Raw genomic sequence first — 100,152 nt, 5'->3', positions numbered from 1 at the left:
TGAAGAAAGAGATAAAAAGAAATATTATCATAAAAAATGCAAATCAAATATCCAAGACAGCTTTTAAAAAATCAAAAAATCTTAGCTTGACAGCATTGAAAAAAAAAAGAAAAATAAGAAAAAAAGAATCTAGATGTAACTAGTATCCTGTTTTCTAAAGTGTGCTTGTGGGTGATCGCATAATGGGCAAACTTCAGGAGCTTCTTTACCATAATGGATGTATCCACAATTGTTACATTTCCATGCGATTTCTTCGTCTTTTTTGAATACTTTATCAGCTTTAATTTTATCAGATAATGCATTGTATCTGTCTTCGTGTGCTTTTTCGGTAGCACCTGCAGCATCGAATAAGTCTGCTATATCATCAAAGCCTTCTTCACGTGCAGTTTCTGCAAATCCTTTATACATGGAAGTCCATTCTTCGTGTTCACCTGCTGCTGCATCTGCAAGATTGCTTAAAGTGTCAGGTACTTTTCCACCATTCAATAATTTAAACCAAATTTTTGCATGTTCTTTTTCATTGTCTGATGATTCCTGGAAAATTTCTTTTATTTCCACATAACCGTCTTTTTTAGCTTGAGAAGCGTAAAATTCATATTTTACACGTGCTTGAGATTCACCAGCAAGTGCTGCTTTTAAATTTTCTTCAGTTTTTGATCCTTTTAAATCTGCCATAATATCAACCTCTAAATTAAAATATATTTTAAAAGACTATTTAAATATTTGGTGAGTAGTTAGTAACTAAAAAAAAATAAAAAAAAGAGAGCTTATTTAAAGTTAGTAGCTCTTTCTTCGAAATGTGCTTTAGGAAGTCCACATACAGGACATTTTTCAGGAGCGTTAGGTCCTGAGAAAACAAATCCACAGTTTTCACATTTCCATTCAATTTCTTCTTCTTTGTTGAATACAGTATCGTTTTCAACGTTAGCAAGTAAGGTTCTGTATCTTTCTTCGTGTTCTTTTTCGATTGCACCTACTTTTTCAAATAAGAATGCAATCATTGGGAAACCTTCTTCTTTAGCAGTTTCTGCGAATTCTTTGTACATAGCAGTCCATTCTTCGTTTTCACCATCTGCTGCTGCATTTAAGTTTTCAATAGTGTCTGGAATTTCTTCATCATGTAAAAGTTTATACCAGATTTTTGCATGTTCTCTTTCGTTTTTGGAAGTTTCCATGAAAATATCGTGGATTTGAACATATCCTTCTTCTTTTGCTTTTGCAGCAAAGTATTGGTATTTAGTATGTGCCTGGGACTCACCAGCAAAAGCTGCTTGTAAGTTTGCTTCGGTTTTTGTACCTTTTAAATCTGCCATTTTATACATCTCCATAATTAATAATTTAAATAGTTATTCTATATAGAATGATAAAATATATATCAATTATCATTTAAAAATTTATTGAAAAATTTTTAAAATTAAGTAGATAACATACATGAAATACTAAAATTCACCTAAAGCCACATTTTACCTATTGCTCAATTCTAACAAAAAAAAAACATCACATTTAGGGTTAATGATAATTTTAGTTTAATAATATTTAATATAAAGTGAAAATTTTAAAAAAAAGAAAGAAAGAATAGAATTAACTCTATTCATCAACACCGAAGGATTTTTTAAGTAAATCTGCGTTAACAAATCCTTCTTTGTAAATTTTACCAGTAGTTAAATCATTGATTACTACTTCTGCAGGAGCGAACATTCCTTTATCAATTTGGTAGAAGTCAAATCCTGCTTCTTTGAATACATCGAAGAATGGTTTACCATACCCATCAGCAGCGGAAGATGGTAATTGAGCAGCTACATTAGCAATGTCATCGCCTTCTTCAGATTCAACATAGTAGTAAGTTCTTCCACCGAATAAAACTGCATCATTGGTTTTACCCATAGCTTTAAGTCCGTCCGGGTCAACAGGTGCGATTGGTGCAATACCTGCAGCATGTTTAACTTTGGTTACATCGAATTTAATAAATTCTAACATTTTATAGGTTCCGTTTTCAACAACTCTTCCGGAAATTTGGATAGATCCAACTAAAGAAGAAGTAGGAGCTACAAGCAAGTAGACATCTTTAACATCAACATCACATTCTTCAGCAATGTATTCTGCTACATCTTCACCAGGCAATACATCAGCTTCTAAAGTTAAGATTGCTAAATCAGCACCTTTGTCATCATATCCGATTTCTTCATATGTTTCTGCTGGTTTTAATGCAATAGCTCTAGCAGGACCAGAACCTAATGCAAAGAAGTCACCTACAGAAACAGACCAACCTGCTTTTTGAGAACCTAATGTTGAAATAGAAGGTGAGTCAGTTTTAATTTTTACTGAAGGAAGTGCGAATTTTTCAGATAAATCTCCAGGAATTGAAATTCCAACATCTGCAAGTCCACCAAGACAAACTTTAGTATAAAGTTCTCCTGCTTTAAAACTTCCGTCTACATTAACACCACAGTCAATAACAGTAGCACCATTACCTAAAGTTTCAACAGCAATGTTTAATTCATCTGCTTTTTCAATCATTACATCTACGGTTTTTTTAGCTTCTACGTTTACACTTACCATAGTTTAACCTCATTTAAAAATTTAAATCATAACATTAAAGTTATTGATTAAAAATTTAGTTTTATTATTATTTATATTTGCCTAAATGAATTTTAAAAAAAGATAGTAAAAATTATTATAATTTGAAATCAAAATCATTGACAAATTCTTCATCGGCAATATTCAGGAGAGCTTTTTTTCTAATCTCTAAAGGAAAGCTTTCATCACAGACAATAGCTTTAAACTTTTCCTGATTTTCTTTGTTGTCAATTTCATCCAATCTTATATTGAAAAGCAGTTTTTCAATCCTTCCGCATGCCTCATTTCTGACGAAATAGTTAAAGTCATTATTTGAGATTTCTTTTAAAGTGTCAATATCTGAAATGTCATTTACTTGAGATATGCGGTCTTGCCAACTTGCCAGATCATCCAGCGTATCTTGGGCAACTCTTGAAATATCCTCATCACCGCACATAATCAACTTGTCCAAAACAGTAAGACTATCGAGAGATTTTATATCATCAAAAAGAGTGTTTAACCTTTTTTGAGCTATTTTATTTGTCAAATCGTTACTTGAAGCAATTTTTTTTAAAACTGCAACATCGTTAAGCCTGGATGTAGCAATACATCTTATTTTAATATCCCCATCAGCCAATGCAATTTGCTTTAATGCATTCTCATAAGGCAAATCAGATAGGGATTTTCTTATGGAATGTATGAAATTATAGAGCAGCCGGTCAGCTTTAATTTTTTTAAGTGCAGCAAACCTAATATTTTTTTCAAATCTGAAATCTGCTATTTCAATCAAAATATTGCGATTATCTATTGCACCAATCGCTTCAATGCAAATTTCCTCATCATTTTCCGTTAATGCAATTTTGTGTAACAAATTTTCGGAATTTTTTAAATTTGCAATTCTTTTTACTGCTTCAAAACGTAATCTATAGTCATCGCAAGTGGATAATTCCTCCAAAAATTCCAAATCATTTATTTTTGAGATTGCATTAACAGTACCCTCACAATAGTTCGGATTTTTACTTATATATTCCATTAAAACATTCTGGTTTTCAATTTTGGATATGGCTTCAAGAAGAATTTGCTCACCGGAGTGTGTTTTAATTAAATTTTCCAAAATCGCCTGATTGTTGAAGTTTTTATTTTTAACTGCAAATGCCATTATATTATCATCGGATTCATTTGAAATTAGTTTTTCCAGGAATTCTTCATCTTCAATAAACAGCACATCAACTAAGCGTTTATAATCATCATTTGAATTAAAAAAATCATTTAAAAAGTAGTCGTTAGTTTTAAAGTTAATATTTTCTGATATCTCACCAAGATATGGGCATATGGATTTTTTATAGATAATTTTAACTAAGCGGCCGCAGTTTTCAATCTTATAAATCGCCATCAGCCGGTTAAATTCATTTTTATCATTGACAATAATTTTAAAAATAGTGTCAATGTCATTTAAGTTCTGATTTGAAATGGCTTCAAGTCTAATAAACTCACTTGAATTATTAAGGGCAAAATCAGCTAAAATTTTCTCATCGGTTATGTTTTTAACAGCTTCTTTTATAATTTCATCATCACTGCGGTTGTATGCAACTTCAATAATTGCTTCTTGTGAAATCAAATCTGCTTTTTGAAATGCGGTTTTTAAAACATATATATCAGGGTCATTTAATATGATTTTTTCTAAAAGCAAAGACATTTCCATGTCATCCAATAATGATTCATCCAATATTCTGCTTAAAATAGCCATACGAATACGGGAATCGGGATTATATAAACATTCATCCAAAAGGAAATCCATATCTTTAATTTGATGAATTGCAGATATGCGGACGTTAATTGCATCGTCACCATTAATAATATCTTTCAGCATATCCTCATCACAGATATTTTCAAAAGTATCACTGTGGAGATGCATGTCATCATTATTTTTAGCCAAAAATACATTTAAATTATTGTTTGACCATTCACTAATATGAATTCCACCTGAATAATTATGTTTGAAAACCTGTTTTTTAAAAAAAAATGGGATAAAATGATTAAATTTTATCCAATGCCTGATCAACGTCAGCCAAAATATCCTCAATATCCTCAATACCGACAGAGAACCTGATTAAATCCGGAGTTACGCCAGTAGACAATTGCTGTTCTTCGGACAATTGAGAATGGGTTGTGGATGCAGGATGGGTAACTAATGATTTTGCATCACCGATGTTGGCTAAAAATGAAATCAGCTCAACATTTTCAATGAATTTTAAAGCACCGTCATAACCTGCCTTAAGACCGAATGAAACAATTCCACCGTAACCTTTTTCCGCATATTTTTTAGCAACTTCATGGTTAGGGGAAGATTCAAGACCGGAATAGGTTACCCAAGCCACTTTAGGATGAGCTTCAAGATGTTTTGCAACAGCCATTGCATTTGAAGCGTGCCTTTCTATCCTTAAGCCTAATGTTTCAAGACCCTGCATAAGTAAAAATGAATTGAAAGGAGATGGAACAGCACCTGTGTCCCTTCCGACAACAGCCCTAATTCTTGTTGTAAATGCAGCGCCTTTAAAAGTTTCAGCAAATATCAGTCCATTATATGTTGCATCAGGTTCTGATAATGTAGGGAACTTGCCGTTCATCCAGTCAAAGTCACCTTTTTCAATGACAATTCCGCCAAGAGTAGTTCCATGACCTCCAATGTATTTGGTTGCAGATGAAGCAATAATATCTGCACCATGGTCAAACGGTCTTACAGAACCAATACCTACAGTATTATCTGCTATCAAAGGAATATTGTGTGAATGTGCAATTTCAGCAAGTCTGTCAAAGTCAGGAATATCCAGTTTCGGATTTCCAATTGATTCGACATAAATCGCTTTAGTTTTATCATTTATAGCTTCTTCAAACAGTTCAGGTGATTGTGAGTCAACAAATGTTACTGTACGACCTAATTCCTCTAAAGTATTTTCAAATAATTCGTATGTTCCACCATAAAGGTTATCAGCAGAAACAATATTATCTCCCACTTGAGTCAGGTTGATTATTGCATAAAATATTGCTGACATTCCTGAAGCTGTTGCATAAGCAGCAGTTCCTCCCTCAATAGCTGCCATTCTTTTTTCAAAAGCTTCTGTAGTAGGGTTTGTTAATCTTGTGTAAATGTTTCCCCCTTCCTTAAGTGCAAATCTGTTTGCAGCCTGTTCGGATGATTCGAATACATAAGATGTTGTCTGATAGATAGGTGTTACTCTTGAACCGGTCTCGTCAACTTCTTCCTGACCTGCATGAACACCAATTGTTGATATATTTTTTTTGTTTTTAATTTCATACGCCATAATAATCACATAATAGTTATGTAAAAATTAATATTTAAAGTTAAATAAGAATAGAAATGCTTTTGTATGAAAAAAAATAGTAAAATTGCTATTGAAATTAATTTATATTTATTTTAAAAAAAATGAAATAATTAAAGTGGGAAATTTCTTAAAATCCGAACAGATCCTGTGCATCCAACATTACATCAACAATGTGAACATTGAACGGGCATCTTGGCTCACAGTCCCCACATGCAATGCATTCTGTTGCATTGTATTTTAAGTTATTATAATGCTCCTGAACACTTGCCGGAACTTCATCACGGTTTTTTGCAAGGTCAAACAGTTTGTTTACCATAGCTATATCTATTCCTGAAGTACAAGGCTGGCAATGACCGCAGTAGGTGCATTGGCCTTCAAAAGAATGTTTTGGAGCGTTCTTTAAAACTTCAGAATAATCTTTTTCTGCATCTGTTGCAGTGCAATATTTTAATGATTCTTCTAGCTCTTCAGGTGTTTTTACACCTACAAAAATACTTGAAACACCTTTTTGTTCTAAGGCATAATGGATACACTGGACAGGTGTCAGACCAACTCCGAATGGAGATGTTTCATCTGAAAGCAAATTTCCTCCTGCAAAACCTTTCATTACTGTTAATGCAGTCCCGTTTTTCTCACATAATTCATAGAGTTCTGCTCTTTGAGGATTGATTCCTGACAAATCATTGGAGTATGCATCTTCCTTTCTGTATTCTTCAATATCCTCCATTGCTCCAAACATGTCATAGGCAGGATTTATAGAAAACATCAGAAGCTCAATTTCAGGATTTTGTGCTGCCAAAAGACCAATGTCAGGGTTGTGGGTACTTAATCCTATATGTTCTATTGTTCCTTCAGCTTTCAGTTTGCGAACATATTCGATAAATGGACCGTTCATTATTTCATTATAATCATCCAGCTGGTCTACATAGTGAATCATTCCAAAGTCAAGGACATCAATTTGAAAACGTTCCATAAAATCTTCAAAAGCAGGAATTACCTTATCCATATCCCTTGTTCTTACATACTGTTCGTTTTGCCAGGTTGATCCTATATGTCCCTGAATAACCCAGTTTTCACGATTGCCCTTGATTGCACGGCCCAAATGTGAGCGCACATCAGGTTCACTCATCCAGCAGTCAACAAGATTAATCCCATTCTCTTCACAAGCTTTAATTAGCTCTTCTGTATCTTCATAAGGCCTTTCAACAAGAAATTCTGCACCAAATGCAATTTCAGACACTTCAATACCAGTACTACCTAACTTTCTATATTCCATCTTCTAACCTCAAGTTAATATATGGTTAAACAGATACTAATAATTATAGAAAAATGGTGAGAAAATGAATATAGCAATTATCGGTGCAACAGGTAAATTCGGAAGATATTTGACAACAAAATTACTTGCAATTCCTGATTATCAATTAATTTTACTTTCAAAATCAGCCGAATCCCTTTATGAGAACAGTTACAGAGCAACTGCAAAAAGCATAGATGCAACCAATCAAAAAGATTTAAAAAATACCATAAAAGATGCAGACATTGTTTTTAGTGCAGTTTCAGGTCCTGACCAGGCCGCTATAGCAAGAAATCTTGTAAACATCAAACCTAAAAGGCTGATTTATATGACAGTTGTTGGAATTTACAATGAACTTGGTGAAGGCAACGGGGCAGAATATAATGTGGAAAATGAAATGGAGCAGATTCCAAATAGAAATGCAGTTGCAATTATAGAGGACAGTGCCCTGGATTATACCATTTTAAGGTCAGGATATCTTGTATTTGAAAATGAAGAGGATTATGTGATAACCAAAAAAGGTGAAACACCTAAAGGATACATTTCAACAATGACCTCAATTGCAAAAATAACACTGGACATAATTAAAGATACAAAGCGGTATTCACGTGAAAGCATCAGCATTACAAAAGATATGAGTTAAATGTACGATAAAGAATTTATTTTAAAGGAAGTTAATCAGATAAGAGAAGAAATTGGCCATGACAAGGTCAATATCTTTATTGAAAAACTTTACTTTAACGAAAAGACCAACGAACTGTGGATTATAACAGAAGACCGTCCAGACAAATCTGCAATAATCGGAAAAGGAGGATGGGTGGTTGGAAAGCTAAGGGAGAAATTAGGCCTTGAAAGCATACATGTTGAAAGCTATGGGGATTTTTTAAACAAGGAATATAAGCTTAAACTATCCAAAAAAACCGTTGAAAATTTAGATATGAATAGTGTGGCTTTAAATAATCTGAAAAAAGCAATAGGCGACAAATTAGATAATATTTACAGCTTTAATTTTGAGGACTATTTTGAAAACAACGAGTTTGAAGAGTCTGAAAATACCGAAGCTGTCGTTGCCCTTTCCGGAGGAGTTGACAGCAGTTTTTCACTTATTTTAGCTAAAAAATTAGGTTTTAATCCTATTGCTGTTACTGTTGATCCCGGAACCATAATCCTTCCAAAGCAGTTTAAGCAGAATATTGAAAATCTGACAGGACTGCTGAATGTTAATCATGAATATATCAAAGCAGATTATTCCGAAGTTATCAAAGAATCCTTTACAGGTAAAGTCCACCCCTGCGGAAGATGTTCCAAAAATACTTCAGAACTTGTAAAGGAATATGCAAAAAGTAAAGAAATTCCTATAATCATCTTTGGAGATATGCTTGCAACCGGCAGCCAATGCATTAATTTGCAGGACGATTCATTATATCGCCTGAACCTTCCGGCAAGTTTAAGTGTCGCCAAACAGGAGATTAAATCCTTAATCAGAAAGTATAATTTAAAAGAGTTTAAAGGATTTGGCTGTCCGCTTCTTTATGAAGTTCACAAAAAATTCCCTTATCTGAAGAAATTTTCCATCCAGAGAATACTTAGAGAAACCCGTTCAAGTGCACTTGAACCCGGTGAAGCGCTTGATTTAATTTGGAGTTTCTATAAAACTTAAAATAAGAATTGATTTGTGAGATAGAATAGGAGCTGAGCCTACTTATGAATTCATTTGAATGTATTAATAAGTATCCTATTATATCTCTTTACAAATCATGCGGCTATAATCAGATGATTACATCCACAATTATAATTTGTTTTCAGAGTATATAAATTTTAGGTATGCCTAAAATAAAAAGTATAAGGAATATTTAAATTCCTTTTTTCTCAAATTCATCATTTAAAAATACTTTGATATTATTTCTTGCGATTTCAACCATTTCAGGAGCAGGTCCTCCAGGAACAGCCCTAATTCTCACATTTTCAGCAGGATTTAAAGCTCTTTGAATCAAATCATCATCCAAGTTCAATTCATCAAAACCCAATTCAACTGCAATATCATCAATGAATCTGGAAGTGATATCCTCTTCAGCCATATCATTGGAAATAGCTTCATTAACAATTCTTCCAACAATTTTGTGAGCGGTTCTGAAAGGTATTTTTTTCTCACGAACCATAATATCTGCCAAATCTGTAGCAGTGGCAAAGTTTTTACCTGCAAGTTCAGCACATCTGTCAACTTTAAATTCTACAGAAAGCAACATTTTAGTTACAATTGACAATGTTTCCTGAGTCACTTTTACTGCATTCCATAAATGAGGAGTAATTTCCTGTAAATCCCTGTTGTATGTGTATGGAATAGCCTTAAGAATTGTTAATATAGTGATTAATTCCCCTGTTGCAATGCTGGTTTTTCCCCTTGCAAGTTCAGCTACATCAGGATTTTTCTTTTGCGGCATAATAGAAGAAGTTGATGAATATTCATCAGCCATATCAATAACACCAAATTCATAAGTGCTCCATAAAACAAGCTCTTCACAAATTTTGGCAAGTGTTGAAGAAAGAGAAACCAAATCAAAGACTGTTTCAGTGATAAAGTCTCTTGCTGAAACTCCATCCATAGAATTTTCAAGATAAGCATCAAAACCAAGCAAATCAGTTGTTAATTGCCTGTTGATTGGAAAACTGGTAGTTGCCATAGCTGCAGAACCCAACGGATTTAAGTTAACACGTTTATATGTGTCTTCCAAACGTTCATAATCCCTTTTAAGTGCTTGGACATGTGCCATTAAATGATGAGCTATTGTAATTGGCTGAGCATGCTGCAAGTGTGTAAAACCAATAAAAATATCTTCCAAATGCTCTCCAGCCATTTCAACTAATCCTTCTATAAATTCCAAAATACCTATCTGAATTTCTTCAATCATTTCCCTTAAAACTAATCTGACATCACATGCAACCTGGTCATTACGGGATTTTGCAGTATGCATAAAACCGGCTTCAGGACCAATTTTAGAAGTTACATAATTTTCGATTGCCATGTGAACATCTTCAACGGAAGGATCAAAAACCAAAGCCTCATAACCCTCTTCCTTAAGATTATCAAGAGCACATAAAATTTTATCTGCAATTTCTGCATCAATTATTCCTTCATGCTTTAGCATTGAAGTGTGTGCAAAATTAGTTTTAATATCAGCTTCAAAAAGAAGCATGTCCGCTTCAAGAGATGAAGTATATTCAGCTGCTTCATCAGTCATTCCAGTTTTAAAACGACCATTTCTAATATTATCCAAAAAAATCCCTTCTAAAAAATCAGTTAAAAATAAAAATAAATAAAAAAAAGAAATAAAGATTTAAACAATCTTATTTTTTCATTTCAGTGTATCCGCATTTACCACAAGCAACTCTGTCACCATGGTCAGCCATGAATACACCTTCACCGCAACGAGGACAAATTTGGTTTTTTCTAACAATTTTGTCTCCATCTACTTCATATAAATCAGATTTTCTTACCATACTAATCACCTATTCTTCGTCTGCTTCTTCTTCTGCAGGTTCTTCTTCAGGTTCTGCGTTTTTAGCTAAAACATGTTCAGTTTCAATGTATTTTAAATCATCAACAGTGGCATAAACTTTAGCATAACCTAAAGCTTTAGGTTCACCGTAGTGTGGTTGTACATTGTCGACTACGACTAATTCTTTTTTAGCATTTAATAAAGCAACTAATTTAGATTTGATATCTAAAACTTTAGGAGTTGCTTCTCCATCATAATCAACATAAAATTTAATTTCTTTTCTGTTAAATAATTTATTTTCTTTTTCTTCAATAAATTCAATTTCCATGATTAAACCTCGGTTCAATTTATTCTTTAATAAATCCGTTAATAAGCTTTTTAGCTTTATTTACTAAATCACCAGCTTTTAAAAGCACCAATCCTTCATTTGGTTGACCATATAATATTATGGTTTCAGGATCTGCCATGATGATGCAAGGAAGAACTGCAAGATCTTCTTCCCCTGCTACTTCAATTACATAACATTCGCCTTTGTTAGATAATTCAAGAGCTTGGCCTATGGTTTCCCATAGATCATCAGTGATACATCCTGCCGGATTATCGGCATTTAAAATGTGATTTGCACGTATAATATCATGAGTATGATTTTTTCTTTGAATAAGATTATCGATTATACCAATATTAGGGTATATTTCATTTTTTGTAAGATTTTCAAAAGTTGCATCTCCAACAGAAATTAAAAACTCAGAAGATTTAATTTCATCAATAGCATCTTCAAAGTTAGGATATAATTTACCTAACGGCTTTTTAAGCTCAGCTATTATATCTTTATTTAATTCTGCATCTAATTTTAACACTTAAAACCCTCTATCTTACTCTTAAACAATATTCTCCAGGAATTGTAATATTTAATTCGCGAGCTAATTCTGATTCTTCAGGATCGGTTATGATTAAAAGTCCACTCCAATTGTCAGAAGTAGGGTTTCCGCAACTAGGACAATGTTCTTTATTTGAAATCATTTTACAAACAGTACATGCTCTCATTATTAAGCACTCCTACTTTTTTCTTTTGCTTCTTCAATCCATTCAAATCTGCCTAAATTGGTTTGCCTCATAGTAAGGGCAATTTTTGAATTTTTAACGTTATCTCTATTATTAGTTGAATCATCTTTAATAGAAATACTAACAGCTCTGGTTCTAACTAAGTCTCCTTGATTTAAACTTTTGTTAGATTCTTTTGCATTTAATATTCCACGTTTAGAATCATAAGTTAAATAATCATCGGTAACTTGGGAAACATGTATCAATCCTTCCATAGTTCCAATGCTTACAAATGCACCGTATTCAACTACATCTGTAACAACACCCATAAATATTTCTTGTTGTTCAGGTTTAAAGAATATAGCTTCGAAAACAACATTATGATATGAAGCTCCATCACCCATAATGAGTCTGCCTTCACTAATTTCTTCAATACCGTTAACACAGATAAGTAAACCAAGTTTTTTATCTAAACGTCCTTCATAGGTTTTGTTTAAAGTTTTGATAGCAACTTCTTCAAGAGGCTTATCGAATTCATAAGGTGGAATTCTTACAGTATCCTCGATTTTTGTTTTATAATACAAGATAATCCCTCATTTAATTAATAAGTTTAATTAATATTATATTTTGCCTTCAACAGCAATATATTTTTTTTGCCTTAAATATGCAACTGTAATTCCTTTATCTTTTGCACGATTTTTCAATTCAATATCATTTGTAGCTAATACTTCTGAAACTCTAAGTAACGCATCATCCACAGTTTCATTTTCTAATAATGAAATATCCTTTATTTCAATTTTTGAAGAATTAGCTAATTTCAAGGCCAAATTTGCATTTAACCTTGTTTTTCCTTTAGTATTACGTTTCAAACCCTTCAATTCATTGATAACAAAGCTTGGAGTAGTTAATCTATAAGAAGGTAATAAATTTTCAAGTTCAGTGATGATATCCACATTGAACTGAAAAGGAACCATAAAAAAATTGGTATCTATTACAACTTCTTTAGAGTTCATTATTTGCCCTCTATTTAATAATACCGTAACCTATTAATCTCCAACGAGCCCCAACTCTACGACTTAAAGCTACCCTATCACCAGGGCTTGCGCAGACAGGCAATTTAAGAGTAACATCAACGACATTTTTCTTAGTTGAGGTAACTACACCAATAGTAGTTGTTGTACCACAATTAATCATTAATGGCTCTTTAATTTTAATTGGAGCAACATCACGTTCTTCTTTAGTACCTACAACACGGTCAAGCAAATTAGCTTCCATAGTGAAAGCATCCAATACTTCAGGTAAAGTACCTTCTTCACCAGCAACAGTTCCAGATAATGAATCTGATTTGGTTAATGATGGATCCAATTTAGTTGCAATACCCACAAGTCCTCCAGGACCTATTTCTTCAACTTGTTCTCCGTTTGCTTCAAGGCCGATAATTTCAGATTTTAAGGTGAGTCTTTCACCATTATTAGTAGGACCAGGTCTTATTTCAATGGTATCTCCAAGTTTAAATTTACCTTGGACCAAAGTTCCACCAATAACTCCTCCTTTAATTTTATCAGCACCAGAACCCGGTTTATTGATATCAAATGATCTTGCTACATGCATTAATGCAGTGTCATCAATATTCCTTTCCGGAGGTTGAATTTGTTTAAGCATTGTTTCTATTAAAATATCTACATTTGCACCTTGTTGAGCAGATACTGGTATTATTAAAGCATCTTCAGCACAAGTACCTTTAACAAATTCCTTAATTTCATTATAACTTTCAATAGCTCTTTCTTTTGATACAATATCAATTTTGTTTTGAACTACAATAACATCCTTAACACCGATAACATCAAGTGCCATGAGATGTTCTTTAGTTTGTGGTTGTGGACAAGACTCATTTGCAGCAATTACTAACACTGCACCATCCATAATTGCGGCACCAGATAACATAGTTGCCATAAGAGTTTCGTGACCTGGAGCATCAACAAAAGACACTTTTCTGATTAATTCGGTTTCGCTCCCACAGATTTCACATTTTTCAGAAGTAGTGTAACATTCAGGTTCATCGCATTCAGGACATTTTCTAAATTCAATGTCTGCATAACCTAAACGGATTGAAATACCTCTTTTTGTTTCCTCACTGTGAGTATCAGTCCAAATTCCAGATAATGCTTTTGTAAGAGTTGTTTTACCATGGTCTACATGACCAACCAAACCTATGTTAACATCTGACTGTACATTCACAGATAACCACCTTTTTATTAATTTTCATTCGACTTAAAAGTAAAATAAGAAAAATAGTAAAACTATTCTTCCTCTTCTTCATCAGCACCAAGAATATCAGCTATTGATTTGCTTCCAGCTTTAGTAACTACAGTGTTGATTTGCACAATATCTTCAGCAATAGTGTTTCCTCTTACGGTTTTTCTTCTTTTAACACCATCTGCTTTAGGATGATAACCGATACCGCCAGTTAATAAACTTTTGATTCTTCTAGTACCAGTAACATCTTTTTTCATGGTAAAACCGTTTTTGTCACTACCACCGGTAATTTTTAAAGTGTAACCATCTAAACCGACAATTCCACCATCAAATTCATCACCGATAACTAAACCGTTTAAAGCTTTAGTTTCATCGATTTCAACTTGATAAGATTCAGCTTTATCTGACACAACTACTTTGAATGCCATGGTATTCCTCCTTTAATTTTTTTAACCCTTATTTATTATTCAAAAAGACCAAATTGACCCCAATCAGGATCTTGTTTACGTTTAATTTCAACAAATTCATATAAAGTTTCAAATTCATCTTCTGTTAATTTATCCTTAAATTCTCTTTCAATGAATTTATAATGTTTTTCGGGAACATCAACATATAATTCGTCCCCTTCATCAAAGTGTTTTCCAACAATAGCGTCCTTAATAGCCATAGCCACCCTTTGACCTCTTGGAATGCTAGGTAATGTTTCTCCCTTATCTTCCATACTGGCTATTACACCAACATATTCGCCATTTTTATTAATTAAAGTTTGACCCTGTTTAATTGTACCGCTTAATGATTCGATACCAATAATTGCAGGTTTACTTTGGCGGAAAACAAGTTTTGGCAATGACATGAATTTTGCAGGCTTAATAATAGCATCATAGAATGCTTTCTTCTTAGCTTGCTCCATTTCATCAATCCAAGCTTCATATTCTTCAATAATTTGATAAATTACATCTCCTTTGAAGAGCTTAACATCTGAATTATTAAGATCTTCTAAAGAATTAGGATGAACATCCACATTAAAAGCAATGATTGCACCATGTGCATCATCTTCATTTAAAGCAATAGATGAATTAATTATATCTCTGCGATTTACATCTCCTATGTTAGCTTCACGAATAGGAATCTGTAAATCTTTCAATAATTTTACAATAGCTTCAAGAGAACCTAATGTATCAGCTTTAACCAAAATACCCTCATCTTCGGTACTTATTGTAATATCTTCAATTTCTTTTAGAATTTCTTCTTCAACGTTTTCCTCATCACTCAATACTCTAAGCGGAGAACCTGAAATAACATCATCTAAATTAGGAGCAGCTATCTTAATACCTGCAGCTGCAACCACTTCATCGAATTTTTGGAATTTCTTTTTGGAATCCCTCATTTCCTCCAATGGAAGCGGTCTTAAAATAGATCTGATTTTTGTGGTTAATACTTCATTTGAAGAAGTCATTAAAGCTATTTCATCATTAGTTCTTAAAACACCATCATAAATAATACTATCAATAGTAAGACCCAATCCTGTTTCTTCTTTGATTTCTAAAACAGTACCTTTAGCCGGAGCATCCTCATCAATTTCAAGCTGCTCTGTTAAATATTCCTGAGCAAGACCCAATAGCATTGCTAAAACTTCAATAATTCCTTCACCTGTTCTTGCACTGATAGGAATAATTGTAATCTGTGAAGCGAAGTTGCTTACCCTGTCGAATCTTTCAGACTGGAAACCCTCTTTGTGAAGTGTACCTACAATTTCATAGACTTTGGTGTCCAATTCCTGCTGAACACTAGGAGCCTGTTGTGAGAAAGATTCTTTAAATGAAACACCTTCATGTGCTTCCCAACCGAAAATCATATCGATTTTATTTGCCACAACAATGAAAGGAGTCTTATACATTTTAAGGATATTCAATGCCTCAAATGTTTGAGGTTTAAATCCTTCATTAATATCAAGAATCAATACTGCTAAATCAGCCAGTGCACCACCACGTTTTCTTAAACTGGTGAATGCTGCGTGACCTGGAGTATCAATGAAAAATAGTCCTGGAATTAAATCTTTGATAGTTAATCTTGAGATAAAATTTCCACATATCTCTTCAATAGTATCGTTTGGAATTTCAGTAGCACCAATATGTTGAGTAATACCTCCTGCTTCCCTATCAGCAACGGTACTGCCTCTAATATAATCTAATAAGGTTGTCTTACCATGGTCTACATGACCTAAAACGGATACAATTGGGGATCTAATTTTCATGTTATCTTTTATTTATAATAAATTATCTAAATTTAAATTTATTCGTAAATTAAATCATTGTCAACGATTTTGTAATCGCAAATTTCATCTTCATTAAAGAAAAGAGCAATTTCTCTTTCAGCAGATTCAGGAGCATCTGAAGCATGAATAATGTTTCTACCGGTATCCATACCAAAGTCTCCTCTGATAGTTCCAAGGTCTGCTTCCAAAGGATTAGTTGCACCAACTAATTTCCTGATAGTAGTAATAGCTTCTTCACCTTCAATTACCATAGCTAATGATGGGGATGAAGTGATGTATTCTACTAAAGTTGGGAAAAATGGTTTTTCAGCATGTTCTCCATAATGAGTTTTTGCTAAATCTTCATCAATTTGAATTAATTTACAAGCAACGATTTGAAGACCTTTTTCTTCAAAACCAAAACTTTTTTGAATCATTCTTTAACCCATTTAACTTTTCTTGGAACTCTTCCGAGTTTAATCATATTTTTTTCACATTTACTGCTACAAAAGAAATATATTGATCCATCTTTTTTAACGTACATTTTTCCTGTACCTTCTTCAATTTCTTTACTACAGAATGAACAAGTTCTCATGTTGTTACACCTTCTATGGAGTCTTAATTTCCTTAGCTTCTCTAATTGTATCAAGTAACATTAAGATGTCGCCTTCTCTTACAGGGCCCATAATGTTTCTTGTTAAAATTCTTCCTTTATCTCTACCATCAAGGATTCTGCATTTAATTTGCATTACTTCCCCAGTCATTCCAGTTCTTTTTAAAACTTCAATGACTTCAGCAGGAGTTCCTTCTTCCATTTTATCACCGTAAAAATCCATTAAAAGAATTTATTTATTCTTTTAATTCAGCAACTTTTTCTACGATTTCACTAACAGCAGCTTCAGCATCACCAGCGTCTACAATACATGCAGATGCGGTACCAACAGTTAATCCAGCAGCTCCACCAACTTGTTCTTTGGTAGGTAAGTATACGTAAGGAATTTCTTTTTCATCAGCTAATACAGGAATGTGTGCAACGATTTCAGCAGGATCTACGTCTTCTGCGATAAGTTACTTCGTTAGTACCTTTTGCTACTTTACCAGTAGCTTGTGCGGTTTCTAATGCTTCTTCAGCTTGTTTAGCTAATTCTTCAGGTGTGTCAAATTTTACATAAATGTTTGCCATAAAATATACCTCCTTTTTCATCTGGCTATGCCATCCATCGGCAGATATTATAATTCTTTTGAATCATAATATAATGTAATTATATATAGTTATATTATTTTTTAACTATAGAAATTACTCAAATTATTCAATAAGTGAATAATTTAATATAGTTTTTAATAATACTAATTCTTGAACAATTCATATATCACTAAATATAATCCCATAAATAAAAAACAGAGACTTTCAATACAAATACTTCTGAATTTCATATAATTTTTAGCAAAACTAAAAATAAAAATTTAGTAATTAATGAAATAATTCTAGAGAACTAGACATTATTAAATTGGTTCGCCTAGTATATAAATGTTTGTAAAAATAGGCCAAAATTAAAAATAAATTGACTTAAAAATAGAAATTAAATAAAAAGTGTAAAAGAGATAGTAATAAAATTACTATCCATGCTTATCAACAAATCTATTTGATTGCTAATTTTACATCTTCTGCTTTTACAGTTTTTCTACCAGCGTGACGTGCAAAGCCTACAGCTTTAGCAGCAATATCGTTACCGTAGTCTTCGATAGCTTCGGTTAAAGCAACTTTTGCGTCATCACTTACTCTTTGTGCACCAGCATTTTTTAAGATTCTTCCTACAGGAGCTATTGGTAATTCACTCATTATTTCACCTCATTAATTTGTTAATAAATAATTTAAATTTGCTTATATATAAATATATTGGTTTAATAGTGTTGATTTTTAATAAGTACAACACTAAAAAGCAAAACTTATTATCATGAAAATCAGTAGTATTATCTTTAAAAATGTTTTTCATACAATACTTTAAACATTAAAAGTACAAATTTAGTTCGAAATAATAAGAATTAAAAAGAAAATTTAAAATTAAAAAAAATTAAAATAATGAAATTAATGGAAATCCTATTTATTCATCAGGATTTTCCTTAAAGTATCAATATCAGCATCTACCTGTGTTGGTTGAGTACATGCATCAATTGCAGTATTTGGATCTTTAAGTAAGTGTCCGGTAACAACGCAAGTGATTGTTTCACCCTTGTCAACAACACCCTGATCAACAAGTTTTTTAAGACCTGCAATAGATGCTGCTGAAGCAGGTTCAACACCAATACCTTCAGTTCTTGCAAGCAATTTTTGAGCATCGAGGATTTCATCATCAGTTACAGTTTCAGAGTAACCATTTGAATCGTAAATTGCATTTAGCGCTTTGATGTCACTTACAGGAGCACCAATACGGATAGCAGTTGCAATAGTTTCCGGATTTTCAACAGGAACTACTCTTTTATCTCCTTTTTTAAATGCATTAGTGACAGGGCATGCACCTTCAGCCTGAATACCAGTCATCATAGGCAAATCCTTAATGAATCCTGCATCATAGAACTCTTTTACTCCTTTCCAGATAGCAGAAATGTTTCCTGCATTTCCAACAGGCAAGATTATCCTGTCCGGAGCTTGCCAGCCTAAATCACGGACGATTTCATACCCAATGGTTTTTTGTCCTTCCAATCTGTACGGATTGATAGAATTTAATAAATAAAGATGTTTTTCCAATGCAAGTGCGGTCATTGCTTCTAAAGCTTCATCAAAGTTTCCGTTAATGGACATTACTTCTGCACCATGGAACATAGCCTGAGCCAATTTACCCAGTGCAACTTTTCCGGAAGGTAAAAATACAATGCATCTTAGGCCTGCACGGGCAGCATATGCGGAAAGTGAAGCTGAGGTGTTACCTGTAGAAGCACATCCTACAGTATGTACTCCAAGTTCCATAGCTTTGGTCATTCCAACAGTCATTCCCCTGTCTTTGAAACTGCCTGTAGGGTTTGAACCTTCCACTTTAACATAGAGGTTTACTCCAAGTTCTTCTCCTAATTTGTCACATTTGCAAAATGGAGTTCCACCTTCATCAAGAGAAACAATTTTGCTTTCATCAACTGGAATGCATTCTTTAAATTTCCATAAATTATCTCTCCTTCCGTCAAAGATATCTTTGGAAACATCAATTTCATTAACTAGTTCAAGTACTGATCCACACTTTTCACAAGTATAGATTACTTCGTCATCGTCATATTCTTGTCCACATGAAACACATCTTATCATAAAATCACATTTATTATTTTTTTATTGTATATTATAAAAATTTAATTATAAATTCGGCAATCGGAAGCGTGAAATAAACCTCAATAATTCCGGCAATCACCATTAAAATTGAAGCTATTGCAAAAATCATGATAGCTTGCTTTAGCTTTTTTGAACTTGCATTATAGGAATTTTTCAAACTCACAACGACTGAATCACTTTTATCAAACCATAATGTCTTTAAAAATATGAAAAGGAAATTAAACAATATCATTCCGCTTGCACAAGCCAGAATAATTGAGGAAAACTCAAAAATCCCGTGAGGAATTATCATAAGCAATACGCTGACAATATTCTCGGCAGTGCCTACATAATAGCCTACGAAAAATCCGTTGAAGGCCAGCATGACTAATGAAAAGCAGCAGGCAACTCCAAAGACAAACATTTGAAATATAATTCTTAAGTTATTGAAAAATATATCTGCAAATGTTAATGTAATAACGCCTGACTGGACTTTCTGAGTTAAATCATCAACAACTGGATTGAAATAACTGTAAAGGTAAGGTTCTAAAACATAACCTAAAATCAATGAAGCGAAAAGTATTGCCGCAGAAAGACAAATGGCCAACTTGTTTTCACTGAAAGCTGATTTAATCTCATCAATCATTATATCAATGTTTTAGCAATTTCACGGGCTTCAACTTGCTTATCATGCAAATCATCGAAGAACTTTTCCATTAACTCGGCGGTTCTGACCTTACAGTCTCCGCAACGAAGGGTTCCGTTTAGACATTCAGTTCTGATTTTTTTAAGCTCTTCATCATCATCAATCAGGTGGTAGAGCAACATTTCATATATCACGCATTTATCTACTTCCCCACCTAATTCCTGTTGTTCTTTTAAGCTTTCTCTTCCGCCAGTTTTTGCGGATTTGACTTTTTTAACAACCTCTTTAGTATCATCATTAAGATAAATTGCAGTGTTCGGTTTTGAACTGCTCATCTTATCTCCAGTCAAACCTGTCAGGAATCTGTGATATGTAGATGCAGGAGTTAAAAATCCTAATTCTTCATGAAGTTTCTGGGCAATATCTCTTGTAAGTCTTATATGAGGATCCTGGTCAATACCTACAGGTACAACAACCTTTTTAGGACCTCCAAATTCTTCAATCTGCGGAAGCAAAATGTCTGCAACCTGTACCAGAGGAGCCTGAATATGGGCAATATTGGTTGAAGGAGTAAATCCATAAATAGCCTTCAACTGACTGAAATTGGTTTTGCTGGATGCTTTAAATGATAAATCCTGCAGCAATTTATTTTGAGACTGAAGATAAACATTGACATTGTCTTTTTCAAGGTCCAAACCCAATGCAATCCAATTTGTCAGATATTCATCAACAGCAATCTGGCGGCCTTTTTCAAAACTCATGCCTCTTGCAGCATAGGATTCCAAATCAGCAATAGGTAAAGACAGCATTGCACCTTTTTGCTGATACCATATCAATTGGTCAACAACCATTTTATGGCCAATATGCATTTGTCCACTTGGCATCATACCAGTTACAACTGCAAAATCTTTATTTTGTTTAATTAAGTTATTTATCTCATTAAATTCTCTGTGACCGAAAATAACTCCCCTTTTCATTAATCTTGGAGGGTTTTCAATGTCATCTATTATGTCTGAAACTTTACCAATACCAAACTGATTAACCAACTTGTCATAATCCAGGCTGAATGATGCCCATGGATCAATTAAATTTTCCACATTATCACCTATACACATCTTAAATTAATAATACTCTCAAGAATTATAATAGTAAATATAAAAGTATATTGAAATATGATGGCTTTCTTTAATTTAAATTAAGGTCTGGTCCATTCAACATTATAGTATGTAATATCAAAATCATCATCGACAATAGCCAAAAGAAGTTTCTTGTTTACACCGTGAGAAACCCTGACATAACTTGCAAAATCCAAAGCCTCAATACTATAATTTTCATAAATAATTTTAACCAAATAATCTGAGTGACCCTGACCAGGGGACCTTCCCCTGTCATATAATCTAAATTCAGAACCATATTTAAATCCGGTCTTTATAATGTATCCACGATCTTTTAAATCACGATAAACAATATATTTTGCATAGTTATTTTGTTCTTTTAAAAGATCAATCAAATAACCGATGCTGCATTCAATATCATCTTCATAAATGTCCAGACGCCCTTTTTCCAATAAATAGCATGCTTCAATTAAAGAAAGATTTAAACAATCAGCTTCAATTTTACCGAATTTACTTTTCTCATGCAAAGCAATTGGTCTTTTACTACCTTCTTCAATTTTAATTGAAACAATTTCATCAGATAAATTACCGCGCATTAAAACACCTAAAAAGAAATAAATTATATTTAATGCTAATAAATTTGAAATAAATATTATATAAATATTTGTAAAAAAAGAAAATTAAAGTTAAATTCTAATAAATATATTATTAGCCATTTCCAATGGAATATTTAACTCTTTTTCATCAATGGTAACTAAAAAATAGTTACTTACACGATTTTCATTGAATTCATAGCTTAAATGAGAACCGACTTTAATATCCATATCTGTAATTTCGTCTAAAAGTTTTTCATTTCCTCGAATAAATGAAACAGTTCCTTCACAACTGGATGTTAATTCAGAAATAGACAATAAATTAAATTTCCTGTTCATGATTTGATCGAAGTCTTTTTGTGAAAAACAATCCTGACAGCTTTCAAAATCAAAATTACAAGCAGGAATTATATTATTATCAGGACATAAATCAGGATGGTGCAGCATAGTACACAATGCCCTTTCAGCTTCATCAGATAAAGTATGTTCCATTTCACAAGCCTGCTCATGAACATTTTCTTCTTTAACCTTTAAAACATCCAATAGGAATTTCTCTAAAATCCTATGCTTTCTAGTAATTTTTTGAGCAATTTTCATACCTTCATCTGTTAAGGTAGCACCTTTATAAGGAGTATAATTAATATAACCCAAATTTTCCAGTTTTTTAAGCATTTGAGTTACACTACCCGGAGCAATCCCTAAATCTTTAGACAATGTAGTTGTAGAAACCTGTTCCCCATTACTTCCATTACGATAGAGAACTTCCAGATATTCTTCAATGTTTTCACTGATATTTTTGTCCGCAGCCATTAAACCACCAAGAAATATAATTAGTTTAATTTATATTGCTAAAAGTATAAAAAAGTTTTGGTATACCTAATAAACAGAATACAAAAAAAATAAGAAAAAAAGAAGATTAATAAATTAATATTAATCAATATTTAAATTTTGTTTTAATAATTTATCTTCTAGAATGAAATACTTGCATAAATTCCATGGAGAGAGTATGAACTGGTATACCAGTTTGCAACATATCCAAATGAATTTCTAGTACTTGTACAATCTGCAACATACCATTGACCGTCGACTAATACCTGAGCCCAAACGTGACCATAGGTACTTCCACTACTAGTAAATACACATGTTCCGTGAACATATCTAGCAGCAAGACCTGCAGTTCTAAACATGGAAATAACTAAATGTGACTGGTCAACACAGTTACCGGTTTTTGCATTGAGAGTACCGACAGCACCATATCTAGTATCATAATAGAAACTATATGAAACTTTATCCCTTACATAGTTGTAGATAGCTTTAGCCTTATCCAAATCACTGGTTAATCCTGAAGTAATTGAGTCTACAATTGATTTAATTGCGCTGTTTCCAACTTGACAGTTAGTAGTTGCTTTTAAATATTTTGAAACATCACTTTCAGTATTTTTCTGATTTATACCTGAACCAGTTGCTGACATTGAGCTGCTACTGCTTCCTGATCCATAAGTCACTACAACATAATTTGGTAAAGCACCATTGGTATTATAGTAAGCCAATACACGTGAGAATGAATCCACTAACTCGGAATAAATAATTTTACCTACTGCAGATGAAGCATAATTTGGAGCTAAATTATTTGTTTTAATAAATTTAGCCACATTGTTTGCAACAGTAATATAATTATCTTTGGTTAACTGTTCTGAGCTAATAGTATCACCAGATGGAGATTCAGGAGAACTTACGCCACTGATATAAGCAACATCAGTAGAGTTTGAATTACCAATTTGATATATAGCCTGACTCATTAAATACAGGAATTCAGCAGTGGTAAAAGTGATTCCACCAGCGGTAACAGTATTTGGAAGACTGCCTTTATCTGAAAGGTAAGTTTTCAAATTTGAAGCTCCAGTTAAAATGTTTTTGATTGAAATGGTTTTAGCAGTTGCAGTTGCACTTGATGGAGTAGCAGTTGAGCTACTTGATGAACTGCTTGATGAACTGCTGGCAGCAACATTTTTTATTTCAACCTGATTAGGCAATTGTGAATTGGTTTTATAATATGCCAAAATTCTTGAAAATGCATCAACAAGTTTATCATAACTGATTTGTCCTAAAGTGGAACTAGCATAATTTGGAGCCTGATTATTTGATGCTATGAAACTTACTAATCTGGATGCAACATCAACATAACCTGCCTGATTTAATTGACCTGTAGCACTTCCACTCGGACTTGAAGGAGCTGATGCACTTACAGGTGATACACCAGTAGTTTTACCAGAGTTAAGATTTACTGTAGCCTGAGCCATCATATATAAGAATTGAGGAGTTGTATAACTTACTCCACCAACAGTTACCTTTTCAGGAATGACTCCGCTGGAAGCAATTGATGTTTTTAAAGTATTTGCAGCAGCTAAAATATTTGCAACTGAAACAGATCCAGTTGTAGAACTTGATGAAGAGGATGAGGAAGATGAAGATGGACCAGTTATTGAATTAAAGTTTACATAGTTAGATAAACTCCATCTGAATATAATTGAACCGGTTGCACCAGCAGTAATTGATGCTTGAACATCTTGGGTAATCTCAGAAGTTGATAATTTTGTAACATCATCATCTGATTTGTAACCTTGTAATCCCATCCAAATTTCAGCACCTTTAGAATTTTGTATAAACCATTTTGTTACGGATGAAATCCATGAAGTTGATTTTCCGTAATTTCCTTTGTATGCCATAGGAACAAGTACATCCATATAGGAACTGAGAGCAGATATATCCTGACCATAATAATATATGTTGCTAGTTGTTTCAGGCATTACTGAACATGAAACAATTAGATTTGAATTTACCTTATGAATAGCATCTGCAGCTAATTTAGCAAATTGACTTATTGCAGCTGTTCCTCCGGAAGTTTTATAAGCAGTACCAGGATATCTTAAGTAATCAAAGTGAACACCTGCAACACCTTTAAGTGCAGCATATGTTTTAGCTTCATTGATTACAGTATTGAAGTAAGCAGTATTTGCAGATCCGCTTTTGACAGGATTAATCCAACCACCATCATAAAAGGTCTGCATCCAAATGTGAACCCTCATTCCTAAACTGTTTGCTGATGCAATCCATGATTCCACAGCAGATTTACCGTATAAAGATATTGCATAGGAATTTAAGAATAATTCAGTAGTTCCTTTGGAAGCAAGAGAACTTAAATCAACATTTTTCATATCTCCACCGAAAACCCAGTATCCATATCCAGCAGTAATTTGTTTTTCTGTTTTAACAACACTGATTTTCTGGCTGGAACTGCTTGGAAGGTTGAAAATATCTCCGTCAGCTTCATACTTGTAGGTTACAGTATAGTTTCCTGCACCAAGATTTGCACTGAATGTAGCATAACCGGTAGAAGAGGTAGTTGCAGTATAAGTTTTGCCGTTTGCAACTAATTTTACAGTTTTACCAGATAATGCCTTATTGTCTACGTCTTTTAATAATACTTTGAAAGTTTGTGAACCGCTATCGAAAGAAGTGCCACTGCTCCAGGTTATAGAAGTAGCAGTTCTATCTTTAACAGCAATTGTTGAAGATTCGCTTTTTGCGTTTACTTTAGAATCTCCTGCATAAGAGTAAGTAACAGGATAATTACCAACAGCTAATGAAATAGGTAAAGAGACTATTCCGTTAGTATCAGTAGTTTTTGTATAAGTTTGACCATTTAAAGTTAAAGTAACAACCTTACTAGCTAAAGGAACACTACCTGATGTTAATGCTAATTTAAATGTGCCTGTAACACCTTTTGCAAAAGTAGTACCACTTTTTATTGTGAATGTAGGGGTTTTACTTGGTAAAATGGTAATTTTATTTGAAGCACTTGATGCTTTGTAAAATGTATTTCCATCGAATTTATATTTTATAGTATATACTCCGTTAGCCAATGTAGGTAAAGTCAAATAAGCAATACCTTTACTGTTAGTTTTTGAAGTATAGGTTTTTCCATTAATAGTAAATTTAATAATTTTTCCAGCGCCCGGTGCATAGCCTAAACCATTAAGTAAAGTGACTTTGATTTTTTTGGTGTCACTTTTAAGGAAAGTATAAGCAGAAGTGGTTAACTTGGAAGTAGTGGATGATACCACTTTAACAGTATTAGTTTTAGTTAAACCATCTGTATTATATGAAATAATTTTATAGGTACCTCTTGCAAGGCTAGTCAATGAAAGGCTAGCTACACCATTGGCATTAGTTTTTACTGTATAAGTTCTTCCATTAATCTTAAACTTGACATTTTTGTTAGCTAAAGCTTTACCGTTGCTTTTTAAGAATGTTGCAGTAAATTTCTTTCCATCAGTATAAACTTTAGAAATATCACTTGATTGGATTGTGGATAAAATTTTGAAAGTTGTTGTCAGCTGATAATTTGTACTTGGATTAGTTGCAACAACTTTATAAGTACCAGGTTTAAGATTGACAGCTAAGGAAGCCACACCTTTTGAATTTGTTTTTACAGTATTTGTTGCACCATTTACGACTATTTTAACATTAGTATTTGCTAAAACATTTCCTTCAATATCAGTAAATGTTGCGGTGTATTTTGTACTTCCTTTATAATATTTAGTAACATCACTTGATTTGATAGTGTCTGCAATATTTACAGTAGAAGAAACATTACCGGCAGCTCCGTATACATCATCAGATGATACAGTTAAACTGGTAACCCCATTTACACCATCATTTGAATACGTTAATGTTGATAAAGTATTTGAATTTTCAGATCCTAAAACTTCTTCACTTGATAGAGAAACTTTAGATGAATCATTATCAACATTTGAATCACTAGATACAGAAATTTCTGATGAATCAGCAGTTTTCTCCAATGGGACTGAGACATCTGATGTGTCATCTACTAAGCTTGTAGCATATGAATCTGTAACATTAATCTCACTTGCTGAAATAGCACTCACTGAAAACAATACAGCAAATACTAAAAAAATAGTGAGCAATAATTGTTTGTTCAAATTAATTTACCTCCATAACAATTTTTTTAAACAACAGTGAGACTACCATCTCACTTCAACATTATTTATTACAAATATCTTATATAAACCTTTTTATTTCCAAAATAGCATTATTCTTTTTTATTTTTTAAAAATAACCTTAAAACTTACTGAAAATAAGGAAATAACTGAAATTATTGTTGAAAATCGCTCTAAAAAGATTTGACTATATGAAATAAAATTTAAAGTAACTTAACTATACTAAAATGAAATCTGTTATTGTAATGCTTATCATATAAAAATACATATATTTTAAAGCTATTTAAACTAAAAACATTGATTTAAAGTTATTAAGATTAAAAAACGATTAGTTTAATATAGTATAATTAAAAATAAGCTCTAAAAATAAAAAAAAAGAAAGATGTAAAATTATATTTACATCATAGGTGGCATTCCGCCCATACCTGGTGCAGGAGGCATTGGTGGCATACCACTTGCATCATTACCAGACTCATCAGGTCCGGTAGATTCCAATGCATTTCTAGCTGCAATCATATCATCAATACGTAAAATCATTTCAGATGCTTCACCTGCAGACTGAAGAGCCTGGATTTTAACCCTTAAAGGTTCAATAACGCCAGCTTCTTTCATATCAACAACTTCACCTGTAAATACATTAATACCGATGAATTTGGATTCTTCGTGAGCAGCTTTTAAATCTGCAATTAAGTTAATGGTATCGAGACCTGCATTTTCAATTAAGGTTTTTGGAATGATTTCTAAAGCTTCAGCATATTTTAAAATAGCTAATTGTTCTCTTCCACTTACAGATTCACCGTATTCTCTTAATTGTTTTACCAAATCAATTTCACAAGCTCCTCCACCAATGAGAACTTTACCTTCTTCAATGGTAGCTGCAACAACACCTAAAGCATCATCAATAGCTCTGGAAATTTGTTCGGTTACATAACGTGTACTGCCTCTTAAAACAATAGATGAAGCTTTTGGATTTTCACATTCTTCAATGAAGGTCAATTCATGGTCAAATAATTTATCAAGATATACGTGACCTGCAGTACCTAATTTATCAGGAGTTAAATCTTCAATATCACTTACAAATTTAGCGCCGGTAGCTTTTTCAATTCTTTCCATGTCAGATTTTTTAACTCTTTTGTAAGCCATGATTCCTGCTTTTTTCAAGTAGTGTTCTGCCATATCGTCAATACCTTTCTGACAGAATAATACGTTACAACCTGAATCAATTACTTTTTGCACTAAATCTTTAATCATTTGTTCTTCTTGAAGCAGGAAAGCTTCGAACTGATCAGGACTGGTTATGTCAATTTTAGAATCAGTGTTAATATCTTTCAATTCAATAGGATATTTTATAATAGCGATTTTTGCATCTTCAATATCTTTTGGCATGCTTTTAGATACAGGAGCCTTGTCGATTACAATTCCTTCTGCTAAAAATGAATCTTCTACAGCATCACCGGAAACTCTTTGAATATTAATGTTTTCGATTTCAGATTTTCCGTCTTCTTCAATTCTTAATGCTGCTTTTACAACTAAATCTGCTAAATGTTCTTTTGCATAATCAGAACCTTTACCACTCATTGCAGTGACAGCTACTTTTTTAAGAGTTTCTTCATCGTCTGCATCAATAGCAATATCATTTAAAAGTTCAATAGCTTTTGCAGTAGCATTCCTATATCCTTTTACAACAACAGATGTTGCAATACCGTCATCTAATAATTCTTCAGCTTTAGCTAATAATTCACCTGCAATAACAACTACGGAAGTGGTTCCGTCTCCAACGATTTCTTCCTGTTTTTTTGCAGTTTCAACAAGCATTCTAGCTGCAGGTTGGTTAATTTCCATTTCTCTCATGATAGTTGCACCATCATTGGTGACAGTTACATCACCTAATGAATTAACTAACATTTTATCCATACCTTTAGGACCTAAAGTAGTTCTTACAATACCAGATAAAACTTTAGCCGCTGTGATATTCATTCTTAAAGCATCTCTTTTTGAATATCTTTCGGTTCCTTCAGGAAGGATGAATATTGGTTGATTTGCCATTTCATAATCACCTTAAATTTTTTTTAATAAAATAATATAAAAGTAAATTTTTATACATATATAATATAAGTAAGGGTAATATAAAAATATTACCCATTAATCTAACTTTAGGTGTGTTAATGTACGAAGACATAATAAATGAAATCAAATCCAATCTGGGAGAAAACCCTGACTTGAATAAAAAATATTTATCCGGACAAATTGAAAAATATGCCGACCATCCATATAATAAAGAAATAATAAAAGAGATTTCACGCATGATGTGGGATTGCCTGTCTGAAGATGAAAAAAACGAATTTATCGAAATATCCGAAAAGGAAAATCCCATAATAGACATTTTAAATGACATCTCATACGACATCGAAGAGGAAGAATATAAAACCGCTTTAAATAAATTAGACAAGTTTATGGAAAGTTTTCCGCCAATGTTTGAAGACGACAAGGTAAGCGAGTATCACTTTTTTACCAGTCCCCTCGAAGAGACATTATTCAATGAATACATTGGTGCTGAAAAAACAGTACGATACATTCCCGACAATCAGCCTTTACTTGACCTTTATTATATTTACGGATTTTTGCTTTTGGAAAATCAGCAATACGACAAAGCAGAAAAATACCTGAAAAAAGCAATTAAAATCAACCCTGTGTCTTCAAGAATCATTTTAGAGTTATGTGAAATCTACAAAGTCCACACCTATACATATAACAAATATTTCATGTATGCAACAGATGCACTCCAATATGCTTATTATCCCCAGGACATTGCAAGATGCTACAGGTCACTTGGATATTACTATATTGAAGAAAATCTGATGGAAACCGCCTTTGCACTGTTCAGATACAGTATGGAATTTGAATTGAATCCGATGGCATACACTGAAATAAACTACATCAAAAGCAAAGATCCGCAAATTGACCTGACAGTGGACGAATCAATTGAAATACTTAAAAACAAGAATATACAAGTCGGAGTCAACCCCTTCATTCTAGAAACACTGGATAAATTGATTGAGGAATATGAGGAAAATAAACTGTATAACCAGACACTGTATTTCCTAAAGTTAAAATATGATATTACAAATGACAGTGAAACTCTTGAAAAAATAGAAAGCATTCAAAATATATTAATATAATATATTATATATTATATAACAAGGTGATTTCAAATGTGTTCTAGCGGAGGGCCAATGGCCGACATAGATTTAAAAAAATTGAAAACAAAAAAATACCGATGTAAAGACTGTGGAAATACATTCAAAGGACTTGGAAAAAAAGTCGTTTGTCCGTCCTGTCAAAGTGACAACGTGGAACTAGCAGAGTAAATTCATTTACTCTCTTTTTATTTTTTTTAGTGATTTTTATGAATATTGATTTTAAAAATGATGAAATACTATTTCTTGAAGGAGAAACCGGAATGGTGGGGATTGTTAAGGTAGCCTATGAAAATAAGATGCTTTTTATTGCAACCCAGGACAACGAAGAGATAGTTCAGTTTTTAGAATCAGACGACATAATTGCCGTGTCAAACTTTAAAAAAGACAAAAGGGCGATACGTTCACAGGCTTACTTAAGTCGTGAAGAATCTTCACCGTTAGTTATTTTAAACAAAGACCATCCATCAACAAAACGCTTAGAAACTGTTATATCCATAGGAGATGGAGTTAACCTAAACTGCAACATTACACCAGGAACACACCCAGAACAGAATATATTATGTTCATGCGACAGTTTATCCGGACTTGAAATACTGAAAACACCGACAGGTGTGAAATTAAATAAAGACTTTGACAATTATACAATTGAAGAATTTTAGGTTGAAAAATGTTATTTATCGATTCATTTTACATGTTTTTAGGTCAGTTGGTAGTTATTGTAGCTATTCTGATTTTAATCCTCTTTGTTATTGTATTGATTTTAGGTTATTTGATAGCCCGAAAAAATCAGATAAAATTTCCAAGATTCCTATTGTATATTGTCGATTTATTATATTCACCTTTCAAAACAATAGCTCATTTTTTAAAGCTTGATGACCATCTTATTGACAACATTGCAATTAGAGTCAGGGATGACCTCAACAAAGAGAGATTTAAAGAAATCCCTGCAGAAAAAACATTAATATTTCTACCGCACTGCCTAAGACACAGAGACTGTCCGGCACCGCTTCAAAAAGAAGGCCTCAATTGCAGTGAATGCGGTTTATGTTCAATCGGAGCCATTAAAAAAAAGGCAGAACCAATGGGATACAAATTATATATTGTTCCGGGATCAAGCTTTGTTAAAAAAATAGTCATGGAAAATAAATTTAAAGCTGTCCTTGGAGTTGCATGTCATGAGGATTTAAACCAGATGATGATGCTTCTATCAGATTTTTGTCCGCAAGGAGTTCTGCTTGAAAAAACAGGGTGTTTTGAAACAAAAGTAAATATTAAAAAAGTATTTGAAAAGATAGATTCCAAATACTAATCATCAAAATATCTCACAAAATCATCGGATTCTGGAGTTTTAGAAAATTCCTCTATAAAATCATTCAAATCCTTTATAAATTCTTCTTTTCTTTTATCAAAATCCCCAATTTTGGAGTAGTCTTTTTTTATCGCTAAATTCATTATAATATCATCAGTTTCAAGGGTCAATTCAGGATACAAGGTATCTAAAAACTCATCCATTTGATTAACCTCTTCCAAGTTCCTGATGAGCTCTTGCAAGGTGTCCTGCTGCGAGTGCTCCTACAAGTGACAATTCACCAGCTAAAACAGTACTTGCAACAATCTCTGCAAATTCACGAGCTTTACCTGAACCTGCAACGCCCAAAATTTCCAGTCCTTCATGAGCTACTTCAAGACTTGTTCCACCACCAACAGTAGCTACAGGCAAATCAGGCAAGTTTACTGAGAAATATAAATCACCGTCACGATTTTCAGCGGTTGTTATTCCTAAAGATCCTTCAACGACATGTGCCGCATCCTGACCGGTTGCTAAAAATATTGCCGCAACCATATTTGCATAATGGGCATTGTATGCCATGCTTCCGCTTGCTGCAGAACCTACGAGGTTTTTAGCAATATTTACTTCAACAATCGCTTCTGCAGTAGTTTTGAGTTTTTTAGCTACAATATCTTTTGGAACCAATATATCTGCTATAACACTTTTTCCTCTTCCTTCAACGACATTTATAGCAGCAGGCTTTTTATCAACACAAACATTACCGCTTAATGCAATGTGAGTTGCAGTTGTCTCTTCTGCAAGTTTTTCGAGAATTTTTTCAGAAGCTATTGTCACCATATTCATTCCCATACTGTCACCTGTTGAGAACACGAATCTAGGATAGACATAGCTTCCAACAATTAAGATAGGGTCAATTTTAACAAGTTTACCATGTGAAGTTGTACTTTCGGCAATTTCTTTTAACTCATCGAAATTATCAATAAACCACTGTTTGATTTTTAAAGCATCTCCAACACCGCTACATTTAATTGCAGGTGCACGAGTCATAATGTCTGAAACTACTCTTGCATTAACCCCTCCGGATGAGGTTATAGTGGATGCTCCTCTGTTGATTGATGCAACCAATGCTCCTTCAGAGGTGGCAAGTGGAACAAATACTTCCCTGTTGCAGTATTCACCATTAATTTTTAATGGTCCTGCAATACCCATCGGAAGCTGTAAAACACCGATTGAATTTTCAATGTTACGGGCAGAAGCCCTTTCCATATCCAAAGTGTAATTTGAGATATTGGACAATTTTAAGTCATACTTCTGTTCGAGAAATTCTCTTCTGATATCTGTTGCCTCTTTTGGGGAAACTTCCTTATCAACCTGATAAAGTTTCATTTCACCATTCAATAATTTATCAATAATTTCTTGATTTGTCATTACATAACCTTTTTAAGTAAATCTACAATTTCAGATGGTTTTTTAGCTACTTCAACACCTGCTGCATTTAAAGCTTCTGTTTTACTTGCAACAGTACCGGAGTTTCCTTGAATAATTGCTCCTGCGTGTCCCATTCTTTTGCCGGGAGGTGCAGTTCTTCCTGCAATGTATGATACAACAGGTTTGTTCATTTCTTCAGCAATGAATTTACCTGCTCTTTCTTCTGCAGTTCCTCCAATCTCACCGATTAAGACTACTGCATCAGTCTGGTCATCTTTGTCAAATCTTTTTAAGATATCAACGTAATTGTCTCCGGTTACAGGGTCTCCACCAATACCGACAGCTGTACTTTGTCCGATTCCTGCATTGGTAAGTTCGCTTGCTATTTCGTATGTTAATGTACCGCTTCTTGAAATTACACCAACATTACCTTCCTTAAAGATATGGGTAGGCATGATTCCTAATTTACCAACACCCGGAGAGATGATTCCAGGAGTGTTCGGACCAATGACAGTTGTGTCCATCTGTTTTGCATATGCCATAATTTTCATACTGTCATGAACTGGGATATGCTCTGAGATAATGACAACCAAGTCCAGGTGTCTGATTGCTTCAAAAGCAGCGTCTTTTGCAAATCTTGCAGGTACAAAAATAATTGAAGCGTTTATATCCACTTCTTCAGTTGCTTCCTCCATGGAATTGAAAATTGGTACCTGGTCTAAAAATTTCTGACCTCCTTTTCCAGGGGTAAGGCCTGCAACAATGTTTGTATTATATTTCAACATTTGTTCAGTGTGAAAAGAACCTTGTTTTCCGGTGATTCCTTGAACTAAACATTTTGTATCTTCATTTAACAAAATCATAATATTTACTCCTATCTTAATATTCTAGTTTTATTTTCAAATGGAACAGCCAAATCAATCACATTACCGTTCATAAATGCAGTGGCTGAGAATATTACACTGCCCGGCAATACATTGCAGGTTGTTCCTCTTTCAACCAAATAAGTATTCTTATTTCCAAGTGCAGCTCCAATCATTGCACCGGCTATGACTCCGACAGATTCTATATCTTCAATGGTAGCCACTACAACAGGATCATCAGTTTCAGGTGAAACATAACCGACACCAGGTATTTTTCTTGCCTTCGGCTCTATGTAATCTGAAATATCTGTAAGATTTTTCATCCCTTTTGCAGCATCAATGGCAGAATTTGCAACATCTGCTACAAAAGGTTCTCCCCCATATGTATCAAAGCCCAAAACAATAGCATCAGGATATCTGTCTGGCCTTATAGCTGCTTCAGCATATGAAATTCCTTCACCTGCATCTTCAGGATTATCAGAAATTCCAGACAAATCGCCCATGTTTTCTGCACTTTCTTTTAAAACGTTAACAATACCTTCATTAATAGATTCAAGCAGATCGTCTTCAACAAATGCACTGACAACCACATCGTCACCAGTGACATTTGTTAATGCAACATCACTTGCACCTAATTGTTTTACTTTATAAAGGTTATTTTCTATAGTCTCTACTAGCTTAGTACTGCATGATACATCATTTTTGGATATATCTGCACCTATAGCTGTAATTTTCAAATTAACACCTTTTATAATTGATTTATCAAATAAATAAAATAAAAATATTTTATTGGTATATATTTTGTTGTTCAATTTATATAAATATTGGCAGATGTATGAAGAATGCCAAGAAATTCATATATAACCATCGTAGAATTTTTACAAATTTAATGCTTTGATTACCTCAAAAAATTGTTAATGTTAACAAGCAACATCCCCCAGATAATAAAGAAAATTTAATTAATAGCTTAATAAATATATAGTAATCAATGTATTCACAAACTAAAATTGCAATTCCAATTTTTCAAAAAAATTGCAAAGACGTTATTGAAGTAGCTAGAGACTGTATTGATAAAGGCGCTGACGTGTTGGAATTTAGAATAGACGCCCTGAAGAATCCTGAAATTTCAGAAATTAAACATACTATAGAAGAAATCAACTTTCCGATGATAGCTACCAATAGAATCAGTTCCGAAGGAGGATCTTTTAACGGAACCGAAGAGGAAAGGTTCAACATATTATATGAATGCTGTGATTTAGCGGATTATATTGACATTGAACTTCAATGTGATGATGAATACATAAATAAAATCCATGATACCGGTGTAAAAACAATTGTTTCATATCATGATTTTGAAAAAACACCCGATTTAAATGAAATCCTGTATATTGTTGAAAAAGAGCAAGAACTTGGAGACATTGCTAAAGTCGCTTTTATGCCTCAGGATTTGGAAGATACATTAACCATATTGGCAGTTCTTTCACATTGTGAAAACACAATTGCCATTTCAATGGGAGATTTGGGAAGCTATACTCGAGTTATGGCATCTAAATTTGATTCACCAATTACTTTTGCAGCCGGAACCGATGTAACAGCTCCAGGCCAGATTGACATTGAAACCATGAAAGCGCTTCTCAACATGGACCTAAATATCATGGATGAGTGATTTTAATGGCTAAAAAGATTATTTTAGCTTTAATTATACTTATTTTATCAGCTTCATTATTTCTGATGTTTTTTGTAAACGATAATGTTAATGTCTATATTGACGGTGAAAATGTTACTGTAAGCACTCAATCACTTTCACATAAAAATACAGAGCAGTTAAATGAGGAAATATGCAATCTAACTCTTAATGTGATGAATGACACAAAAGCCAATATTACTACATTAAAAAACGGAATAAAAAGCATTTGCATTGATTATGGTCTTGAAAACATGGAAATTAACATTGATTCAAGCATCGGTAAAAATCAAATACCAGTAATAGTTCAAGTAGAGGGAACATCAATGCTTCCGACACTGCAGGACGGACAGACTGCATTTATAAATAAAACCCATAACATCCACGTTGGAGACATAGTCGTTGCGGAATCTGATGAATACGGAGGTATCATCAAGAGGGTTGGTGACATTAAAGGTGATTCAGTATATCTTATAAGCGACAACAAGGATGTTTCTTATGAATACATCAACGGCAGTTTATATGAAATCAAAGGAATAACCACATGGGTTGATATATCAGACATTAACGGTGTTGTTATCGAATATTAACATTAACATCATAAAATTCTATTTTTCAGACAAGGATATATCCCCTAAAGAAATTGTGTTAAAAAAATAAGATGCACGGCGTTAATGTAAAAAACGATTAATTAAATTGCATTAAAAAAAGATTCGTAAAATTAAATGGTGTGGACAAGGATAATCAGATTATCCTTGTCAGTAAGTACATAGTAGTTTACCACGTATTACAATGAAAAATGTCAGTAAAAACAGCAATAATTTTTAAAGGGATTTAAGCTTATTCAATGAGTTGCAATTAACCGCCATTTTTTACCAACATTTTAGGTTATATATTATTGTACGTCTAAATCGCCTTATCACCTTCTTCACCTGTTCTGATTCTGATAACATTTTCAAGAGGATATATGAATATTTTTCCATCCCCAATATTACCAGTATAAGCACCTTTTTTAATTGCATCAACAATTAAATCTACACCTTCGTCCTTGACAATTACTTCAATACGAGTTTTTGGAATCAGATCAATACAATAGCTGGAACCTCTGTAAGATTCCCTTATACCTCTTTGACTTCCCCTTCCTTTTACTTCAGTTACGTTCATTCCTTCGCATCCTACATCCAGAAGGGCATTTTTAACATCATTCAGTTTTTCCTGTCTTACAATCGCAACAATACTTTTCATTTATTCACCTCATTAATTTAAGTTGTATGCAGATTCCTTGTGGAGATTGGAATCGAGGCCTCCAATTTCTGCACCTTCGTCTACTCTTATACCGTTCATTGATTTATCTAGTATTTTAGCCAGCACATAACTGACAGTAAATGAATAAACAATAGTTGCAATTACGCTTATTATCTGAATTAAAACCTGATTAGGATTACCTGCAATTAATCCTGCAACACCGCCAACGGCCGGAACAGCAAATATTCCTGTTGCAATTGCTCCCCAAACTCCTGACATACCATGTATACCCCATACATCTAAGGCATCGTCATATCCTAGTTTAGGTTTTAACCAGTAAACTGCAAAGTATGAAACAATTGGAGCAACCGCACCTATTATTAAAGCACCGAATACATCAACAAAACCTGCTGCAGGAGTAATTCCTACCAAACCTGCTACTGCACCAGAAATTGCACCAAGGACTGTTGGTTTTCCAACAAAATATGTATCGATGATTGTCCATACTATAAGACCTGTTGCTGCAGCCACATTTGAAACAATTATAGCGTTTGCGGCCAATCCGTCTGCTGCAAGACCTGACCCTCCATTGAATCCCATCCATCCGAACCATAGAAGTGCTGCTCCTAAAACAGCATAACCTAGATTGTGTGGAATTAAGGAGATATCTTTCCTTTTACCTAATACTAATGCTACAGCCAATGCAGAAATACCTGAATTGATATGAACTACTGCACCGCCTGCAAAATCAAGTGCACCCATTTGCATGAGCCATCCTCCGCCCCATACCCAATGGGCAACTGGGACATATACAAGGCAAATCCAGATTGTAATAAATATTACCCATGCTTTTGTTTTCATCCTTCCAACTAAAGCTCCGGACATAATTGCACAGGTTATACCTGCAAATGCACACTGAAACATTACAAACAGCAATGTTGGTATTGTACCTGTGAGATCCTCCAGACCAATTCCCTGCAAAAAGAAATTGGCGGGTGCGCCTATCAATCCATTTATGTCATCTCCAAATGCAAACTGGTATCCGAATATTACCCAAACTACACTAACAATTGAAAATGCTATAAATGTTAAAAAAATTGTATTTAAAACGTTCTTTCTTTTACTTAATCCTCCATAAAAAAATGCTACTGCAGGTATACTCATTATCAGTACGAGCAGTGTACAAGTAAGAACCCATGCAGTATCACCAGTGTCAAACATAACCATTTTATCTTTTCTCTTAAAATTATTTTTAGTATCGGAAGTGATATGTCGGAAGTATCCTTCCGATATAAAATAATTGAATATCATCATATATAAACATTTGCACCAAGACACCTAAATTTTGAAAAAACATTGACAGAATGACATGAAAATACCAATAAAATCTAATTAAATAAGAAAATATTAAATAATAGCTATTGAAAAAAATAATAATAGTATAGTTTAAATTTTTTAATAAAATAGAAAATAGTGTTATTATGAGAGGGTCAATAAAAGCCAATTTGATAATATTTTTAATAATAGCAGTAACAGCATTTATTATCAGCAGCGCTTTTGCAAATCTAACAATTACAGAGGAAAATCACTCATATAAATTAAGTTCAATTGAAAATGACTCATTTGAACCGACATATATTGATGAAGTTCCGACAATAATCCCTAAAACAGAAACAAACACAACCAATAGCACTAACGAGACAAACAAGACAATAGAAATAGAAAATTATACATGGAATAAAAGCATTGAAAATGGGAGGAGTGGAAATGACCGAAAAGAAAAAGTTCATTAGAGACAGTGTCTATGGAGATATTAGCCTAAACAAGTTCGAAGAAAGAATTATGGACATGCCCCAATTTCAACGTTTAAGAAGAATCAAACAGCTGGGTTTGATTAGTCTAATCTATCCCGGAGCAACCCACACACGATTTGAACATTCAGTTGGAACAATGAATTTGGGATCAAAACTTGCAACAGAACTGGATTTATCAAATGATGAGGTCGAATTGATAAGAGCATCTGCCCTGCTGCATGATATTGGACATGGTCCATTTTCACATGTATCAGAAGGAGTTCTGTCAGTTCCTCATGAAGAACTGACCAAATATGTGGTTACAAAAACATCCATGAGAGATTTGCTTGAAGAAAAATTTGACGTCAATAAAATCGTGGACATAGTTAACGGAAAAGGTTATCTCGGACCTATCGTTTCAGGAGAGCTTGATGTAGACAGGATGGATTATCTTTTAAGAGATTCCCACAACACAGGTGTTGCATATGGTGTTATCGATTATGAAAGAATAATATCAAATTTAACTCTTGAAGACGGACTGATATTGGATATTAAAGGTGTTCAGGCTGCTGAAGGAGCATTGGTATCAAGATATTTCATGTATCCAAGTGTATATCAGCACCACACAACAAGAATTGTCAATTCCATGTTTAGAAGAGCATTGAAAACCGTAATTGATGAAGGAATCATTAATGAAAACGACATTTACAAATATGACGATGCAGAAATCATAGGAGTCTTCAGGCACTGTGAAAACGATTTCGTAAATGACATAATGACAAGACTGGACAACAGGCGCATCATGAAAAGAGTGGAAAAAATAAGGCTCGATAATTTTAAATATCCTGAAAAAATGTATAAGATTGATCAAAGCACCCTTAGAAAAGCTGAAGAGGAAATCGGCGAAGATTATGACATCGATCCAAATTATGTATACATCAACATAGCAGCATATCCTCGCTTTGATGAGATGAAAACCCAGGTAAGTGTGGACGGCAAATTATATCCATTAACTGAAATTTCAAACATTATAGGAGCGTTGAGCAAAGCCAGATTCAATATCCCAGATATTAGCGTTTATGTTGATGAAAGTGAAAAATCCAAATTTGATAAATTTAAACTTGAAAATTATCTTGATTTGCCTGAAATTGACAGAGAAAAATTCCACGGCATTCATTATGACCAAATTAAACTATTCTAGGAGATAAAATGATAGTTGTAGCAATAACCGGAGCAAGCGGAGTAATATATGGAATAAGATTGCTCGAAGTCCTGAATGAATTGAATATTAAAAACAGTTTGGTAATCAGTGATGCCGGAAAAATCGTTATAGAATCAGAAACCGAATACAGCGTCGAAGACGTAATAAAAGTGGCAGACACATACTATGATTTCAATGACCTGACCGCTTCTATAAACAGCGGATCATTTAAGGCCGATGGCCTGGTGATTGTGCCGTGTTCCATGAAAACATTATCTTCAATAGCCAATGGATATGGAGCAAATACAATTACAAGAGTGGCCGACGTCAGCCTTAAAGAACGAAGAACCACAGTTATTGTTCCTCGTGAAACTCCACTTAGAAGCATTCACCTGCAGAATATGCTAACATTATCACAAGAGGGAGCCATAATCCTACCTGCAATGCCTGGATTTTATTCAACACATGACAGCGTTGATGACCAGATTAATTTTGTTGTAGGAAAGATTCTCGACTCTTTAAAAATAGAAAATAACTTATTTAAAAGGTGGGAATAAATGTTAGAAGATAAGGATTTTATTAAATCCTGTGATGTTCCCGGACCAACCAAGGAAGCTATCAGAGCAATTTTGTTATACAAATCTGAAGTAACCTCCGATGATAAGGTTGTCGATTGCGGATGCGGTACTGGAGGACTTACATGCGAGTTTTCCCAAAGAGCCCGTCAAGTAATATCCATTGATACAAATCCTGAAGCGATTGAAACAACAAAAAGAAATCTTGACAAATTTGGACTGGGAGATAATGTCACATTAATTAATGATGACGGAGCAAATGTCATAAAGGATATTGATGATATTGACATTGCCATTGTTGGGGGCAGTGGCAGACAGCTTGAAAATATCCTTGACCTTGTTGATGAAAAATTAAATTCAAAAGGCAGAATACTGATAACTGCGATATTGGTTGACACCAAAGTGGAAGCAATCAACAAACTTAAAGATTTGGGATATAATCCTAAAATCATGGAAGTTAACGTTTCTAACGGACGAGTTTTAGACCGTGGAATACTGATGATTAGTGAAAACCCTATTGCAATAATTACTGCCAAAAAAAGATAAAATTAAATGGAGATTAAAATGGATTCACATAAACGTTGGAAGATAAAGTTTTCATTATTAATGATTGTTTTAATAATCATTATTTATGGATCAAATTATCTTGTATTAGGAGATGCTGAACATATTATATCATACATATGGACACATTTAGGTTTTATTCCTGTTGATATTCTTGTTGTAGCATTTTTACTTGATGAAATTATTGAAAGAAAAGAAAAAGAAGCTATGCTTGAAAAACTTGATATGCTCATGAGCACATTCTTTTCTGAAGTTGGAAATGAACTGATCAGTCAATTAAGCAGTGCAAACAAATACAAAGCAAGTACAGAAAATTTAAAATCCATCAAAAACTGGGACGATGCAGACTATGAAAACAAACTGAACGAACTTAAAGGTTCCACTGTTGACTTTTCTGCAACAGATATCGCTCCGGAAGAAAGAGAAGAATTTTTGGAAAACTTAAGAAAATTACTGTCAGACAAAAGAGAATTTATTATTAACTTAATAAATAATCCTAATTTGCTTGAAAAAGAAGAGTTCACCAGTTTAATCAACGCCATTCTTCACCTTGATGAAGAACTGGAACACAGAACTGATTTGGCTCTTGTTAATGACACTGACTTCGGACACCTGAATGGAGATATGCAAAGGGTATATGAAAAACTGGTTTACGAATGGGTCTATTATTTAAGATACCTCAACAAGCATTACCCGTACATGATTGCATTAATCATACGTACCAATCCATTCGATGAAGATGCGGATGTCTATGTAAAAGAATAAAATATTTGAGGTTTAATATGAGTAGTGAAATTAAAAATAATGAAAATATTAAATCTTGCATTATTTTATGTGGAGGTAAGAGTAGTAGGATGGGTCAGGATAAAGGTTCCATGATTATTCAAGATAAACCTATGATAAAACACATCCTTTCTACATTAAACCACCAGATAAATGAAGCTATAATTGTTTTAAATGACCAAAAAAGAATTGAGAAATATGGGGAATTCATAAATCCTTCAGATTACTCATACACCATCACATTTGTTGAAGACACAATTAAAAATAAGGGACCTATGCCCGGAATAATGACCGGCCTTTCCTGCATAAACAGTGATTATGCATTAATTTTACCATGCGACAGCCCTTATGTTTCACAAAAATACATCAACACTATTTTTAAGGAAAATGACGGCAAATATCAGGCCGTTGTTCCATATCATGATGAAAATTTGAAACTGAAAACATCAGAGCCCCTTCATTCAATATATAACAGAAACATCGTTCCGGTAATTGAAAATTTAATTAAAGAAGATGTTTTGCACATCAAGGGACTGATAGAAAAAATAGATACGAAATTTGTATTAATAGATAATAAAAAAATAGAAAAAAAAGAATTTAGAAATCTTAATCGTCCGTCAGACATTTAAAGATATTCTATTAACTCTTTTACTTTACCAACTGCAGTATTTACACAGTAAAGGATTTCATCTTTGGTTAAAGGTTTTTCGCCACCTTTTTGCATGGAGCAAATGTGACCGTCTTTTGTAACACCAACATTTAAACGAGCAGCAGCTACTCTTTCTTCATCCAATGTTGGGTCTAAAACCATTTTGTCACCAATTTTAACGAAAGTACATAAAGCCAATTCGTTATTGATTGGTAAATCGAATGTTTCATCTTCACTGAGAACTACTTCTTCATCAACGATACTTGCAACAGGCAATTTAGTAGATTTGAGTGCTGCCATTACAGCCAATTCACATGCATCGAAAAGGTTTCCGCAATTGTCGATAATATGCAAGTCAATGAAAAGCATCCAGACATGTTTTCCTTCTTCAACACATAATTTGTCCAATTCTACCAATTCACTTTCACGAATACCTCTGTCAACTACACGTGCAAGTTCAATTGAATCATCACTAGGTGGTCCTGGTTCAAAATTAGGATCAGCCATTGGTAACATTTCACAGTTAGTCATTAAAACTCCTAAATCAGGAGTGTCAGGGAATGGGCTTCCAAGTTGTGGTTTAATACCTACAATAACTTGAGTTCCACCGAGAGTTACACGAGCAGAACCTTCAGCTTTAGAAATGACATTAGTTTCAATAGTAACATCCCTATATTCAGTTAATTGTCTGCCATCTTCTCTTTTATCATTTTTGACAAGGTTGTTAATACTTTGTCTTGTAATTTCTGGTACTATATCCATATTATCCACCCACTATTCTGTAGAATACTTTTTCATTAAAGCTTCTTTTTGAAGTTCACTCACTTGACGACATCCTTCCATAGCTAAATCGATTGCTTTTGCAAATTCTTCTTCAGTTAAATCACCGTCACTTTGCAGTAATGTAATTTCACCTGTTCTAGGCATCATAGCTATAGGAACATCAGCCTGTCCTTCTTTGTCTTCCACTTCAGACAAGTCAAGTACAATTTCATCATTTACTTTACCTGCAGCACATCCTACAACAATATCTTTCATAGGAATTCCTGCATCAACTAATGCAACGGAAGCTGCTGTAATTCCTGCACAACGAGTTCCTCCTTCAGCTTCAATTACTTCTATATAAATATCAATCATTGAACGAGGATAATTTTCCAACATTAACGCTGGTCTTAAAGCATCTGCAGTAATTTTGGAAATTTCAGATGACCTTCTGTCAGGTCCTGGTCTTTTCCTGTCGTCTACTGAAAACGGTGCCATGTTATATCTGCATCTGATAACACCAGTATTAGGTTTTAATAATCTTCTGATATATGATTCTCTTGGACCATATACAGCTACTAAAATTTTATTTCCTCCAACTTCTAAATAAGCAGAACCATCTGCACGTTCAAGAACTCCTGCTTCAATTTTGATAGGACGTAATTCATTAAATTTCCTACCGTCACCTCTAATCATTTCAGACATCATATCTACCTCATTTATAATACGAAGAATCAATAATCATTATTTATTATTCAAAATAAAAGAATTATTTGAGTTATCACCATAGGATAAGGTGTTGTCCTTATTATTTTTCTTCTTTAATTCTTCAATAACTTCAGCAATATTTGGCTTATCTTCTTTTTCTTCTTCTTGTTCTTCAGCTTCAACTTCTTCTTCAGCTTCTTTTTCTTTTTCTTCCAATTCTTCTTGTTCTAATTCTTCTTTAAAATTTTGAAGTTTAGGTTTTTCCAAAACAAATTCCTCTTCTTCTTGAGGTTCTTCTTCAGGTGGCAATTCACCATCGATAGCAAGGTATAATTTGTTTTTAATCTTATTAGTTAAACCAGAAGTATGAGCCTCAGCTTCAATTAAATGAATAATATTTCTGGTAAGCTGTTCCATGTCTTCGTCTCCTTTTACCCAAACGAGACCGTTTTGACCAACGACGATTTTACATTTTGTCTTATCTTTAATCATGTTGATCATAGAACCTTTTTTACCGATTAGTCTAGGAACTTTAGTTGGAGCAATATCTACAATAATTCCTCCTTTAAATTTACCCATTCCTCTTCCTTTTAAACCAAGTTTTGCCTTTTTGATTTCATCAACATCGACAACTCTTAAAAATAGAACATCCCCAACATCATATACTTTGTTGAGTTCTTTTTTCTCACGACCAAACACTTCAAAAGCAGGTAAAATTCCTGAATACGGTGAATTAATGTCAACATCCCACATTGAGAACCTGACATCATTGATTTTACCTATTACAACATCTCCTTTTTTAGGAACATATTTGCTTTTCAAAGGAATAACTCTGATTTTTTTATTCCTTAAAGAAACAAGTCCTATTAAAGAAGAGCAAACTTTACCATTTTCTTTAAAGGTACCTCTTCCTGAATAGTATTCCTCGTCAGCCAATATCTGACCTGGAATGACTAAATCTTTATTTTCCACATATATCATAATAATCCCATAAGTATAATTAATTATTATTTAATAGTTCTAGTTTCTGCTTCTCCACCAGAAATTTCAGCCATTTTAGCAGCAAAAGAGTCTTGAAGACCACCAGGCATTTCAATAATACCAATCCAAGAGCCGTCTTGTTGCCATTCTTCATTAATTATTTCACCGAAACCATGGATTACAGAATAAGCACCACCTGCTGCAGATCCAGGGAGTCTAACAGCAACTTTAACTTTTTCAAATCTGATTGGAATAAGTGGCTTTATCGCTTTTAGAGCTGTTTGAACTTGTTGATCTACAGAAGTAAACGGATCAAATTTAACGCGAGCCTCATCACAAGCATTTTCAATTCTTTGGACAGGATGAGGAAGACCATTTTGAGGATTAATAGCTTCCTTAGCTATTTTATTAATAACCAGTTTTCTTTTATCCTCTTGCATCTTTCTTTTTTGATCGGCAGTTAATTGAACAGTTCCTTTTTCAAGTATAACTTTAGAAACTTCAATAGGATCAGTAGTTTCAAATATTTTATTCATAGCTTCATCAGAAGCCTTGTCTCCTTTTTTGGAGTCTTTGAAAATTTCTTCAACAGCTAAAAGATCTTCAATGGCAACATCTGGACCATCAGGATTCCTATAATCAGCTGCTAAATCAGGGTCAACCAATATTTCAAAATGTTCACCACAATATTCATATTTAGCGATAATAGCTTCATCAACATTGACCATTGAAACATCCCCTAACTAGTAATTAAAATAATTATTCTTCATCTTCTTCAGAATCATCTTCAGAATCTTCTTCAGAATCTTCTTCTTCAGTCTCTTCTTCTTCCTCTTCTACAAGCACTTCATCAATGTATTTTTGTACTTCTTCATGAGTGAGTTTTACATATTTTTCATCACTGCATTTAATAACAGCTATTTCAACATTGTTTGAAGTAGTGTCATGATCAGTAGCTTCATTGATTGCAGTTAATGCTAATTCAATAGCTCCTTCAAGAGTTAAATCATCACTATATTCTTCTTCAAAAATATCCATAGCAGCAGCTCTGCCTGAACCGATAGCAGTAGCTTTATATTCAATTAATGCTCCACTTGGGTCAGTTTCGAAGAGTTTGCATTTTCCATCATATACACCACCGATGATTAAAGCAGAACCGAAAGGCCTTACTCCACCGTTTTGGGTGTATAACTGTAACATGTCACATAACTTTTTAGATAAGCTGTCAACACGAATTGGTTCGCTATAGGTTATTTTATTGATTTGAGCTTCAACTCTTGCTCTTTCAACTAAAGCTCTTGCATCTGCTACAAGACCTGAAGTAGCTGCACCGATATGTTCATCTATTTTAAATATTTTTTCAATAGATGATGCTTCCACTAAATTGGAAGTGGTTCTTTTGTCGACAGCTAAAATAATTCCTTCAGAACATTTTACACCTATAGATGTAGTTCCTCTTTTAACAGCTTCTCTTGCATATTCTACTTGGAAAAGTCTTCCATCTGGGCTAAATACAGTAATAGCTCTATCATATCCAGCGTTTTGTAAAGGTTGCATAAATAATACCTCATATATACAAATTTTATATAAATATTAAAATTTTAATTCGACTACATACAAAAAAATATTAATTCAAAATCAAAACCAAATCTCCATGAAAAGGCAATTTTAATTTTAATCACTACACAGTAGTTTATTAAAATATTTTTTTATTCTCTATTCCATAAATCCAATTGATATTTATATTAATATATTATTTATAAAGTTTTCTATTTTAAACTTACAAAAAGTAATTAAATGTATTTGTGTGAACCGCTTATGGTTCCGGATAAACCTACAGTAGTAATTGCAATTCGGGAGTTATTGAATTTTGTGGCAAGAGCCAGTGATGATCTGACATCATCAACAAAATCCCTTTGACACCTCACAATAGCCTTATATGTATAGAATTCATCATTACTTTCAATTTCATAAAATTTCATGACCCACAAATTGAAATTGGCGGTATTTGCCTCACCCTGAAAGCGAATGCATGCATCCCACACACATGTAACCAGTTCATCTTTGGAGAAGGGGGAGGTTATTTTAATCTCAACTGTCAGATATCTGTTGTTTTTCCTAAGAGTAGGAGGTAACACTTTAAGCTTCATCAACAACCCTCCTTACACCTTTCAATATAAGGGCTTTCCTATTTTCATTGAATTTTAAAATGTTTTGAGCAGTGCTGAATGATTTTTCAATCTCATTTGCTGTCAAACCTGTCTGCTTAAATAAAGCCACGAAATCATGAGTTGTCCTAATATCAAAAATACTTTCAGCACGACTTGATAATAATAAAGGAAAATCAAATTTCCTATACAAAGTATAGATATCTTTAAAATTAGAAATGACTTTAGCTCTAGGTGCTAAGTAAGATTTTAAAACATCTTTAAAGCATAATTCTACAGCAACATTATTATTTACAGCTTCTTTAGCTAAAACATGATTAAGACCGCTGTCATATCTTCTTAAATACGGCCTTGATAAAACATCAATTTGAATATTTTCCAAAACATTGCGGTTGACCTTTAAATCACCACCAACAACAGAAATGCATGAAGATTTTTTTCTGAATTTACGCGCAATTTTTCTAATCTCAGATACATTGTTTGATTTAATTTCTAAAGTATAATCAAAATCTATTATATCTTCCAAACTCTCAAAAAGCTCAGACTTAATATCAAGAGCACCTTTAAAATCATTTTGATTATATGAAAAGTTAATGTGGTCCCATCCAAATTTGGAAGCTTCACATGCCAGAGCAACATTATCTTCAAGGCTGCCCCCTTCAATATTTAAATCAAAAAACATAGTAGATAATTTATTATTTTAAATATTAATAATTTGTCTAAAAAAAAATAAATTAAGTGATTTGAAATCACTTATTGATATCTGTAAAATTCAACTTCCCAGCTTACAGTTTCATAGTAATCAATTGTAAATGACTCTGTAGATGATGAAGTGTAGCTGAAAGAGTCAGATCTTGTTTCAACATCACTATGTGAACCCCAATCAACTCCACCAGATTGGCCATTTGAACCAGTAACATATAAATGATTAGTTGCATAATTCTTGATTGGATATGCAGAAAGTTTTACCATTATCTGACCAGAAGGTACAGAAATTTTCTGAGAACCTGAACCTGAACCTGAATAACTACCAATAACCTCCCAGGATTTGGATTTACTACTTGAAGAGCTGGTAGATTGGGTTGAAGTAGATTCACTTTGAGAATCACCATCACTTGAATCATCATTTGATGAAACTGTTTTGGAAGAATTGTTTTCAACAGCACCATTTGAACTGCCATTTGAAGTCATAGCTCCCGCAAAATAAGCCAAACTAGCAACAAGGACAATTACTACAATAACCAAAGCAATAATTATATATTTAGTAGTATTGTTTGAGCCTTTTGGAGTAGGTGGAACTTTAACTTCACTAAATGATGCACCGCATTTCGTACAAAATTTAGCGGTATCCTTATTTTCAAAACCACAATTTTCACATTTCATATTATCAGCTTAACATATATCGCCTTAATATAAATTTTGACACAAGTTATATAATAATTTTTACTTATTTTATTCAAAATAAGCAAATTGAATTGAAAATCAGTTAACAGGTGAGTAACATAATTATATCAAACTAATAAAATGGTATAAAACATTTTATAGTATAAACGATATAATATTCTATTATGTCAGACGAATACGACGAGCTTTTGAAATTAACTTCTTATGTTCAAATTTCAAAATATAGAGAAAAAACTTTAAAATCAATCGGAGATGAAGTTAAGATACCAACTCACATCGCTCAAGACAGTGGAATTAGAACTAATCATATTTCAAAAGTTCTAAGCGAACTTAAAAGTAAAGATATTGTTGAATGTATTAACGAAGAAGCTCGTAAAGGAAGATTATATCGTTTAACAGATACTGGAAAAGAGGTTTTGGAAACCATAGAACAAAAAGAACAAAAACAAAAAGATAAATAATTAATTTAATTCTATACTTCTTTTTATTCCTTCTAATTCTTCTCTTACACTTTCTTTCGAAGCTTCTCTAAAAATATCATATAACACTTTAAGAAGTGTCTTATTTTTTATACTTAAAGGCAGACAATCATCAGTTTCGGTTAAAATTGATTCATATGTAGGTTTGGTTAAATCCTTTCTATACTGAATTTTTATTTCTTCTCTTAAATCTTCATCAATGTAATTTTCTAGATAAACAATGATTTCGTTTGCAAAGGTGTTTCCAAAAATTACCATTGCATTCAATGATTCCTTGTCAATGGTGAGATTTTTAACTAACATATTATAGGAACCATAATTCTGATAACCGAACGGAATAAATCTGCCTTCGACAGTATGAGCACAATATTCATTCATGATTTTAAACTCCTGGAGAGTCAAGAAGTACCAGATGAAACTTTGTAAAGTTACTGAAGGTTTAACATTAAATATATGACATAATACGCTTTCAATAATGGAAAACAAGAAATAGTGACCCAATTCATGTATGATTGTTGCAATCTGTACCGAATCATCTAAACGGTCATCATAATAAATGCAGTTTCCAAGGAAAATGTAACCTCTTTCATAACCTCTTGCCTTAGTCTGGCATTCAGTAAATGCACTGGCAAAATTAAGAATCTTATTTTTAGTAGTATCACCGTAAATTTCGAGATAATCAGCCCTGACAAACAGCTTTGAAACAATACGCATATATTCCTCATCGCTTATTTCAGCATTTAACAGCAAATCATGATTATAATCACTGAATAAAGTATCAAAATCATCAATAGAAATAGGGTTTATTTGTTTTTCGCACTTTACACAATGAGTGGCATTATCCAAATTAGTTGCACCGCAATACGGACAGACATGTTCGATTGTCAGTTTATTGCCACAGTGAGTGCAATAGCTGTTTTCCTTAAGGCTTAATGTTCCGCAAATATCACAGATTTTCAATTGATCACTACCTGAATAATCCTTTTAATGATTTGACAGTATTATTAACAGAATTTTTACGCATGAATGCTCTTTTAATATTTTTTCCGCAATTATGACAAAAATCTGAATCAAAATCCAATATTTCACCACAGGAGCATATTATTCGAGTATATATTGTTTTTTGAGGATTCAATGGCCTCTCACAGTTATGGCAGAATTTACTTCCCTTAGGATTTTTTTCACCACATATGCAAAGTACAACAGAATCCATCCTGTTTAAATTTTTTCCGCATTTGATACAATAATCCGAAGTGGCTTCATTGATTGTAGAACAGGTACATAAAATAGAAATATCATAAGATTTTCCATAATTAATCAATGGAAGACCGCAATTCCTGCAAAAATGGGAAAATTTTTCATTTTCCTCACCACAGAAACAGAATACAGAATCTGTGAATTCCAAATTGAAATTACTGTAATTATTATCTTCAATAATAGTAGGAGTTTCCTTTAATTGCTTCCCGCACATTTCACAAAAAGCGTTTTCATGGGAATTTATTGCACCGCAGTCACATAAAATATTATCCATGGAAAATTGAGGCTTTGATTTGTTTTTTATTAATTTTTCAAATTTGCTGTGATTTCTTTTAGCTCCGCACATATCACAATATTCATTGTCAGCCTCATTTAGATAACCGCAGGAACATATGTCATATTTAAAATCCTGCCTATCACTATCAATATACGGTGAAAAATCTATATCAAAATCAAAAAACCCAATATTATGGATTGGAATATCCAAAATAGGACCATTAGTTTCCATATTATGTGTTTTACTTCCGCATTTAATGCAGTAAGGTTCATTTGGAAGAAGTTTATGTCCACATTTTTTACAATAGTTTTCTAAAGCCATTTTTACCTATTTGCTACTTTTTTGTTAAGGATTGAATTTCTTCAACTACCTTGTACAATACTTCATCACCGAGGCCCTCAATATATTTGATGGATCCTGCACATTCGTGACCTCCACCATCAATTCCCGCCTGTGGAACTTTTTCAATCATTTCAGATACAATTTCATTAACATTAAATCCGTATTGTTCATTTACTGCATCAGTAGCTCTGAATACTCCAAAATCAGGCCCATGACCCAAAGTAACAATTGGCTTATCCTCACCCAGTTCCTTAATTACATGATCATGAACAAATCCGCATGTTTTTCCAGGAGCAGGGAATGTAAATTTATGGGCAAATTTCTCAACATCCAATAAATTGAAGTAGATTCCATTTTCAAGTTTGGTTTTCTTGATATTAGGAAGAGCTGCTCTAAGTTGAGTGTCGATTCTTTTTTGATATTCCTTATACAATGCATCAATCATTTTTTCATGCTTATCAATATTATCCACAGCCAAAATAGTGTCCATTATTCCTCTACCATTCATGAATCTTAAGAAGTAAGCTTCAAAATCAACACATTCCGCAACTTTTGCAAGATGTTCTTTGGTAAATCCTTTCTGACTGGCCAATTGAAGATACTGGAAGGTTTCACCACATTCAGAACGGTCCCCCAATGCAGCAATAGCTGGCAAATGCATAATAAGTTCTTTAACATCCGGATTGATAATATGTGCTACTTCAGTTGAAAGACAACCTGCAGTCAATTGGGAATCTCCGCCAACAAGATAAGGATTTACATGCGTATCAACATATTCATCAACCGCAACAGTTGCACCATATATTTCACCGTCCCTCTCATCTTTTGTGATTAAATCACCCGGAGAGTGATGGTCAATTACAACAACTTCAATATCATAGATTTTAGCCTGCATCAATGCTACTATATCCTCTTCAGTTGATCCATTATCCAAAAGAACAATTAAAGGTAATTTTTGACCATGTCTTTCCTGGTCTTCCAAAGCAAAGGACAAGTCTTTTACAACATCTTCAAGTTCATAAAATGGTGCTTTACTTGGAGAACGTTTAAAATAATAATATTCAGCATCATTGCTTGGATTAACCTTCTGAATTAAAGGAACAATAGCTTTTTCCATTGCAACACCAGAACATATTCCGTCAGCATCATTGTGATGTCTAAGTAAAATTGTTCTTCCATCAAGTATGGCCCTTCTGATTTTTTGAGCAGCTTCATACATCTTAGGTCTAAGCCTGTTTAAAACATCACTTTTGACTAAGAAATCAACATCTTCAGGTTGAGCTCTTTTGTTTAATGCATCGTCTATTAATTTTAATAACTTTTTAGTATTTTCTTCACTAAGTTTTGTCATTGAAGATGACTCAATTTGAGTTTTTCCACTATGTTCGTTGACCTCACCGATTACCTGAACTGCGTCACCAACGTCGATTTCAGGATATGACCTTTCACCTGCCTTATCAAAAGCAGCTATTTCTGTAGTGCCACTTTCATCACTGATAATAAATATGGTAGGCCCTGAAGTCTGTTGAACCTGCTGGACTTCACCATCGATTCTAACAATTTTTCCTTTTTTCTCTTCAAGCTTGCCTATTAAAGTTCTTGGAATTGATTTGGTTAATCTTTTAAGATTATATTTTTCCACATAAGCAGGTGCGAAATCAATTTTGCCTTCCCTTGATTTGATAGCAGTTATAAATACAATAATTTCTTCACCTACATGATATCCGGATACATCTCCCCTCATAAGTCCCCAAACATTATTGTTCAAAGTAACGAATGCACCATATTTTTCAATTCTAGTAATCTTTCCTTTGTATAATTTGTCTTTATCGATATCCCTCATTTTACATAGGGAATCTAAAATATAAACATCCCTTGCTTGATTTTGACGAGCTACATATTCATCATGCTTCATTTTTTCAACCTTTCTTTTTTCATTACATTCAGAACAGATATCTTCATTTTCATCAATTATTTTTCCACAGTCTCTGCACACATTGACCTGTCCGGTTCCGTTACAGTGAGGGCAATCTTCAAAGACTTCCACCTGCCCTTTTCCATTACATACTTCACATGGAATGTCCTGATCTGAACCTAAATCAAATTTTGCTTTTGCTTTACTGTTTACTCCTTTAAAATGACTTCCTACATCAAATAAGTCTTCTTCATACCCGGTTCCACCACAGGCATCACATTCTTTATAGTCCACCACAACTGAACCTATTCCTTTACATTTTGGACAATTAGTTTTCAATTTAAAACCTCATTTTAGATGTTAAAATCTTGTTTAAATAAATCTGAATTATTTTGAACTATGGAATCTCTTATATTTTGATATTCTACTGCCTGATTCATCAAATCATTTGCCTGATTAGCATAATTTGTGCCTGTATAATTTGAATGAATTTTAAAACTTTCAATGGCTTCCTCCAGTAAACTTACAGCTTGAAGCTTAAATTCCACTTCGCTAATAACATTATCGATATATTTACTGTGAACATCATTTATATCAGGAGAATTATTTCTAATTTTATGTAACGTTTTTAGACTACTGTTAAAATTATCTCCTGCCGATTCCGCTTTTTCCATTGCTTTAGAAAAACGTTTACTGTTTACCAAATCAACAGCCTCATTATACTCACTATCACCAGTTACAATGCCATCACTAATTATGTGCATTGATTTATTTACATCATCTGTCGAACTTTCAACAAAAATAACGGCTGCTGAAATTAGAATTAAAACAGCAATAAAAATTATTAATTTAATATAACTAGACACGATATATATTATTTAAAAACAAGTTATTAAAATTTTTCATGAAAAAAAAATAAAAAAAAAGAAGTTTAAAACTAAATTTTAAACTTATTCACTAGACCAGAGTCCATGTAAATTACAGAATGCTAATGCAACAACATCATCAGTTGAGTTAACAGTGAAGGTAGCTTCTGCAACATCTCCTGGTTTGAAGGATTTTACGAATTGTTCACCGCCAGCTTCAATAACTAAAAATTGGATGTAATGGTCATCATCCATTGGGTGAGCTGCTTCTCCAACTTTAGCAGTTACTTTGTTACCATCAATTTCAACTACTGGTTTGTGTTTTGGAGCTTTTTCTCCTTCAGTTTGGACAGGAATATTGAGCATGTGTGTATCACATGTGTCGCCATCGTCTTCAACTAAAACTTGGATAATACTTCCACAATCATCACATTTTAAAATTTTTGCCATAATAAAACATCTCCTTTAATAAGATAATGATAATTTATTTAACAAAGTATATATTATTATTGATTGTTTTCTTTATAGTTTTCAATTGCAGCCTGAAGTCCGTCTGCTGCAAGATTTGAACAATGCATTTTAATTGGTGGAAGACCGTCTAATTCTTCTGCAACATCATTTCTGGAAATTTGCAGTGCTTCATCTATTGTTTTTCCAACAGCAATTTCAGTAATCATACTGCTGGTTGCAATAGCAGCTCCGCAACCAAAGGTCTGGAAAGAAATATCTTCAATAACTTCATCATCATTAACTTTGATGTAGATTGTCATCAAGTCTCCACAGGTTGGGTTTCCAACTGTTCCAACACCATTTGCATCTTCCATCATTCTACAGTTTCTAGGATTTGCAAAGTGGTCCATAACTTTTTCTGAATAATCCATAATTAACACTTCCTACAGTTATCTTCATGCTTTCTACACATTATATTATCATAATCGAGTTCCTGATTCCACAACGGTGACATTTGTCTTAATCTTTTAACTGATTCTGCAACAATACCTACAAATTCATCTACATCAAAATTATCACTTTCAGGAGCAAGTGATATTCTTAGTGATCCGTGAACATCTACAGGGTCTAAACCTAATGCGGTCAGTACAGGTGATGCTTCCAGAGTATTTGATGAACATGCAGAACCTGTTGAAGCCTGATATCCTTTAGCATCCAATAAAAGAATTAATGATTCACCTTCAATAGCCTTAAATCTGAAGTTAACAAGGTTTGGCAATCTTGTCTCTTCATCACCATTTAAGTATGCTTCAGGAATGGTGCTCAATACCTTATCAATAAGTTCATCACGAATTGAGGATAATTTTTCATAATGTTCATCCAATTGATTGGCAGCTAATTCGCAAGCTTTTCCAAACCCAACAATTCCAGGAACATTTTCAGTTCCACCTCTGATTCCTTTTTCCTGTCCTCCACCGTGAATGAGTGGTACGACACGGGTTCCTTTTCTGATGTATAATGCTCCAACACCTTTTGGACCATTAATTTTATGTGAAGATAAAGCAAGTAAATCTATATTTAATTTCTCAACATCCACATCTATTTTTCCGAAACTTTGTACTGCATCAACATGGAATTTAATTCCATTTTCACGTGCAATTTTACCTATCTCTTCAATAGGCTGGATTGTACCGATTTCATTGTTTGCATGCATTACACTAATCAAAATAGTTTCATCAGTAATAGCTTCTTTTAAATCTTCGATTTCAATTATACCATTTTCGTTTACCGGCAAGTAGGTTACTTTAAAATCAAGAGATTCCAAAAATCCTAAAGTATTTTTAACAGCAGGGTGTTCAATATTTGTTGTAATAATATGTTTTCCCTTTTTCTGCAGTTTAAATGCAATACCCTTGATTGCAAGATTGTCGGATTCTGATCCTCCGCTTGTGAAATAAATTTCTTCAGGTTTTGCATTAATTGCATCAGCCACTCTTTTACGAGCTAATTCCAATGCCTTTTTGGATTCACGACCATATCCATAAAGAGTTGAAGGGTTTCCAAACTCTTGTGTGAAATAAGGTTCCATTTCTTTAAAAACTTCCTCACTAACTTGAGTAGTTGCTGAGTTATCTAAATACATTTCTTTATCTCCCAATTGTTTTTTTTATAAAATAAAAATTTTAAAGTATATAAATTTAAAGTGATTAAAAGGTAACCTTAATCAAGGCTATCCAAAGCTTGACTAAGATCATCAATTAAATCATTAACATCTTCTAAACCAATAGAAAGCCTGATGAAATCTGGAGTTACACCGGTTGCTTCCTGTTCTTCAGGAGTTAATTGCTGGTGTGTTGTACTTGCAGGGTGAATTGCGAGACTTTTTGCATCTCCGATATTTGCAAGTATAGAGAATAGTTCTAACTTTTCAATTACTTTTCTTCCTGCTTCTTCTCCACCTTCAACACCAAATCCTAAAATACCTGCAAAATGATCTTTTAAGTACTTTTTATTGATTTCATAGGTCGGATGAGATTCAAGTCCGGGGTAGTTTACCCATTTAACTTTAGGATGTGATTCCAAGAATTTAGCTACTTTCAATGCATTTTCAGAATGTCTTTTTACACGTACATCCAAACTTTCAAGACCTTGTAAGAAAATAAAGCTGTGTACAGGAGCTTGAGTAGCACCCAAATCTCTTAAGAGTCTTGCTCTTATTCTTACAGTAAATGCAAGGTTTCCGAGTTCAGGAACATCACCGAATGAATCCCAGAATACTATACCATGATAACTTGGATCTGGTTTTGTGAAATTGTTAAATTTACCATTTCCCCAGTTGAATTTACCTGAATCTACAATATATCCTCCAACTGCAGTACCATGTCCTCCGACATATTTGGTTGCTGAAGCTGCAATAACATCTGCACCATGTTCCAATGGTCTTACAAGACCTACACCAACAGTGTTGTCCACAATTAAAGGAATATCATGAGAGTGTGCAATTTCTGCTAATGCTTCAAAGTCAGGTACATCCAATTTTGGATTTCCAATTGATTCAACATATATTGCCTTTGTTTTTTCATCAATTGCATCTTCAAAAGCCTGCAAGTCCTGTGAGTTTACAAATTTGACTTCTCTTGCAAGATCTTTGAAAGTGTAATTGAATAATTGATAAGTTCCACCATAAAGGTTGTCAGCAGATACTATGTTGTCTCCAGGTTCAGTTACATTTAAAATTGCATATGAAATTGCTGCAAGACCACTAATACATCACTGGTAGGGTTTGTTAATCTGGAATAAATTTGTCCAAATTCTTGAAGGGCGAATCTTCTTGCAGCCTCATCTGAGTCTTTAAATACATATGAAGTAGTTTGATAAATTGGAACCGCCTGAGCCCCAGTTGCGGGGTCTGGAGTTTGTCCTGCACGTACACCTAAAGTTGCTAATCCATAATTTTTATTAGTCATTAAATATCACCTTAATAATTTGATTTCAGTAAAATATATCACGTGTTATATTCACTATATAACAATAGTTATTTTTTATATATAAATGTTTGGGTAAACCTAAAAAATAAATTATAACTTATGTTATACAACAATAACATATGTTATTTTAGTATATAAACATTGTTATATTTGTAAAAAATTTATGCCATAACTTGAAACTTATCATTAAATCATAATGTCCAAAAAAACCAAACATTAAATGTAATGCGATATAACCCTCTACACCCATATAACTTTTACCCTTTTATTTTTAAAGATTGGAAAGTTAAATTAAGTTTTAGTTTTGTATAAAACAACCACCTTAACAATTATATAACTAATTTTATCTAAATACAATTATGAATCTCATACAATTTTTTTCATTAGGATATTATCCAGAATACTTAGTTATGGGGATAGTTTTAGGCATTTTAATTGCAACATATTCATTTTTCAGAGTGAAATATTCTCTCAATAATGTCAATTTAACAAAAAATAAGCAAATCATATTAAGCAGCATAATTGCAATTATATCATTTCTATTTTGCCTAAACATATGGTCAATGGCAGCGATATTGATATTCTATCTGTTTATTTCATCTTTAATAGCTGATTTGATAAGAATAATTCAAAAATATTTGATTAAAGAAAAACACCTGAATTTCATTCCAAAAATTCATAAAAAGGGATTGTTGGCCCTAATCTTTTTTGCAGTCATTATCCTTGGAAGTGTTTACGGAATGAACCATATTGAACTAACCGAATATAATTTAACAACAGAAAAAATTGATAATAAATCTTATTCTATTCTTTTTGTTAGTGATGTTCATTATGGGACTGTACAGAGTACCAAATTGGTGAAGGACAGCATTTCAAAAATGAATAATTTAAAACCAGATATCGTTGTTTTGGGTGGAGACATTGTTGATGAGAGAACTACCAAAGACAGCATGGAAGAAATATTTGAGGAATTGGGAAAAATTAACTCAACATATGGAACATATTACATCTTTGGAAACCATGACAGACAACCTTATACAACGGACTATGTAAATGGAAACAGAACATTCACAGATAGTGACCTAAATCAATCCATTGAAAAAAATAAAATAAAAATATTGAATGATGCCAAGGTCACCATCAATAATGACATTGTTTTAGTTGGAAGAAGCGATGCAGAATGGGAAAATTCAGTTAACAGAATGGATGTGAATGAAATTTTTAATGAAAGTGATTTATCCAAATATATTGTAGTATTGGACCACCAACCTGTTGAATATGAAAAAAATGCTCAAGAAGGTGTTGATTTGCAGCTTTCAGGCCATACACATGGTGGACAACTATTTCCCTATGGAATGATATACGATTTAACCGGCCGTTTAAACTATGGAGAGTATGAAATTGGAGATATGAAACAAATCGTATCATCCGGTTTGACAGGATGGGGATGGCCTATGAGAAACGAAGCAAAATGCGAGTATGTGTTAATTAATATCAATTAATCGCTTCGTTTATAACCGATAGGGTATTAAAAACCATTATTTTTCAATTATAGGCATTATAACTTATGAAAATAGCCAAAATTAAAAAATGTTAAAAATAAGTTACATCATGCTTTGAAAAAAAAGGGAAAAATATCCCTAATCATTAATTTCATAGCCTAAAGACTGTAGACCATCACGGATTTTATCAGATAAATCATATTGCTTGTTAGCTCTTAGTTCAGATCTTACTTCTGAAATCAAATCAAGCAAATCATCAGATCCTGCATTAACGTCTTCAGTCTCAAAACTGACACCAAAAATATGAGCAGCATCATCAAGGAATGCTTTGATAGCTATTTTATCATCATCAGATAAATTATCCAAATCATTTTTGGAATCATTGATTAATCCGAATATTGCCGCAATAGCTTTTGGAGTGTTAAAATCATCATCCATACTGTCAAAGAATTCTTTACTCCATTTAGCTAAAACCTCATAGTCACTACTGAATTCTTCTTCCACTTCAACATCTAAAAGATCATAGTATTTTCTAATCCTGTCTAAACTTCTTTCAGACTGGTGGAGTGAATCTTTGGAAAAGTCTATTGGACTTCTGTAGTGAGTTGAAAGTACAAAGAATCTGAATGTATCCGGTTCGTAGTTTTCAAGCAATTCACGAATGGTAATGAAATTATGGAGTGATTTTGACATTTTTTCTCCATTGACATTTAAAAATCCAGTGTGCAACCAGTACCTTACCATTGGAGATTTTCCACTTACAGCTTCCATCTGTGTAATTTCAGCCTCATGGTGAGGGAATATTAAATCCAATCCTCCACCGTGAACGTCATACTGTTCTCCAAAGTAGTATTCGGTAATAGCTGTATCTTCAATGTGCCATCCAGGTCTTCCGTCTCCCCATGGAGAAGGCCAGGTAGGTTCATCTACGTCTTCACGTTTTTTCCACAATGCAAAATCTTGCTGATTTTTCTTGGTGGTTTCAGCTATTTCACGATGAGATTCCAACTCTTCAACATTCCTGTTTGATAATTTTCCGAATTCATCAAACTTATCAATTTCAAAGTAAACTCCATCTTCAGTTTCATATGCAAATCCTTTATCTATTAATCTTTGAATCTGATCTATGATTTCAGGCATATGGTCTGTTGCTCTTGCAAACAGATTGACACCGTTGACATTCAATTTATGCATGTCTTCACGGTATCTTTTTTCAAACTTGCGTGAAAGAACATCAGCAGGAATTCCACTTTCCTTTGAACGGTTGATGATTTTATCATCTACATCAGTTACATTCTGAATATAAAAAACAGCATATCCTTTAAATTCCAAATATCTTTTTATTGTGTCGAAAGAAATGTATGTTCTTCCATGTCCAATGTGAGCATCATCATAAACAGTTGGCCCGCATACAAATAAGTTAACCCTATTTTCATTAATAGTTACAAAATCCTCTTTACTACGAGTTAAAGTTGAATAAATTTCCATAAAAATAAACCTCGAAAAAAAGTAATATAAAAGGCAAGTGAGGGATTTGAACCCCCGTATTATGGTCTGCAGCCACACACCTAAGCCACTCGGTAAACTTGCCATTAAAGTATAAAGTATAATAAAATATTGGTAACTAATATCTTATATACTTTACTATTTTTTCTATAATTTTACTATTTTGCTTCTGACCCTAAACAAGATCGACAGTCATCACCAAGATCAGATTTGTCAATGTTGAGTTGTTCTAACACATCAATTGTTTTAACATTTTTGCAAATATTACATGTGCGTGGAATTAAATCAGCTTTTGTAGCTTCACCCTTGGATAACTGGCTGGCAAATTCATGAATCATTGCCCTTACATCATCATCAAGTTTTATTCCACTGCCCCGTTTATCAGTAATGTACTGGGAAACCGCAGGTTGAGTAATATCCATCAGTTCAGAAACATCCTTTTGTTTCATTCCTAAATTCAAAAGTTCTTTTGCCAATTCTGATCTAATAGCCGGTATAACATACCAAACTACAATTTCACAAGGTGGTTTCATAAAAATCCCTTCTATTTTTTAAATAAATCCTCTAAATCTTCTTGTTCATCCCTTATATCTTCAGCGAGACAAATTTCGTTTTTATCATATAAAATTTGAATATGCTTATCAGTTTGTTGGAGATGTTTTTCAAGAGTTCTAATTGCATCAGCAACAGGATCTGGAAGTTTACCATGGTCTAAATCCACTACTTCGTGACGTACACCTTTACGTTTAACAATTCTACCCGGAACTCCAACACAAGTTGATTCAGGAGGCACATCTTTTAAAACAACTGCTCCAGTACCGATTTTAGAATATTCTCCTATAGTAATATTCCCCATTACTTTTGCACCAGCTCCGATAATGACTCCCTTTTCAACAGTAGGATGCCTTTTAGTTTTTTCAGTACTTGTTCCTCCAAGAATTACCCCTTGATATAACAGTACATCATCACCAACTATTGCTGTTTCACCAACAACAACACCCATACCATGGTCTATAAAAACTCTTTTACCAAATGTTGCACCAGGGTGAATTTCAATACCTGTAAGAAATCTAGCCAGATTTGAATTCATACGAGCTAAAAGCTTTAAAGAATGATTCCATAGCCAATGACTAACTCTATGCATTAATAAAGCATAAAATCCAGGATAACATAAGAAAATCTCTAATGTAGACCTTGCAGCGGGATCCTTATCTTTAATAGCTTGAATTTCTGCTCGCAAATTTTTAAACATTGATAAACCTCAGATTATACTTATGAATTTATAACATATAGTATAAATAATTATTCTTATTCAAATAACCAATCAACAGAGAGATATCTTTCACCATTGTCAGGTAAAATTGCTATTATCCTTTTTCCTTTATTTTCTTCTTTTTTAGCTAAATCCAAAGCAGCCCAAGTTGCTGCTCCTGATGAGATACCGGAAAAAATACCTTCCTTTTTAGCAAGTGCTAATAAAGTATCACCTGCATCTTTATTTTCAACTGGAATAATCTCATCGATTACGCTTGCATCATAAATTGACGGAACAAATCCTGCACCAATACCTTGAATTTTGTGAGGTCCTTTTTCACCTTTTCCAAGGGTCTGTGAATCTTTTGGTTCGACTGCAACAATTTTTACACCAGGAACTTCTTCTTTTAAGACTTTACCAATTCCAGTAATTGTTCCTCCAGTTCCAACACCCGCAACTACAATATCAACATTCCCATCAGTGTCTCTTAATATTTCCTGAGCAGTAGTTTCTGCATGGATTTCAACATTGGCAGGGTTGTCAAATTGGCCTAAAATAATGGAATCAGGAGTTTCTTCATTCAATTCATTTGCTTTTGCAATAGCTCCACCCATTCCATCTGCACCAGGAGTTAAAACCAGTTCAGCACCTAAAATACTTAAGAATTTTCTTCTTTCAACAGACATTGTTTCAGGCATAGTCAATATTAATTTATAACCTTTTGCAGCAGCTGCAAATGCAAGACCAATACCGGTATTTCCACTTGTTGGTTCTATGATTGTAGCTCCAGGTTTAAGTAAACCTTTTTCTTCTGCATCTTCAATCATTGCAACAGCGACTCTGTCTTTTACACTACCTGTTGGGTTGAAAGATTCGATTTTTACATCGACTTCAGCATCCAAGTCTTTTGTTAAATTGTTTAATCTTACAATTGGAGTGTTTCCAATTGCGTCAGTTACACTGTCAAGTACACCTCTTTTTAATTTTGGAACATTTACCATAATTTTATTCTCCTTATTTATTTATTGTTTTTTGCGGTATATTAAAAGGGTTATTTTGAAGTTATATAACTAATGTTATTATAACTATTGTTATATAACACTGTTTTAGTTAATAAATGTTTTGGCTTGACTAAAAAAAATTAGATATTTTCGGCAAAATAATCACAAATGTCAGTGCAGGGACATATTTCACATTGAGGAGAAATAGGTTTACAGATGTTTTGACCGAATTGAACCATCAAATCATTAAGCTTAATCCACAATTCCTCAGGAGCAATCTTGCACAATTCCACTTCAGTATCTTCAGGATCTTTTGTATCCACCAAACCCAAACGGTTTGATATTCTGTGAACATGAGTATCAACAGGAATTGCAGGAAGTTCAAAAGCAAAAACCATTACACAATTTGCTGTTTTTCTTCCAACTCCCGGAAGTTTAATCATTTCCTCAACAGTATCCGGAACTTCACCGCCATACTGGTCAATTAAAATTTGTGAAACCTCCTGAATTCTGGCTGCTTTAACATTATAAAAACCTGCAGGTCTGATTAACTCTTTAACATCATCAATCGGAGCATCAACAACAGCATAAATATCAGGATATTTTTCAAACAGATTATTGGTAGCCTGGTCGGTATTTTCATCACGAGTCCTTTGGGACAAAATGGTTCTGATTAATACCTTGTACGGATCATGGTCAAGAAAAGTTCTTATTTCAAAAACGCTTTCCAACTCTTCAATTAATTTAATTACACGCTCTTCCTTATTCATTCTTTAACTCCAATTCAAAGCCCAGTTCAGCCATTGCTTCAATAAAGTTTGGAAATGACACGTCAAAGACCTCACCATTTGTAATTTCGATGTCATGTCTAAGACCTATCAGACTGAATGCCATTGCCAGCCTGTGATCTCCATGTGAATCAACCACACCTGAGGTCACACCACCAGTAATGCTCATTCCATCTTCCCTTTCGGTTAATCTGCAGCCCAATTTTTCAAGTTCTCTGCAAGTAGTGTCAATCCTGTCGGTTTCCTTGACTCTTGCATGAGCAACACCTGTAATATTGGTAGTGCCTTCAGCCATCGCAGCCAGTACTGCAACAGTAATCAGCAAATCAGGAGCATTTGACAAATCAACATCAATGGCTTTCAGATTACCTTTAGATGCAATTTCAACATAATCCTCACCTCGAACAACAGTGGCCCCCATTTTCTGAAGAATATCCAAAATAAACTTATCTCCCTGTTTTGAATCTCTAAACAAATTCTTTATCCGGGCTTTACCGCCGTTGATTGCTATTAAAGCTAGCAAGTATGATGCTGATGAATAATCCCCTTCAACTGTATAGTCACAGGCAATATAATCTTGTTTTTTAACTTTGAACTCATCAATTCTGCAGCTTTGATGGTCCTTATCACAATTATCATGTTTTAAATAATATCCTTTTAGAAGTTTCACTCCGAATTTCCTCATTATGTCAACTGTCATGTTAACATATGGCTTGGACTTGAATTCAGGCAAAACATATAAAGTGACACCATATTTGGATAAAGGTGAAGATATCAAAATTGATGAAATGAATTGTGAACTAACATTTCCATAAATATTGGTATCACCACCAAGATAACCCGGTTTAATTAAAATTGGTGCCTTTTCATTATCGTTTAAAGATTCACATTCAACACCCAATGGATTTAGAGCACCCATCAACAGTCCCATCGGACGGGTTTTAAGTGAATCATCCCCAGTTAAGATTACTTCATTATCGCTTAATGCGGAAACTGATGTCATCAGCCTTAAGGTAGTTCCTGAATTAGCCAAATCTATTGGTTCTTGAGAAGAATTATGAAGCTTACCTCCAGTTCCAATAACCTCCAAATAATCCTCTTTTTCATTGATTTTTGCACCTAACGCCCTGCATACTCTAATTGAAGATAATGTATCTTCTGAATATAACATATCATAGAGTTTTGAAGTTCCTCTAGCCAATGATGCTAGAATTACTGCTCTGTGAGAATAACTTTTAGAGGGAGGCGCTTTTACCTCTCCGCCAATTTTTGAAATATTTTTTACCTTAAGAATCATACTAACCAACAAACGATATGATGCTTTTCATATCTCTCCAAACTTTTCTAATATAAACTTTAATTTTTTTAGTTATTTAAACTGAGGATTTCAATCATCATTAAATTATAAGACAACTAAAATATTTTTTCAACAGTTAGAATATTTTGATTATTTTCATATTTATAATCAATTTCATCTGCATTTTTTCGAACTATAGTTAAACCTAATCCTCCAATATCTCTTTGATTTGCATCAAGAGTCAAATCAGGACCCTCTTTATCTAACGGATTAAACTCTACTCCCTCATCAATAAAATTCATTATTATCCTAAAGGGGTCTTCTAAAAGTCCATATTGGATTTTTATTTCTCCTTCTTTTTCATATGCATAATTACAAATATTTACAAATAGCTCTTCAATTATTAACTCCAATTTTAATTTAGATTTCATTGAAACCCCTTTATCGTCAATGAATTCATCTATTTTTAATAAAAGTAAATCTAAATTTTCTATATTGGATTTTAAAATAATTTCTTCCATATTTAAGTCATCAATCTGATTTAATTCATCATCTCTTAAAACATTAAAGAAATTTACATCCCGTTCATCTATTAATATCCTAGGCGGTTTAACTTGAGCAGGAGAAGTTCCTCTAGCAACTTTCAATTCTTTATAGAGCAAATATGTTTCTGGTTGCAAGAAATAAAGCTCTGTTTTTCCAATTATGCTTTTTTCAATTTTATTACGTAAAACAGAATCTGTTGCACAGAAATTCTCATTCAATTTTTCCTGAATGATATCTTTTGTTACTCCTTCTGGCAAATCCTCAACTTCCATTAAATAAACATATTTCATAGGCGATGAGTCAGAATCAGCGTAAACTGAAAAATCTATTAAATCGAACCCGAAATCTTTTTCTGTTTTATATGCTGCTGCTCTTAGGTTCTCTCCGTTAACCTTCTCACCAGCCAAACATAAACATTGGTCTAACCTGTATAAAAATTCAATCATTGGAGTGTTATTATATCTTCCAGTACAACGAACGACATCTTTCATCCTGTAACGATAAAATCCTGACAGATTAGTTGTGATAACTTCATATTCTTTTCCTTCTTCTAACTTGTCCATAGTCACTATTTTACTGTAGTCACCATTATCGTCCAACGGTAAAAATTCATAAAACATGCTGTCTGGTATGAGAACAGAATTCTGATTGTTTAATTCTGTAAAAAGTGAAAATATACCTTCAGACGCAGTTAATCCGACTAATGCAAAATTAAAATCAGGACTCGTGAACTCTTTAATTTTCTTAAGATAATTTTTAAATCCTCCAGATCCGCATCCTATAAGAAGCAGCATTTTTGGCCAAATTTTAGGAACAATAGGTTCATCAAAACCTTCTTCAAATATTTTTCTTAGTTCTTCTGCTCTTTCCGGCATCGGTTCTATTTTTCCAAACAAACTTTCACGAACTTCACTAGGCATTTTTATGGATTCATCAATGGTCCCCTTTTCAATATCATTGACTAATAGTTTCCAATTGCCTTTAATGTAACGTAGAAATTCTAAAAACAAACTGACAAAACTAGTTATTGTAAATGAAATATCAGGATTGACTAATGCAAAACGTGCATGAATATAACGAATGTTAGTTCCAATACAAGGAATTAAAGCTTCAATGGGTGATGTGGTAACATCAAAGGCCATATTTCCAAAAACATCCATTAATTTACCAGAAATAGAACCATAAGTATCACCAGAAGGCAATTTGGACATAGAAAGTTCAGTTAAATTTAAAAAGGGATATTTAATCCAGTACAAACCAACTTTTTCAGCAAACAAATTAAATAGATAATCATAATTATATTTCATATTGATTTCTTGATTAAGAGATGTGGTAGGTATCCTTTTAGGGTTTCCCATTGTACCTGAAGATTTTGCATAATGAATTATTTCATAGGAGGTTAGTAAATTCTTTTCCCCATTTTCAGTCATTCTATAAATGTAATCTGCATAACTATCATAATCAGTTATAGGAACCTTTGTTTGATAGTCTTCAATGCTTTTAATGTTTGCAAAATCATATTTTTGCCCATATTCGGTATCTTCATTATCATTTATAATTTTCATTAACAAAGCCGTATTATATTTCATGGGATTCTGTGTCATGACCTCTAATGATTTACGAACATTATTTCCCTTTGAAATACAATTTAAATAAAATTGTTCTGAAAAAGATAATTCAGTAATATCAATATCGCCCAAATCCATAATTCAACCTCATAACTATTCAATAGTCAATATATCTACAAATCCTGTTGATTCAAATACCTCCATCACAATATCCTGAACATTAGTTACTTTCATGGAACCCTGTTTGTTCATTGTTTTTTGAGTAGATAAAATTATTCGAAGCCCTGAACTTGAAATATAAATTAATTCAGATAAATCAAAAGTTAACTCTTCGACATCATCTAAACTGTTTTCAAGCACTTCTTTAAGTTTGGGAGAATTTTTTGTATCTAATCTGCCGGTTAATTTAATATATAATTTTTTTCCGTCTTTGTGTTTTTCTATGTCCATAAATTCACCAATTATAATTTTTAGGAATAACAATCTTATTGTTATTTAGTTTAACATTATAATTATAATTATGTTCCATATCCTTTGAAAAGTTTTTGATAATTTTAATCCCCAAGTCTTCTTTTTTCTGAAAATCCTTTTCAATATCAAAAGGAACACCACTATCTTGGAAATAAACTATAATATCCTCAGTATTTTTATAAAGAATCCTAATATTTAGGTATTTATCTTTCTTAGATTTATATGCATGGGCAAAGATAGCTGTACCCATTTCCTCAAGAATTAGTTGTATTTTCAATTTAGTTTCATCATCTAAATCATCGTCCACCAAATTTTTATCAATATTTTCAACAACATCTAACAGCTCCTCTTCCGATTCAACATATACTTCATAAGTATCTTCAGAGGGAAACAGATTTTCATCCATTATTACAAAATCACTTAATGATTTGGGGAATTTTTTAGTTTTCAATTTAATTAAGAATGGTAAACTAAGCAAAGTAACAATTTCACCTAATACAAAACTTATCCAAATACCATCACCCCCCATTAGAAATGAAAATATGATTGCAAATGCTGATAAAAATAAGAAACTATGGGCAAAACTTATATAATTAGCAATTTTTAACTGCTGTGTCGCATTATAAAAGTTTAATAAAATGAAACATAATCCTGAAAACGGTAGAGACCACGCAAATATTCTAAGGCCTCTTACTGTTACATCATATACCTCCGGATTTTTTCCAAACATATAAACAAAATAAGGAGCGAAAATAAACAGAATTAATGCAATTATAGAAATAATGAATAATGCATATTTAATTGATATTTCTAATAATTGTTCCAATTGGGTTTTATCTTTTTCACCATAAAATAATCCTCCCAATGCCAAAGTAGTTGATCCAATTCCAACACCTACACTGCACAGCAATAAATAAATATTTGACTGTATAGAAAGAGCACTTAAAAATATTAATCCCCCAACCATTACACCCAAATAATTTGTAATTATAGTACGAAGCATATTATAAATTTGATTTAAAGCATTAGGAAGCCCTGATTTTATTACTTGAGACAATTCCATTTTAAATTCTAAATTTCTTTGGAATTTATATGTGCTTCTATTTGAAAGAAAATGACTCAATAAAAATAGTACAGTAATTATGGCACTTAATGCAGTTGCCAGCCCAACACCAAAAATATCTGTTTTAAATATCATTACAAATACTAAATTTAAAATCAGATTTAATAAAACTAATGATAAACCTGCATAAAGACCTAATGACGGATATCCATCGATTCTTGAATAATTTATAAAAATATATAGAAAAATCAATGGTAAAATTACTAAAAACAATCCCTTCATCAATGATACTGTTGCATTAAATGATTCACCAGTAGCACCCAACATTTGCGCAACATTTGGCGTAAACATTAATAATAAAACTGTTAAAACTATTCCGATAATTGCTGCAACAATGCATACTACTGTGAAATTGTTATTTACTCTTTTTTCATCAGCCATATTATTAGATGCAACAATAGAACCTCCATATGCGAATATATATCCTATTGCCAAATTCGCATAAAGGACAGGTAATGCCAAACCGAATGCTGCAAGACCAATTTTACCAAAAAAGTTACCAATAATTATTCCATTTAGAATAACTACTAAAATAGTACATACAACAGCAATTACTGCCCCAAGAATATAGTTTTTAAAAAAGGAATTTAATAATTTATTATCGTTACTTAATAAATTCATAATTTTACCAGCATAATATTAAACATCAAAATATTTTGATTAGTGAATTGTATGCATCATCTCAATAGGGAAAACTAATTCATATACAATTCCGTTTTCAATTTTTATTGAAGTAATAGTTCCGTCTAACTGTTTTGTTAAGCTTTTTATTATTTCACATCCTATGACATCAGTAATGTCCTTTGAATCTTTAATTCCAATACCAATTTCTTCAAATGTTAAAATCACAGTATCCTTATCAGACATTGTTACTTTTTTAGTTATCTTTTTTAGTGTCGTTTTTTCTGGAAATGCGTTTCTTATAGCAATCATTGTTAGTTCATCAATGATTAAGAGCAATGGAGTTATGACTTCAATTGATACATTTATATTTTCATCAACATATGTTTTAAACTCGATTTCCATAGGTGAATTAACTAATTTTTTTGTGCTTACATCCTGATCACTTAAACATTCCTTTAAATTAATATTTTTAAAATCTGGAGAATTGTATATTTTTTCATGGAGCAATGCAAGGGAAGTTAAACGTGTTTGCATATGTTCAATAACTAACTCAGGAGAATTTTTATAAGCACGTTTTTCAAGATTTAAAAAACTATTAATAATTTGCAAATTATTCTTTACTCTGTGATGCAATTCCTTAATTAATACTAGCTGTCGTTCATTAGATTCAATCAATTGTTCTTTTTTCAGCATCTCTTCAGTAACGTCTGTTAAAAATCCAAGACTATGCACATTATTATTATACTCAAATCTTTCAATATACAAATTAACAATCTTTATATTCTGAGGGTCTCCGTCAACTTTATATGTCAATGTTTCGTCAACCTTAGTTATGTCACCATCAGCCAGCTTTATAATTTCATCAACAACTTCTTTCTCAGCAATATTATTTAAAATTTCACGGGAATGAACATATTCCTCGTAATCCTTTTCAATCAGATTATAAAAACCTTTGGAGAAACTATATAGCTTTTTATTCAAAGGTTCAATTAACCAAGCTAATTTCATAGTGCTTTTTGAACCATCCAATAAAAAATCAATAGATTCAGTACTTTCACTATGTCTCTGAGTAAGGACATTAATCCAACCTTGACGAATAAAGACACCTTTATCATCAAAATAAGAATAAACAGTAACTTCAATAAGTTTTAAAATACCCTCCCCATCCACAATCCGAAGAATTTCATCATATTGTGAAGTTTCTTTGTTTGTGAAATTTAAAATCTTATCAACTTTATATTTATCCTCTGGAATCGCCAAATCTAAAACAATATTGTGGCGCTCATCAGATTCTTCTTTAGGACGATTGATGATATTATATATTCCCTGAGACCAGGTATATTTTCCATTTATTTTATAATAACTGCCAGTTTGCGAAAGATTTTCCATTATGTTATTTTGGTTTTCATCCAAAGTTATATCAATCATGCTTTCAGGATTACTTATTGTTCCATAAACATCCGTAACTATTATAAATATCTTTTCCATATAAAAAACTATTTTTGCAGTACTTTTCTTAATGGATTCATTCTGAGTATCATAATATACAAACCTAATTTTTTTTGTAGTGTGGTTTGTATAACTCTCAAATAAATTATCATGTAAACTATCAAAAAATAATGGTGAAATCTTACTTAATAGTCTGCCTTTTACATCTTCTTGCGATAAATTGTATGTCTCAAGAAGATTACCGCTTGATTTCTGGATAATGAAATCTTTTCCATTTTCATATGGAATAAATATATGAACCTCATCTGAAATATTATTGAGAAACTCCTGAATTGGATCATCTTCAATATCAAATTCCTGTGGTGTTGAATTATAAAAATCCTTTACAGTAGCATTAAAAATTCGAATTTCATAAACATCTTCTAAATTCAGATAGTCCTTTTCAATCTTCATCAAAACCAGCCTTCCAATTTAATAACTTCAAAAATACCATTATATCCTTGACAAAATTATATATAAATATGTATATATATAAGGTTTATTAAAGATAGTATCAATGGACTCCACTATAATTAAAAAATTATTTACCAAAAAATGGTTTATTATCCTTTTCACATTTACAGTTGAATTGATATTTAATTATCTTTTTGAAGTTCAACATATAGGGGGCTATTACATATATGCAGATATTGCTCTTGGCCCAATTTTTGGTTTAATGTTTGGTCCAATGGGTGCTTTAGGTTTTGCATTAGGAACATTAGTCGGAGAACTGCTTGAAGGAATAGGACTACCTGCACCTTTTATCGATTTTATAATCACATTTTTTATTTCAGTATTAACATATAGATTATGGTATACTACATTCAATAGAGGAAAAAAAGATACTCCCAGATTTAATTCAACTTATAATATTATCAAATTTTTATCAATAACAATACTAATTTCAATCGTATATTTCTCATTTTTAGTTATATCATTTTCACTTTTCCATAATTTAAATTATTCCTATTCCATTTCAGATGTAAACTTTAATGTACCTTACATGTTAAATATTATTACGTTTACTATAATATTCGGATTATTGCTAATTAGTTCTTTCAATATCCTTAAAATACCTTTACAAACTCCTAAAAAGAAGATTACAAAAATCAATATTAATCAAAATTATCTTTTAGCAGTACTTTTAATATGCGTAGGTTATTTCCTACTTAAGGAGTTTATTATAAATATCAAATCCCTAAGGTATTTTTTCAATTTTGTTACAATAATTACTTCAATACTATTATATTTCAATACTTTCGACGTGACAGTTGAACCAACAAATGACAATTATTCAATTATTGAGGAAATGATATTAGTTTTCTTAGCTATTATAACTTTGACAATAATATTGAACTTTAACTATTTCCATGTGTTAATTTTATCATATGTTCCTAAAATAGATCCATCATATCAGATTTTAATCATTCTTTCATTCACAAGCGTGCTTATATTATTAGTTTCATTAATCTTTATCCGATTCATTGAAAAAACAATAACTAATCCGCTTTATGCCATGATAGATACTGCAGATAATTACTTTAAAACTAAAAATAAAGTTGAATCAGTACATAAATTAAAGAAATACATAACAAATGATGACAGTATCGGATTGTTAGTTAACTCATTTGTAACATTATATGATAAAATTAGAACTAATTTAAATCAACTCCAAATAACAACTTCCGAAAAAGAAAAATTTAAAACAGAATTTGATGTGGCAAGCCAAATACAATCAAATATGCTGCCAAAAAATTTCGATGAAATTGCAAAAAATGAATCATTTGAAATCTATGCATATATGAAACCTGCAAGAGAAGCTGGAGGAGACTTTTATGATTATTTCAAAATCAATGAAGACAATATATATTTTGTCATCGGCGATGTTAGTGGTAAAGGAATTCCCTCAACATTATTCATGGTTAAAACAATGTATTTAATTGAAAATCATGCAAAATTCAATGAGGATTTATCACAAGTGATTGAAAAAGTAAATAATTTAGCTTATGAAAGAAATGACGAAGAATTATTTGTAACAATCTGGCTTGGAAAATTAAACTTAAAAACTGGAAAATTATCCTATGTTAATGCGGGGCACAATCAACCATTGATTAAACACGATTCCAATAATTTTGAATACATGAAAACCCATCCGAATCTTGTCATTGGTGGAATGGAAGGAATCCAGTATAACGAGCATGAAATTAATTTAAATGCCGGAGATCTGATATTTTTATATACTGACGGAGTTACAGAAGCAAATGATAATTATAATGAATTTTATGGTGAAAATCGTTTAAAAGAAATAATTAATAAAAATAAAAATAAAAAATTAAACGATATAATAAATGAAATTACCAAAGACATTGATAAATTTTACAATAACAGCGAACAATATGATGATATAACTATGCTAATTATAAAATATAACGGGTGGGTAGAATGAATTATAAAGAACTTTTCAAATCACCAATATTTATTGTATTTATCTCCATGATAATAAATATAATACTTATACTAATTGGATACCTCTGGTTTGACAATAATTATATTCATTTAGAATTATCTGCTTTACTTATATTAAGTTTATTACTAGGCCCATATGCAATATTAGGTTTTAGCATAGTTGAACTTCTATATTGGATTTTAGTCTTAGGCATGAGTAATGCAACAGTAATCCTATTAAGTTTATCATCGCTAATTGTATTAGGAATACTGCCTTGGAAATTATGGTACATGACAAAATCCAAAAGAGGTTTTGAAATACCTAATATGAACAGTTTTTACAGCTTTGCTAAAATAATTATTATCATATTATTTATTATTTTACAAACATACATATTCTCTCATCAAATATATAATGAAATTTTCAGCTTAAACCTTGAAAGTTTTTACATGATTTTTATTTTAGGATTAATCTTGCTATTATTAGGTATGGGACTATTTGGAAAATTAAATATTGCAGTATATACTCCAAAACAAATTAAAAAATTTATGCCTGATCGATTATACAATTTAGCATTGGCAATTGCAATAATTCTTTCCATAGCCACATTAAATTATCAGAATAATCTTTGTTTATTTTTAATTTTAATATTGTATGCAATATTTTTATTTAAACCACTTGATGAGGATGTTTTTAAAATAAAAAATAGGCAGAAACTTACAATATTTTATAAGGCATTATTTTCAATATTCATTATTTTAATAATAATCCCAACAATTCTGTTAGTATCATTAACTGCACTTGGAATTTATGAAGATGAAATTACTTCTGAATTTTTAAATTATTTGGTTCTCTTATCCGGGTTTTTCTTAGCCATTCTAATACCATTAGTTATTTACATGTACTTTTTGGAAAAACAAGTTTTAAACCCAATCAATCAATTATCTTCATATCTATTAGAAGAAATAAATGATGAGGTTGATTTAGATAATCTCGTTAATAATTTAAATGACATTACAGTGAATAACGAAATAAAATCATTATCCGAATCCATGCTTAATATGGAAAAAGAATTTGCTGATTACCGTGCAAATTTGTTGGATGTAACTAAAGAAAAAGAAAGATATGAAACAGAACTCAAATTAGCTCATGAAATCCAACATTCAATGATTCCAACTGATTTTGAAAAATTCAATGAAACTAATAATATAAATCTTTGGGGATTTATGAAAGCTGCACATGCTGTTGGTGGAGACTTTTATGATTATTTCAAAATCGATGAAGAAAATATCGGAATTGTAATAGGCGACGTTAGTGGAAAAGGAGTCTCAACTACATTAATCCTAGTAAAAACTATGACATTAATTAGGGATTATGCTACATATTATTCAGATTTATCCGATGCATTATATGAACTTAATAACGAACTTTGTAAAAATAACGTTAAAGGATTATTTGTTGGTTGTTTACTTGCAAAACTTAATATAAAAACTGGAGAATTATGTTATGTTAATGCAGGACATAGAAAACCATTAATTAGGCGAAATAATGGTGATTTTGAATATTTAAATGAAAAACCAGGATTACTTTTAGCAGGAATGGAAAATATCCATTATAAAAAGCATACCATTCATTTAAACCCTAATGATACAGTATTCTTATATACAGATGGAGTTACATATGCAAACGATGGAAATGATAACTATTATGGAGAAAGAAATCTGCAGAAAATATTAAATCAAAATAAGGATAATGAATTAAAAATTATCATAAAATCCGTTGAAGAGGATATCAACAAGTTCTGTAATAATAAAGAATTATCTGATGATATAGCAATGCTTATCCTAAAAATGAACAAGTAACACCACATCTGTCCAGTTCATCTACAACTTAAAAGAAGTGTGGGTAGTATTATTGCATTTTTAACCCATTAGATTCTAAAATTTAATCAGCATTAATTTTAGTTAAAATTCCACTGAATAACAGAACTAAAACCATTATAACAATATATACGATTGCTTCAAATGAATCAACATCGGTAAATAGACTATATATTCCAACTAACCACATTCCTATTAAAAAGCATGGTAAAACATATTTTATTATAAATTTCCATAGGGAACCTACCTTGAATCTGCTGTTTTCATTAATTACCGGAATTAATGAATCGACATTAAATATCCATGTGAAAATGATACATTGAATCGCTATTAAGAACAATATTCCAAATTCATTCACAAATCCGTCGACGACCCCTACAAGATAAGAACTAATTCCTGTTGTAAATATTAATGAAAATATACAACCTATTATGCTTAGAACCGTTACAGTTTTCTTACGAGACCAATTAAATTTGTCTTCTGTTGATTTTACCATCGGTTCAAATATTCCAACTGCCGAAGTAATTCCTGCAAACAAAATTGCTAAAAATAGTAATGGTGCCAATATGTGTCCCATTGCACCCATAATATTAAAAATCATTGGGAAAACAACAAATATCAATCCTGTACCTTCACTAACCAGTTGGACCATCGGAGTTCCTGATGAAAATGACATGAATCCTAAAATTGAAAAAATACCGAAAGCTGTGAAAATCTCAAATGACGAATTTGCAAAAACAACAAGCAATACATTATCAATTAGTTTGGAATTTTCAGGTAAATAACTGGCATAAGTTAACGCAATTGCCTGTCCCATGCTCAATGAGAAAAGAATCTGAGAAAATGCTGCAAGCCAAATATTAATATCAGTTAATTTGCTCCAGTCAGGTTGCAGCAATGTTTGTATACCTATGTTAGCTCCAGGCAGTGTCAAAGCGTAAAGCACTATTCCAATCATGATAATAAAAAGGGAAGGTATTAATATTTTTGAAATTTTTCCTATTCCATCATTTAAATCCCTATGGGATATGAACCATACAATAACCCATATTATTATTGCACCAATTGTTGTCGGAATTATAAAAGAACTTAAATTTGACAAATTGGAACTTCCACCAACATTTTTAACAAAATATAATGCTACATCGTTGCCCCATGAAAATGTGAAACTGGAACTCAAATATATTAAATCCCAACCCAATATAACAATATAGTAAATCAATACCGTGAAAACAAATAATAGTAAAACCCATGAAACAAATTCCAGTTTAGGATTAATTCTTTTCAATATATTCGAAAAAGAATCCTTAAAATTATATCCAATACCATATTCCAATATTAGAAACGGAATGCCCAATATAGCTATAGCAATAAGATAAGGGATAAAAAATGTCCCTCCTCCGTTTGAATAGACAACATAGCTAAAACGCCAAATATTCCCTAAACCAACGGCCGCCCCAATCATTGCAAATAAAAATGATAACTGTGAATTCCACTGAGTTTTCTCCACCATTTTTCTCACCTAATGCAAAAAAATATACTAATCTATAAATTAAGTTTATTTTGAACAATTAAATAATTTTTGGAAACCTGATGAAAAGATTTTTTCAAAAATTTGCTGATTTTAAAAATCACATTTTCAATTTTTGGTTTCAAATTAAATCCTAAAGCATTGAATAGGAGATGAGAATGAATAAGTGAAAATGGAGGGACAGAAGAAAAAAAAGACCTATAACCTCATGAAGAATGAATTTTGAACCCTCTAAAATAGGACAAAATAAGAAATTTTATCTCATCTCCATTTAGTATATTAGTCATAAGACATATTTATACTTTTAATAGCTTAAAAACAATATTTAAACTAGTTTTAAAGATTTTAAAGCAAAATAAATATTGTTTTGAAATAAAACATATATTTATATAGTTTTGATAATAATTTATACACATAGCTTGTTAGAGGTGCTTAACATGGATGTCCAGACAAAAGAAAAACTAAAATTAGCACAAAGATTCAAAAAGGAAAACAAAATTGACGAATCAGAGGAAATTTACAGAGAATATTGGGAAAAATCACCTGAAGATTTCTCAGAATTCGACAAAACTACTTTCAGTTGGATTCTCTACAAAAAGTACATCAAAGACAATGAGAATCTTGAGGAAATTCTTGAAAGTGCTGAATTAATAACTGACATGAAAAAACAAGAAGATCAATCTAAAAACAACAAATATCCATGTCCATACACATTAGCAGTTTTAAAAGTTCTTGAAAACTTAAACAAAAACAGTGACTTTGAAGAAGTTGTAATGTGGGCAGAAATGATTAATCCTGAATATTTGAGCCAAAAGGCCAGTGATTTCAATGGAAGAAAATACCCTTCAAACAAAGAGAAATATTACAGCCAGCTAACAAAGGCACTTTTAAAACTTGATGAGATTGACAGGTGCTATGAGCTGTCAAAAGAAGCTCTTGAATTAGAAGAACTGACTGATGACATCTGGTTTAAATGGAGATTGGCCAAATGCGCTAATGAAATTGGAGAATATGATGAAGCGATTGAATATCTCAAGTATATCATCACGAAAAAACAGGACTGGTATATTAAAGCCGAAATAGCTAACAGCTATTACTTTAACGGAGATTTTGAAAATTCTCTATCCTATGCAATCGATGCAGTTTTAACATCTGCACCTAGTGAAAGTAAAGTAAATGTCTATTCATTGATTGCAGATTTGGTTGAAGACGAATATCCTGATGAAGCTTTGCAGAACAGATATTTAGAGTATAGTATCAGACTTAACAAGGGATGGAAAATTGATGAGAGATTATCTGAAAAAATTGAAGAAGCAGGGCTTGACACAGAAAATACAGAATACTGGAAAATAGAAAAAGAACTTAAAAACTTTTGGAATGAATTAAGATACAAAGACCAGCAACCCCAATACGGAATCATAAGCAATATATTGCCTCATGGAAAATCAGGTTTCATACAATCAGAGGACGGCAAGTCATATTATTTCAAAAAATTTGACTTCAAAGGAAACATGGGAGACTACCATGTCGGCACAAGTGTAAGTTTCTATCTCGAAGAGGGCTATGATAAAGCTAAAGATAAAATAAAAATGAATGCCGTGAATATTAATACAATATAGATAGGGAAATTCCCAATCTCAATTTTTAAAAAAAAAGTTTAAGAAATATGGAGGAAAAAATAAAAGCAGAATAAGGATCTGCTTTTAAGTTATAGTTTTATTTTCTTCTTCTTAATACTGCATATCCACCTATTATTGCATTTACTACAAGTAACACTAAAATTGGATTACCTGTTGCTAACAAGTTATGAGAGGTGGAAGTTGCGTTTGCAGTTGTATTATGTTCTACAGGAGTTGTTGTGTTACCTGTTGTATTGGTTGGTGCACCTGCACTTGGGACATGTGTACCATTTTCTAATGTTTCATTGTATTGGCTTCCAGCCCAACCGCCATCATCTTGGTATTGGCTTCCAGCCCAGCCACCTTTATCTTGGTATTGACTTCCAGCCCAACCTCCATCATCTTGGTTTTGGCTTTCGGAAACTCCATTCATGCCATCATAACTGGTTCCAACATATCCGTCGTCAGCATTTACATCTGCTGCACATACTGCAGTTGCAGATGCGATAACACAAAATATTGCAAGTAATGTTAATAGTTTTTTTGAAAAATCCATAATAATCACCTTTGATAATTTTTTTGACAGATGCAAGTTTGCCATGTTTTTCTGGAAAATAACTTACTTCCTACAAGTAATTATATTATAAAGCACATATATAAAGTTTTTCGAATGTAAGTGGTTACTTACATCTTAAAACAATGAAAAAAGAAAAAATAAATGATTATAATAAAAAATAACTACAATAAATATCTTATATAATCATATAATAGATTTGAAAAATTTTCTAAAAAAAAGAATGAAACACAATATCCCTGTTCCATATCTTCCAGCATTAACGAATACATAATAGTAAATGCAATAATAATTAAGTCAAAAAAAAAGTTAATGGGAAAGTAATTATCTAATTACTTCCACGATCATGTCCAAGTTTTCAGATTGTAAGATGTCAACTTTCTTACCGGATGCACCGACAATCTCTTTTTTGATATTTAACATATCTTCAGGAACTACAATATCCCCTATTGCCAATTCATGATTTTCTTCTAAAGCAGAACCAATTTCATCGATATCGGTTGATTTTAAATAACCTATGATTTTACCGGCATCTCCTTTGAATGTTGGTCCGATTTTAGACATGTCAGGTTCGACTTCAATGATTTTTTCATGAACTTCAGGTTTTCCCTGGCTTATTTCCAAATTATTGATTTTTAAAGTTCCTTCAATGTCATCTCCAAATTTATTGAAGACATCAACCAAGTCCGTATCAGAAGTATACACATTAACTTCAGCCAATTCCGCATTCAGTGGTATTTTGGAAGCTGACTTGAATCTTCTTACTTCATCAATTAACTCAACTGTGGTTTCTCCTTTAATTTCCATTTCTTCACTGATTAATTCTTCATATACTTCAGGCCATGAAGTAGTATGAATTGACTCGTCTGAGAAGTATTGGTATACTTCTTCTGTGAAAAATGGTGCAATTGGAGCCATTAATTTAAGTGAAGTTTCAACAACTGTTTTTAATGTGTATTTTGCAGCTTTTCTTGATTCATCTGAAACGTCAGTGTATAATCTGTATTTTACAGCTTCAATGTATTCATCACAGAAATCATGCCAGAAGAATCTTTCAATTGATGTGATTGTATCTGCAAAGTTATAGTCTTCAAATGCCTTGTCGACTTTTTTGTTGAGGTTATTGAGTTTGGATAAAATCCATAAATCAAGTGGTCCTAAATTATCTTTAATCTCTTCATATGAAACTTCCTCATCAAAAATCTGCATGCTGATAAATCTAAATGCATTCCAAAATTTTCTAAGGAATCTGTAACCATGTTTAATGTCTTTCCAATCAAATATTACATCAGATCCAGGAACACTGTTAGCCGCCCAGGTTCTTAGTGAGTCTGCACCGTATTTTTCGATTACCTCTTCAGGTCCAACAACAAACTCAGGTCGGGATTTACTCATTTTGTTTCCGTCTTCACCAAATACCATACCGTTAATTACAATATCGTCGAATGGTTTTTGGCCTGTTAAAGCAAGACATCTCAATGTAGTGTAAAATGCCCATGTACGGATAATGTCGTGTCCTTGCGGACGGATATTTGATGGGAAATGATTTACATAATCTTCATCAGGCCATCCTGCAATGGATAACGGTGAAATTGATGAATCCATCCATGTATCCAAAACATCCACTTCAGGGATGAATTCTTCACATCCGCATTCACATGCATGTTTCGGTTTGTCTACTGTTGGATCTATTGGCAAGTCTTCAACATCAGGTATAATGACTTTTCCACAGTCTTTACAGTACCATACAGGAATCGGAGTAGCAAATATTCTTTGTCTTGAGATACACCAGTCCCATTCCATGGAATCTGCCCAGTTTATCATACGGGATTTCATGTGTTCTGGTACCCATTTCATTTCATCGGCTGCAACTTTGGTCTTTTCAATTAAATCTCTTACAGCTACAAACCATTGTTCTTTGAGAAGAATTTCAACCGGGGTTTTACATCTCCAGCATTGACCAACATTCTGGTCAACTTCTTCTTTTTTCAATAAGTAACCTTCACTGTCCAAATCGTCAATTGTCTGTTTTTTACAGCTTTGAAGATCCATTCCTTCATATCTTCCGGCAGCGGCAGTTAATATACCTGCATCATCAATGACATCAATGACTTCAAGGTCATATTTTTGAACCCAGCTTACGTCAGTTTTATCCCCAAATGTACAAATCATTACCGCACCTGTACCGAATTCAGGGTCTACTTCCTCATCAGCAATGATTTTAACTTTTTGGTGTGATAAAGGCACTTCAACGTATTTTCCTAAAAGGTGAGTGTATCTTTCATCTTCAGGGTGAATTACAACTGCTACACATGCAGACATCAATTCAGGCCTGGTTGTTGCAATCAGAATCCCTTCCTCTTTAGGGTCAGCCTGTTTTCCGGATTCCTGTGAAGATGCAATATTTTCATATGAATCTTCAACAGCAGGAGGGAAGTTGACATAGTTTAAAAAAGTAGTGTTGTCTGAGTATTCAACTTCAGCAAAAGCAATAGCTGTCTGACAACGAGGACACCAGTTTACAGGGTGTTTTCCCTGATAAATCAATCCGTCTTCATACATTTTCAAAAAGGAATATTGAGTTCTTTTCATGTACTCAGGATTCATTGTTACAAACTCGCGAGTCCAATCCTGTGAATAACCCATTGCTTTCATATCTGCTTTCATGCTTGCAATGTTTTTAGTGGTCAAATCAATACAATATTGTCTGAACTGAGCTCTTGAAACATCATTTTTCTTGATTCCATGAGTTTCTTCAACTTTAACTTCAGTAGGAAGACCATGACAGTCCCATCCCTGTGGGAACAATACGTCAAATCCTTTTTGTCTTCTGTATCTTGCATTCATATCAATGTAAACCCAATTCAAGACATGTCCTAAGTGAATTGCGCCTGTTGGGTATGGTGGGGGAGTGTCAATAATATATCTAGGACGAGATCCATCTCCAATGTATTTGTAGATGTTTTCATCTTCCCATTTTTGCTCCCAAACCTTTTCTTTTTTAAAATCATAGTCTTTAGGAATTTCTTCGTGTGACATATATTTTCTCCTAGTTAATGTAAATAAAAATAATATTACTAATTATATATTTTATTATTTAAAAAAGTAATTATTAAATCAAAAAATAGTTAAATATATTATATAATAAAAATCAAAATATTAATATTATAAATTAATAAAGGACTGTGAAATAATGAACTTATTATGGTTTTATGTTGCTATTGTATTGGCTTTAAGCGATATACTGCACACACAATTAATGTGGAGAATTTTAAATAACTTCTACATAATTTTAGGTGGGCTAATTCAGCAAACAACAAAAACAACATGGCAAACCTGGTTATCTCATGAAATAATGGAAGCAGGATTTCATTTTATTGTTTTGTCAATTTTCTTTTTTAATCCAATTATAGGAATTCAAGCAGCCCTGATTCATTTTGTAATAGATATAACCCATACAATATTTATACGAAATATGGGTGAAATAGAACATAGAGCACTTCACTTTGTAATTGAATCTCTATTTTTCATACTTATTTATGGATTTTAATATAGGAGTTTAATAATGCCAGTTATAACATTTAAATATCAAGATTTAAAAGATTTAGGAATCGATATGGAAAAAGATGAACTAATAGACACATTACCTATGATGTCCAGTGACATTGAAGACTTTGATGATGAGGAAATCAAAGTAGAATTCTTCCCGAACAGACCTGACAATTTGTCTGTTGAAGGAGTAGCTAGATCTTTTAAAGGATTTATCGGCCAGGAAATTGGTTTTCCGGATTATAAGGTAACTCCATCCGGAGAATATGTTACTGTTGATAGCGATGTTGCAGCAATAAGACCATACATAGGATTTGCCAAAATCGATAATGTTGATTTTTCCGGCGATAAGCTCAAATATGTTATGGAATTTCAGGAAAACCTTCACTGGGTTATCGGAAGGGACAGAAAAAAAGTAGCTATCGGTATTCACAATGCAGACGTAGTGGAAGGACCATTCAAATACATCGCTACACCAAAAGATGCAAATGCATTTGTTCCTCTTGAAAAAGATGTTGAAATGACTCCTGATGCAATTTTAACCGATCATGAAAAAGGTCAGGCTTATGCTCATTTAATCCAAGACTTTGATAAATACCCATTGATTCTTGATAAAGACGACAACGTACTGTCAATGCCCCCAATCATTAATGGTGAGTTAACCAAACTTAAAGAAGACACTCACAATATTATTGTTGATGTAACCGGAACCGATGAGAAAGCTGTTAATCAGGCATTGAATATCATCTGTTCATCATTTGCAGAAGTCGGAGGCGAACTAAAATCCATGGAAGTCAGATATGAAGATAAAACTATCACAACTCCTGATTTAACTCCTCAAGAAATGAACGTCCATGTTGATACTGCAAATGAATTGATTGGTGGAACCAGCCTAACAGCAGAAGATATCAAAGAATTATTATTCAAAGCACGTTTTGACGCTGAAATCATTGATGATAATGAAGTAAAAGCAATCATTCCAGCTTACAGAACAGATATTTTACATGAAGTGGATATTGTTGAAAATATCGCAGTGCAATACCACATTAACGATGTTGTTGCCGAACTTCCAGATATCAACACAGTAGCTTATGAAAACAACTGGTTTAAATCTGAAAGTATTATCCGTGAAGTGATGGTCAGTTTAGGCTTCCAAGAAGTAATGAGTTTAATGCTTACCAACGAAGAGGCACATTATACAAAAATGAATCAGGAAGAAAAACCACACGTTCAGGTTGCAAGACCTATTACTATTGACAGAACAATGATTAGAACCAGCTTAATCAATAGTTTAATGGAATTTTTAGAAGACAACAAACATGAGGACTTGCCTCAAAAGATTTTTGAGATTGGTGATGTATTATACCTTGACGAAACAAAGGAAAATAAAACCGTTGCTTCTAAAAAATTAGCTGCACTAGTTTGCCACTCAACTGCAAACTTTAGTGAAATCAAATCCATTGTTACAACTGTCCTATCAAACTTAGGATATTCTATGGAAATAAAAGACAGTGATAATAAGACATTCATTTCAGGTAGAGCAGCAGATGTTACCGGATTTGCCGGAGATAAAAAAATTGAAGGATTCTTTGGTGAAGTGTCACCTGAAGTAATAACCAATTTTACCTTAGAGTATCCTGTAATTGCATTTGAAATTGAATTTATTAACTAAATTCTTTTTCAATACCATAATTTTCTCATATCGGTTTCCATTTGGGAGTAATTATTCACAACTGGAGAAGTGTCCCAATTATTGAAAATAACTATGAGAATTAGTAGGACAATTATAACTACTATTAAAATTATTGTCCATTTATTCAATTATTCACCAACCATTGTCAAAGTTATTGTTCTTGAGCTTCTTGGTCCATCTAATTCTACAAAAAATACTGACTGCCAAGTACCTAACTCTAATTTTTTGTTTTTAATCGGCAAACACTCACTTGAAGAAAGCAAAAATGATTTAAGATGTGAACGGGCATTATTGTCAATCCTATCATGATCATAAGAATATTTATCAGTAATCAGATTATCCAAACTAAATTCAATATCCTTTAAAAGTCCTGACTCGTTTTCATTAACAACAATTGCTGAAGTAGAGTGTTTTGAAAAAATAGAGATTATTCCTTCGTTGATTTCAATTAATTCGTTAATCTTAGAAGTTATATCAATGATTTCAAACTTTTTTGAAGTATTAATTTTAATAGAATTGCTTTTTACTGTCATTGAAATATAATTTGTTTAAACACATTAATAAAAATAAAAGAAAAAAAGAAAAGTAAATTTTAAATTAAAAATCACTTTTACGTCTGTATCCATAAATCAAACATCCCAATAAAGAAACAATACTCAATACAACAAGTCCTGATGTATCAGTAACCTCTTTTGAGATTTTACTTGGAGGTACAACTTCATATGCTTTACCTTCTTGAGATACTTCACCGTTACTTGCATCTCCGGCATCAATGTCTCCGTTAGTTAACGCACTTTCACCATTATCAGAAGAATCCTGAAAAGATCCTGATGCATTTGTTCCAAAAACGCCTGATTTTTCAGAGTTGGCATAGTGAGCACTTTTAGAAGTTCCATTCTGTGGATTTCCACTACCTTTAGCAGAACCCCCTTGTGTAGAGTCAGTTACAGATTCTTGATTATCTCCAGACATTCCACTTTGGCCTTCCTGATTTTGGGAAGTAGTGGAATCCTGATTATCTTCTTTTTCACCGGATGCTGCCTTATATTTGTATTTGACAGGTTCACCACCAACCATGACCTCAATATCGTATTCCTTATCAGGATCAAGATTTGCATCAATTGTAGCTTTGCCGTTTACAAATTTTGCAGTATACTGATTCCCGTTAACATTGACCTTGGTATCAAATGTTCCGAATTCTTTAACTGCCTGACCGCTATTGTCATACATTTGAAGGCCAATACCGTTTTTCACTGATATTGTTCCCATTTTCATTATCCCTGCCAAAAGCATTGGACATACAAAAGTATTTGAATCATCGGTTGAGTCAAACCAATTATCTCCCAGTTTAAATACAGGCAGATCAGGATTATTTTTAGCCTGATACATTTCATTGTGTGCTAAAACATTATACTTAACTTCCAATCTTCCAGGATATTTTTCTTTTGCAGTTTTAAAACCTGAACCAAATAATAATCCATTTCCTGTTTCGTAAACTCCACCAGTTTCTGTAATTGATGGATTTTTACGATTGCTTGTAAATGAATTTGCATTAATAATATCATAACTGGATGTGGAATTGATGAAAATACCATTAAGATTTTCATAAGCGTTGTTATGCTTAATTATATTCCCATAAGATTTATTCTGCAGAGTAATTCCATTCAACACATTATGATGGATTTCATTATATACAATAGTATTATTGTTTATGTTGGATGTTTCTATTCCGGATCTTTGATTGTAGGATATAGTATTGTTTTTAATTGAACTGAATCCAACATTTTTAAGCTGAAGTCCATCACCGACTGATTTTGAAATTGAATTGAAACTTACCTCGACATTATTTGAATCTTTAATTAGAATTCCTGCCTTTTGAGAGCCAGTCCCCTTATTATTTTTAATTATGGTATTGTCTGATGAATCAACAATGACCCCATAATCATTCAAATCGGATATTATTGTTATTCCGGATAATCTGCTTCCACCAGAATTGTTGGTAAAGTAAAATCCGAAGGTTTTGTCTATTGACAAGTTTTGAGCCTTAGCACTTATGCCATCTGAGACATAAACAATACTACCTGTAGCAGATACGATATTTAATTTCTTATCTACCACCAATGAAACATTTTTATACTCTTTTGAAGTGAATTCAAATGTATCACCATCATTTGCATTATCCAACAATACCTGAATATCATCATTAGATAAATCATCAGCAATCTGATAGGAATTACCTTGTGAAGATAAAGTATTATTGTTAATTTCAGTAGCATTTACCGTTGAAACTAGCAATAAACATGTTAAACATATGAACAAAAGAATTATAACCTTTTTATCCATATATAAACCCTCTATTTCAATTTAATCAAGATAAATTATGAAAATTTACGAAGTAAATTAAATTTAATATTGATTAATATTTATTATATTTATGTTTAACCAATATAAAGTTTTTTAAAATATTAAAAACAAGTAAATGATTGTTATTTACTAAATTAAAATAGATTAACAATGTTATATAAAAATTAATTTAAATATTAAAAAATACAAACTATACATTGTTGCTTATCGATTAAAAGAGGAAATAAGTAATTATAAAAATTAGATAAAGATGATGATATGAATAAAAAGAGTTTATTTATAACTACATTTTTAGTTTTCGCAATTATTTTAGGTTCATCTGCTGTATTTGCAGAAGATACTTCTGATTTTACAGCTGCAAACGATGAACAAAAAATTCAAGAAAGCTCAGATGTAAGTGATTTACTTCAAAGCACAGATGATATTAAATTATCCGCAAGCTATGATATAAAAAGTGGTTCAGATAGTGAAACTATCCAAAAAACCATCAATAATATGAGCGATGGGGATTCTTTAAACTTCGAAGAAGGAACTTATAATGACATATGCATATATGTAGATAAAAGTATTACAATCAACGGTAATGGGGCAAAATTAATCGGATATGAAAATCCTAATGTTAATACCACCCCAAATAAGATAACAACACCTACCCAATCTGGAGGATACGGAATAGGAAATTATGCAACATTATACGTTGTCAACACTACAAATGTAGTAGTCAATGGATTAACTGTTGTAGGACAAAGTCCGGAATATGGACAGGCAGCAATATTCACCAACTCCGCAAATAACTTAACCATAGAAAAATCAACAATTATCGGTGGTTACTGGGGTATTTATTTAGAGTACAGTGCTGATGGAAAAATAATCGGCAACACAATTCAAAACCAGGAAGCAATAGGTATAATCAACTTTGGATCTCCAAGAACACTTATCACAAACAACAAAGTAGTCAACGTTAAAAACCATGGAATTGATGCAAGACACGGAACAGGACCTAATGTGCAAATAATCAACAACACAGTAATCGGTTCCAAAGAAGGAATCTATTTAATGCATTCCAAAGGACACACCGCATCTGGAAACGCAATTATCAATTGTACTACCAGTTCAATTACATGTTACGGATCAGGTCAAATTACCATTTCAGGCAACACCCTGAAAAAATCAAGAATAGGTATTTTACTTGGTGGAGGATACTATGACATTAACGTTGAAGAAAATACCTTCCAATTAGACAATTTACCATTCCCACCAACTTTCGTATACTTTATAGCACAAGCAAACAGTGCTTATCAAACTGCAGACGGTGTTATAGGAACATATACTGAAGGCATTTCACCTGTTAGCCCAGTAGACATTGCAACTCCTGTTAAACCTAATCCTGATTATGCAACTATTTTAAATCCAACCGGAACTATTTACAATGTAACCAGCGGAATGACCGGAAGTGAAATTCAAAGCATTATTGATTCCATGGCTGATGGAGACACATTATCCTTTGAAAAAAATGCAACATTCAATGATATTTCAATTTATGCAGATAAAAACATCAAAATTTTAGGAAATGGTGCTACCTTAATTGGATATAATAATATCAATGCATCCAATGTACCTGCAAAAATCAGAAATGCAACCTCAAGTGGAGGATATGCTATAGGAGAATATGCTGTATTCTACATTGTAAACACAACCGGTGCTGTAATCAGTGATTTAAACATCATCACACAATACCCTGGTTATGATACCACAAAAGCAACTACCAGCACAGAAGAATATAAAACTGTAGGATTACACATTGAACAAAGTAAAAAATTCACTGCAACCAATTTGGATATTACCGGCGCATCATGGGGTATTTTCTTGAGAAGTTCACCTAATGGACTTGTATCCAACAATAACATCCATGATGTCTACACCACAGGTGTTATAAGCTTCGGTTCAGCAAATTCAACAATTATTAACAATAAAATTTCCAATGCCATAAACCATGGTATTGATGTAAGACACGGAACCTGTCCTAATGCTGTCATTTTCAATAATACAGTTAACGGTGCAAAAGAAGGAATCTATTTAATGCATTCAAAAGGACATACAGTTTATGAAAATACAATCAGCAATTATAAAATCAGTGCAATTACTGCTTATGGATCTGGAAATGAAGTTATTTTCAACAATACCATTGCTGCAGGAAGATTATACTTCTTACTTGGTGGAGGATATTACAATGTAACAATAGGAACCAACAAATGCCCTCCAGCTGCAATGTACTATCCATTCCCACCAACATTCAGGGAATTCATTGCTCTAGCAGATAGCAGTTTCCAAAGTGCAGACAATGTCATTGGCGTTTACAGCACAAATCCAGCTACACAGCTTACTGCTGAAGACATTACCCTCGATTCAACTAACGGATTAATTAATGTTACATTAAAGGACGGAAATGGAAATGCATTATACAATGAAGAAGTTGTTTTATCATTAAATGGTGTAAACTACACTGCAAAAACAAATGCTAACGGTATAGCAGCATTTAATTTCACTGCAAATGAAGGTGCAAACACTGCAACTTTCACATACAACAGCAGAGCATATTTGGATTCATCTAACACAACTGCTACAATCAATGTGAAAACTTCAACTAAAATCGAAGCATCAAAAGTAACTAAAACATATAATGTTGCTAAAAACTTAGTACTTACTTTAAAAGATGTTAATGGAGAAATTTTAGCTAATAAAACTGTAACAATTACCTTCAACGGTAAAGATTATAATAAAACCACAGATAGCAAAGGTCAAGTTAGTTTTGCTTTAAGCAATTTAGCTCCTAAAACATACCCTGCAGTTCTTAATTTTGATGGTGATGATTTATACAAAGCATCCAGTTCAAAAGTTAATGTTGTTGTCAAAAAAGCAACACCTAAATTAACTGCAAAAGCAAAAACATTTAAAGCTGCAACAAAAACCAAACAATATGCAATAATCTTGAAAACCAACAAAAATGCAGCTATTAAAAAAGTGAAAGTTACACTTAAAATTAAAGGTAAAACCTACAAGGCCACTACCAATTCCAAAGGTAAAGCTATCTTTAAAATTACCAAATTTACCAAAAAAGGCAAATACACAGCTACTGTTAAATTTGCGGGTAACAGTTACTACTATAATAAAACTGTAAAACCAAAAATAACCATTAAATAGAAGAGATTAATTAATCTCTTTTAATTTTTTCTTTTTAATATAATAAAAATATAAATAGATAAGATATTCTGACAATCTTTTTTTAATATGTATTTCTTTTGGAAAAAGCGAAGTATATTATGAATAAACCCACTAAAATCAAAACGATTTGAGGAAATATTGCAAAGATTATCATAGGAATAATCTTCAATTCAGCCAAAAGCCATAGGATGCCATAAATAACCAGTAAACCACCGAACAATATAGCTATCTTAAATGCCAAATCTTTAAAATCGAAAAAAGGCATTCCGCCAAACGGACCCTGCATACAATCACCTACAACTCTTTGGTTCCGTCTTCAGTTCCTACAATGACTTTATCAACCATCTGTGAGAAGATTCCATTTTCTACTACACCTGGAATTGAATTTAAGTCAATTTCCAAGTGAGCAGGTGATTCAATCTTGTCAAATTTGGCATCAATTACAAAGTTTCCGTTATCTGTAATAACAGGCCCGTCTTTTCTTTGTGCCATTCTTATCTCACATGTTGCACCCATATCTTCCAATGTCTGTATTACCATCCTTGATGCATCAGGCAGCACTTCTACAGGAACAGGAAATGTACCTAACTTTTCAACACATTTTGATTCATCTACAATGACGATGAATTTTTTGGCAGCATAGTCTACAATTTTTTCTTTAGTATGAGCTGCTCCCCCTCCTTTAATTAAATTAAAATCAAAGTCCACCTCATCGGCACCATCAACAGAAAGGTCAATGTCATGCTCTTCTAAGGTAGTGATTGGAATGTTCCACTGTTTTGCAATCAGTAAGGATTGAAATGATGTTGGAATTCCCATCACATTAATTCCTTCCTCTTTAACTCTCATTCCTACCTTTTCAATGAAGAAATGTGTGGTTGAACCTGTACCAAGCCCTAAAACCATTCCGTCTTCCACATATTCAGCAGCCTTGTAACCGGCATTTTTTTTACTGGAATTGTTGCTACTAGCATTTTTCATTTATATCACAAACCCCAATGTTAATTTATTAAGTTTATAACCTTTTTTACAGTCATTATGTTTTCCTTCATGATTTAATACAATGCATTTATCGTTTTCCACTAAACCTTCAGGGAAACAAAGATCATGAAATTCACACTCTTCATCACAGTCAACAGCGTTGAATGTGAATGTTGAACCTTCAAAAATATTTTTAGAATCTGTTAAAATGTCTATTTGAGCCCTGTCGACTTCAACAGGAACTACAGCTCCTTCACCATGGATAGGGCATTTCTGTTCATTATCACGTACTTCTGTTATAACATATTTTCTGTTTTTTTCAAGGCTTCCAATACAAGATGATTTAAATCTACAATCATCACATTCAGGAGCGGGACCTAAAAAAACAAATTCTTGACCTTTTTTTGCAAGTTGTTTACCTATTAATGTTATCATTAAATCACCTCTGTTTTATGAGCCAGTTCATAAGCAGCTTCTTTTGAAATTCCGTTGTCACCTAAAATAGTGTATCGCTCCGGTCGGATATTATTAGCCATCACCAATGCATTGATGACATCTTCATCTGAAATACCTATTTCAGCAGCTGTGGTTGGAGCCTGAACCGCTTTTAGAGTATCTCTAATAGATTTCCAATCTCCTCCATGAAGATACATCATCATTATTGTTCCGATACCACATTGCTCACCATGAAGTGCAGGCTTATCCAATATCTTGTCCAAAGCATGTGAGAAGAGATGCTCTGATCCGCTTGCAGGACGTGAAGAGCCAGCAATACTGATTGCCATTCCTCCACTGAAGAGAGATTTCATGACAATTCTCGCACTAGGCTCAAGATTTGGTTTAATATTTGCAATATTGTCAGTAATCAGATGAGCTGACATTATTGACAGTGCAGCAGCTGATTCACTGAATGATTCATTCTTAAGTCTGTGTGCTAATTCCCAATCTTTAATTGCTGTGAAATTAGCTATTAAATCAGCGCAACCTGCTGCAAGCAGTCTGAATGGAGATTGTGCAATTACCTCCGAATCGGCAATGACTGCTATCGGAGAGTGGGCTGCAACAGATATTGAAGTATCAGGGTTTTTGATTGATGCCATAGGAGATACAATACCATCATGAGAAGCTGTTGTCGGCATGGATACAAAGTATACGCCCTGATTATAAGAAGATAATTTAGCTACGTCAATAACTTTTCCACCTCCAATACCCAGTACGGTAGTGTCGGGTGTAATCAATTCTTCAACTTCAGATATTGATTCCTGAGATGCATTATTTACTTTAATTACATCATATTCAATACCCTCAGTTTCAAGGCTTTCAATTGCAGGTTTTGCTCCCGCATCAAAAGTATGGGAACCAGTTACAATCAATGCCTTTTTATCCAAATGTAGAGATTTGCAAATCTCGGCCGTATCCTTTATAATGCCCGGATCAATGTAAACTTCCCTCGGCATCTGTATTTTCCTATTACTCATAATATCTCCTAAATTAAATTATACAATATTATATATGTATAAAATAATTATAAATAACTTTCTTTAAATAGATTTAATATATATTAAAAACAGATATTTTAATGTTATAAAATTTTAAGGTGATATGGTGGAAAATTTTGACGAATGGTTTCATGATATTTTAGAAAATGCAAATATTACTGATTCAAGATATCCTATTAAAGGAATGGCAATTTGGATGCCTTACGGTTTTCAGATAAGAAAGCACTCAATGAACATTATCAAAAAATTACTGGACAAAGACCATGAAGAAGTTTTGTTCCCAATGCTTGTTCCTGAAACTGAGCTTGCAAAAGAAGGTATTCATGTGAAAGGGTTCGAAGATGAAGTATACTGGGTAACACAAGGAGGGCAAACTCCTTTGAATGAAAAATTAGCTTTAAGACCAACCAGTGAAACTGCAATCTATCCTATGTATGCATTATGGATTAGAACACACATTGACCTTCCAATCAAATATTATCAAATTGTAAATACATTCAGATATGAAACAAAACACACAAGACCTTTAATACGTGTAAGGGAAATTACCACATTTAAAGAAGCTCATACAGCACATGCAACAAAAGAGGAATCTGATGAACAGATTCAGGATTTCATTGCAATCTATAAAGAGTTCTTTGATGATTTGGGAATTCCATATTTAATCTCAAAAAGGCCTGAATGGGACAAGTTCCCTGGTGCGGACTACACCATGGCTTTTGATGTTATAATGCCTAACGGTAAAACCCTGCAGGTTGGTACAATCCACAATTTGGGTCAGACCTTTGCAAAAACCTTTGACATTACCTTTGAAGATAAGGACGGCCAGCACAAACTGGTTTATCAGACCTGTGCAGGAGTATCCGACAGAGTAATAGCTTCCGTTATTGGAATTCATGGAGATGAAAAAGGACTTAGATTACCACCTAAAGTATCACCGAATCAAGTAACCATAATTCCAATTCTATTCAAAAAAGGAAAAGAGGAAGTACTGGCAAAATGCTCACAAATCAAAGAACAATTAGAGGATGCAGGTCTTAGAGTAAATATTGATGACAGGGACATAAGACCGGGTAAAAAGTTCAATGACTGGGAACTTAAAGGAACTCCTCTTAAACTTGAGCTGGGACCTCGTGACCTTGAAAACAACATTACCATTGCAATGAGAAGAGATGAAGGAGAAAAAATAGAACTCGCTTTAGATGATTCATTAGCTTCTAACGTTATAGATTTACTTGAAAAATCCGATGAAAACCTGTCTGAAATCGCATGGAACTTTCAGGAAGAACATGTCAAATTCACACAAAACATTGATGAAATCTCCGAGCTTGTTGAAGCAGGCAATGTAGTTAAATTCTACTGGTGCGGAGATGAAGCTGTAGGAAAAGAAATTGAAGAAAAAACAGGTTATGACATTTTAGGTATTCAGGAAGAAGTATCTGAAGGAAAATGCATCGCCAGCGGCGAAGATGCAAAATACATTGCTTTAATAGCTAAAACATATTAAGTGATTAAAATGGATAACATATATGCAATAATTCCTGTTACCACATTCAATAATGCAAAAACCAGACTTTCTCCATTTTTATCTGCTGAAGAAAGAGAAAATCTTTTAAAGGCAATGCTTCGTGATGTAACTGACACATTAAAAAAACATGTTGATAAAATTTTTATCATCAGCCGTGATGAGGATGTATTGAGTTATGCAGAAAGTTTGAATGTGAATACCATTCTAGAAAATGACAATTCCAATTTGAACAAAGCATTAACTCAGGCAATGAAATTATGTAAAGGAAAAACCAGGAAAATAATTATAGTGCCTAGTGACATTCCTTTAATCGGCAAAACAAATGTTCAAATGCTGATTGATGCATCTAAAAATCTGGATTTTATAATTGTTCCATCAAAAGGCGGCGGGACAAATATGATTATAATGAAGCCTATGGCCATCCGTACAAGATATGAAGGATTCAGCTATAAAGAACATGTGCAAATTGCTGAAAAGAAAAAATTAAATCCCCAGGTTCATGATTCATTCTTTATGGCATTAGATGTCAATACCACAGAAGATTTGGGTGAAATCATGATACACGGCGAAAAAACACATACCAGACAATACTTAAAAGAACTTAAAGTCAATGTTGAATCTTTCCGTGGATCAGAACGCCTGAAAGTTACCAGAGCTGATTAAATGATAGTGATGAGCATTGCCGGTGTTGACCCGTCAGGAGGAGCAGGAATTTTTGCTGATTTAAAGACTTTTCAGGCAATCGGTGTTTATGGAACAGGGATTGTAACAGCACTTACTGCCCAAAATCCATATAAATTCTTTTCAGCACTACCAATTTCTCCAGAATACATTGAAGAGCAAATAGATTCAGTTATGGAAAGCTATGAAGTTGAATTTATTAAAACCGGAATGCTGTACTCACCTGAAATTATAAAACTGGTTTCCAAAAAGGTCAGACAATACAATTTAAAAGCAGTTGTTGACCCTGTAATGGTTGCAACTTCCGGAGGAGATTTAACCAAAGAGGATTTAGCTGATGCATTTAATAAATATCTGCTTCCAAAATCCATTTTAACAACACCCAATATTAGTGAAGCTGAAAAATTAAGCGGCATTAACATTAACACCAAAGAAGATGCTATCAAAGCCTGCGAAAAAATATGCTGCAACAGCATCATTACAGGCGGCCATCTTGACGGAATAAATACCATAAGCATTGACGGTGAAATTACCGTTAAAAAACAGGACCTGATTGAAACTGACAATCTGCATGGTACAGGATGTAATCTCTCTTCAGCCATTGTTGCATATCTGGCAAAAGACAATGATTTGAAAACATCAATCCTAAATGCTCTGGATTATGTTTACGAGGGAATAGAAAATGGAAATTATGGAACATTAATAGCTAAATTATGATAGTATGAGTGAAAAAATAGTATTATGCGCTTGCAGTGGAATGAATCCCCGTGGAGCAGTTACAAGAGCAAGCGTATATGATTTAAGCATTGAACAGGACGATATCGAATATTGCTGCATCGTTGCAAGCGGAGGGAATTATCAAAAATTCATTGCCCTTGCAAAAGAAAATAAAGTAATTGCAGTAAATGGCTGTGAAAATTGTTGTCCTGAAACTATTTTAAAAACAAAAGACGCCACAGTTGAATATAATTTAAATGTGCAACAATTATTAAAAAAACATGATTTAAAAGCAGAATGTACTGTGCGCATCAATGAAAATGATGAAAAATGCGTTAATATAATTAAAAATGAAATTTTAAAAATAAAAAAAGAATTGAATGAGATTTAGTAGAAAAACTAATCTCCCATATCTAAATTTTCAACAATAGATTCCTGAAGAGCTATAAACTCTTTAGATTCTCTTTTTCTTGGCCTTTCAATATCAACATCAACGATATATGCAATTTTACCAGGATTTTTATCCATGATTACTATTTTATCAGCAAGATAAACTGCCTCGTCAACATCGTGAGTTACAAAAACGATTGTATTTTCAAATCTTTTCCAAACCCCTATAAGCTGTTCTTGAAGCTTGTGTCTATTTTGCATATCCAATGCAGAAAACGGCTCATCCATAAGTAAGATAGGTGAATGATTAAGCAAGGATCTAATAATTGCAACCCTCTGTTTCATACCACCTGAAAGTTCATGAGGATAGCTATCCTTAAAGTCAATTAAACCGACACTTTTAAGATATCTTTCTGCAGCTGCAACATTTTCCTCTTTTGATCCTTTTTTTGTCATCTCCAAACCGAAAGTTACATTCTGCAATACTGTTAACCATGGAAATAGCGAATATTGCTGAAAAATAACTGCTCTGTCACCGGATGGTTTTTTGACAACTTCACCGTTTGCAACTATCTCTCCGGAGGTAGGCTGATCAAGACCGGCAATCAATCTTAAAAGAGTTGTTTTGCCGCAACCGGAAGGACCTAAAAGACAGACAAGTTCACCGTCATTAATATTTAAATTTATATCCTCTAAAACAGATAGTTTATCACTTTTTTTGCCTTCAAAGGATTTGTTAATATTTTTAACATCGATTGACACACATAACACCTACCAGAATATCCTATTTTGAATTTTAGTAAATACAAAGTCAAACACAAGTCCAATTAATCCGATGACCAGCATACCAACGACTGTAGTACCTGTATCAAATAGATTGGTTGCAGTTAAAATCATGTATCCAAGACCGCTGCTTGAACCTATCATTTCCGCTGAAATGGTACACATCAAAGCGATTCCAATACCTACTTTCAAACCAGAAACAATATACGGAACGGTTGATGGCATTACAACACGTCTTAAAACATTCCAATCATTAGCTCCTAAAGTTTGAGCTGATTCTACTAAAACCTTGTCAGTTCTTTTAACCCCATCAATGGTATATACCAAAATAGGGAACACACATCCCATAAATATAATAAATACTGCAGGAACTGTACCGATTCCAAACCATAAGATTGAAAATGGAATCCATGCAACAGGAGGAATTGGTCTTAAAATACTTATTACAAAAGTACAAATGTCTTCTAAAGTCTTATACCAACCAAGCAGTATTCCAAGCGGAATAGCTACTACAGAAGCTAATATCAAACCTGCAAATACTTTAAATAAAGTATCAATAGTATTTGTAAGAAGCTTACCATTTTCAATAACTACCCATGCAGAATTTACTACATCCAAAGGACCCGGCAGTATATATGAAGAAAATAATCCTAAACCATTAGTAAGCAGATACCAAATAAAAATTAAAATTATTGGCAGAATTAATGGAATAAATTTATTTTTATAATTGTCTAACATCTCATCACTTAACTAAAAATTTTTATACATTATTAATTATGTTAACATAATATAAAAACTTTAAAAGAAAAATAGAGAAAAGTGTGAAAAATTTATATGGTCATTTCATACCGTAAACATTTCAAAAATAGATTATATTCTAACCTGAGACAAACACCTCTTTGGACATGACACAATACAGCTCAGACATTGATTACATGCTCTATTGTTCAATATCCATGTTTTATTGTGCCAGTTTACTTTTATGGCATTAAATCCACATACAAGTTCACATTTGCCACACAAACTACATTGCTTAATATCATTTCCAATACGCCAACGGGATTTGTATTTTGCAGACAATAATTCCGAAAAAATGAATTTACCAATTTCAAGGCCCGCTGAAGTACTGCCTCTTCGATGTCTCAATAGCATACCCCATTAATTTTGTTATACTTATTGATTTATTTAGATGAAATATAAATTTTTTGGTATGCCTAAATTTTTAAGGATAGGATTAAATACTAAGAAAAAGGAAATAATGATAACTAGGTGAAACTTTGAACATACACAAAAAATTCTTCTCAAAAATAGGATTCAATTACTTGATACTGGCAATATCCTCTTTGATAATTCAAATAATCGTTATCAATGTTGTCGGCATGACAAACAGAAGTTTGCTTAATAATTTCAATATTTTAACAATATTATCTGCAATCTGCAATTATGTGCTGCCGTTTCCAATCATATACTTTTTGATGAAAAAATTAGAAAAGCAAAATCTGAAAAAGGAAAATATAAGTGTAAAAACATTCCTTTTCTACCTGTCAGTAACATTTACGTTAATGTGGCTTGGAAATATTATCGGACTTGGAATTACCACAGCAATAGGAGGCATTTTCCACACAGACATCTCAAATCCTGTTCAAAACCTGATAAATTCATCAGACATCTGGCTGAACCTGCTATTAATCAGCATAATAGGTCCGATATTTGAAGAAATATTCTTTAGAAAACTTTTGGTTGACAGAACAATAAAATATGGTGCCAGAGTTTCAATAATATTATCCGCAGTTATTTTCGGATTTTTCCACGGAAACCTCAGCCAGTTCTTTTATGCATTCCTATTGGGTGGATTTTTTGCATATGTATACATAAAAACCGGAAAAATAATCTACACAATAATACTGCACATAATTGTAAATCTGATGGGATCCGTTGTTAGTCTGTTTGTAGCTGAAAGTGCTCAAGCATTACTTTCAAATACATTCACAGCAACCAATTTAGTAATTGTATTAATTTATTTAGCAATTATACTTTTAGCGTTTCTTGTAGGAATAATCGGACTTAGAAGGTATAAAAAAGCTAAATTTAATGGCAGTAAAACACAAATCAGCCTGAAAAATCCCATAAAAACAATGCTTTTAAATCCTGGAATGGTATGTTTCATTCTATTTTTCATTGGCGAAATCATTTACTCACTAATACGCTGAAAACTAAAAATATTTTCAGCCCGACAATCCCTAAAAAAATTCACAACCAATCTTAAATTTAACATTCTAATATGGATAACAATTATTAATTAAAAATTGTCTGCATGATAAACAGCCTTAGAAAATAATACATAAAAGGTAATAAAAAAATAAAAAAGAAAAATTGTTAAGAGAAGAATTTAAGCTTTATCTTCTCTTTCTTCTTCAATAGCTTCAGTAACACTATTCAATATTTGAAGTGATTTGGAAAATGCAGGCATACCTGAAGTCAATAAAACCACTCTTAAAACATCAACAATTTCTTCTTTGGTAATGCCCAATACTTCAATAGCACTTCTCATTTGCTTTTTGGTGGCTCTTGGGTCTGCACGGGAAGCAGTAATACCAATAGCAATTAATTTTTGGGTTTTGTAATCTAAAACCTTACCATCCCATACAGTATCGTTAATATTGGATACCAATTCAAATAAGTCAGGATGGCTATCTTTTAACTCCCTTATACCTTTACCATAATATACATCTCCTTTCATAAAATACCTCAATTATGTTAATTAATAATATTTTACTTTTTTAAATTATATATAATTAATAGCTACTTTTTCTTTTCATGAATATTAATTCAAAATATTTGTATAAAGTTGATTGAAAAATATGCATAAGTGGTAGAACTTTTTCGTGAGTTTCAATGAAACAATGTTCTCTAATCTTTTTTACAACATCATTATCTTTAACATCACCAATCAACAAAGGAGAATCAAGATTATGCAACTTCTGGTTCTTTTTAACTAGCATCATGTTGAGTTGGCATAATACACTTCAAATTATCTACTACTTTTTCGATTTTTGTTTGATAGAATGCGAACAAATAATGCTCGAAAAGTAGGTGAATTATCTACTACTTTTAATAAAAACAAGTATTATCTATCTTCAAAATAATTATTTAAAAACCAAAATGAGTTTATCAACTCAGAGTTGATAAACTCCCTAACAAAGGACATACTTCCTAAAAAGAGTATGGTTTCCAGGATGTTAAATCACTTCATTATCCCTTAAAAAATCAATTAAATTCAAATGAATTATTCCATCATGAGACATATCCACATCATCCATGGTTATTACGTATTTTGGATAATTATCTTGAATACTCTTTAATGGTTTAAATTCTCTTTCAACAGTTTCTTCACTTGCCAATAAATAAGAAACTTGAATGTAAATGAGTTTGTTTTGTTTTTTGCATACAAAATCCACTTCCAGGCTATCAACTTTGCCGATGGTGATTTCATATCCTCTTCTTAAAAGTTCCAAATAAACAATATTTTCGATTACACGAGTGATATCCCGTTGATTGTTTCCTATTATTGCCTGTCTAAAACCCAAATCACATAGATAATATTTTTCATCATATTTTAATATTCTTTTACCCTGTAAATCTTCGCGCTTTACCTGATAAATCAGGCATGCATTTTCAAAGAATTTCAGATAATTGTAAATTGTATTTACAGATAAGTTTACCATATCCTGCTTTAGTCTTTTATGAATTTTATTTGCGGAAAATGGCTGGCTAATGTTATACATTACAAATCTCATAATCCTTTCCAACAAGTCGACATTTTTAACATTATTTCTTTGAATTATATCTTTAAGGACAATAGAATTGTATAAATCCATTAGAATTAATCTTTTATCATCGCCACTATAGTCAAATGTTGAAGGCATACCCCCATCTTCCAAATATCTATAAAAATGAGATTTAAAATCAGAAGTAATTTCATAGTAATCAAGATATTCCCTAAAAGAAAATGAATATATGTTTAATTCGACATAACGGCCAGATAAATATGTGGCAAATTCTCCAGACAATAATTTTGAGTTTGATCCAGTAAGGTATATGTCATAATTTTCTTTTGCAAAGTAAGAGTTGATTAATTTTTCCCATTGGGGAACAACCTGTATCTCATCAAAAAACAGATAAATTTTGCCTTCAATATTTTCAGTTTTATGAGATATGAACTCTTCAAGCTTTTTAATATTGTCTATTTCAAAATAATCACTTAATTCAAAGTTGATCCAGACAATATTATCTTCAGGTATTCCTTGTTTTATTAATGAATCAATAATTTGTTTTAATATGGTTGACTTTCCAGAACGTCTTGTTCCTATTAAAACTTTAATGATATGTTTATTTATAAAGGGATTGATTTTATCAATATAATCTTTTCTTTGAATAATCATTAAAATCACACTTCTTTTTATAATTATTAATTTATCATAACTATCATATAAAGTTTTCAGTATAATGAAAAGTAAATAATAAAATCAATATTGTTTTCAGTTAAATGAAAATCAATATGAAAATTAGAAATAAATATCAAACCTATGAAATTAAAAATATAAATATTAAAAGTAAAGAAATCAAATTAATCTTTGTTACATATCAATATGACTCATGAAATAGTTGTTCCACTTATCACATTTTGAAAAATTTTACTTATCAAATGCTCTCACTCAACTTTTTTTATATGTGAATAACAT

At 32.6% G+C, this 100,152-nt stretch carries 100 protein-coding genes, 1 tRNA gene and 2 pseudogenes; 27 read left to right on the top strand and 76 right to left on the bottom strand.

Features of this window, described 5'->3' with window-relative positions; all coding sequences use genetic code 11:
• Positions 1 to 129: 129 nt before the first annotated feature.
• The 6 genes from rbr (QZU75_RS07475) to QZU75_RS07450 form a co-directional block, all read right to left on the bottom strand.
• The gene (gene rbr / locus QZU75_RS07475) at positions 130 to 675 is read right to left on the bottom strand and encodes a rubrerythrin (protein WP_296882698.1); all 546 of its coding nucleotides are present in this window, start codon (positions 673 to 675) and stop codon (positions 130 to 132) included.
• Between the two features lie 92 nt (positions 676 to 767).
• Positions 768 to 1,313, bottom strand: a complete 546-nt coding sequence (gene rbr / locus QZU75_RS07470; RefSeq protein ID WP_296882696.1) for a rubrerythrin — start codon at positions 1,311 to 1,313, stop codon at positions 768 to 770.
• A gap of 274 nt (positions 1,314 to 1,587) precedes the next feature.
• Complete coding sequence (mch, locus tag QZU75_RS07465; protein ID WP_296882694.1) at positions 1,588 to 2,559, bottom strand: methenyltetrahydromethanopterin cyclohydrolase; 972 nt, start codon at positions 2,557 to 2,559, stop codon at positions 1,588 to 1,590.
• 115 nt (positions 2,560 to 2,674) lie between these two features.
• Positions 2,675 to 4,492 carry a hypothetical protein gene (locus tag QZU75_RS07460; protein ID WP_296882692.1) on the bottom strand — a complete coding sequence of 606 codons (1,818 nt, stop codon included), beginning with the start codon at positions 4,490 to 4,492 and terminating at the stop codon, positions 2,675 to 2,677.
• 100 nt (positions 4,493 to 4,592) lie between these two features.
• Positions 4,593 to 5,879, bottom strand: a complete 1,287-nt coding sequence (locus QZU75_RS07455; protein WP_296882691.1) for an O-acetylhomoserine aminocarboxypropyltransferase/cysteine synthase family protein — start codon at positions 5,877 to 5,879, stop codon at positions 4,593 to 4,595.
• A gap of 148 nt (positions 5,880 to 6,027) precedes the next feature.
• Complete coding sequence (locus tag QZU75_RS07450) at positions 6,028 to 7,176, bottom strand: aldo/keto reductase (protein WP_296882689.1); 1,149 nt, start codon at positions 7,174 to 7,176, stop codon at positions 6,028 to 6,030.
• A 64-nt stretch (positions 7,177 to 7,240) separates the two neighbouring features.
• Here QZU75_RS07450 and QZU75_RS07445 point away from each other — a divergent pair, with 64 nt between their 5' ends.
• Positions 7,241 to 7,837, top strand: a complete 597-nt coding sequence (locus QZU75_RS07445; RefSeq protein WP_296882687.1) for an NAD(P)H-binding protein — start codon at positions 7,241 to 7,243, stop codon at positions 7,835 to 7,837.
• The gene (locus QZU75_RS07440) at positions 7,838 to 8,854 is read left to right on the top strand and encodes an ATPase (RefSeq protein ID WP_296882685.1); all 1,017 of its coding nucleotides are present in this window, start codon (positions 7,838 to 7,840) and stop codon (positions 8,852 to 8,854) included.
• Positions 8,855 to 9,047: 193 nt separating this feature from the next.
• On the opposite strand, the gene argH is transcribed toward QZU75_RS07440, so the two are convergent.
• The 22 genes and pseudogenes from argH to thsA form a co-directional block, all read right to left on the bottom strand.
• Positions 9,048 to 10,469: an argininosuccinate lyase gene (gene argH / locus QZU75_RS07435; RefSeq protein ID WP_296882683.1), complete on the bottom strand. Its 1,422-nt coding sequence runs from the start codon at positions 10,467 to 10,469 to the stop codon at positions 9,048 to 9,050.
• Between the two features lie 70 nt (positions 10,470 to 10,539).
• Positions 10,540 to 10,692, bottom strand: a complete 153-nt coding sequence (locus QZU75_RS07430) for a 30S ribosomal protein S27ae (RefSeq protein WP_067042875.1) — start codon at positions 10,690 to 10,692, stop codon at positions 10,540 to 10,542.
• A 9-nt stretch (positions 10,693 to 10,701) separates the two neighbouring features.
• The gene (locus QZU75_RS07425) at positions 10,702 to 11,019 is read right to left on the bottom strand and encodes a 30S ribosomal protein S24e (RefSeq protein WP_296882681.1); all 318 of its coding nucleotides are present in this window, start codon (positions 11,017 to 11,019) and stop codon (positions 10,702 to 10,704) included.
• A gap of 19 nt (positions 11,020 to 11,038) precedes the next feature.
• Complete coding sequence (locus tag QZU75_RS07420; protein WP_296882679.1) at positions 11,039 to 11,548, bottom strand: GTP-dependent dephospho-CoA kinase family protein; 510 nt, start codon at positions 11,546 to 11,548, stop codon at positions 11,039 to 11,041.
• Positions 11,549 to 11,558: 10 nt separating this feature from the next.
• The gene (spt4, locus tag QZU75_RS07415) at positions 11,559 to 11,735 is read right to left on the bottom strand and encodes a transcription elongation factor subunit Spt4 (RefSeq protein ID WP_296882677.1); all 177 of its coding nucleotides are present in this window, start codon (positions 11,733 to 11,735) and stop codon (positions 11,559 to 11,561) included.
• A 2-nt stretch (positions 11,736 to 11,737) separates the two neighbouring features.
• Entirely contained in the window at positions 11,738 to 12,316 is a 579-nt protein-coding gene (locus QZU75_RS07410; protein WP_296882676.1) for a DNA-directed RNA polymerase, read from the bottom strand.
• Between the two features lie 36 nt (positions 12,317 to 12,352).
• Positions 12,353 to 12,745 carry a PIN domain-containing protein gene (locus QZU75_RS07405; RefSeq protein WP_296882675.1) on the bottom strand — a complete coding sequence of 131 codons (393 nt, stop codon included), beginning with the start codon at positions 12,743 to 12,745 and terminating at the stop codon, positions 12,353 to 12,355.
• A 10-nt stretch (positions 12,746 to 12,755) separates the two neighbouring features.
• Entirely contained in the window at positions 12,756 to 13,970 is a 1,215-nt protein-coding gene (locus QZU75_RS07400; protein WP_296882673.1) for a translation initiation factor IF-2 subunit gamma, read from the bottom strand.
• A 62-nt stretch (positions 13,971 to 14,032) separates the two neighbouring features.
• Positions 14,033 to 14,416, bottom strand: a complete 384-nt coding sequence (locus QZU75_RS07395; RefSeq protein ID WP_296882672.1) for a 30S ribosomal protein S6e — start codon at positions 14,414 to 14,416, stop codon at positions 14,033 to 14,035.
• A 35-nt stretch (positions 14,417 to 14,451) separates the two neighbouring features.
• On the bottom strand, positions 14,452 to 16,242 hold the full coding sequence (gene infB, locus QZU75_RS07390) for a translation initiation factor IF-2 (RefSeq protein WP_296882670.1): 1,791 nt from the start codon (positions 16,240 to 16,242) through the stop codon (positions 14,452 to 14,454).
• Between the two features lie 38 nt (positions 16,243 to 16,280).
• Complete coding sequence (ndk, locus tag QZU75_RS07385; protein ID WP_296882668.1) at positions 16,281 to 16,679, bottom strand: nucleoside-diphosphate kinase; 399 nt, start codon at positions 16,677 to 16,679, stop codon at positions 16,281 to 16,283.
• A complete protein-coding gene (locus QZU75_RS07380; protein WP_292608826.1) occupies positions 16,676 to 16,837 on the bottom strand; it encodes a 50S ribosomal protein L24e in 162 nt (53 codons plus the stop codon). Before QZU75_RS07380 ends, ndk begins: the two co-directional genes overlap by 4 nt.
• Positions 16,838 to 16,850: 13 nt before the next feature.
• Positions 16,851 to 17,057 carry a 30S ribosomal protein S28e gene (locus QZU75_RS07375; protein WP_116669816.1) on the bottom strand — a complete coding sequence of 69 codons (207 nt, stop codon included), beginning with the start codon at positions 17,055 to 17,057 and terminating at the stop codon, positions 16,851 to 16,853.
• Between the two features lie 34 nt (positions 17,058 to 17,091).
• A pseudogene (locus QZU75_RS07370) lies at positions 17,092 to 17,446 on the bottom strand (ribosomal L7Ae/L30e/S12e/Gadd45 family protein).
• 435 nt (positions 17,447 to 17,881) lie between these two features.
• Entirely contained in the window at positions 17,882 to 18,082 is a 201-nt protein-coding gene (locus QZU75_RS07365) for a histone family protein (protein WP_292747296.1), read from the bottom strand.
• 258 nt (positions 18,083 to 18,340) lie between these two features.
• The gene (gene thrC / locus QZU75_RS07360) at positions 18,341 to 19,537 is read right to left on the bottom strand and encodes a threonine synthase (RefSeq protein WP_296882666.1); all 1,197 of its coding nucleotides are present in this window, start codon (positions 19,535 to 19,537) and stop codon (positions 18,341 to 18,343) included.
• A gap of 31 nt (positions 19,538 to 19,568) precedes the next feature.
• Positions 19,569 to 20,183, bottom strand: coding sequence for a stage II sporulation protein M (locus QZU75_RS07355; protein WP_296882664.1), 615 nt, complete (start codon positions 20,181 to 20,183; stop codon positions 19,569 to 19,571).
• A complete protein-coding gene (locus tag QZU75_RS07350) occupies positions 20,183 to 21,280 on the bottom strand; it encodes a tryptophan--tRNA ligase (protein WP_394350235.1) in 1,098 nt (365 codons plus the stop codon). Before QZU75_RS07350 ends, QZU75_RS07355 begins: the two co-directional genes overlap by 1 nt.
• Before the next feature lie 98 nt (positions 21,281 to 21,378).
• Positions 21,379 to 21,894 (bottom strand): tRNA-intron lyase, encoded by a 516-nt coding sequence (gene endA, locus QZU75_RS07345; protein WP_296882660.1) that lies wholly within the window; start codon positions 21,892 to 21,894, stop codon positions 21,379 to 21,381.
• 90 nt (positions 21,895 to 21,984) lie between these two features.
• On the bottom strand, positions 21,985 to 22,701 hold the full coding sequence (locus QZU75_RS07340) for an iron dependent repressor, metal binding and dimerization domain protein (RefSeq protein ID WP_296882658.1): 717 nt from the start codon (positions 22,699 to 22,701) through the stop codon (positions 21,985 to 21,987).
• 158 nt (positions 22,702 to 22,859) lie between these two features.
• On the bottom strand, positions 22,860 to 26,894 hold the full coding sequence (locus QZU75_RS07335; RefSeq protein WP_296882656.1) for a pseudomurein-binding repeat-containing protein: 4,035 nt from the start codon (positions 26,892 to 26,894) through the stop codon (positions 22,860 to 22,862).
• Positions 26,895 to 27,308: 414 nt separating this feature from the next.
• Positions 27,309 to 28,958, bottom strand: coding sequence for a thermosome subunit alpha (thsA, locus tag QZU75_RS07330; RefSeq protein WP_296882655.1), 1,650 nt, complete (start codon positions 28,956 to 28,958; stop codon positions 27,309 to 27,311).
• A gap of 119 nt (positions 28,959 to 29,077) precedes the next feature.
• On the opposite strand from thsA, the gene QZU75_RS07325 reads away from it, so the two are divergent.
• Genes QZU75_RS07325 through QZU75_RS07310 form a run of 4 tightly spaced genes read left to right on the top strand, consistent with a single transcriptional unit; the run spans position 29,078 to position 31,421 of the window.
• Positions 29,078 to 30,091, top strand: coding sequence for a tetratricopeptide repeat protein (locus tag QZU75_RS07325; RefSeq protein ID WP_296882653.1), 1,014 nt, complete (start codon positions 29,078 to 29,080; stop codon positions 30,089 to 30,091).
• A gap of 33 nt (positions 30,092 to 30,124) precedes the next feature.
• Positions 30,125 to 30,280 carry a hypothetical protein gene (locus tag QZU75_RS07320; RefSeq protein ID WP_295115512.1) on the top strand — a complete coding sequence of 52 codons (156 nt, stop codon included), beginning with the start codon at positions 30,125 to 30,127 and terminating at the stop codon, positions 30,278 to 30,280.
• A 38-nt stretch (positions 30,281 to 30,318) separates the two neighbouring features.
• Positions 30,319 to 30,771 carry a hypothetical protein gene (locus QZU75_RS07315; RefSeq protein WP_296882651.1) on the top strand — a complete coding sequence of 151 codons (453 nt, stop codon included), beginning with the start codon at positions 30,319 to 30,321 and terminating at the stop codon, positions 30,769 to 30,771.
• Between the two features lie 8 nt (positions 30,772 to 30,779).
• On the top strand, positions 30,780 to 31,421 hold the full coding sequence (locus QZU75_RS07310; protein WP_296882649.1) for a DUF116 domain-containing protein: 642 nt from the start codon (positions 30,780 to 30,782) through the stop codon (positions 31,419 to 31,421).
• Here the strand turns inward: QZU75_RS07310 and QZU75_RS07305 are convergent.
• Genes QZU75_RS07305 through QZU75_RS07290 form a run of 4 tightly spaced genes read right to left on the bottom strand, consistent with a single transcriptional unit; the run spans position 31,418 to position 34,431 of the window.
• Positions 31,418 to 31,624 (bottom strand): hypothetical protein, encoded by a 207-nt coding sequence (locus QZU75_RS07305; RefSeq protein WP_296882647.1) that lies wholly within the window; start codon positions 31,622 to 31,624, stop codon positions 31,418 to 31,420. The genes QZU75_RS07310 and QZU75_RS07305 overlap by 4 nt on opposite strands.
• Positions 31,625 to 31,628: 4 nt before the next feature.
• A complete protein-coding gene (gene hmgA / locus QZU75_RS07300; RefSeq protein WP_296882645.1) occupies positions 31,629 to 32,831 on the bottom strand; it encodes a hydroxymethylglutaryl-CoA reductase (NADPH) in 1,203 nt (400 codons plus the stop codon).
• A complete protein-coding gene (gene sucD, locus QZU75_RS07295) occupies positions 32,831 to 33,694 on the bottom strand; it encodes a succinate--CoA ligase subunit alpha (RefSeq protein ID WP_296882643.1) in 864 nt (287 codons plus the stop codon). Before sucD ends, hmgA begins: the two co-directional genes overlap by 1 nt.
• A gap of 11 nt (positions 33,695 to 33,705) precedes the next feature.
• Positions 33,706 to 34,431, bottom strand: a complete 726-nt coding sequence (locus QZU75_RS07290; protein ID WP_296882642.1) for a hypothetical protein — start codon at positions 34,429 to 34,431, stop codon at positions 33,706 to 33,708.
• Positions 34,432 to 34,682: 251 nt separating this feature from the next.
• On the opposite strand from QZU75_RS07290, the gene aroD reads away from it, so the two are divergent.
• On the top strand, positions 34,683 to 35,360 hold the full coding sequence (gene aroD, locus QZU75_RS07285) for a type I 3-dehydroquinate dehydratase (protein WP_296882641.1): 678 nt from the start codon (positions 34,683 to 34,685) through the stop codon (positions 35,358 to 35,360).
• A 5-nt stretch (positions 35,361 to 35,365) separates the two neighbouring features.
• The gene (locus tag QZU75_RS07280) at positions 35,366 to 35,968 is read left to right on the top strand and encodes a S24/S26 family peptidase (RefSeq protein ID WP_296882639.1); all 603 of its coding nucleotides are present in this window, start codon (positions 35,366 to 35,368) and stop codon (positions 35,966 to 35,968) included.
• Between the two features lie 316 nt (positions 35,969 to 36,284).
• Here QZU75_RS07280 and QZU75_RS07275 read toward each other — a convergent pair whose 3' ends face one another.
• Together QZU75_RS07275 and QZU75_RS07270 are read right to left on the bottom strand one after the other, a co-directional pair.
• Positions 36,285 to 36,623, bottom strand: coding sequence for a P-II family nitrogen regulator (locus QZU75_RS07275; RefSeq protein ID WP_296882637.1), 339 nt, complete (start codon positions 36,621 to 36,623; stop codon positions 36,285 to 36,287).
• A gap of 12 nt (positions 36,624 to 36,635) precedes the next feature.
• Positions 36,636 to 37,850: an ammonium transporter gene (locus QZU75_RS07270; protein WP_296882635.1), complete on the bottom strand. Its 1,215-nt coding sequence runs from the start codon at positions 37,848 to 37,850 to the stop codon at positions 36,636 to 36,638.
• Positions 37,851 to 38,104: 254 nt separating this feature from the next.
• Here QZU75_RS07270 and QZU75_RS07265 point away from each other — a divergent pair, with 254 nt between their 5' ends.
• From QZU75_RS07265 to QZU75_RS07240, 6 genes are read left to right on the top strand one after another with little or no spacing between them, the layout of a single operon-like run.
• Positions 38,105 to 38,416: a hypothetical protein gene (locus tag QZU75_RS07265; RefSeq protein WP_296882633.1), complete on the top strand. Its 312-nt coding sequence runs from the start codon at positions 38,105 to 38,107 to the stop codon at positions 38,414 to 38,416.
• The gene (locus tag QZU75_RS07260; protein ID WP_296882632.1) at positions 38,391 to 39,617 is read left to right on the top strand and encodes an HD domain-containing protein; all 1,227 of its coding nucleotides are present in this window, start codon (positions 38,391 to 38,393) and stop codon (positions 39,615 to 39,617) included. The genes QZU75_RS07265 and QZU75_RS07260 overlap by 26 nt, the downstream gene beginning before the upstream one ends.
• 8 nt (positions 39,618 to 39,625) lie before the next feature.
• Positions 39,626 to 40,174, top strand: coding sequence for a UbiX family flavin prenyltransferase (locus QZU75_RS07255; protein ID WP_296882630.1), 549 nt, complete (start codon positions 39,626 to 39,628; stop codon positions 40,172 to 40,174).
• Positions 40,175 to 40,738, top strand: coding sequence for a precorrin-6Y C5,15-methyltransferase (decarboxylating) subunit CbiT (gene cbiT, locus QZU75_RS07250; RefSeq protein ID WP_296882627.1), 564 nt, complete (start codon positions 40,175 to 40,177; stop codon positions 40,736 to 40,738).
• 18 nt (positions 40,739 to 40,756) lie between these two features.
• The gene (locus QZU75_RS07245) at positions 40,757 to 41,521 is read left to right on the top strand and encodes a hypothetical protein (protein ID WP_296882626.1); all 765 of its coding nucleotides are present in this window, start codon (positions 40,757 to 40,759) and stop codon (positions 41,519 to 41,521) included.
• 17 nt (positions 41,522 to 41,538) lie between these two features.
• Positions 41,539 to 42,168 carry a molybdenum cofactor guanylyltransferase gene (locus tag QZU75_RS07240; RefSeq protein ID WP_296882624.1) on the top strand — a complete coding sequence of 210 codons (630 nt, stop codon included), beginning with the start codon at positions 41,539 to 41,541 and terminating at the stop codon, positions 42,166 to 42,168.
• On the opposite strand, the gene rrp42 is transcribed toward QZU75_RS07240, so the two are convergent.
• From rrp42 to QZU75_RS07200, 8 genes are all read right to left on the bottom strand, one after another.
• Positions 42,165 to 42,950, bottom strand: a complete 786-nt coding sequence (gene rrp42 / locus QZU75_RS07235) for an exosome complex protein Rrp42 (RefSeq protein ID WP_296882623.1) — start codon at positions 42,948 to 42,950, stop codon at positions 42,165 to 42,167. The genes QZU75_RS07240 and rrp42 overlap by 4 nt on opposite strands.
• A 12-nt stretch (positions 42,951 to 42,962) precedes the next feature.
• Positions 42,963 to 43,658: an exosome complex exonuclease Rrp41 gene (gene rrp41 / locus QZU75_RS07230; protein ID WP_296882622.1), complete on the bottom strand. Its 696-nt coding sequence runs from the start codon at positions 43,656 to 43,658 to the stop codon at positions 42,963 to 42,965.
• 36 nt (positions 43,659 to 43,694) lie between these two features.
• Positions 43,695 to 44,639 (bottom strand): exosome complex RNA-binding protein Rrp4, encoded by a 945-nt coding sequence (gene rrp4 / locus QZU75_RS07225; RefSeq protein WP_296882621.1) that lies wholly within the window; start codon positions 44,637 to 44,639, stop codon positions 43,695 to 43,697.
• 26 nt (positions 44,640 to 44,665) lie between these two features.
• Positions 44,666 to 45,367, bottom strand: a complete 702-nt coding sequence (locus QZU75_RS07220) for a ribosome assembly factor SBDS (RefSeq protein WP_296882620.1) — start codon at positions 45,365 to 45,367, stop codon at positions 44,666 to 44,668.
• Between the two features lie 31 nt (positions 45,368 to 45,398).
• Positions 45,399 to 46,196 (bottom strand): archaeal proteasome endopeptidase complex subunit alpha, encoded by a 798-nt coding sequence (gene psmA / locus QZU75_RS07215; protein WP_296882619.1) that lies wholly within the window; start codon positions 46,194 to 46,196, stop codon positions 45,399 to 45,401.
• Positions 46,197 to 46,432: 236 nt separating this feature from the next.
• The gene (locus QZU75_RS07210) at positions 46,433 to 46,789 is read right to left on the bottom strand and encodes an Rpp14/Pop5 family protein (RefSeq protein WP_296882618.1); all 357 of its coding nucleotides are present in this window, start codon (positions 46,787 to 46,789) and stop codon (positions 46,433 to 46,435) included.
• Positions 46,779 to 47,489, bottom strand: a complete 711-nt coding sequence (gene rnp3 / locus QZU75_RS07205) for a ribonuclease P protein component 3 (protein WP_296882617.1) — start codon at positions 47,487 to 47,489, stop codon at positions 46,779 to 46,781. The genes QZU75_RS07210 and rnp3 overlap by 11 nt, the downstream gene beginning before the upstream one ends.
• Positions 47,490 to 47,560: 71 nt before the next feature.
• Positions 47,561 to 48,190, bottom strand: a complete 630-nt coding sequence (locus tag QZU75_RS07200) for a zinc ribbon domain-containing protein (RefSeq protein ID WP_296882615.1) — start codon at positions 48,188 to 48,190, stop codon at positions 47,561 to 47,563.
• 185 nt (positions 48,191 to 48,375) lie between these two features.
• Between QZU75_RS07200 and QZU75_RS07195 the strand changes: the two genes are divergently transcribed.
• The gene (locus QZU75_RS07195) at positions 48,376 to 48,672 is read left to right on the top strand and encodes a transcriptional regulator (RefSeq protein ID WP_296882613.1); all 297 of its coding nucleotides are present in this window, start codon (positions 48,376 to 48,378) and stop codon (positions 48,670 to 48,672) included.
• Here the strand turns inward: QZU75_RS07195 and QZU75_RS07190 are convergent, their stop codons facing one another.
• The 8 genes and pseudogenes from QZU75_RS07190 to QZU75_RS07155 form a co-directional block, all read right to left on the bottom strand.
• Positions 48,673 to 49,650 carry a zinc ribbon domain-containing protein gene (locus QZU75_RS07190; protein WP_296882612.1) on the bottom strand — a complete coding sequence of 326 codons (978 nt, stop codon included), beginning with the start codon at positions 49,648 to 49,650 and terminating at the stop codon, positions 48,673 to 48,675.
• 7 nt (positions 49,651 to 49,657) lie between these two features.
• Complete coding sequence (locus tag QZU75_RS07185) at positions 49,658 to 50,545, bottom strand: zinc ribbon domain-containing protein (protein WP_296882611.1); 888 nt, start codon at positions 50,543 to 50,545, stop codon at positions 49,658 to 49,660.
• A gap of 13 nt (positions 50,546 to 50,558) precedes the next feature.
• Positions 50,559 to 52,820, bottom strand: coding sequence for a DHH family phosphoesterase (locus QZU75_RS07180; RefSeq protein ID WP_296882610.1), 2,262 nt, complete (start codon positions 52,818 to 52,820; stop codon positions 50,559 to 50,561).
• Positions 52,821 to 52,834: 14 nt separating this feature from the next.
• Positions 52,835 to 53,347, bottom strand: coding sequence for a hypothetical protein (locus QZU75_RS07175; RefSeq protein WP_296882608.1), 513 nt, complete (start codon positions 53,345 to 53,347; stop codon positions 52,835 to 52,837).
• Between the two features lie 84 nt (positions 53,348 to 53,431).
• Positions 53,432 to 53,797 carry a desulfoferrodoxin family protein gene (locus QZU75_RS07170; RefSeq protein WP_296882606.1) on the bottom strand — a complete coding sequence of 122 codons (366 nt, stop codon included), beginning with the start codon at positions 53,795 to 53,797 and terminating at the stop codon, positions 53,432 to 53,434.
• 56 nt (positions 53,798 to 53,853) lie between these two features.
• A complete protein-coding gene (nifU, locus tag QZU75_RS07165) occupies positions 53,854 to 54,228 on the bottom strand; it encodes a Fe-S cluster assembly scaffold protein NifU (protein WP_296882605.1) in 375 nt (124 codons plus the stop codon).
• Between the two features lie 2 nt (positions 54,229 to 54,230).
• A complete protein-coding gene (gene nifS / locus QZU75_RS07160; RefSeq protein WP_296882603.1) occupies positions 54,231 to 55,439 on the bottom strand; it encodes a cysteine desulfurase NifS in 1,209 nt (402 codons plus the stop codon).
• Between the two features lie 77 nt (positions 55,440 to 55,516).
• Positions 55,517 to 56,763: pseudogene (locus QZU75_RS07155) on the bottom strand (O-acetylhomoserine aminocarboxypropyltransferase/cysteine synthase family protein).
• A gap of 584 nt (positions 56,764 to 57,347) precedes the next feature.
• On the opposite strand from QZU75_RS07155, the gene QZU75_RS07150 reads away from it, so the two are divergent.
• Positions 57,348 to 58,286: a metallophosphoesterase gene (locus tag QZU75_RS07150; RefSeq protein WP_296882602.1), complete on the top strand. Its 939-nt coding sequence runs from the start codon at positions 57,348 to 57,350 to the stop codon at positions 58,284 to 58,286.
• A 138-nt stretch (positions 58,287 to 58,424) separates the two neighbouring features.
• On the opposite strand, the gene cysS is transcribed toward QZU75_RS07150, so the two are convergent.
• The 11 genes from cysS to QZU75_RS07095 all read right to left on the bottom strand — a co-directional run bounded on the left by cysS (position 58,425) and on the right by QZU75_RS07095 (position 70,367).
• A complete protein-coding gene (cysS, locus tag QZU75_RS07145; RefSeq protein ID WP_296882601.1) occupies positions 58,425 to 59,774 on the bottom strand; it encodes a cysteine--tRNA ligase in 1,350 nt (449 codons plus the stop codon).
• Between the two features lie 31 nt (positions 59,775 to 59,805).
• Positions 59,806 to 59,877: transfer RNA gene (locus tag QZU75_RS07140), tRNA-Cys, on the bottom strand.
• Between the two features lie 73 nt (positions 59,878 to 59,950).
• A complete protein-coding gene (locus QZU75_RS07135; RefSeq protein WP_296882600.1) occupies positions 59,951 to 60,325 on the bottom strand; it encodes a transcriptional regulator in 375 nt (124 codons plus the stop codon).
• A gap of 11 nt (positions 60,326 to 60,336) precedes the next feature.
• Positions 60,337 to 61,044 (bottom strand): serine O-acetyltransferase, encoded by a 708-nt coding sequence (gene cysE / locus QZU75_RS07130; RefSeq protein WP_296882599.1) that lies wholly within the window; start codon positions 61,042 to 61,044, stop codon positions 60,337 to 60,339.
• Between the two features lie 56 nt (positions 61,045 to 61,100).
• The gene (cysK, locus tag QZU75_RS07125) at positions 61,101 to 62,048 is read right to left on the bottom strand and encodes a cysteine synthase A (RefSeq protein ID WP_296882597.1); all 948 of its coding nucleotides are present in this window, start codon (positions 62,046 to 62,048) and stop codon (positions 61,101 to 61,103) included.
• 140 nt (positions 62,049 to 62,188) lie between these two features.
• Positions 62,189 to 62,818, bottom strand: coding sequence for an endonuclease III (gene nth, locus QZU75_RS07120; RefSeq protein WP_296882596.1), 630 nt, complete (start codon positions 62,816 to 62,818; stop codon positions 62,189 to 62,191).
• Positions 62,811 to 64,133: a 3-phosphoshikimate 1-carboxyvinyltransferase gene (gene aroA, locus QZU75_RS07115; RefSeq protein ID WP_296882594.1), complete on the bottom strand. Its 1,323-nt coding sequence runs from the start codon at positions 64,131 to 64,133 to the stop codon at positions 62,811 to 62,813. The genes nth and aroA overlap by 8 nt, the downstream gene beginning before the upstream one ends.
• A gap of 116 nt (positions 64,134 to 64,249) precedes the next feature.
• Positions 64,250 to 66,385, bottom strand: a complete 2,136-nt coding sequence (locus QZU75_RS07110; protein ID WP_296882593.1) for a GH3 auxin-responsive promoter family protein — start codon at positions 66,383 to 66,385, stop codon at positions 64,250 to 64,252.
• 15 nt (positions 66,386 to 66,400) lie between these two features.
• Positions 66,401 to 66,697: an STAS domain-containing protein gene (locus tag QZU75_RS07105; protein WP_296882592.1), complete on the bottom strand. Its 297-nt coding sequence runs from the start codon at positions 66,695 to 66,697 to the stop codon at positions 66,401 to 66,403.
• A gap of 4 nt (positions 66,698 to 66,701) precedes the next feature.
• Positions 66,702 to 68,462, bottom strand: a complete 1,761-nt coding sequence (locus tag QZU75_RS07100; protein WP_296882590.1) for an MATE family efflux transporter — start codon at positions 68,460 to 68,462, stop codon at positions 66,702 to 66,704.
• 39 nt (positions 68,463 to 68,501) lie between these two features.
• Positions 68,502 to 70,367: a sensor histidine kinase gene (locus QZU75_RS07095; protein ID WP_296882589.1), complete on the bottom strand. Its 1,866-nt coding sequence runs from the start codon at positions 70,365 to 70,367 to the stop codon at positions 68,502 to 68,504.
• A 103-nt stretch (positions 70,368 to 70,470) separates the two neighbouring features.
• Between QZU75_RS07095 and QZU75_RS07090 the strand changes: the two genes are divergently transcribed.
• Positions 70,471 to 72,399 (top strand): PP2C family protein-serine/threonine phosphatase, encoded by a 1,929-nt coding sequence (locus QZU75_RS07090; RefSeq protein ID WP_296882588.1) that lies wholly within the window; start codon positions 70,471 to 70,473, stop codon positions 72,397 to 72,399.
• Positions 72,396 to 74,261 carry a PP2C family protein-serine/threonine phosphatase gene (locus QZU75_RS07085; protein ID WP_296882586.1) on the top strand — a complete coding sequence of 622 codons (1,866 nt, stop codon included), beginning with the start codon at positions 72,396 to 72,398 and terminating at the stop codon, positions 74,259 to 74,261. The genes QZU75_RS07090 and QZU75_RS07085 overlap by 4 nt, the downstream gene beginning before the upstream one ends.
• 82 nt (positions 74,262 to 74,343) lie before the next feature.
• Here the strand turns inward: QZU75_RS07085 and QZU75_RS07080 are convergent, their stop codons facing one another.
• Positions 74,344 to 75,792 (bottom strand): sodium-dependent transporter, encoded by a 1,449-nt coding sequence (locus QZU75_RS07080; RefSeq protein WP_296882585.1) that lies wholly within the window; start codon positions 75,790 to 75,792, stop codon positions 74,344 to 74,346.
• 455 nt (positions 75,793 to 76,247) lie between these two features.
• Here QZU75_RS07080 and QZU75_RS07075 point away from each other — a divergent pair, with 455 nt between their 5' ends.
• The gene (locus tag QZU75_RS07075; protein WP_296882583.1) at positions 76,248 to 77,429 is read left to right on the top strand and encodes a type IV pilus biogenesis/stability protein PilW; all 1,182 of its coding nucleotides are present in this window, start codon (positions 76,248 to 76,250) and stop codon (positions 77,427 to 77,429) included.
• Positions 77,430 to 77,526: 97 nt separating this feature from the next.
• Here the strand turns inward: QZU75_RS07075 and QZU75_RS07070 are convergent, their stop codons facing one another.
• Both QZU75_RS07070 and QZU75_RS07065 read right to left on the bottom strand, forming a co-directional pair.
• A complete protein-coding gene (locus tag QZU75_RS07070; protein ID WP_296882582.1) occupies positions 77,527 to 77,985 on the bottom strand; it encodes a hypothetical protein in 459 nt (152 codons plus the stop codon).
• A gap of 342 nt (positions 77,986 to 78,327) precedes the next feature.
• Positions 78,328 to 81,042, bottom strand: coding sequence for a valine--tRNA ligase (locus QZU75_RS07065; protein WP_296882581.1), 2,715 nt, complete (start codon positions 81,040 to 81,042; stop codon positions 78,328 to 78,330).
• A gap of 154 nt (positions 81,043 to 81,196) precedes the next feature.
• On the opposite strand from QZU75_RS07065, the gene QZU75_RS07060 reads away from it, so the two are divergent.
• Positions 81,197 to 81,553 (top strand): hypothetical protein, encoded by a 357-nt coding sequence (locus QZU75_RS07060; protein ID WP_296882580.1) that lies wholly within the window; start codon positions 81,197 to 81,199, stop codon positions 81,551 to 81,553.
• A 15-nt stretch (positions 81,554 to 81,568) separates the two neighbouring features.
• A complete protein-coding gene (pheT, locus tag QZU75_RS07055; protein WP_296882579.1) occupies positions 81,569 to 83,224 on the top strand; it encodes a phenylalanine--tRNA ligase subunit beta in 1,656 nt (551 codons plus the stop codon).
• A gap of 149 nt (positions 83,225 to 83,373) precedes the next feature.
• Here pheT and QZU75_RS07050 read toward each other — a convergent pair whose 3' ends face one another.
• Positions 83,374 to 83,778, bottom strand: coding sequence for a secondary thiamine-phosphate synthase enzyme YjbQ (locus tag QZU75_RS07050; RefSeq protein WP_296882578.1), 405 nt, complete (start codon positions 83,776 to 83,778; stop codon positions 83,374 to 83,376).
• Positions 83,779 to 83,842: 64 nt separating this feature from the next.
• Positions 83,843 to 85,588 carry a right-handed parallel beta-helix repeat-containing protein gene (locus QZU75_RS07045; RefSeq protein ID WP_296882577.1) on the bottom strand — a complete coding sequence of 582 codons (1,746 nt, stop codon included), beginning with the start codon at positions 85,586 to 85,588 and terminating at the stop codon, positions 83,843 to 83,845.
• A 279-nt stretch (positions 85,589 to 85,867) separates the two neighbouring features.
• On the opposite strand from QZU75_RS07045, the gene QZU75_RS07040 reads away from it, so the two are divergent.
• Positions 85,868 to 88,810, top strand: a complete 2,943-nt coding sequence (locus tag QZU75_RS07040) for a right-handed parallel beta-helix repeat-containing protein (RefSeq protein ID WP_296882576.1) — start codon at positions 85,868 to 85,870, stop codon at positions 88,808 to 88,810.
• 82 nt (positions 88,811 to 88,892) lie between these two features.
• Here QZU75_RS07040 and QZU75_RS07035 read toward each other — a convergent pair whose 3' ends face one another.
• From QZU75_RS07035 to QZU75_RS07020, 4 genes are read right to left on the bottom strand one after another with little or no spacing between them, the layout of a single operon-like run.
• Positions 88,893 to 89,117 (bottom strand): hypothetical protein, encoded by a 225-nt coding sequence (locus QZU75_RS07035; RefSeq protein WP_296882575.1) that lies wholly within the window; start codon positions 89,115 to 89,117, stop codon positions 88,893 to 88,895.
• Positions 89,118 to 89,125: 8 nt separating this feature from the next.
• On the bottom strand, positions 89,126 to 89,812 hold the full coding sequence (gene rpiA, locus QZU75_RS07030; protein WP_296882573.1) for a ribose-5-phosphate isomerase RpiA: 687 nt from the start codon (positions 89,810 to 89,812) through the stop codon (positions 89,126 to 89,128).
• A complete protein-coding gene (locus QZU75_RS07025) occupies positions 89,813 to 90,247 on the bottom strand; it encodes a UPF0179 family protein (protein WP_296882572.1) in 435 nt (144 codons plus the stop codon). It lies immediately after the preceding gene.
• Positions 90,247 to 91,290 (bottom strand): NAD(P)-dependent glycerol-1-phosphate dehydrogenase, encoded by a 1,044-nt coding sequence (locus tag QZU75_RS07020; RefSeq protein ID WP_296882570.1) that lies wholly within the window; start codon positions 91,288 to 91,290, stop codon positions 90,247 to 90,249. Before QZU75_RS07020 ends, QZU75_RS07025 begins: the two co-directional genes overlap by 1 nt.
• 124 nt (positions 91,291 to 91,414) lie before the next feature.
• Between QZU75_RS07020 and proS the strand changes: the two genes are divergently transcribed.
• The 4 genes from proS to QZU75_RS07000 are packed head-to-tail and all read left to right on the top strand — an operon-like array spanning position 91,415 to position 94,628.
• A complete protein-coding gene (gene proS / locus QZU75_RS07015) occupies positions 91,415 to 92,818 on the top strand; it encodes a proline--tRNA ligase (RefSeq protein ID WP_296882569.1) in 1,404 nt (467 codons plus the stop codon).
• A 9-nt stretch (positions 92,819 to 92,827) separates the two neighbouring features.
• Positions 92,828 to 93,502: a 2-phospho-L-lactate guanylyltransferase gene (gene cofC / locus QZU75_RS07010; RefSeq protein ID WP_296882568.1), complete on the top strand. Its 675-nt coding sequence runs from the start codon at positions 92,828 to 92,830 to the stop codon at positions 93,500 to 93,502.
• Positions 93,503 to 94,237, top strand: coding sequence for a bifunctional hydroxymethylpyrimidine kinase/phosphomethylpyrimidine kinase (gene thiD / locus QZU75_RS07005; RefSeq protein WP_296882567.1), 735 nt, complete (start codon positions 93,503 to 93,505; stop codon positions 94,235 to 94,237).
• A 4-nt stretch (positions 94,238 to 94,241) separates the two neighbouring features.
• Positions 94,242 to 94,628, top strand: a complete 387-nt coding sequence (locus tag QZU75_RS07000; RefSeq protein WP_296882566.1) for a putative zinc-binding protein — start codon at positions 94,242 to 94,244, stop codon at positions 94,626 to 94,628.
• Positions 94,629 to 94,636: 8 nt separating this feature from the next.
• Here QZU75_RS07000 and QZU75_RS06995 read toward each other — a convergent pair whose 3' ends face one another.
• The 3 genes from QZU75_RS06995 to QZU75_RS06985 all read right to left on the bottom strand — a co-directional run bounded on the left by QZU75_RS06995 (position 94,637) and on the right by QZU75_RS06985 (position 96,556).
• Positions 94,637 to 95,389, bottom strand: a complete 753-nt coding sequence (locus QZU75_RS06995; protein WP_296882564.1) for an ABC transporter ATP-binding protein — start codon at positions 95,387 to 95,389, stop codon at positions 94,637 to 94,639.
• Positions 95,390 to 95,398: 9 nt separating this feature from the next.
• A complete protein-coding gene (locus QZU75_RS06990) occupies positions 95,399 to 96,148 on the bottom strand; it encodes an ABC transporter permease (protein WP_296882563.1) in 750 nt (249 codons plus the stop codon).
• Between the two features lie 132 nt (positions 96,149 to 96,280).
• Entirely contained in the window at positions 96,281 to 96,556 is a 276-nt protein-coding gene (locus tag QZU75_RS06985) for a hypothetical protein (RefSeq protein ID WP_296882562.1), read from the bottom strand.
• 131 nt (positions 96,557 to 96,687) lie between these two features.
• Here QZU75_RS06985 and QZU75_RS06980 point away from each other — a divergent pair, with 131 nt between their 5' ends.
• Positions 96,688 to 97,620 (top strand): CPBP family intramembrane glutamic endopeptidase, encoded by a 933-nt coding sequence (locus QZU75_RS06980; protein WP_296882561.1) that lies wholly within the window; start codon positions 96,688 to 96,690, stop codon positions 97,618 to 97,620.
• A 179-nt stretch (positions 97,621 to 97,799) separates the two neighbouring features.
• On the opposite strand, the gene QZU75_RS06975 is transcribed toward QZU75_RS06980, so the two are convergent.
• The 3 genes from QZU75_RS06975 to QZU75_RS06965 form a co-directional block, all read right to left on the bottom strand.
• Positions 97,800 to 98,150 (bottom strand): carboxymuconolactone decarboxylase family protein, encoded by a 351-nt coding sequence (locus QZU75_RS06975; protein WP_296803872.1) that lies wholly within the window; start codon positions 98,148 to 98,150, stop codon positions 97,800 to 97,802.
• Positions 98,151 to 98,205: 55 nt separating this feature from the next.
• The gene (locus tag QZU75_RS06970) at positions 98,206 to 98,412 is read right to left on the bottom strand and encodes a hypothetical protein (RefSeq protein WP_296882560.1); all 207 of its coding nucleotides are present in this window, start codon (positions 98,410 to 98,412) and stop codon (positions 98,206 to 98,208) included.
• 237 nt (positions 98,413 to 98,649) lie between these two features.
• Positions 98,650 to 99,849 (bottom strand): ATP-binding protein, encoded by a 1,200-nt coding sequence (locus tag QZU75_RS06965; RefSeq protein ID WP_342765218.1) that lies wholly within the window; start codon positions 99,847 to 99,849, stop codon positions 98,650 to 98,652.
• Positions 99,850 to 100,152: the final 303 nt, after the last annotated feature.

It is taken from the genome of uncultured Methanobrevibacter sp. (genome assembly GCF_902764455.1).
Taxonomy (GTDB): Archaea; Methanobacteriota; Methanobacteria; order Methanobacteriales; family Methanobacteriaceae; genus Methanocatella.
The sequence above is the reverse complement of the archived record's forward strand: the minus strand, read 5'-3'. Positions and strand labels throughout refer to the sequence as shown.

Bases quoted from the DNA above. Each gene is read 5' to 3' on its own strand.
- QZU75_RS07440 (WP_296882685.1), top strand. From the start codon at position 7,838: ATGTACGATAAAGAATTTATTTTAAAGGAAGTTAATCAGATAAGAGAA.
- rnp3 (WP_296882617.1), bottom strand. From the start codon at position 47,489: ATGTTTTTTGATTTAAATATTGAAGGGGGCAGCCTTGAAGATAATGTT.
- cysS (WP_296882601.1), bottom strand. From the start codon at position 59,774: ATGGAAATTTATTCAACTTTAACTCGTAGTAAAGAGGATTTTGTAACT.
- endA (WP_296882660.1), bottom strand. From the start codon at position 21,894: ATGCGCGGTAATTTATCTGATGAAATTGTTTCAATTAAAATTGAAGAA.
- QZU75_RS07260 (WP_296882632.1), top strand. From the start codon at position 38,391: ATGACCGAAAAGAAAAAGTTCATTAGAGACAGTGTCTATGGAGATATT.
- QZU75_RS07095 (WP_296882589.1), bottom strand. From the start codon at position 70,367: ATGAAGATTGAAAAGGACTATCTGAATTTAGAAGATGTTTATGAAATT.
- QZU75_RS07255 (WP_296882630.1), top strand. From the start codon at position 39,626: ATGATAGTTGTAGCAATAACCGGAGCAAGCGGAGTAATATATGGAATA.
- QZU75_RS07050 (WP_296882578.1), bottom strand. From the start codon at position 83,778: ATGACAGTAAAAAGCAATTCTATTAAAATTAATACTTCAAAAAAGTTT.
- proS (WP_296882569.1), top strand. From the start codon at position 91,415: ATGGTGGAAAATTTTGACGAATGGTTTCATGATATTTTAGAAAATGCA.
- QZU75_RS07320 (WP_295115512.1), top strand. From the start codon at position 30,125: ATGTGTTCTAGCGGAGGGCCAATGGCCGACATAGATTTAAAAAAATTG.
- QZU75_RS06975 (WP_296803872.1), bottom strand. From the start codon at position 98,150: ATGAAAGGAGATGTATATTATGGTAAAGGTATAAGGGAGTTAAAAGAT.
- thiD (WP_296882567.1), top strand. From the start codon at position 93,503: ATGATAGTGATGAGCATTGCCGGTGTTGACCCGTCAGGAGGAGCAGGA.
- nth (WP_296882596.1), bottom strand. From the start codon at position 62,818: ATGAATAAGGAAGAGCGTGTAATTAAATTAATTGAAGAGTTGGAAAGC.
- QZU75_RS07280 (WP_296882639.1), top strand. From the start codon at position 35,366: ATGGCTAAAAAGATTATTTTAGCTTTAATTATACTTATTTTATCAGCT.
- mch (WP_296882694.1), bottom strand. From the start codon at position 2,559: ATGGTAAGTGTAAACGTAGAAGCTAAAAAAACCGTAGATGTAATGATT.
- QZU75_RS07425 (WP_296882681.1), bottom strand. From the start codon at position 11,019: ATGGAAATTGAATTTATTGAAGAAAAAGAAAATAAATTATTTAACAGA.
- infB (WP_296882670.1), bottom strand. From the start codon at position 16,242: ATGAAAATTAGATCCCCAATTGTATCCGTTTTAGGTCATGTAGACCAT.
- QZU75_RS07310 (WP_296882649.1), top strand. From the start codon at position 30,780: ATGTTATTTATCGATTCATTTTACATGTTTTTAGGTCAGTTGGTAGTT.
- rrp41 (WP_296882622.1), bottom strand. From the start codon at position 43,658: ATGATGTCTGAAATGATTAGAGGTGACGGTAGGAAATTTAATGAATTA.
- cysE (WP_296882599.1), bottom strand. From the start codon at position 61,044: ATGTTTAAAAATTTGCGAGCAGAAATTCAAGCTATTAAAGATAAGGAT.
- QZU75_RS07200 (WP_296882615.1), bottom strand. From the start codon at position 48,190: ATGAAATGTGAAAATTGTGGTTTTGAAAATAAGGATACCGCTAAATTT.
- QZU75_RS07105 (WP_296882592.1), bottom strand. From the start codon at position 66,697: ATGGACATAGAAAAACACAAAGACGGAAAAAAATTATATATTAAATTA.
- QZU75_RS07405 (WP_296882675.1), bottom strand. From the start codon at position 12,745: ATGAACTCTAAAGAAGTTGTAATAGATACCAATTTTTTTATGGTTCCT.
- QZU75_RS07395 (WP_296882672.1), bottom strand. From the start codon at position 14,416: ATGGCATTCAAAGTAGTTGTGTCAGATAAAGCTGAATCTTATCAAGTT.
- QZU75_RS07270 (WP_296882635.1), bottom strand. From the start codon at position 37,850: ATGGTTATGTTTGACACTGGTGATACTGCATGGGTTCTTACTTGTACA.
- QZU75_RS07075 (WP_296882583.1), top strand. From the start codon at position 76,248: ATGGATGTCCAGACAAAAGAAAAACTAAAATTAGCACAAAGATTCAAA.
- thrC (WP_296882666.1), bottom strand. From the start codon at position 19,537: ATGATAAGATGTGTTTCATGTGGACAAGAATATGACGATGACGAAGTA.
- aroA (WP_296882594.1), bottom strand. From the start codon at position 64,133: ATGATTCTTAAGGTAAAAAATATTTCAAAAATTGGCGGAGAGGTAAAA.
- QZU75_RS07305 (WP_296882647.1), bottom strand. From the start codon at position 31,624: ATGGATGAGTTTTTAGATACCTTGTATCCTGAATTGACCCTTGAAACT.
- QZU75_RS07000 (WP_296882566.1), top strand. From the start codon at position 94,242: ATGAGTGAAAAAATAGTATTATGCGCTTGCAGTGGAATGAATCCCCGT.
- QZU75_RS07315 (WP_296882651.1), top strand. From the start codon at position 30,319: ATGAATATTGATTTTAAAAATGATGAAATACTATTTCTTGAAGGAGAA.
- QZU75_RS07265 (WP_296882633.1), top strand. From the start codon at position 38,105: ATGAGAGGGTCAATAAAAGCCAATTTGATAATATTTTTAATAATAGCA.
- QZU75_RS07070 (WP_296882582.1), bottom strand. From the start codon at position 77,985: ATGGATTTTTCAAAAAAACTATTAACATTACTTGCAATATTTTGTGTT.
- aroD (WP_296882641.1), top strand. From the start codon at position 34,683: ATGTATTCACAAACTAAAATTGCAATTCCAATTTTTCAAAAAAATTGC.
- psmA (WP_296882619.1), bottom strand. From the start codon at position 46,196: ATGCAACCTTTACAAAACGCTGGATATGATAGAGCTATTACTGTATTT.
- QZU75_RS07340 (WP_296882658.1), bottom strand. From the start codon at position 22,701: ATGGCTGCGGACAAAAATATCAGTGAAAACATTGAAGAATATCTGGAA.
- QZU75_RS07380 (WP_292608826.1), bottom strand. From the start codon at position 16,837: ATGAGAACTTGTTCATTCTGTAGTAAAGAAATTGAAGAAGGTACAGGA.
- QZU75_RS07220 (WP_296882620.1), bottom strand. From the start codon at position 45,367: ATGGTCAATGTTGATGAAGCTATTATCGCTAAATATGAATATTGTGGT.
- ndk (WP_296882668.1), bottom strand. From the start codon at position 16,679: ATGATTCAAAAAAGTTTTGGTTTTGAAGAAAAAGGTCTTCAAATCGTT.
- nifS (WP_296882603.1), bottom strand. From the start codon at position 55,439: ATGTATTTAGATAACTCAGCAACTACTCAAGTTAGTGAGGAAGTTTTT.
- QZU75_RS07430 (WP_067042875.1), bottom strand. From the start codon at position 10,692: ATGGTAAGAAAATCTGATTTATATGAAGTAGATGGAGACAAAATTGTT.
- spt4 (WP_296882677.1), bottom strand. From the start codon at position 11,735: ATGAGAGCATGTACTGTTTGTAAAATGATTTCAAATAAAGAACATTGT.
- QZU75_RS07040 (WP_296882576.1), top strand. From the start codon at position 85,868: ATGAATAAAAAGAGTTTATTTATAACTACATTTTTAGTTTTCGCAATT.
- QZU75_RS07365 (WP_292747296.1), bottom strand. From the start codon at position 18,082: ATGAGTGAATTACCAATAGCTCCTGTAGGAAGAATCTTAAAAAATGCT.
- QZU75_RS07450 (WP_296882689.1), bottom strand. From the start codon at position 7,176: ATGGAATATAGAAAGTTAGGTAGTACTGGTATTGAAGTGTCTGAAATT.
- nifU (WP_296882605.1), bottom strand. From the start codon at position 54,228: ATGGATTATTCAGAAAAAGTTATGGACCACTTTGCAAATCCTAGAAAC.
- rbr (WP_296882698.1), bottom strand. From the start codon at position 675: ATGGCAGATTTAAAAGGATCAAAAACTGAAGAAAATTTAAAAGCAGCA.
- QZU75_RS07035 (WP_296882575.1), bottom strand. From the start codon at position 89,117: ATGCAGGGTCCGTTTGGCGGAATGCCTTTTTTCGATTTTAAAGATTTG.
- QZU75_RS07325 (WP_296882653.1), top strand. From the start codon at position 29,078: ATGTACGAAGACATAATAAATGAAATCAAATCCAATCTGGGAGAAAAC.
- cofC (WP_296882568.1), top strand. From the start codon at position 92,828: ATGGATAACATATATGCAATAATTCCTGTTACCACATTCAATAATGCA.
- sucD (WP_296882643.1), bottom strand. From the start codon at position 33,694: ATGATTTTGTTAAATGAAGATACAAAATGTTTAGTTCAAGGAATCACC.
- QZU75_RS06970 (WP_296882560.1), bottom strand. From the start codon at position 98,412: ATGCTAGTTAAAAAGAACCAGAAGTTGCATAATCTTGATTCTCCTTTG.
- rpiA (WP_296882573.1), bottom strand. From the start codon at position 89,812: ATGAAAAATGCTAGTAGCAACAATTCCAGTAAAAAAAATGCCGGTTAC.
- QZU75_RS07100 (WP_296882590.1), bottom strand. From the start codon at position 68,462: ATGAATTTATTAAGTAACGATAATAAATTATTAAATTCCTTTTTTAAA.
- QZU75_RS07110 (WP_296882593.1), bottom strand. From the start codon at position 66,385: ATGGATTTGGGCGATATTGATATTACTGAATTATCTTTTTCAGAACAA.
- QZU75_RS07185 (WP_296882611.1), bottom strand. From the start codon at position 50,545: ATGGCTTTAGAAAACTATTGTAAAAAATGTGGACATAAACTTCTTCCA.
- QZU75_RS07135 (WP_296882600.1), bottom strand. From the start codon at position 60,325: ATGAAACCACCTTGTGAAATTGTAGTTTGGTATGTTATACCGGCTATT.
- QZU75_RS07245 (WP_296882626.1), top strand. From the start codon at position 40,757: ATGGATTCACATAAACGTTGGAAGATAAAGTTTTCATTATTAATGATT.
- QZU75_RS07020 (WP_296882570.1), bottom strand. From the start codon at position 91,290: ATGAGTAATAGGAAAATACAGATGCCGAGGGAAGTTTACATTGATCCG.
- QZU75_RS07170 (WP_296882606.1), bottom strand. From the start codon at position 53,797: ATGGCAAAAATTTTAAAATGTGATGATTGTGGAAGTATTATCCAAGTT.
- rrp42 (WP_296882623.1), bottom strand. From the start codon at position 42,950: ATGGATATAGTACCAGAAATTACAAGACAAAGTATTAACAACCTTGTC.
- rrp4 (WP_296882621.1), bottom strand. From the start codon at position 44,639: ATGATATATGTGGAAAATAAAGATTTAGTCATTCCAGGTCAGATATTG.
- QZU75_RS07045 (WP_296882577.1), bottom strand. From the start codon at position 85,588: ATGGATAAAAAGGTTATAATTCTTTTGTTCATATGTTTAACATGTTTA.
- QZU75_RS07375 (WP_116669816.1), bottom strand. From the start codon at position 17,057: ATGGAAGAAGGAACTCCTGCTGAAGTCATTGAAGTTTTAAAAAGAACT.
- QZU75_RS07085 (WP_296882586.1), top strand. From the start codon at position 72,396: ATGAATTATAAAGAACTTTTCAAATCACCAATATTTATTGTATTTATC.
- QZU75_RS07210 (WP_296882618.1), bottom strand. From the start codon at position 46,789: ATGAAGCTTAAAGTGTTACCTCCTACTCTTAGGAAAAACAACAGATAT.
- rbr (WP_296882696.1), bottom strand. From the start codon at position 1,313: ATGGCAGATTTAAAAGGTACAAAAACCGAAGCAAACTTACAAGCAGCT.
- cbiT (WP_296882627.1), top strand. From the start codon at position 40,175: ATGTTAGAAGATAAGGATTTTATTAAATCCTGTGATGTTCCCGGACCA.
- QZU75_RS07065 (WP_296882581.1), bottom strand. From the start codon at position 81,042: ATGTCACACGAAGAAATTCCTAAAGACTATGATTTTAAAAAAGAAAAG.
- QZU75_RS07240 (WP_296882624.1), top strand. From the start codon at position 41,539: ATGAGTAGTGAAATTAAAAATAATGAAAATATTAAATCTTGCATTATT.
- thsA (WP_296882655.1), bottom strand. From the start codon at position 28,958: ATGGCAAATCAACCAATATTCATCCTTCCTGAAGGAACCGAAAGATAT.
- QZU75_RS07025 (WP_296882572.1), bottom strand. From the start codon at position 90,247: ATGATAACATTAATAGGTAAACAACTTGCAAAAAAAGGTCAAGAATTT.
- QZU75_RS07195 (WP_296882613.1), top strand. From the start codon at position 48,376: ATGTCAGACGAATACGACGAGCTTTTGAAATTAACTTCTTATGTTCAA.
- QZU75_RS07150 (WP_296882602.1), top strand. From the start codon at position 57,348: ATGGCAGCGATATTGATATTCTATCTGTTTATTTCATCTTTAATAGCT.
- cysK (WP_296882597.1), bottom strand. From the start codon at position 62,048: ATGGTAAATGTTCCAAAATTAAAAAGAGGTGTACTTGACAGTGTAACT.
- QZU75_RS07445 (WP_296882687.1), top strand. From the start codon at position 7,241: ATGAATATAGCAATTATCGGTGCAACAGGTAAATTCGGAAGATATTTG.
- QZU75_RS07355 (WP_296882664.1), bottom strand. From the start codon at position 20,183: ATGATTGATGAGATTAAATCAGCTTTCAGTGAAAACAAGTTGGCCATT.
- QZU75_RS07455 (WP_296882691.1), bottom strand. From the start codon at position 5,879: ATGGCGTATGAAATTAAAAACAAAAAAAATATATCAACAATTGGTGTT.
- QZU75_RS06990 (WP_296882563.1), bottom strand. From the start codon at position 96,148: ATGTTAGACAATTATAAAAATAAATTTATTCCATTAATTCTGCCAATA.
- QZU75_RS07275 (WP_296882637.1), bottom strand. From the start codon at position 36,623: ATGAAAAGTATTGTTGCGATTGTAAGACAGGAAAAACTGAATGATGTT.
- pheT (WP_296882579.1), top strand. From the start codon at position 81,569: ATGCCAGTTATAACATTTAAATATCAAGATTTAAAAGATTTAGGAATC.
- QZU75_RS07090 (WP_296882588.1), top strand. From the start codon at position 70,471: ATGGACTCCACTATAATTAAAAAATTATTTACCAAAAAATGGTTTATT.
- QZU75_RS07080 (WP_296882585.1), bottom strand. From the start codon at position 75,792: ATGGTGGAGAAAACTCAGTGGAATTCACAGTTATCATTTTTATTTGCA.
- QZU75_RS07060 (WP_296882580.1), top strand. From the start codon at position 81,197: ATGAACTTATTATGGTTTTATGTTGCTATTGTATTGGCTTTAAGCGAT.
- hmgA (WP_296882645.1), bottom strand. From the start codon at position 32,831: ATGACAAATCAAGAAATTATTGATAAATTATTGAATGGTGAAATGAAA.